This is a genomic window from Amycolatopsis keratiniphila subsp. keratiniphila, from assembly GCF_001620365.2.
GTDB classification, from domain to species: domain Bacteria; phylum Actinomycetota; class Actinomycetes; order Mycobacteriales; family Pseudonocardiaceae; genus Amycolatopsis; species Amycolatopsis keratiniphila.
The window spans coordinates 206,386-319,962 of the sequence record NZ_LQMT02000005.1 but is presented as its reverse complement, the minus strand read 5'-3'; the positions used below and the strand labels follow the sequence as shown (position 1 = coordinate 319,962).

Sequence of the window (113,577 nt, the reverse complement as noted above, 5' to 3'; positions counted from 1 at the left end):
GAGCTCGGCGTCCCGGACCCGGCCGGCGAACAGGTAGGCGTCCACGGCCGCGGGCGCCAGCTCACCCGCCCACGCCCACACACCCTTGCCGCGCAGCAGGGCCATTCCCGCATCCGCTTCCACTCCGGCCAGGACGGCGTCGTCATCCTGCAGCGCGAGCCGGACCAGCCCCGCACTGCACCCCAGGGCCACCGGTGTGATGGCGTTCTGCGGACACCGGACGTCGGTATCGTCGAAGTGAGCACGCGCGGCCACCCGTTCACCTCTGGCCAGGGCGTACAGGCCGAGAACCAGGTTCAGCTCGTCCGAGATCGCGGCGAGTTCACGATATTCGGCCAGCAGCGACCGTGCGCGAACGTCAAGCCCCGCCCACACGCCGGTGAACCAGTCGAGCCGGATCTCGGTGCTTCGGACACCACTGAGAACGTAAAGGCTGCCGGTCTCCTCAGCCGCGGAGATCCCGGCGCGCAGGTATTCCCGTGCGGAGCCGAACAACCCGATGGAGGTCATCGAGTCCGCTAGATTGCTGTTGGCCCGGGCGAGCTGACGCCGCTCCGGCAACGTGTGCCCGATGCTGGGGACGGCAGCGAGACGCTCGTGCATCGACGGGTCACCGATCGCGACCAGCGAACCGATCACGTTGGCCATCAACGACATCCGCGGCGCGGGGTCATCGCATCCAGCGATCGCGGCATCAGCCTTGTGCAGCCATGGAGTGACCTGATCCAGCGGAGTGTCCCCGATGAACGGCTGGGCCAGCATGCTCATCGCCTTGGCGGCCAGATCGGGCCGCCCGGACAGCTCGTCCACGGCCAGCTCCATCTGTACCCGCGCCTCGGTCACCCCGTCCCTCTGCTTGGCCAACAGCATGCCGAGCAGCATCCGCACCTCACCTCGGGCGGACTCGGACAGCCGGTCGTCACCCAGCAGCGTCTTCAGCGCCGAGGCGGGACCTACCGAGTCGAGGCCGAGCGCGGACACCTCCCCCAACTTGACCCCGAGGCGGTCGACATCGGTGCCCGACAACCACGGCTCGGCCAGCAGACGCCGCAACAGCGGGATGGCCGCCGCCGCGTCGGACACCACCAAGGCCTGGTCCGCGGCGGCCTCCCCGTAGCGCAGCCAGTCCGGGTGCCGCCCGGCCAGACGACAGTGTTCGGCGAGCTGCACCAGCGGCGGGCGCTCCAGCGCGGACAGCGTGAGCACCGCGCGTTCATGCAGATCGCGGCGGTCGAACACACTCACCGTGTGATACACCGCCTGCCGGGCGAGCGTGTGCCGGAACGTGAGAGTGCCGTCACCGACATCATGGAGCAGCGAGCCCGTCAGTACCTCGACCGCGGCGGAGCGCAGGTCCTCGCCTCGCAGGCCGGCGACGTCGCCGATGAGCTCGGAAGACGCGGGCACCGCGAGTGCGGCGGCGGCACGCACGAACCGCCTGGCGTTCGGTGACAGCACGCTCAACCGCTCCGCGACCGACTCCAGCAGCAGCACCGGCACCTCGCCCTCGGCGGAAAGCCGCCGCACGGCCGCACTGTTGGCGATCAGCCCGCCGGGGCCGCTGCTCATCGCCCGCAAAGCCTCCTCGACCACGAACGGCAGGCCCGCCGTGCACTCGTGTAGCTCAGCGGCGAACTCGGCACTCACCGTGTCGGTCCCCACCGCGGCACCGGCCAACGCCCGTACCTGGCTGACGGTCAGCGGATCCAGCCGGATCAGCTCGGTCACCGCGTTCGCCGCCGGCCGGTACGCCCTGCCCAGCGGCATGCCACCTGGCACGTCCTCACGCCGGTAGGTCACCACGACGGCCAAATCCGGCGGCGGGTCGGCCATGAGGAATCGCAGCAGCTGCAGCGTCCCGTCGTCGGCCCAATGCAGGTCTTCGATCACCAGCAGCGCAGGTCCCAGCGCGGCGAGAACCTCGCGGATCGCGCGGAACAGCAGGTGCCGGTCGAACAGCGGATCGCCCATGCCGGACAGTGGCTCGGGCAGGACGTCCGCGAGTTCGGGAACGGCCGCGCGCAGTGCCGCCGTCACCGGGCTGAGCGCGGTGCAGCGGCGGAGCGGCTCCCGGCACCGCCGGAGCGCTTCCAGCACCGCGCCGAGGATGAACGGCTCCCGAAACTGCTGGCAGTTCCCCGCCAGCACGGTCACGTCGGACTGGTCGACCGAAGCGACCAGCTCCCGCACCAGCCTGCTCTTTCCGACTCCGGCCTCGCCCTCGATGTGAACCACCGCGGGCCGCCGCCGGGCCGCGAGCCGGAGCACCTCGAGTTCGTCTTTCCGCCCGACCAACGGCGAGACGTCGCGCCATACCCCAGTCGAAGTCATCGCCACCTCCTCACGCAGGGCGGCAGAGCCTAACTCGCCGTAGGGCACCGGCACCAGATTCGAACGGCGGGATAGCTTTCCGGTGCTCGAGCCGTCCAAGACACGGCCCATACCCTGTCCGGCACAATGACACGGCCCCTGGCGATCGCGCGGACGCCAGCCACAGTTCACGCGGGCCGCCGGTCTTGTGCAGGAAACCGCGGGCGCCGCCGTCGAGCGCGGCGACGATCTGCTCGTCGGCGGAGAAGGTGGTGAGCATGAGCACGCCGGTGCCCGGGACGGCGCGGGTGATTTCGGTGACCGCGGCGAGGCCGTCGAGAACCGGCATGACGATGTCGAGCAACGCGACCTCGGGGCGGTGTGCGACCGCCAGTTCGACGGCCTGACGCCCGTTTTCTGCTTGCGCGACGACCTCGATCTCCGGATCGGCGGCGATTCCGGCGCGGGTCAACGGTTCGTCGTCCGAGAGAAGGACACGGATCACCGGGACACCGCCGACCGCGGCACGGTTTCCTTGACGACGAGCCGCCCATCGGCGAAACACAGCCGGTAGAAGAGGCGGGCGTCGGCCTGGACGGTCACCCAGCAGTGGCGGCAGTCGGCGGCGGGTGGACGCGGCGCCGGTGCGGGATCGCCGAGCACACGTTCTCGACGTCCTCCTGGGACTGTCCGATGCGGAGCTGCTGATATACGGCGGGTTCGAGCCGGTTGTCGGTACCGGCGAGGAGATACAGCCCGAGCGCGAGCACCACGCCACCGGCAGCGAGCGGCACGCGCACGAGCCGCCAGACCCGCGGCCATTGCCGCACCGGACGACGGGCCGCAGAACGCGTACCACGACCGTCAGCACGAACCGTTCATCTCTATTCCGGCGGTGACCTCCCCGATCTCCCGGAGCCCGGCGATGCCGAACCCGGCGCCGGGTTCTCGATCGTGACGGTCGTACCGCGCCTGTCGGCGACGACGTCCACGGTGACCGGTGCCCCCGGCGCGTGCTGTGCGGCGATGTCAGGCCCTCCCGCACCACCCGGTACACGGGCGTCGGAATCGGACAGTTCACCGCTGACGGTCAGCGTGACGTCCTGTCCGGCGCCTGTCGCGCGGGCGACGAGCCTGCCGAGTCGGGAACGGGTTCGCCGGGCAGGCCGACGATCTCGCGGAGCCGTTTGGCGGCGGCGGTGACGCCGGCTCGCATCTCACCGGCACGGGCGCGGACGTCCTCGTCGAGCGCGGGCGTCACCTCCAGAGCGGCCGCGCGAAGCACCACCAGCTCGAGCTCGCCAGTAGTTGTCGCCGCGGTAGACGTCGAAGGCGCCGATCACGCTGCGCAGATGCGCCTCAGCGCGGCCGGGGATCTCCGACCGGCAGCGGATCAGCAGCTGGACCGCGAAGACCGGCTCGTCCGTGGCGAACTTGTTCGGCACCGGTGCAACCGCTCGTACCGCAGGCCGGCGAGCGCCGCGCGCCGCCGGCACGAACTCACCGACAATTTCGCCTGCGGCCTCAACGAGCGCCCGACCTGCTGTCCCTTCCGATTTGGCTGTCTCACGAGCGAGGTGGCGGATCCGCGCGGGCGTCAGCGGAATCAGGTCGAGGCATATGTCGACCGTCTCGCCGAGATCCGGCCGGACGTCGCCGAGCGCGTTGGCCAGAGCCTGCAGCGGATCATCGGGGCGGAGCGGTAGTGCCTTGAGCGCAAGGCGGGCCGGACGGGCGAGAACCAGCTCGGCGCGTGCCACATGCACCTGCGCTCCGTCAACGGCAGGAGAAGTCTCCCCACTTCGACGTGGCCAGATTTTTCGCAAGACGTTCATCGCGCTCCCCCGCCCGAACGAAGGTCATTTCGCCCTCGTCCGTCGCCCCGGGAGACATCTCCTCGGTCGTCCGCGTTGCGGCGGGTCTCGACTTCCGGGTAGGTCAGCTTGTTGATCACGCCGGTGATCGACTCCCGGCCCTCCACGCTCATCGTCAGCTTCCCGAACACCTCGTCGGTGCTGAACCGCACCCGGACACCGACCGCGGACTTCGGCACCCAGCCGTGCACCGGGCGCACCCGGCCGAGCTGGTGCGCGAACGCCAGGACGCCCTGGAGCGACGGGTCGAACGTGGCGGTCGGGAGAAGGTCGTAACTGACTCTGGAGCGGAGGTGGTGGGAACGTAAGTGTCGGTGGAGGACGAAGACCGCGATCAGGATCGCGACCACCGCTGTGGTCACCCACCACAGCGCGGGCTCGCTGAGCACGTGGTGAAGATCGAGCGCCTTCGGCGCGCTGGTTCCCTGGGTGGCCTGACGGCCATGGGGGAACAAGTCGGCATTCCGAACAGGACGTGCCCATGTGGTCTGACCAGCATCTCTGTCACCAGCCAACAAAACCGCGAGCGTACGGCCGCCCGCTGGGTCGACCGCAACGCCTCGATGTACAAGCAGCCCAATACTCATGAACAAGGCATGCGCGTACGGCCACGTTTTCATGCAGGCGACGTCGTCTGCCAAGCGATCGCCCTGCCGGTCCGACCACTTCCAGCAGCGGCTGAGGTGCCCGTAACGCCTGGTTCGGCCCTGTCGTCTTGTCCCCCTATCAAGTCAACTTCAGCCGGCACTGGCCAGCCAGTCTTGGTCAGCCGTCAGATGCGGTCGTGTGGGCGGGCTCGATTCGCGCTGTGTGACAATAGGACGTGTCACACGATCCCGCTAGCGGTAAGATCCTTCAGGCTGTGTACGAGGTCGACTGGCGCGGCTATTCGATGCCGCCCTCCGAGCAATGGTATCGATCCGATGCCGTGCCCGCGGCGTTCAGGCTCCTGGTGGCCACCTCCAACCAAGAGGAAGGGCGGGATGCCTACAACAGGATGCTGTTCGCCATTGGAAACAATCACGCCGGATGCCTCTATCCGGCCGCCGTCCCGGCCGTGCCTCTACTTATTCGTGTGGTTCGTGAGCTACGAGGTTGGCCGCGCTGGTCTGCCCTGGAGATCCTGATCGAATGCCTGACGTTCGGCGTAGACCGTGAGGAGTTCGTCGATCCCTCAGGGGCGACGATCCGCATCAAAGACGCGATAGCCGCTGCCGTGCGCAGTGCCCGTGAAGATATCCGACGTCTAGCACGGGAACAGGTCGTCGTCCCGACCGCCACGTCAGCACAGGACTTACTGGAGCAGCTGGACGACGAATCGTTGACAGCAGAGTAGCCGACGTATGTCAGTTCGATTCACTACCTTAGCCTCAATGAACTGCGCAAGGTGAGATAAGCCCAAATGCGCGGCTAGCGCATTAGGCGACTACCACCTGCATATTCATCCACAACAATTTCGTCTATTCGGACTTCGGAACCTGAATAGGGCGCATTGATCATCTTGTTGTCGCCGACGTAGATGCCCACATGATGGATAAGGCCAGGACTATAGAACACTAGGTCGCCTGGACGCAGAGAATGAAGCCCGGCTTCCTTCGGCACACGTGTCCCTGAATCGAACTGTGCCCTGCTGTTGTGCGGCAGGGCGATATCGACCTTCGCGTACGCGTAGAGGACGAGACCGCTGCAGTCGAAGCCGATCTTGTTGTAGTCGCCGTGCCGGTCCGCAACGCCGCCGTCCCGGGTCCCGCGGCTCGGTCCTGCGGCTGTGCCTCCGCCCCAGGCGTACGGCACGCCGACCTGTGACATGGCGGCGTCAATGACGATTTTCGCTGCCCCGGAGGCGTTGGCGGCGGGTTGGAGTTCGACCGCGTCGTAGCGCTCGATGTTGGCGAGGACCTGGGCGACGTAGGTCTGGCTGGCGTTGTACCGGAGGAGCGCTGCCCGGAGCTGCCCTTGGTCCTTCAGGTCTCGGGGGCCGGTTCCACAGAGATAGACAGCCGCGCCGAGAGCGGCGTCGAAGGCGTTGTGCGGGTTGCGGGCGCCGTCGTCGTTGCCGTCTTGTTCGACGTCGGCCCAGGTGGTCGTGAGGACTTGGAATGGGCCGACGGCGCGGGCGAAGGTTCCGTCGGGATTTCGGATAGGAGTGCGGTTGCCTCCAACGCCGCTGCCGTCGAGAGGTGGGCCGAGGATCGGTGGGCTGATGTCCCCGTTGGGCGCGATCGTCCGGCCGGACGCGTGGCGGGATTCGGCTTCCGCGACTCCTGCGAGGATCGACCAGCGCATCCCGACGCAGGCGGATCTGATGCCGCCGATGCGCTGCGCCGCCTGCTGGTAGGCGGTGAGCATGACGTCCGGGATGCCGGGCACGTGTCCTGGCGTCGAGCTTGACCCGTCTCCTCCGGCGATGACGACAATGATCAATACGGCGACGAGCACGCAGGCGATGGCGGGCCCGAATAGGAGAAAGAGAGCGAGGCAGCCCCATCGTTTCGGATGTTCGCGGACCTCGTTGCGAACGTGCTCAGCGACTTGGAGGGCGAGCAGCGGGTTCATGACCGGTGCTCGTTCAGCCGGGTACGCAAGCGTTGCGACCACGTCGGCGTGATCGGCAGCATCCCCGGCGGCAGCGGTGTCGGGTCCGGGCTCTGGTTGCGTGGCCTTCCCGGTCCGGTGCTTTCGGGAGTGGGAGCCGCGAGGTCGGTCCCGGTGAAGGCGGGAGTGGTCGAAGTCGTGGCGGGCTGAGGCGCAACCGGCGACTCGCCAGATGAACGGCGGCTACCGAGAACCGACGCCGCGGTGGTCGCGACATTCACCAGCGGGCTTGCGGCGGCCCCGATGTTTCCAGCGTAGGTCGACGCGTAGGCCTTCACCGCGCCCGCCTTGCGCCCAAGCGCAGCTTTTGCGGCGGTGCCCCGGGCGGTGAGGGCGGTGTGTGCGCGGTTCGCGGCGGCAGGCCAAGACACCGGGGCGCCCAGGGTGAAGGACACGGCCTTGCTGCCGACCTTCCCGCCCAGTTTGCTCGCGGTCACCAGCCGGTTCTTCAGGTCGTTCGCCGGGGCGATGGCTTCGGTGAAGGCGCCGGCACCGGTCTTGATCGTGCGGCTGATCCGGTGCGGTCCCGGCTCGACGAGATGTGAGGGCATGGCTTTCGGTCCGTTACGTGGCCTGCCGAGTCGCTGGACACCAGAGTTGACGCTGGACCGGATCCGCTGAATGTTCCCCATGAGCCTTTTGCGGAACAGGAAGCCGGAGAACACGACGATGTCGATGACGGCGAACTTGACCAGTTGCGGGCCGAGGTCGGCGAGCATGAGGGCCCGCAGGAGAACGGTCATGACGGCGATGAAGAACATACCCATCAGCAGTTTGGCGATGGTCCCGGCGATCGAGCTGATGCGGTAGGCCAACTGGTGCTGCAGCGTCGGGATCAGGGCCGCGATCAGGGCCAGGCTGAGCAGAAGGCCTTCGAAGAGCAAGAAGTACGGGGCAAGGATCTGGATCGCGTTGAGGCAGATGGTGAGGATCGCGAACAGGATCATCGCAATGGCGTACAGCCAGGCACCGAGCATGCGGTCGCCGTCGGCGACCTCGTTGTACTTGCCGTACTCGCTCGGGCAACCGGCCAGCTCGCGGGCCGGCGTGCTGTCTTTGCCGGACCAGGGGCCCTGGTCGAGGATCTGTTTGATCGAGTACTGGCAGCTCCCGGCGCCCTGTTTGCCGGAGACCGGCGTCCCGTAGTTGAGGGTCTCCCAGGGCGCGATGAGCAGGTTGTCGATGAGAGCTTGCCCGATCGGCGCCGCGGGGTTTCCGGTGCCGCCGGGGTGCTTACCCATGATCACGGCGCTGACGTCGGCGCCGAGATCGCGGCTGAGACTGAGCACTCCCCCTTCGCCGACGAGGAAGTCGACCGGATGGGTGATGATCGCGATGGCTAGGACGTTGATCGCGATCGTGGACACGGTCTCGCGCCACGCTCGGGTGGTGAGACCGCGCATGAACAGCAGCCCGAGGTAACAGGTCGCGACGAGCAGGACCAGCTCTCGAAGCTTCAAGCCCCCGATGACGGTGGTCTGCCAGATCTTCTCGAGGTCCTGCGCGGGTGCCTTGATCCAGTCTACGACGCCGGCGGTCATGGACCATTCGGTGAACCAGACCGAGAAGCCGAGCGCGTACTTGCCGACGGCGAAGCCCATGTTCGCCAGCCAGAGCCAGATCGTCGGCATCGGATTGCTGACCAGCCAGGGCAGGTTGGCGAAGAGGTCGTAGTTGCGCAGGTCGCGGCCGTAGCCGTCGTCGATGGTGAACATGCCCTTGAGGTGGGCTGCGTGCCCGGGGTCGTCCTGCAAGGGCAGGATCGGCGCATCCGGATCGGGGCGATCCAAGGTCGGCGGAGTCGGCTGCGGAGCGCGAGGATCGGGGACGACGAGACACAGCGGGTACGGCTGGCATGGCCGCGGTTCGTTCGGTGGCAGCGGCACGACTTGAGCGGTGGCTGGTGCGGCGTTGCCGAGCAGTAGGACAAGCATGATGGTGGCGAACGCGAGAGCTCTCGCGGCACGCGCGTTGAGCGTCATGAACGTCTCCCGAGATCGCACCGGTGGTGTCCAAGACATGGCGCGTACCAGCGGGTTTGATTCAGGGGCGCCGGACGGTGGGCGTCGTGAGGACGGCTTGAGGCAGCGTCCGATAGGGCTGGGTCAGAATCTTGACCTTGCCGACCCGTCCGGCGTGGTCGCGGACCAAGAACTCCCCGGCGCGCGCTCGGCGTTCTTCTTCGCCGCCCGCGGGATTGAGCGGTGAGAGGTCTTTGGTGACGATCTCCTGATACCGGGTGTCAGCGGGATCGACGCCGAGCCACGCGAGCCCGTGTCGAGCGAGACCGCTGTCGCGGTGCCGGCCGAGCATCCGGACAGCGATCAGGCCGCGAAGGACTTCGTCACCGAGGTCGCTTTCGGAGTGCGAGCCGAAGGCAGCGTCGGCGCCGTGCTTGCGCCCATCTCGGACGAACTCCAAGGCGATCTGCTGTCCCTCGGGAGTGCCGGTGACGTTGTAAGCCTCATCGCAGATGAACTGGCCCCACCGCTGGGTTCCGAAGCAGATCTCCTTGGCGATCGCGGCGATTAGCAGATGGAAGGCACGGCCGAAGAGCTTCCTTGGCGGAATGCGGGCGGCCATGCGCTCGTTGCTCATCTCCAGGGTGTTCGGGAGCGGGACTTCGTTGGTGCAGAAGACCACCATGTCGGCACCGAGCACGTCGACGGGCTCAAGGTCTGGATCGAAGATCGGCCGGGTGATCGGATCGCGGTGAAGGCGCCGTAGCCGGTCGGCGAGACCTCGAGACGCCGGATCCGCAGCGCCATGGTCGGTGAGGACGTCGATGAGGGCGTTGCTGGACGCGGTCGGCGAGCCGCTGACCTGGTCGAGGGCCCGGCCGAGCGCGTCACGTTCGGCCGAGTTGGATTCCAGGTCCAGCCAGGACGCGAAGAAGGTCTCGGCGATGCCGGTGCTGGACTTCGTCTTGCCGCGGAAGACCCGCAGGGGATCACAGGAGTGCCGAAGCTCGGCGTTCGCCGCTCGCTCGCTGTCGAGCGTGGGATCGATGATGTCGACCACCTGGCAGTTGCCCGGGAGCGCTTTCGCGACCGGTTCCCATTCGCGGCTCCGGGTGCGGTCGATGACGATCACGCGACCGTCGAGCATCAGCCGCACGACAGCGGCGATGTTCTTCAGTACGACCGATTTCCCGGAGCCGAGTTCGCCGATCACCGCGACACCTCCGGACGAGTCGTGGGTGGGCCCGTACGTCGGGTCGAGCAGGAACGGCGTGATCGCTCCACCGTCCAGGACCATGCCGAACAACGCGCCGCTCGGATCGCCGAACTCGGCGGACGACATCGGGAGCAGCATCGCGCAGTCGCTGGCGAGGAGATTCTGACTGCATTCCCGCACAACGAGCGGCGTCCGATAGCCAGGGAGCAGCGCCTGATAGAGCTGCTTCTGTCCACCGAGCGGCCGCTCCCACTTGTACTCGCCGCCCAAGAACATCTGCCGCAACATTTTGGCCCGGGCGTCGCACTCGCCGGCGGTGTCACCCCACACGCACGCGACGACGCCGACCTCGAGTTCGATCTCGGTGGTGCTCGCGCCGAGGCGGGCGTTCTTGTGCTGGATCTCCTCCTGAGCGGAGTGAACGTCGGCAGGGACGCCCGCGGTGTCTCCGCCGTGTTCGTCGTCCTGGCTCATCAGGTCACGGGTGCGGCGCCGGTTGGCCGCGCGAGCCTCGTCGTTCGTCTTTGCCGCGATGCGCAGGGCGTAGTCGACTCCGAAACCGATGTTCGCCAGCCGCGACAAGATCTCGTGCCCGGGGAAGCTGAAAGCGCGGGGCATCTCCGCGAGTACGAGAAAGGCCTGATAGCTCTCGATGAGCCCGTCGTCGTCCGGCGTGACGCACTTGAGGAACCGCTTGTTCAAGACCTGCAGCGGGTTTCGCAGCCGTTTGCCTTCGTCGCTGCGACCACCTTCGTCGAACACGGTCCCGCGCAACGTCACCAGCCGAGCACGGCTCCGGCCACGCGACAGGGTCACACCCGTGTTGTGCACGGTCGACGCGCGTTCGAGTTGAGGCTCGCGTACGCCCCGGACCGGAGCGCGGCTCAACCACCACAGCAGTTCGGCTTCGGTCGCGGGGCGAAGCGGGATCGCGCCGCCGAGTTCGTGCTCGATGATGCGCGCCAGTTCCTGTGCTTCAGCGACGGCCTGAGGCGAGGCGGGGCGCGGCGGAACGCCGAGTGCCGCGCTCACTGCCGCGCCTGAGGCTCGCAGCAGGGCGCGGCCTCCGCCGCGCCAGCCGTTGCCGGCGAGAGGTTTGGCGATCCAGTAGCTACGGCCGAGCACGTCGAGGTCGTCAAGTTGGTCCCAGGCGTTGTGCACCGTTTCCGCCCAGTGCGGGTTGTCGTCGAGGTCGATACCGCCGAGACAGCGCCGGATGATCGCGTACGGCTGGACCTGTTCACACAACGACGCCAGCATCACCTCGTCCCGCAGGGACTTCATGAACGTGACGGTGCGGGTATAGAGCTCGTGCAGCTGCCTTCCCGTCGAGCGGGCGCTTTCGCGTGGGTATGCCCGCCACACGGCCCAGACCGACCCGTCCGCGCAGAACACCAGGTTGCCGCTGATGTCTTGGATCTGCTTGTCCATCACCGGGCTCCGGCGAGCAGCCGCTGCAGTGACGACTCCGGTACGGCGTTATCCACAGGCTGTTGCTTCTTGTCCACAGCTAAATCCACGCCGTGCAGGTGGAAACGCGGCGTACACGACACCGGCCGCTCCGGCCGATACGACCGGCCTGCCAGCATGCCCGAAGACGGAGCGAGCAGATGCGACAAGAGGCCGAGCAGCCAGCTGGCCGGCGTCCGCGACTCGATCCGCGCGCGGCGGACCGCGATCGCGAACAGTGGCACGCCCCAGCGCGCCGGTCCGAGCCAGTCCAAGAGCGGCAGCTTCCAGACGAGCAGCAGGAGGACGAGGAAGACCACACCTTGGGTGAGCGTGTACGGACCACCGGGCAGGTATCCGCCGTCTCGGCCGGGCATCCGCCCGAACATCCGCGGAAACCGGCGCGATCTCGTGTACGACCGTCCTATCAGGACATCACCGCGTGCGCGTTGGGCGGTCATTTGGTGAACCAGGCGCCGAACATGCCCGAAACACCATCGAGGTTGAGCAGAATGCCGAGGAAGATCGCGGCGATCACGCCGTACTTGATCGAACGGGTGAAGTTGCCCCGCGTCCCGATCAGCAGGCCGATGCCACCCACGACGGCCGCGAGCAGGATCAGGCGGCGAACGGCCTGGTCTCCCCAGGCGAGGTTGGTGTCGATCCAGGTCTTGACGTCGGCTGCGAGCACGATGGTCGACATTTCTCCTCCTATTCTCCGGCCAGAAGTGGAGCGGGTTCTATTCGGCTGACTTCCCAACGGCCCGCCCGCGCGACGAGAGTGAGGGCGTAGTCGATCGTGGTGACCTTCCCCAGGGCGTCATGTCCCCAGGCCCGAGCGGTCACGTGAACCTCGGTCCCATCCAGCGGCCGAGCCGCCTGGCCCGGCTCAAACTGCTCGTGTGTACGCAGCTCCAGCAGCTGGACCTCGGCATACAGCGGTGGAACGATCGCGCCGATATTCGTTTCCGGCGCGATGTAGCGGTTCAGCTCCCCTCGACCGGCCAGGTGGGCGCTCAGAAAGCCGTGCACGGATTGACCAACCGACCCGTTCAGCTCCGCGGTCTCTGGGTAATCGAGTTCGACCGCGGCGCGTGTCCGCGGACACGCGACCGGCGTCGGAAGCGACGTTGCGACATAGCCTTCGGCACTTCCGACGAGACTGGCGTTGGCACAGGCCAGCCTCGCTCGGTGCTTGCCGTCGGGTTGCTGGACCAAGATGTTGGCCGCGACCATCACTGACCATGCGCCCGGTCGCGGCGACACGACCGACAAGGTGCTGGTGTCGACCGGGATCTGCGTACCGACCGCGCGAGTCGACTTCATCCCCGTCGGGTAGAAAGCTTCCAGTCCAGCGGAATCGTCACGGTTGGCCGAGAGCCACGACCGGACGTACATCTCCGCCCAGCCCTGCGGCTCGCTGGCGTCGAGCAGCTGCACAGACTGCGGTGGTTGAGCCGGTGCGCTCGGACGCAGCACCACCAGGCCCACGATCACGGCCAGCGGGCTCGCGACGATCACGCACCAGCCCAGCACCCTGCCGATCCGCCGAGCCGCGGTGTGGGCAACGGACTCCAGTTGAGCATCGGGGATCACCTGCTTCGTCACGGCGCCTCGATTCCCAGCACCTGGTGCAGGCGTTTGCGTAGCTCTCGATCGTCAGAATCGGCGAGCGCTTCGAGGGCGTCGCAGGCCGGAAATCCGACATCATCAAGGAACCGCCGGAGCTCGTCGTACAACTGCCGATCGACCATCGTCGATTCGAGTCGCCGCCCGAGGTCCCTCGCTCGAACGCGAGCGTGGGCGATGAGTAGTTCGCCGGGGGCGAGGTCGGCGCGGGGTCCGGTCACGGAAGCTCCCTGAGGTCGGGCGGGTTGCGGTGCTCAAGACACGCCCAGCCCACCGACCTTTGATTCACCCCAAGCCGGAGCGCTGCCACTGACGACCGGCCTCGGCCAACGCGTCCAGCGCTCGATTCCGCCTCCGCGTCGCCGTCGGCTGGCTCACGCCGAAAAGCGTTCCGAGCTGCCGGTCGGTTGCGACTCCGTCTCGGCCCATCTGCTCTCCGAAGTACCGAGCGGTCAAGATCGCCGCTTCCTGCTCGTCGAGCCAGCTCTGCTCAACTGCCCACGACAGCAGCTCCAGCAACTCCTCCGACGCGTCCTTCTCGGCCGGCGTCTCGGCCAGTGGCTGACGTCCCGCAACGTCGTCCATGGCGACGACCTCGGCGGCGGCTTGCGTGATGTCGACACCGAGTGCGCGGAGCGCGGCCCGCTGAGTGTCGAAGACCAGGTTGGCCGCGACGTGGTGCCGACGGCGAAGTGGGTAGCAGCGAATCTGCTCCCACAAGTGCCCGATGACCGCGGCCTGGACATCGGCGTTCGACTCGTTCGCCGAGACCCCGGCTCCCGTGACACCTCGGCGAGCTCCGAAAGTGCCGATCGCCGCCCGGCTCGCCCGGATGACGCGTCCGACGATGCCGGGCACCGCGGGCAACATGGCGTTCAGCACGACTTCCCCGGCGACGATCCCTTCGCCGCCGGCGAGCGCGGCCCGCTGCAATAGCGCGTACAGCACTTCGTCGTGGCGCGCGTAGTGACGGCTGGAGAGGACTTCCGAAAGCCGCTCGTGAGTACCAGCGTCCGCCAGGGCGGGATCTTGCGCTGACCAGGAATGCAGAGCGGTGTCGAAGCGCGCGCTCGACTTCGGGTGAGCGAGCTGACGTTGAAGCGCGGTGAGCGGGCTGGAGGTGGCGGACATCGTGGTGGCCCTTCGAGCGGCGACAAGATCGCCACGAGGTTCGAAACCACCCCTCGCTCCTTCCCTGGCCCAGATCCTTGCTCCGGCACCGGGACAAGCCAGCCTTCACCCGATCGAGTGTCTGCGGCGCTGGCAGGGAGCACCCGGTCATTCCGGCCTCTGCCCCAAACGTTCGAGAGACTTGCGCAAACGTTCGAGGAGGCCTCGGCCCCCTTTCTCGAAACCCTTCCTGCATGGTCTTCACATGGCGTTCGACGAAGTCTGAAGCTCGCCGCCCGGCTTCTCAGAGGATGGCCTTCGTGGAACAGTGTTCCGAAGAAGTCCTTCGTCGCGCCATTTCCTCAAGATGCGACGCCCGTAGTTGTGGGTGCCCGCGGCCCGGTCTAGTTCAGCACCAGTCGGTGTGCGCCCGTCCTCCTGCGCAGCCAGGTAGTACGTCCACATGCGTTCTTCTGCGGTTACCTCGACGGTGGGCGTCGGACTGGTTGTCGAGCCATCCTGGATTGCGTCGGCGCCCCTGCTGGACTGAACCTCTACTGGTTCACTCATTTGCTCAGTCGCAACGGCCCGATGCCGTTTCAGAGCGCGGTTGAGCAGTTCAACAGCCAGGAGAAGAGCCAGCGGAGGGCAAGCCGCGACAGTGACTCCGAGGATGTTGAGTTCAGGTGCTGAGCCGATGTTGGCGCAGAGCGACAGCGAGATGCCGAAGGCGAAGGCCACCCATGCCGCCCAGCGACCTCCAGCCTGTTCGCGCGTCGGCTTCCAGAGCTCGACGGTGGCGATCATGAGGAGGCCGTCGACTATGAGCGGCCAGATAGCAGCGGTGGTGTGGTCAGCACCGAACCGCACGGCGAAATCCCGCCCATGGCGATAGGAAGCATATGCGGCACCGAGTGCGACCAATGCCGTACAGCCACACTGCACGGCCAGAGCGGGGTCACGCCACAGACCTGACGTCGCCGCTCCATTCGAGTTGGTCATGCCGGTCACCGGGCCTTACGCCGGTGGCGCTCGATCACGGTCGTGGCAGAGATTCGCAGCTCAGTGGGCCTTTGGGACCGTGGGGTACTTGTTGGAACCGCGCCGGGGGCACTCGCAGGATGCACACAAGCCGAGCCGTGAGATCTCGGCGTCCTTTGGCTCGGTGATCCTTTCCCCCGTCTGGGCGATCTCGGGCAGCTGGGAGCATCGCCGACGACTCATCGCCCCTTTGTCCGTCTCGCCCGCTTCATCCAGTTCCGCGCAGAGTGGACCAGGTGACCGCGACACGGAGACGGAACCGAGCCCTCGGCGCGTCGGCTGAAACCGGTCGTGAATGGCAGCAGCGCTGTCAACGCTCCGGAAGGATGTGGCACCACCACGTCGTTGAGCCGAGGAGTTGATCGGTGATCGGAACGAAGCGTCGTCAGAGGCTGCCGAGAACAGATGGACTTGACCATTTCCGAGGTTCGTCTCGCAAGGATGGGCAGGAACTTCCTGCCATGGTCATGAATCGGATCGCCTGGTACCAGGCTGCGGGCCGTCGTAATCGCAAGCGTTATGCCCTCACCGAGATCACCGCCGTGCTCGCAGCGGCCGCGGTTCCGGTGACCACGACCGCACGCTTGGACGGGACAGTGATCGCGGCGCTCGGCGCCATCGTGCTGGTGGCCACCGGCGTCCGCACCACCTTCCAGATCCACGAGAACTGGATCGAGGACAACCGCATGCGCTACGACATCGAGCGGGAGGCCGCACTGTTCCTGGTGGACGCTCCGCCCTACCAAGGGCCCGATGCTGCCAGGGACCTGGTCGTCAGGATCGAACTCTTCGCTCACGGTAGCGGGCATCGCTGGCTCGCCCGACGCACGCGGATTCGCGAGCAAGAGGAAACCGCTGGCGTGCAGCCTCCCGCGCTTGGACAGTAAAGGACAACCGGGCTGAGGAAGATTCGCCACTCTGATGGCCTGGCCGACCAGTGTCGTTCCCGTCCGAGCGGGGTTGCATTCCCGGCCCAAGCTTTACCGAGTGGTCAGCCGCCTCACTGGCCTCGATCTCTCGCCTTGCGCGAGCGAAATGCCGCGCCCAGCAGGGCGCCGATCGCGGCACCGATCAAGGGAACCCCGATCGAAGGAGCCTGGTTGCCCCAGAAGACGACTCCTGTTCCGCACAGCACTATCAGGAAGATGTAGCCCGCGCTGTTCTTTGACATTTTCGTCCAATCTGCGGCCCGGGCAGCTCAGTCTGTTGGCCAGTTGTACTCCACAGGGGACGGGCCGTGGTCACCGATGCGCTGGTCGACCTTGAGGTGACCGATCCACGTGGGCGTGGTTGTGGTGGATCCGCTGCAGGTCAGGGCCCGCCACGTGCAGGCGACACCGTCGCGCAGGATTCCGGTGGGGACTGTCCAGGTGGGAGTGGTCAGGCAGCCGGATTCGACCACGACGCCGGACTTGCCGTCCGCGCCGGTCGCGATGCGGAAGCAATACTTGACCGCGTCGCCATCGGGATCGGTGACCGGCTTCACCGACAACGTCGGGGTCAGCGTGGTCGACACCGAGTTGTCCGCGGGGCCGACAAGCCTTGCCGGTTTCGACCATGGACTGCAGGTTTCGGTAAACCGTCGACAGCCCGATCGTCACCCCACGCGTGCGTAGCTGCGCGTAGAGGGCTTGTGCGGATCGGAAACGGTTCTCGGACTTCAGCAGCGACGCACCAGTGCTTTCTGCCGCGCCGACCGCTCTTTCACCACCGACAACCGCAATCCACCTCGTTCCGGACCACATGCACTCGCCACCATGGCGATACCGGGCAAGACGTCAGATTCGGGTGATCTCGTACAGCTCGTGCTCCGGGTCGGCGGCCATGAGCCGGAGACCGTACTCGGCGACCTCGTCCGCCAACGCCGCCGTCGTGATCACGTGCCAGTGGTCGGACGCGGTCAGCTCGGTGACGAAGCTTCCGTGCTGCTCGACCCGGTAAGTCATAGTCCAGGTGATGACGTCCGGGCCGGCGGGTTCGGCGGCCGCGGTACCGAGGTACTCCCGGTCGCCGACGCGCACGCGGGCCATGGGGGTCGCGGGAATGGTGACAGCCGTCGTGGGTGGCTGCAGGTTGAGGATCGCCCGTCCGCCAGGGGCGAGACGGTCGGCGAGCATTCCCCACAAGGCGCGGCGTTCCCCGGGGTCGAAGTGGCCGAGCACGTTCATCGCGAGGACGACGGAGAGCCGGTCCGGAAGCGGCGCGGCGAGCACGTCGGCGCCGAGGATGGTGACGCGGCGGGCGAGGTCGTCGTCTTCGACGCACCGGGTGAGCAGCGCCGTCCGCAGGGCCGGATTCGGTTCGATGGCGATGATGTCGGCGCCGGGCAGCGCGGCGGCGAGGACGGCTGTGCCGAGCCCGGTCCCGGCGCCGACGTCGACGACCGGCCCGCCACTGGTGTCCACACCGGACAGTACGTCGACGAGCGCCGGGCCCAGGCCGGCCCATGCCTGCCGGAGCAGCACGGCGACGTACTCCGCGGTCTGGTGATAGAAGTCCTCGGTCATGCGGTTCCTTCCGCGAGCGCGGCGGCGGCCGTGGTGATCGCGGCGATCGTGGCCGCGGGATGGTCGAAGACGTGGAAGTGGTCACCGGGCACGAACACCGCCCGGAACTCGGCGCGGGTGTACCCCGCCCAGGCGTGCACATGCGCGGACGTCAATTCGCCGTCGTCGACACCGGTCAGGGCCGTGATGGGACACGCCAACCGTTCCCGTCCCATGACCGGCAGATAGGTCTCGTTGACGGCGTAGTCGGCGCGCAGGATGGGCAGCAGGTAGTCGCCGCCGAGCGCGGCCATCGACGTCGGCCGAGCACCTCGCAGCCGCGCGACCTCGGCGGCCAGTTCGGCGTCCGGCGCGGTGTGGAAGCTGTCGCGCTGATGTTGATACGGCGTCTCCTTGCCCGATACGACCAGATGCCCCGCGGACCCCAGCGCGTAGGCGGCTTCGTAGGCGATGGTCGCGCCGAGGCTGTGTCCGAAAAGGACGGTCGGCCGATCGGCCAAGGCGGTCAGCCCGGGCAGGAGATCCGCGACGACACCGGACATCGTCGTCTGCGCCGGTTCGCCCCAGCGGTCCTCGCGGCCGGGGAGCTGGGCGGCGTGCAGTTCGATCCACGGTGGCAGCAGTTCCGTCCACGGCCGGAATACGCTCGCCGCGGCGCCCGCGTGCGCGAAGCACAGCAGCCGCACCCGGGCACCGGGGTTCGGCGCGGGACATCGCCACGCCCGGTCCGCCGACTTCGCGCGATTCATGCGTCCCCCTTCATTCGACACACAGGGTGTTCGTCCACACGGAGCAATACTGCTCCGTCAGATGAAAACGATAGCCGTTTTCGTGTATGAAGGACAGCGCGTGACGGCTTCCGCCGTTTCGTTCCCTCGACCGTGAAGGAGAACTGGGTGAGCGCGGTCCCGGCAGAGGCAGCAATCCCCCTCGACGACGTGATCGAGGCGGTCGCCGAAACACTCGACATCGCGCCCGCGACGGTCGACGCGGACATCCCGCTGATGGCGCTGGGCTTGGAGTCGTTCACCGCGGTGCGGTTGCGGCGGCTGCTGCTGGACACCACCGGGGTCACTCTCGCGCTGACCGACTTCCTCGACCAGGCCACGGCCCGCTCCGTCGCCACCGCCCTCGGTGACCGGGCACGGCAGGACGATCCTGAGCCGCGCGACGAGACCTTCCCGCTCACGCCCATCCAGACCGCGTACTGGGTGGGACGCGATCCGGCGTTCCCGCTCGGCGGCGTGGCCACCTTCTACTACCGGGAGTTCGAGCGCGACACGCAGCCCGGCGAGGACGAGGCCGCTGTACTGGGCGCCGCCTGGAACACACTGGTGGAGCGCCATTCCGCGCTGCGCATGGTCGTCGACGCGGACGCCACCGGCCGGGTGCTGGCCAAGGTGCCGCCCTACCGGATCCCGGTGACGGACCTGAGGACACTGCCCGGCACCGACGCCGCGCGAGTCGCCGACGAGCTGCGCGCCGAGTGGTCCCACCAGACCCGGCCCACCGGCTGCTGGCCGCTGTTCGACCTCCATGTCGTGCTACTGCCCGGTCAGCGCACCCGGGTGTGTGTCGGGGTGGACGTGCTGGCGCTCGATCTCGCGGGCTGGATGCAGATCATGACGGAATGGGGTGCCCTGGTGGCCGACCCCTGCGCCGCGCTACCCGAACCCGGCACCACGTTCGCCGAGCTGGCGCGCCGCCGGGCCGCGCGCACGCCCGGCCCGGAGACCGAACGCGCCGCCCGCTACTGGGCCGACCGCGCCCTGCCGCCGGGGCCTGCCCTGCCCACAGCCACGGACGTCGCCACGATCGGCGCGCACCGGTTCAGCAGGCGCGCCACCGAGCTGGACGCCGCTCACTGGGCGGCGGTCAAGAAGACGGCCTCGTCGCACGGGGTCAGCCCGACGGCTTTGCTGCTGGCCGCGTACGGACTGACCCTGACCCGTTGGGGTGCCACCGCGGCCTTCTGCCTCAACACCACCCTGTTCGACCGGCCGGATGATCCCGAGCTGGCGCATGTGGTCGGCGACTTCACCTCGACGGTGCTCGTGCAGATGCCTGTCTGGGAACCGGAATCCGGATTCGGCGCCTACGTGCGCGCGGTCAACGAGCAGTTCTGGTCCGATATGGACAATCGCGAGGTGGACGGCATGCAGGCCGCCCGCCGGAGTCCCGCCTCGCTCGGCGCGCCGGCGCATCCCGTGGTGTTCACCAGCGGGCTCGGCCTTTCACCCGGCGGCGACGACCCGGCAGGCTGGCTCGGCACCGAGGTGTTCGGCGTCTCGCAGACGCCTCAGGTCCTGCTCGACCACATCGTCTACGAGGAGGGCGGCCGCCTTCGCGTGTGCTGGGACAGCGTCGACGGCGCCTATCCCGAAGGCCTTGTCGACGGCATGGCCGAGGCACATCTGCGGCTGCTGAGCACGCTGGCCGATCACCCGGACCGCTGGTCGGACCCGACGCTCGGCTGGATCCCCACTTTCGCGCCGCACGCCATCTTGGACGCCGCACCGTTCGGCGAGGCGGGCCCGCTGCTGGACGACCCGCTGCGCGCCGCGGCTCGGGAGGTTCCGGACGCGCCGGCGCTCTTGGGTGCCGAATCAGCGTTCAGCCACGGCGAACTCCTCCGCGCGGCCGAGGCGATCGGGCATGGCCTCACCACGGCGGGCGTCGGCCCGGGAGACCTCGTCGCGGTGTCGGCGCCCAAGGGCCCGGCCCAGATCGTGGCGATGCTCGGGGTGTCCGCGAGCGGCGCGGGCTACGTCCCGGTCGAACCGGCCTGGCCCGCCGAGCGCGTCGCCTCGGTGTGCGCCCAGGCAGGGATCGGCCACGCGCTCGTCACCGACGACGTCGAGCTGAGCTGGCCCGGCACCGTCACCGTCCACCCCGTCGTCCTCGACGCCACGGCCGGCACCGCCGAACGGCCGAACCGTCCCGCGCCGGACGACCTCGCGTACGTGATCTTCACCTCCGGTTCCACGGGAAAGCCGAAGGGCGTCGCCATCGAGCACCGCGCGGCCCGCACCACGATCGACGACCTCGTCGACCGGTTCCCCCTCACCCGCGACGACCGGATGCTCGCCCTGTCGGCGTTCAGCTTCGACCTGTCCGTGCACGACGTGTTCGGCGTCCTCGGCGCCGGCGGAGCACTCGTCCTGCCGAGCGCCGACCACCAGCGCGACCCCGGGCACTGGCTCGAACTCATGGCACAGCACCGCGTGACGCTGTGGAACACCGCCCCCGCGCTGCTGGAAATGCTCGTCGAATACGCCGAGATCGACCCCGGCCTCGCCGACCGCGCGCTGCGGTCGCTGCGGCTGGTCTTCCTTTCCGCCGACTGGATCCCCGTGACGCTGCCCGACCGGTTGCGCGCGCTCGCACCGCACGTCGAGATCGTCAGCCTCGGCGGCGCGACCGAGGCGTCGATCTGGTCGATCTGCCATCCGATCGGCGACGTCGACCCGGCCTGGCGCAGCATTCCCTACGGCCGTGCGCTGCGCGGGCAGAGCTTCGACATCCTCGACCCGGCAGGCCTGCCGGTGCCGGTCGGTGTGCCGGGCGAACTGCACATCGGCGGCGACGGCCTTGCCCAGGGCTACATCGGAGATCCGGAGCAGACCGCGCACCGGTTCGTGCGGCATCCGGTGCTGGACCGCAGGCTGTACCGGACCGGTGATCTCGGGCGGTGGCGGCACGACGGCACGATCGAGTTCCTCGGCCGCGTCGACCGGCAGGTCAAGATCCGCGGGCACCGTATCGAACTCGGCGAGATCGAGTCCGTGCTCGACCGCGCGGACGGCGTCCGCAAATCCGTGGCGATGTCCGTTCCCGGTCCCGACGACCGGCCGCGGCTGGTCGCCTTCCTCGTCCCCGCGGACAACGGGCGAACCCCGGACACCGCGGAACTCGCGGCACACCTGCGGACCAGGGTCCCCGAGTTCATGGTGCCTTCACGGTTCACGGTGCTGGACGGGTTCCCGGTGACAGCGAACGGCAAGATCGATTACGCCGCCCTGCCCAACCCGTACCGGCGCACCGAAACCCCCGCCGCCACGAAACCGTCCACAGTGGATGAAAAGGCACCCGTCACCCCGCAGAACTGGCTCACCGAGGCCTTGACGCGCGCGGCGGACCTCGGGCTCGAGGTGTCGCTGACCGTCTCCTCCGGCACGCTCACCCCGGCCGATGCGCTGGCCTCGGCCGCGGAATGGAGCCGCCGTACCAGGGCGGCGTCCTCGGGCCACGGCATCGACCTCGAGGAACGGCTCAGCGCGGACGGCCTCTTGAACCTCGCCCTTCCCTCGTCCACAAAGGACGCCGGGAGTGCCACGGTGGCACAACCCGAACCCGAGCGACGAGAAGCAGTACCGGCTGCCGCCAGCCCTGAGCTGGAGGAAACCGTGCTGGGGGTGTTCCGGTCCCTGCTCGGCTCCGGCGTCGACGCCACGACCGCGTTCTTCGAGCTCGGTGCCACTTCCCTGACCCTGGTGCTGGCGCACCGGCAGCTCGTCGCGCACGGATTCGACACGCTGACCGTGGTCGACCTGTTCAGCCACCCCTCCGTCCGCGCGCTCGCGGCGTTCCTGGCACCACACCATAGCCCGCCTGCCGCCGAAACACAGGCGCCTCCGGCACCGCGTGGCCGCCGCGCCGCCCGGCAGCAGGCGGAGCGGGTCGCCCGATGATCGCGATCACCGGACTCGCCTGCCGTTTCCCCGGCGCGGTCGACGCCGCCGCGTTCTGGGACCTGCTTCTGGCCGGCCGTAGCGGCCTCACCCGGTTCGGCCCGGACGAACTGCGCGCGGCCGGCGTCCCCGAGGATCTGGCCAGCGCGCCCGGCTACGTCCCGGTGGGCGGGCTCATCGACGGCCAGGACCTGTTCGATCCCGAACCGTTCGGGCTCACCGACGCCGAAGCCGCGCTGATGGACCCGCAGCAACGGCTGTTCCTTCAGATGTCCTGGCAGGCGCTGGAGCAGGCGGGCCATGGCGGCGGCGTCGGCGCGGGCACCGTCGGCGTCTACGCGGGTGCGTCGCAAAGCGCCTATCTGGCCAGCAATCTCGGCAGGCGCTGGGATCCGACCGGTGGTGGAGCCGACCCGGTCGGGAGTCTGCGCACGGCGATGGCCACCCACGGCGACTACCTGCCCCTGCAGGTCGCGTACCGGCTGAACCTGACCGGGCCCGCGATGTCGATCACCAGCACCTGTTCGAGCTCGCTGGTCGCGGTGCACACCGCGGCCCAGGCACTGCTGGCCGAGGAATGCGACACCGCGCTCGCGGGCGGGGTCTCGCTCATCGTTCCGCAGGGACACGGCTATCTCCATGTACCGGACGGGATCTACGCCGCGGACGGCGTCGTCCGGCCCTACAGCGCGCACGGCACCGGAATCGTCTACACCCAGGGCGTCGGCGCGGTCGTGCTGCGGCGGCTGGCCGACGCGCTGGCCGACGGCGACCCCGTGCTCGCGGTCCTGCACGGCTCGGCGGTCAACAACGACGGGGCGGTCAAGGCGGGATTCACCGCGCCGTCACCGCGTGGTCAGGCCCGGGTCATCGCGGAAGCGCAGACGGTCGCGGGCGTCGCGCCACGCCAGGTCGGTTACGTCGAGGGCCACGGCACCGCGACGGCACTCGGCGACCCCATCGAGGTCTCGGCCCTGCGTACCGTGTTCGGGCAGGCCGACCGGCCGTGGTGCGGGCTCGGCTCGGTCAAGGCGAACATCGGTCACGCCAACACCGCCGCCGGGATCGCGTCGCTGATCAAAACCGTGCTCGCGCGGTCCCACGGCGTGCTGCCCCCGGCACCGAATTCGGAACCGGTCAACCCGCGTCTCGGATTGGAGGGGTCCGCCTTCGCGCTCTCCGGCGATGCCCGGCCGTGGCCCGCGGACGCGGAGTTCGCGGGCGTCAGCTCCTTCGGTATCGGCGGGACCAACTGCCACGTCGTGCTCGGCCCCGCACCGGCGCGGCCACCGTCCACACCGGACGAACGGCCGCAGATCCTCGTCGTGTCCGGGCAGACCGACGCCGCCGCCCGCCAGGCGGCCAACGATTTGAGTGAGCACCTCCCCGGCCTCAAGGACTCCGCCGACCTCGCGGACTTGGCGTACACCCTGGACGAGGGCCGGACCCAGCACAGCAGGCGCATCGCCGTCGTCTGCGCGCCCGCCCGGATCGACGCCGCCGCGGCCGCCCTGCGTGAAGCGCGGCCTGTGCCCGCTTCCCGCCCCCGCGTGATCTTCGCCTTCCCAGGAGCGGGCAGCCAGTACCCGGGCATGGGATCGGCTCTGTACGCGAGCGAACCGGTGTTCGCCCGGACCGTCGACACCTGCGCCGAGCTGCTGCTTCCCCTGACCGGACACGACATCCGGCACGTGCTCGACGGTCGTGAGGACCGGGTCCGGGACGCGGCGGTCGGGCTGCCCGCGTTGTTCGCGGTGTCGCTGGCCACCGCGCGGTTGCTGGAGTCGTGGGACGTCCGGCCGGACGTCGTGCTGGGGCACAGCCTCGGCGAGTACACCGCCGCCGTGGTGTCGGGAGGGCTCGCCCTGCCGGACGCCGCCCGGCTGGTGGCGGTGCGCTGCACCGAAGTGTCGCGTGCCGCCGGCGGCGGTGCGATGCTGTCGCTGGACCTCGCCGACGTCTCCGGTCTGCTGGCGGCACATCCGGATGTCGACCTCGCCGCGCTCAACGGACCCGCCGGATCCGTGGTGTCCGGCCCGGCCGACGCCATCACGGCACTGGAAGCCGAAGCGGTCGCCGCGGGAATCCGGGGCCGGCGGCTGCGCGTGGACACGGCACTGCATTCCCGGCTCGTCGACCCCGCGATCCCCGCCGTCCGTGCCGCCGCGGCGAACCTCGCCGCCACAACGCCGGAAATCCCGATGATCAGCACGCTCACCGGTACCACGGTCACCGATGAACTCGGTACGGCCGAACACTGGGCGCGGCAGCTGCGGGATCCCGTCGTGTTCTCCCCGGCCCTGCGGGTCGCGCTCGATCCGGCGCCTGTCGTGCTGGTCCAGGTCGGCCCGGGCAGCAGCCTGGTGACGCTGGCCCGTGCGCACGGCGACCCGGCACTGCTCGATTCGGCCATCACGCTCGACCACGACCGCGTCGACCTCGAAGCCGAATCCGTTCGCGCCGCCGTCGCGCGCTTGTGGGCACACGGCGGGGAAATCGGGCTCAGCGCGCAACGCCGCGGCCAGCGTGCGCGGGTCGCGGCGCCCGGGTACGCCTTCCAGCCCCGACGGCTCTGGATCGACCCACCTGCCGAGCCGGTGACGCCTGCCCGTGCTCCCGGGCTCCTCCGGCTGCCACGGTGGCGTCAGCTTCCCCCGCTCTCCGGTACGACGACGGCAGGCCGTTTCCTGCTGGCCGCCGATTCCCCGTCACCGATCGCCGAAGCACTCGGTATGTCCACAGTGGAGGATCACGAACCGGGGTCCCCCATCGACGGCGTCGTCGTGCTGACCGCACCCGGGCAGGAGGTGAGCGAGGTCGTCCTGGCCCACGCCGAACTCGCGAGGAAGCTCAGCGGGACGACCGTGCCGAAGCTGCTGGCGGTCACGTTCGGCGCGGACCGGGTCGAAAGCCTCGACACGGTGACGCCCGGCGCCGCCGCGGCCCGTGCGCTCAGCCGGGTCCTGGCCCAGGAACATCGCGGGATCCGGTGGCGCACGGTCGATCTTCCTCCGGCCACCGACCCCGGCCTCGCGGCGAAAGCGATACTGGACGAGCTCGCGGATCTCGTCCGGTCGCCGGACGAACGCGGCGGGCAGATCGCCTGGCGATCCGGCGTCCGCTGGCAACGGGACATCGAGGTCTGGCCGCTCACCCCGCCGTCCACGACCGTCCGGGAACCGCGGCGAGCCGTCGTGTCCGGTGGGCTCGGTGACGTCGGGCTCGTCGTCGCGGAACGCCTCGCCCGCCGTGGCGCCGCGGTCGTGATCACCTCGCGGCGCCCGGCCTCCGACGTGCCCGACGCGGCCCGGACCCTCGACGCGCTGAAGGCCGACGGCCTCGACATCCGCACCCGTACGCTCGACGCGTCCGATGTGGACGGTTGGCGCGGCCTGCTCGCCGAACACGAACCCGACGTGATCGTGCACGCCGCCGGAGCGGCCGCCACCACCCGGGCAGTTCCGCTTCGCGACGCCACACCGGACCAGGTCAACGCGCAGCTGCTGGGCAAGGTCGGTGGTGCGCGGGCGCTCCAGGCGGCCATCGACGCACTACCCGAAGCGTCCCGGCCCGGCCTGGTGGTCCTGATGTCCTCGGCCGCCACGCTGGTCGGCGGGATCGGCACCGGCCCGTACGCGGCGGCCAACGCCGCGCTCGACGCGCTCGCGACCGCCAACACCGGCTGGACGAGTGTCGTCTGGGACGGCTGGAGCGTCGGGCCCGGCGGCGCGGACCGGGAAGTGGCCCTGCGCGACGCGCTCGACGCCGCGACCGGCGGCCGGGCCTTCGACCTGGTACTCGACCGGTATCTCGCCGGATCCGTGCCGCCGGTCGTCGCGGTGTCCCGCACCGATCTCACCGAACGGATGGCCACCGCGGCGTACACCGCACCGGGTGAGCAGGGTGACGCCGGTGTTTTCGCCGACCCGCTGCAGGAGCGGATCGCGCGGCTGTGGAGCGACCTCTTCGGCGTCGCGATCACCTCGCCGGACGCGGATTTCTTCGCACTGGGCGGCCATTCCCTGCTGGCGACCGGCATGCTCGCCGCCCTCACCCAGGACCACGGCGTCCGGCTCCGGCTGGCCGATCTGCTCGCCGCCCCGACCGTGGCCGGGCTGGCGGACCTGCTGCGAGCACGCGACGTCACTCCCCCTTCGCCCCGGACTCCGATTCCCGCGACCGCGGCCGAGCCCGGATCCTTTCCGCTGACCCGGGTCCAGCACGCGTACTGGATCGGCCGCGACGGTGGCTACCGCTGGGGTGACGTGCCGTGTCACTTCTTCCTCGAGTACGACTGTGCCGAGCTGGACCTGGCGCGCTACGAGGACGCGTGGAACAAGGTGATCGCCCGGCACCCGATGCTGCGGTCCATCGTGGACTCACAGGGGCAGGCGCGGGTGCTGCGTGACCTGCCGCGGTACCGGATCCGCACCCACGATCTGCGCGCACTGTCCGAAGTGGACAGAAACCGTCGCCTTTCGGCCATCCGCGACCGCGTCGGTCGCAAACCCGGACCGGCCGACCGCTGGCCGTTGTTCACGGTCCAAGCGGCCCTGCTGCCCGGCGGGCGGACCCGTTTGTTCCTCGGCGTGGACGTACTGATCTGCGACGCCGCGAGCTGGTGGATCGTCGATCGCGACCTGCACGCCTGCTACACCGACCCGGCCCGTGTGCTCGAACCGGTCGGGATCCACCCCGCCGACTGCGTCCGGGCGCTCGAAGCTCGACGCGACGGCGCGGACGGTGTCCGTGCCGCCGAGTACTGGCGGGCCCGGCTGACGGCGATCCCCGAGGCACCGCCCATCCCCGTCGACGAGGAAGCCGCCGCGGGCCGTTTCGTCCGGCACGCCGCCACGCTCGACGCCACGAGCTGGGAACGGCTGCGGCGGATTGCCGCCGAGCACCGCGTCACCCCCACCGCCGTTCTGCTCACCGTGTACACCGACGTGCTCGCGGCCTGGTCGGGCCGGGACGCGTTCAGTGTGATGCTCACGCTGTTCGACCGGCCGGACATCCACCCGGACGTCCCGAACGTCGTCGGCGACTTCACCTCCCTTGTCCTGCACGCGACCGAGGAGGCGGACCTCGGCACCTTCGCCGAACGGGCCCGTCGCACCCAGCGGCGGCTGTTCGACGACCTCGACCACCGCGAGTTCTCGGCGCTGGACGTGCTCGCGGAGAAGTCCAGCGCACAGGGCGAGGTCGCCGCCGTGCCCGTCGTGTTCACCAGCGCGCTCGGGCTGACCGAGGTCATCGGCGCCGACCACGACCCGCGTTGGATCGGCCGGAAGGTCGCAGCATTGAGCCAGACCCCGCAGACCCTGCTCGACCACCAGGTCCTCGAAGAGGGCGGTGAGCTGCTGCTGCAGTGGGATGTCCTCGACCCCGTGGTGCCGGCCGGGCAGGTCGCCACCGCGATCGCCGACCACGTCGCCAGGGTCAGGCGGCTCGCCGACGATCCGGCGTCGTGGACCGGCGGATCGCGGGCGCCGGTGGAGGACGCCGACATCGCGTTGCTGCTGCGGGAGGGCGTTCCGGACGGCCGGACCCTGTTCCTGCTACACCCCTCGGGCGGGGACGTGCTGTGCTACACGGAGCTGTCCCGGCTGCTCGACAGGGAGACCACCGTCGTCGCCCTGACCGACCCCGGCCTGTCCGGTGGCGACGCGCCCGACAGCGTGGACGCGCTCGCCGCGCTCTATCTCGGTGTCCTCCGCCGCCACCAGCCCATCGGCCCGTATCTGCTGGGCGGCTGGTCGATGGGCGGCGACCTGGCCCAGCGGATGGCCTGTCTGCTGCACGAGTCCGGGGAGCACACCGAACTGCTGGTGCTCCTGGATTCCAACGAGCCGAGTCACATCACCGATGTCCCCGGCGGCGACGCCGAGATCCGCCGCCGCTACCTCGCATCGCTGGCGGGCTACCTCGACACGGAACTCGCCGCCGCCCAGGAGCCAACCCAGTCCGAAGTGGACACTGTGTTGCGGGAGCACGGATTGCTGCGCGCGGGCACCAGCGCCGCCGCACGCGTCGAGGTGTTCGCGCGGCACCTGCGGGGGCTGGCCGGCTACCGGCCACCGCGGCTCGGCGATCCGGAAACCCGCACCCTGATCGTCAAGGCGGGGCAGCGCTCTCCGGTCAACTCCGGTATCGGCATGGGCGTCGACGACGTCCCCGGTGATCCCGCCGACCTCGGCTGGACACCCCTCCTCACCCGGCCACCCACGACGTCCACAGTGGACGCGCACCACTACGCCCTTCTGCGCGGCGAAACGGTCGCCGCGATCGCGGCGCTGATCAACGACGAACTCTCCCACCCCGAAAGGCCGCTCTCGTGACCCGCGTTCCCCGCCGCATCGCCCTCCTGGTCGCGGCCACCCTGACGGCCACCGCCTGCACCTCGGGCAACGCCACCCCGGCATCGGGGGGTCTCCTGCGCTACGCGGCGGTCGGCTCGGCGGCCACCGCGAGCAACGACCCGCACGGCGGACTCGGCAACGAATCCGACGCGTTGCGGTTCGCCCTGCTCTACGACGTGCTCACCGTCGCGGGGCCTGACGGCACCACGGTGCCCCGCCTGGCCACCGCGTGGGAACCGGACTCCTCGCAGACCCGGTGGAAGATCACCCTGCGCGCGGACGCCACGTTCAGCGACGGCCGGAAGGTGACCGCCGCCGACGCGTTGTACTCGCTGCGCCGGATGCAGGCCAAGGCGGCCGAGAACTACGGCCGGATGGCGATGTTCGATCTGGACGGCTCCCGCGCGATCGACACGTCGACGCTGGAACTGCGCACGCGGACGGCGTTCGCGGCGGTGCCGGAAGCCCTGCAGTCGGCGACCTTCGTGGTGCCCGAGGGCACGACGGATTTCACCAAGCCCGCGCCGGGGTCCGGTCCGTACCGGATGACCGGCGGTGATCCCGCCAACGCCGTCCTCGAACGCAACGACGGCTGGTGGGGAACGAAACCGCCGACGAAACGGATCGAGATCCGCGCGCTGGCCGACCCGCGGGCCCGCGCGGACGCGGTCCGCTCGGGGCAGGCCGACGTCGCGGGCAGCGTCAGCCCGGCCGCGGCCGCGCAGGCCGAACGCGCCGGCACGCAGGTGGTCCGCCGTCCCGCGGTCACCACCTATCCCGTGGTGATGCGGCTCGACCGAGCACCGTTCGACAAGCCCCAGGTCCGCGAAGCCGTCAAGCTCGCCACCGACCGGCAGCAGCTCACCGACACCGTGTTCGGCGCGTACGGCAAGGTCGGCAACGACCTGCTCACCCCGGCCGATCCCAGCAGTCCTCAGCTCCCCCAGCGGGTTCGTGATCTCGATCGGGCCCGCGCGCTGATGGCCGAAGCCGGATACCAGGGCGGTGTGGACGTCACTTTGCACACCACGACCGCCTACCCCGGGATGGACTCCACCGCGACACTGCTCGCCCAGCAGCTCGCACCGATCGGCCTCAAGGTCACCGTGAAGGTCGATCCCCCGGAGAGTTTCTGGACGAAGACCTACGCGCAGGCCGATTTCTACGTCAGCTACCTCGGCGGGATCGGCTTCCTCGACGTCTCCCGCATCGCGCTGCGCGCGGCCTCGCCCACCAACGAGACCGCGTGGAACCGCCCTGACTGGGAACGCGACCTCGACGCCGCGCTCGCCGACCCCGACACAGCGCGACGCATCCAGGTTTTCGGTTCCCTGCAAGGGAAACTCCGGGACGAAGGTGGCTATCTCGTATGGGGAGTCGGGGACGGACTCGACCTGTCCCGTCCCGGGGTCGGCGGCTTGCCGACCGGGCCCGGGTTCGCGCGGCTGTTCATCGACCAGGTGCGGATCACCGCGTGAGCGCTCGTTCGTCGTCGGCCCGCACGGGCAGTCTCGTGCTGGTGCGGGCCGCCGCGACCGCCATCGTGGTCTCGGCCGTGGTGTTCGCCGCGGTCAGTGCCCTGCCTTCGGACGCGGCCGAGACCCGGACCGGGAGCCGCGCGGACGCGGAAACCCTGCGGCAGCTGCGAGAAACCCTCGGCTTGGACGCGCCGCTGTGGCAGCGCTGGGGACAGTGGACCGCGGCGATCCTGCGTGGTGATTGGGGACGTTCACTCGTCACCGACCGGCCGGTCGCCGATCTGCTGCTGCCCCGGCTCGAAGCCACGGCCGTGCTCACGGCGGCGGCGGTGCTGATCGCGCTGCCGCTCATGTTCGCCCTCGGCTGGGCCATCGGCGGCAGCAGGCCCGGCTGGGCACGGCGGTGGGCCGCGCTGAGCACGACCGTCTCGTCGATCCCGCAGGTCGTCGTGGTCGCCGGCCTCGTCCTCGTCCTCAGCGCGCTGCTCGGCTGGCTGCCACCGGTGTCCCTGCTGTTGCCCGGCGGGTCGCCGCTGGACCGGCCGGATCTGCTGGTGCTGCCGTCGCTCGCACTCGCCCTGCCTGCCGCGGCCTGGGGCGGCGGACTGCTCGGTGGCGCCGTCGCGGACGCCTGCGCGGCACCCCACGTCCGTGACGCCGTGGCGCGGGGCGTCACCGGCCTGCGACTGCACGTCCGGCATGTGCTGCCGTTCGTGCTGTCCCCCGCGATCCGCGCGGCCGCGACGCTGACCGCCGGCACCGTCACCGCGGCGGCCGTCGTCGAAACCATGCTCGGCTACCAGGGGCTGGGCGAATTGCTCGTCACCGCGGTCGCGGGCCGGGACACGCCGGTCGTCGCGGCGGTCGGGTTGATCGGTGCGCTGATCGTCGTCGCGGGCACCGCGCTGGCGGATCTCGCGGCCACGGCCGCCGATGTCCGGCGGGAACGGCGATGAAGACCGGCTGGTTCACCGCGGCGGCGCTAGCGGTCGTCACACTCGCCGGAGGCCTGCTGGCACCACGGGATCCGGCGGCCGTCTCGGGTGCGCCGTTCACGCCGCCTGGGCTCGGCCATCTGCTGGGCACCGACGTGCTGGGCCGGGACGTGCTGTCGCGGTCGCTGGCGGGTGGGGCGGGCCTGGTGCTGCTCGCGGCCGCGGCGGGGGCTATCACCTGCGTGCTGGGTGTCGCCGGTGGACTGGTCGCGGGCTGGAACGACGGCCTGCCGGGGAGGCTGATCACCGGACTCGCCGATGTCCTCGTGGCGCTGCCACTGCTGCTGGTCGCGCTCGTGCTCGCGGTGGCCGTACCCGGTCCGGTCGCGGTCGTCGTGGCCACGGTGTGCGGCGGAGCGCCGCTGACGACGCAAATCGTCCGCGACACCACCCGACGGACCCGTGCGGCAGGCTGGGCCGACGCCGCCCGCGGCCGGGGCGAGAACACCGCAGTGCTGCTGGTGCGGGAGATGGCCCCGGCCATGGCCGGGCTGATCGTGGCCGAGGCGGGGCTGCGGTTCGTGCTCGGGCTGCAACTGGCCTGCACGATGACGCTGCTCGGGTTCGGTGCCCAGCCGCCAGAGCCGGACTGGGCGCTGATGCTGCGCGAAAACCTGCCAGGGGCCGCGGACAACCCCGCGGCCGTGGCCACGCCGGCGCTCCTGCTCGCGGCGCTGGCCTGCCTGGTCACGTGGGCACTGCGGGCACGCCGCCGGGAACCGGTGACGGCATGACCCAAGCGGAGCTGACCGTGCGCGGCCTGACCGTCCACAACGGACTGGGTCATCCCGTGCTCGGCGACGTCAGCCTGGACGTCCCCGCGAACACCGTAGTGGCCGTGACCGGCCCTTCCGGCAGTGGGAAGACGACGCTGCTGCGGACGATCCTCGACGTCCTGCCGCCCGGGCTGCACAGGGTGAGCGGCGAAATCACGTGGGCCGGGACACCGGTGTCGCCAGGCCGCTCGTCGGCCGCCTGGCGACGCCGGGCCACCGGGCTTCTCGGCCAGGACCCGGCGGGCACGCTGAATCCTCTGTGGACGGTCGAACGCCTTGTCTCCGAATCGGGCGGGAGCCAGGTCGACGACGCGCTGCGCACCGCTGGGCTGGACCCCGCCGCGGTCCGGACGAAACGGCCGCATCAGCTCTCCGGCGGGCAGGCACAGCGGGTCGCACTCGCCAGGGCGATCGCCGGTCGTCCCCCGCTCCTGCTGCTCGACGAGCCGACCAGCGCGCTGGACGCGGACGCCGTCCGCCGCGTCGCCGACGTGGTCCGCCGACGTCGCGACGAACGTACCGGCGCCACCCTGATCATCTCGCACGACCGCGAGTTCGTGGCCGCGCTGGCCGATCGCGTGATCGACTTCGGCTCGCCGCCGCTCGTCCTGCCTTCATCGCCCGCACGACCGCCGACCACCCAAGCCGTCCTCACGGTGTCCGCGGTGGGCATCGAGCGGCCCGTATCTCTGGTCCGTGACGCGACCTTCACCGTGCACGGTGGCGAACTGGTCGTGCTCGTCGGCGCTTCCGGTAGCGGGAAGACGACGTTGTTACGCGCGCTGGCGGGACTTCACGAGGTCCACACCGGACAGATCACCTTGGACGGCCGTCCGCTGCCGTCGCTCCGGACCCGTGACCGGGACCAGCTGCGCGCGATCCAGTACCTGGCGCAAGATCCGCTCGACGCCCTCAACCCCGCGCACCGGGCGATCACCGCGGTCGCCCGCCCCGCCCGGGTCCTGCGCGGATTCTCCCGTCACCAGGCCCGTTCGGCGGCGGAAGAGCTCCTGCTCGCCGTCGGGCTCGACCCCGCGACCGGACGACGCCGCCCCGGCGCGCTGTCCGGCGGGCAGCGGCAACGTGCCGTCCTCGCCCGCGCGCTCGCCACCCGGCCGCGGATGCTGCTCGCCGACGAACCGACGTCGGCACTCGACGACGAGACCGCCGAGGCCGTACTCGGGCTGCTGGCCCGTCACCGCGCCGACGGGATGGCCGTCCTGGCCGCCACCCACGACCCCCGCGTCGTCCGCTACGCGGACCGAGTCCTTCGGCTGCACGACAGCCTGCTCGCCGAAACCGCGGTGAACCCGCGCGACGAAGGAGGAATCACCCTGTGCCCGAACCATTGACCAGGCCCGACACCACACTCTTCGCCACGGTGGCGGCGAAGCTGCGCACCCATCCGTGGATCGGCCATGCCGAGCCCACGGACTCGGGCGTACGGATCCATCCCGCCGCGCACTTGCTCGCGACGACGCCGGTGCCTGGCGCGCTCGTCACCGAATACCTCGAGCACTGGAGCGAGGTCTACCAGCTGACCTATGACGCCGCTCCCCGCGACGTCCCCGGGGACCTCGACCTCAGCGGCTGGCGGGCGTCCGACACCGGTGAACCGCTGCCCACCGTCCACATGCGACAGTGGGTGGAGCGGACCGTCGACCTCATCGTGGGCCTGCGGCCGGAGTGGATACTGGAGCTGGGTTGCGGCACCGGCATGCTCCTGCACCGGCTCGCTCCCCTCGTCCAGGGCTATGTCGGCACCGACGTCGTCGCCGACTCCGTCCGCCCGCTCCCCTCCGTACCGGGCACCGTGAGGACCGTGCGCGCGGCCGCCCACGAAACGGACGCTCCCGTGGTGTCCTCCGCGATGGCCGCCGCCGGCTTCCCCGCCGCCGGGCCCGACTGCGTGGTACTCAACTCCGTCACCCAGTGCTTCCCCGACACCGGCTATCTGGACGCGGTCGTGCGCGCGGCCGTACGCACGGTGGCCCCGGGCGGGTATGTGGTGATCGGCGACAACCGGCACGCGGGGCTGCACGCCGAGTTCAGCACGTGGGTCGAGCGGCGGCGTGGCACCGGCCCCGATCTGGCCGACCGCGCCGAAGCCAGGGCGGAGCGGGACGAGGAACTGCTGTTCGATCCTGTCGCGCTGGCGCGGATCGCCGCCAAGGCCGGTGCCGACGCCGGGCGCGAGATCCGGATCGCGACGTTCCCCAAGCTCCTCGACGCGGATTCGGAGCTGACCCGCTACCGCTTCGACTGCGTTCTCGCGGTCGATCCGGCCTTTCCGTCGGCCGATCCCCGCCCGTTGCGCTGGCCGGACGTCGCCGACCGGCTGGACACCGTGCTCGACGGCTCCGGCGTCCGGATCCCGGACATCCCCAACGGCGCTCTCCCCGATGCGCCGGGATCCTCGATCACGGCCGCCCGGTTGGCCTCGCTGGTGGCACGGAACGACGCGCGCGTGACGCTGGCCGCCCACGATCCCCGGCTGCTCGAGGTGGTGTCCCCCGCGTCGGCGGCTTGGCGCCCGGCCGCCGAAGTCGCCGCGCTGCCCGGCGGGAACTCCCACGAACCCTTGCGGCGCTTCACCCTGCAGCGGTTGCGTGCCACGGCCCGCGCCTGTTTGCGCGACCTGCCCGGCGCCCGCGGTGTCACCGTCGAGGTCGCCCCCGCTCCGCACCCGGCGAGCACGACGTGATCGCCGCGGAACCGTGCCACCAGGCCGGGCTGGCCGCCATCGACGGCGTCGACCTCGCGGCCCTGCCCGAGGCGATGCGCGGGCTGGACGACGCGGCGACGGACACCATGGCGGCCACGCTTCGCCGGGCCGGCCTGTTCCGCCCCGGCGTCAGCCACCGCCCCGAGCAGGTCCTCCAGCGGCTGCGGGTCGCCGAACGGCACCGCTGGATCGTCCGCGGCTGGCTGCGCGCCCTGATCGGGCACGGGAAGCTGCGCGCGTCGGACGACGGCACCGTGCTGCGTGACCTCGCCCCGGCGCCCGCGCATCCCGCGCCACTGGCCGGGTTGTGCGCGCGGCTGGGTTATCCGGCCGAGGTGAGCGGGTTCTTCGACGCCACCGCGGCGCGGCTGCCCGAGCTGCTACGCGACGAAGTCACCCTGCAGTCCGTGCTGTTCGGGACCGACAGCACGGCGACCGCGGACGGCGTCTACCGCGAGAACGTGATCAACGGCTACCTCAACGCCGCTCTCGTGGAGGTCCTTCGCACGGCATCGCCTGCGACGCCGCGCGTCCTGGAACTCGGCGCGGGTGTCGGGGCCACGGCGATCCCTGTCCTGAGTGGACTGACCGGCGACCTCGACTACCTGTTCACCGACGTGTCCCGCTATTTCCTCGACACCGCGAAGAAGATCCTGGCGCACGACGATCGGGTGCGGTTCGGCGAACTCGACATCAACGACCCCGGTACGCACTCGGTCGAGCCGGAATCCTGCGACGCCGTGATCGCGGCGAACGTCCTGCACAACGCCGTCGACGTCCGTGCCGTTCTCGAAACGGCGCGGTCCTGGCTGCGGCCGGGCGGGTTGCTGCTCGTCGTCGAGTCCTGCGGTGAACTCCTCCAGGCCGCGGTCTCCATGCAGTTCCTGATGTCCCCGGCCGCCGGTCGTCCCGCGGCGGGCTCGGCGGATCTGCGCGTCGGGAGCGACCGGATCTTCCTCACCCGCGACGAATGGCTCGGCGAATTCCGCCACGCGGGCCTGCGGCCGCTGCTGGACCTGCCCCGTCGCGAACACCCGCTCAGCACCCTCGGCCAGTCGCTGCTGGCCGCCACCCCTTCGGAACCTGGAGCACTCTCATGACCACCACCCTTGACCACCGGGAGCCACTGGCCGAGATCTGGGGCGAGCTGCTCGGGCTCGACCCTGCCGAGGTACCGCACGACGCGGGTTTCCTCACTCTCGGCGGCGATTCCGTGCTCGCCGTCCGCATGTCCGCGCAGGTCCGCAAGCAGCTCGGCGTCGTACTCGCGCTGTCCGACATCCGCGTCGAGATCACACTCAGCGAGCTCGCCGAGCTGATCGCCCGCCGCGCCACCGGCGGTGGCCGGGCGCTGCCCGTGGAGGTCGCCAAACGCGCCGACCCGGACGAGCCGTTCCCCCTGCTTCCCTTGCAGCAGGGGTATTTCGTCGGCCAGCAGGACGGTTGGGAACTGTCCTACCCCTCGGCACACCACTACGTCGACATCGGACTGTCCGAAGTGGACCCCGACGACGCGCCGGAAGCACTCCAGGACGCGTTGCGCAGGCTGGTCGTACACCAGCCGACACTGCGAGCCCGTGTGCTGCCCGACGGACGGCAGCGCATCCTTCCCGCCGACGATCCGGCCACCGTGCCCGGCCTCGTCGTCAACGACCTTCGCGGCGTCCCGGCCGACGACGTCGCGCGCTCACTGGCTTCCCTGCGGCACGAGATGAGCACGAACGGCCCCAATCCCGGCGACGGCCCGGGGATCGACATCCGGCTGACACTGCTCGACGACGGCAACGCACGGCTGCACTGCGCGGTGAGCCTGCTCATCATCGACGGCTGGTCGTCCAACGTGTTCTATCGCGACCTGTTCTCGCTGGTCGCCGACTGGAACGCCACCCTCGCACCCCTGGAGGTCGACTACGGCGACTACGTGACGTCGGTTCGGCGGCTGCCCGGCACCGCGGCGTGGGAGGCCGACCGCGACTGGTGGTTCGACCGGCTCTCCGGCTTCGGGCAGCCGCCCGCGCTGCCGCTGCGTCTCGACCCCGCCGAAGCGCGCCCCGATCTCATGGCCACGACGCAGCAGACGCTGGACGCGCCGACCTGGGCCGCCGTGCGAGCACAGTGCGCCGCGCACGGCGTCACCCCTTCCGCGGCCGTGTTCACCGCCTACGCGTGCGTTCTCGCCCGTGCCGCCGGGCATCGCGTCATGCTGCTGAACTCCTTGCAGCTCAACCGGTTGCCCCTGCATCAGGACGTGCACCGCATCATCGGCGCGTTCGCGTCGACCATGCTGATCCCCGTCGAGCTGGACGCTTCGGCTTCCTTCACCGACCTCGCGCTGGCGTGCCAGCGTCAGTTCGGCGACGCCGCCGCGCACAACCTCGTCAGCGGTGTCGAGGTGTCCCGTGAGCTGGGCAGGCACCGCGGAACACACCGGCCGGTGGCGCCCGTGGTCTTCCAAAGCACCCTCGGCATGGACGCGGCGATGGGCCAGCGGCTGCCCGGGGACGCCGGGCCGCTCGGGGTGATCGACATGCACGACCACCATCAGCAGCTCCGCACCCCGCAGGTCGCGCTCGAAGTCCGGCTGTTCGAACTCGACGACACCATGACCGCGGTGTTCTCCTACGTCGAGGAGATCTTCGAACCCGGCCTCATCACCGGCATGTTCGCCGAACTGCTCGACCACGTCCGGACACTCGCCGAGCCGGGCGCCTGGGACTCGCCCGTACCTCTGCCCGGCCGGGAACATCCCGATCCGGCTCCGGACACCCTGGTATTGGGCCGGTATACGCGGTCCGACACGGCGGAGGCCGAGGAATCCGGGCCGCCGCGCGACGACGTGGAACGCCGGATCGCCGCGCTGTGGCAAGAGATCCTCGACGTCGCGGAGGTCGACCGGGCCGGGAACTTCTTCACGATGGGCGGGGACTCGCTGCTCGCCGTGCGTGCACTGGCCCGCGTCGCGCGCGAAACCGGCACCGCGGTGAGCGTCCGTGACTTCCTCGCCTCACCGACCCTCGCGAGTGTGGCCGCCCGGATCCGCGCCGCACGGCCACATTCGACGTGAGCGGGCCGCTAAGCCTGTTCCGTGCCGGCCAATCCGGCGCGGAACAGGCCCTGCTCCAGCCAGACCGCCGCGCGCACGCCGTCGGCGGCGGCCTGGCTGACCAGCGTCAACGCGTCGGGCAGCACGGGCAGCCTCGCCAGGTCTCCCGCCGCGGACACCCCGGGCACCGTGGTGGCCTGGAACTCGTCGACCCGGACACAGCCGTCATCGAGGATTTCGCAACCGAGGTCGGCGGCGAACGGCGCGCCCTGCCGCGTCGGGGCCCGGTGGAACAGCGCCTCGCGCCGCACCACCTCACCGCCGGCCAGATGGACCTCCACCGCGTCCAGCTCACCGGCGACCCGCTCGACGCGGTCCGTCCGCACCGGGATCCCCGCCTTGTCCAACCGGGCCAGCGCTTCGGCGGGCAGCTCGTGCGCGCCGTCGGTCAGGACCACGACGTCCCTGCCGAACCGGTCGGCGACGTACAGCCCGAGCATCACCTGCGGCACGTCACGGCCGAGTACGGCGAGGGTTTTGCCAGTGGTCTCGTAACCGTGGCAGAACGGGCAGTGGAACACGCATTTGCCGAACCGCTCGGCCAGTCCCGGGATATCCCAGGGCTCGTCCACCTGCCCGGTGGCGAGCACGAGCCGCCGCGCCCGCTCGACGCGGCCGTCCGCCAGCTCCACGCGGAAGTCGTCCAGTTCCCCGGAAACCGCCGCCACCCGCGCGGTCTCCAGCCTCACCGTCTCGTAACCGGACAGTTCATCGCGGCCGACCCGCAGCAGCTCCGCCGGGGAGAACCCGTCCCGGCTCAGGAACATGTGCACGCCGTCGGAAGGAGCGTTGCGCGGCTGCCCCGCGTCGAGCACCAGCGTCGAACGCCGTTGCCTGCCCAGTACTTGCGCGGCGCTCAGCCCCGCGGCCCCGCCGCCGATCACGATGACATCGAACACGATCACACTCCCTCGACCCAGGTCCTGATAATGACTATCACTATCAGAAATCACCTGGCCGGTCGACGTCCCCGCTCGGAAAGGTCCTGACAATGACCATCGCGATCCTCGGCGGCTACGGCGCCGTCGGCGCCACCGCGGCCCGGCGGCTCGCCGCCCACGACGGCAACCCGATCCGTGTCGGCGGCAGGAATCTTCGCTCCGCGTCCGCGTTGTGCGAAGAGCTCGGCGAAAACGCTTCCGCTCACGTCGTCGATCTGACCGACAGCCGTTCCCTGGCCACGTTCTGCGCCGGAGCCACTGTCGTCCTCAACTGCGCCGGGCCCTCGTACCGCGTCCTCGACACCGTCGCGCTCGCCGCCCGCGCCGCGGACGCCCACTACGTCGACGTCGCCGGAGATCAGCCTCTGTTCCGACGGCTCGACGCCCTGCCGCCGTCCGATCGGCTCGCCGTCATCTCGGCCGGTGTCATGCCCGGCCTGACCGCGATCCTGCCCCGGGGGCTGCTCGGCGACGACCCCGCGCGCACTGGCATCGACCTGCACGTCGGCGGCCCCGTCCGGATCACACCGGTCTCGGCACAGGACATCCTGCTGGCCACCGGACCCGACTTCGGCGCACCGCTGGCGTCTTGGCGCGACGGCGAAGTCGTCCAGGGATCGGTGAGTCCACAATGGAATGTCAGCCTGCCCCACTTCGGCCCCGCCGTGCACGCCCTGCCGTATCTGACCACCGAATCCGCGGATTTCGCGCGCCACCACGACATCGGCGAACACCGGAGCTACTCGGTGTACGTGTCCGAACGGATCCCGACCACGCTGGCCACCGCCTGGGCCGAATCTCCCGACGACCCCACGGCCTGGGCCGGAGAGCTCGCCAAGGCCGCGACCGAAGACCTCTCCGAGCACGCACCCCGCTACACGATCCTCGTGCGACGCCACGACCTCGACCACCAGACCCCGCCGGCTTGGCGGCTGCTTCAGACCACCGACCCGTACCGCTTGAGCGGTGTCGTCGCCGCGCTCACGGTCCAAGCCGTCCTCGCGAGCAAGTCGACCGGGACCCACCCGGCATGGCGATTCCTCGACCCACAGGAGATCTGGACAACCTTGGCCGACGATCCGCTCTGTCACACCGAAACGCACGGACTGGCTTGTACGGCACCAGAACTCAAGGCCTGACCATCAGGACTTTCCTCCGCTGGACGAGGCGGCCCGCCGCCAGGCCGGCTTACGCAGCAGCCGCAGTGCGTTGAGCCGACGATGGTCGTGCCCCTTTCGCGCCCAGGCCGGGACGCACCATGGCTGTCCACCGAAGGCCGGCCGGGCCAGATCGGTCACTGCACCCGATGTATCGCCACGCCACCTTTGCTTACCCCACAATTCGCACTACCGGGACGGCGGCCTCAGACAGTGCGGACGCAGGCGCACTGCCCTGCCACGAGCGTGCCCTCCGCGGCCTTCGCGGCTTCCGGCGTGGCGACCGCGGCGCGGCCTCCGACCTCGGCCTTCCCGATGCGTGGCCAGACCGCCAGTGCCGTGATGGCTCCGATCGCCGCCAGGCCCGCCAGCACGGTCCACGCGGTCGTGAAGCCCGCGTTCGTGGCGACCCAGCCCGCGATGGGATAGGTGACCAGCCAGGCCAGGTGGGACAGCGAGAACTGGGCGGCGAAGACCTCGGGAATGCCGGCGGGATCGACCGTCCGGCGAAGCACTCGGCCGGTCGGCGTGATGATCAGCGCCATCCCGCCGCCGATCGCCACCCAGATCACCCCGGTCGGAAGTGTCGCGGCGACGCCCGCCGCGGACATCGTCACCGCCGCGCCTGCCGCGAGCACCAGTACCGCGGCACCGGTCAGCATCACGGACCGGTCCGCCACCCGGTCCAGGACACGCGGGAGGACGACGGCGACCAGCAGCGTCCCCATACCGGACGCGGCCAGCATCCAGGCCACGTCGGATTGGGTTCCGTCGAGAACGTCGCGGACGTAGTTCACGGTGTTGACGACCACGATGGAGCCGACGGAGGCGACCACGAGGTTCAGTGCCATGACACCGCGCAGACTCGGAGTGGCCGCGAAAGTGCGGATCCCCGACATGACCCGGTCCCAGGCGTTCGTGTGCGAACTGGGGCGCGCGTTGGGGATGCGCGTGGACAGCACCAGCAGCGCGGACACCGCGAACCCGACGGAGGTGCCGAGGAACAGCAGGTCGAACGACATGAAGGTCAGCGCAACAGCCGCGAGCACGGGGCTCAACAGGCTCTCCATGGTGGAGGCCACCTGTGATGCCGACAGGGCTCGGGTGTAGTCGGCCTCCTTGGTCACGATGTCGGGGATGACCGCCTGAAAGGTCGGGGTGAACGCCGCCGACGCGGTCTGGAGCACGCCGATGAGGACGTAGATCTGCCACACCTCGGTGACGAACGGCAAGGCGATCACCACCAGCGCGCGCACCACGTCGAGGACGGTGAGGAACAAGCGCCTCGGCAGCCGATCGACGTAGGCGGCCGCGAGCGGTGCGACGACGACGTAGACGACCATCTTGATCGTCAGCGCGGTGGCGAGAACCGCACCGGCACGCGGACCCGCGAGCCCGTACGCGAGCAGCCCCAGTGCGACGGTGGCCAAACCGGTGCCGAACAACGCGATGATCTGCGCGCTGAACAGCCGCCGGTAGTCGCGTATCGCGAACAATCCCATGTCCGTCTCCTTTCAGGCAGCTCCCAGATACCCCCGGTGGGTATATACAGCTCACTGTTTATATAGGGACTGGGGGTATGAGTCAAGAGCCGATCGACGCTCAGGCCGCAAATACCCCCTAGGGGTAGTGAGGGCTGAAACACATTGAACTTCGATCGCGTTGGTGACACTGTTCCTGACATCGGGCAAGACACCCCCCTGGGGTATGCGAAAGGGGATCACGATGAACACGGGAACGCACCACGCTCACCACGCACACGGCCACCACGGACACGGCGGCGCGGGCGCCGTCGCGGAGGGGTTGCAGATCGCCAAGGACGGCTACGTCCTCGTTCCGGAGACACTTCGGCTGACGGCCGGGGAGGAGGTCGACTACCGGTTCCGGATTCTCGGGAAGGACGGCGCTCCGCTGACCGCCTTCGCCGAGACCCACGAGAAGAAGATCCATCTGATCGTCGCCCGCCGGGACCTCACCGGGTTCTGGCACCTGCACCCGGCCGAGCTGGGCGACGGTGTTTGGACGGTCCGGCTGAACCTGCCGGAGGCGGGTGAGTACCGGGTGTTCACGGACTTCTGGCCGGAGGGCGCGGACAAGGGACTCACGCTCGGCGCGGACCTGGCCGTGGCGGGCACCTACGAGCCGCGCCCGGTGCCGGAGCAGGCCGCCGTCTTCGAGGTCGACGGCTACGAGGTCGGCATCAAGGGTGACCTGCGGCCCGAGGAAACCAACCAGCTGGTGCTCGCGGTGCACCGCGACGGTGAACCGGTCACGGATCTGCAGCCCTACCTCGGCGCCTACGGGCACCTTGTCACGCTGCGGCTGGGCGACCTCGCATACGTCCACGTCCACCCCGACGGCGCCCCCGGCGTCGGCGAGACACAGCCGGGCCCGGAGATCGCCTTCCAGGCCCACGTTCCCAGCCCGGGAACCTACCGGCTGTTCCTGGACTTCAAACACGAGAACGTGGTCCGCACCGCCCAGTTCACCGTCGTCGCCGAGTAGCCCGCAGGGGTACGGCATGTTTTTTTGCCGCATTTGTCCACGCCGGTCCGTTTCCGCAGATGCCGTGGGCCGGTTTGGTCAGTGGTGATTCGTCGAACCTTCTCCGCTGAGCAGGTCCACGCCGACGACCTCGCCGCGGTGACCGAAGGCGAGCCATGCCTGCCCCCAGCCGTGCGCAGCGCCCCCTGGTCACCGTTCTGGCGGCTGGGGCTGCTGCGCATGTCGCCCGGCCGGCACGACGCCCTCACCGAATCACCGCTGGTGAACACCGCCCGCGCCCGCGACACTCTCGGCTGGCCCCGACGATCACCAGTGTCGAGGGAGCACAAGAACAGCTCACCGAACCCGGTACCGATCCGAGGCGAGGTCGCGACCTGGGCCTCGCCCGGTCCGGTCAGGTGTACCGGCCTGTCGAATGTCGCGCCCGGATCAGCCACGCCTTGTCCCATGACCTTGACACAAGTTGTACCGTGCATGTGACACAAGAGGGAGGTTGTCCGATGGCGTGGGACAACGTGCTGGGCGTCGCGATCGTGATGGGGATTTTCGGGCTGGGGCTCCTCGTCGTCCTGTGGCCCGGCGAGAAGCACGGTCGGCGGTTGCTGACCCGATGGGGGATCGATCGTCCGTCCGATGAGGACGTCGCAGAGGCGGTGCGTTACCTGAAACGCCGCCGTATCGCTTACCCGTGCCTGTTCGTGCTGTTGCCCGTGCTGGGCGATGTGATCGGGCTGGCCGAGGACACTCCCTGGACGATTGTGTGGACGCTGCTGCTCGGCGGGCTCTTCGGCGAGCTGTTCGCGTTCCGGCCGCCGAAAACCACGCGGCGGCGCGCGATGCTGGCGCACCGCAGGGTCCGCGACGTCATCCCCGCGTGGGCGCTCGTGCTGCTCGGGCTCACGACGGGTTCCGGACTGACGTACTACGCCACCGATGGACGGTGGCAGGCCGTCGCCGTCGTCGCCGGATGTGGGCTCGTCGCCGCCGGAATCGTCGCGCTCGCGGTCCGGCGGCCTGCCGCGGGCGACCCTGTCGTCGACCTCGTGTTACGCGCCCGCAGCGCCCGCGTGGCGACAGGACTGGCGATCGCGGTTCCCGGGGCACTGTTCCACGCCGAGATGAGCGCCGCCGCCGTCGGCGTGTTCGTGCTCGGGCTCATCGCCCTGCGCGTGGTCGCGGGGCCGCATCGCAGCGTCGCCGCGGCCGCGAGCTGACGATGACGGCCCTGCGCGTCACCATCGACACCACCAGCGGGCTCGCGCCGTGGCGGCAGATCTACGACCAGATCGAGCGCATGATCGCGGGCGGGACGCTGGCCTCGGGCACCCGGCTGCCACCGATCCGCCAGCTCGCACGGGACCTCGGACTGGCGTCCGGCACGGTCGCGCGGGTCTACCGCGAACTGGAGACCATGGACCTCGTGACGACGGCGCGCGCGAAGGGAACCGTCGTCACCGAACCGGCCGAGCGCACACGGCCCGAGGCGTTGCTGACAGCAGGGGCGACCCGCTTCGCGGCGTTCGCCCACGATCTCGGCGTCGGCGAGGACGCCGCGGTCGACGCCGTCCGTGCGGCCTACGCTCGAGTGGCCGGCAGCTAGCGCCATACGGGGACGGTTGCCTGTTTCGACCTCGACAGCGATTACGGCCACACGGTGCACTTCACTTGAACCGGCGCGGGTTTGCTCGTCGAAAGCGGCAGGGTCACGCCCCATGTGGCGCATGCTTTTCCGTTGACGCTCGAGGGCCTGAAACAAGGCATCGAAGAAAGCCGTGCGGGCCGTACCGCGGGAAAGCTGGTGCTCGAAACCTCCCTCGGACTCGATTCTCCGCTACGGAACCGCATCGTCAAGGCGGCGATGGAAGAACACCTCGCCGGTCCACACGGGCACCCGGCGAACGGCGTCATCACCCTCGTGCTCGACGAACTGAAGTCCGGCCTCGGGACCGCGTGCGGTGCCGGTCGTGATGGGTGCCTCGGGCGAGCCGCTGGATCTGGGGCGCCTGAGACGGTTCGTCACACCCGGCCAGAGACGCGCGTTGAACATCCGCGACGGCGGTTGCGCCTTCCCCGGCTGCCACCGGAAATCCAAGAACTGCCACGCCCACCACATTCATCACTGGGCAGACGGCGGGCCGACCGACCTCCGGAATCTCGTGCTGCTGTGCGGTTTTCATCACCGGCTGATCCACCACGGTGATTGGGAAGTGCGGATGGCGGCCGACGGGTTACCGGAGTTCATCCCACCCCAATACCGAGACCCACTCCGAAAACCCCGGCGCAACACGCTGTATTACGTCTAGGCCCCGAGGAGCCCGCCAGCCATCCCAGGCGACGGGCCCCTCGGCATGCCCGGCGCCAGCCAAGCCACGGTGGCCGTGTGGATTTCGGGACATCTGACACCCCAAAGCCAGCCTCATCCATTCCTGACCGACCCACCGTGACCGGACCGATCACGCACGACCGTGTGGATTTCGGGGCATCTGACGTCCCAAAACCCACACAGTCCACCTCCAACGGACCGATCACGACCGAAAGATCGGCACTCGACGGACTGGTGAAATGAGGGCAGGGACGCGCCTCTGGTCAAGGGCCAGCCATCGGGGCGTAGGCCGGGCCGCGCTCACGGTCGGTGCCGGCCGGACTCGCAGGCCATGAGCGAACTGCTCGGTTCCCCGCAACAGCGTCTTCCCGGCGGGATCGCAAGGTGATCGTCAGGTGGGCGTGCCACGTTCCGGGTCATGGTGGAACCACACGGCCGGAAAGGAGTCCGGACCTGACATGAAAGTGCACAGCGGCGAACGCCCCCACAAACTCGGGAAACCAGGTGTGTACAGCACCAAATCCGCCATCGTCGACGCGGTTACCTTCCTGGCCGGGCTCTGGCTGTTGCTGTCTCCCTTCCTGCTCGATCACACCGCCACCGGCACCGGGTTCAACGGCCACTGGAACGACGGTCTCGTCGGCGGCGCCCTGCTCCTGCTCGGCACCGTGTCCCTCGTCGACCCGGTCCGCGGTGTCGCGCTCGCCCCGGTACGGCTGCCCGCGGGCGGCTGGCTGATCGTCGCGCCCACCGTGCTCGGCTACAACGTGGGGCTCCCCGCGCCGCGGACCACCACCAGTGACGTCACCACCGGGCTGGTGATCCTCGCGCTCTGGGTGTTCAGGAAGCGACAGCCATGAGCCACCGTCCCATCCTCGGCACAGTGGATCTGCGTGACGCTCTTCGACGCCCGGAACCACCCTGACCGTCCCCACACCGACGGGAGCCCCATGAGAACGACGACCATCATCGCTGTGCTGATCACCGCCGCCCTCACCACCGGCGCGTGCGCCTCCAGCGACCGTCCCGCACCAGGACAGGACACGGCCCACCTTCCACCCGCGCCCGAGCCCGCGGTCGACAAACCGTTGCAGACACTGGGATCCAATCTGGAACCCGGTCCAATGTCCGTGCTGAACGTCTACGTCATGCCACCACCCGAGGGCCACTATCAGGCCGGGCAGGACGCCGTCGTCCGGCTCACCCTCGTCAACAACAGCCGCACCGACGACGCACTGACCGCGGTCTCGAGCCCGCTCGCGCGCACCGCCGCCATCCACGTTCGGATGCAGCGTGGAGGCCGATCACCACCATTTCGTCCATCGCGACTCAGCAGGAAAGACCTTCGCGTCGACTTGATGCGTGCAGGGATGCGGGCTCGCCGGCCCGGGCACAGAAGGCGACAGCGACCGGGTCTGCTTCACCACCACGCAGTCCTGACGTTCGCGCTGATGGCCGAGTTCGGCCGCTCGGTCAGAGGTGGGGCCGGTCATCTCGACCGGCCCCACCCCTCTCACCCCACCTGGTCAGAAAGTGATGGTGAATCCGTCGATCGAACCGGTGTCGAACTTGAAGACGTCCTGGACGCTCAGCTTCCAGGTGCCGTTGGCGTTCTCGTTGGAGGCGTCGACCGTGTAGGTCTCGTGCACACCGGCGGGGCTGCCCACCCCTCCTGCCTTCTTCAACCGGTAGGTGGCACCGCTGGGCCCGATGAGACTCACCGCCAGGTCGGCCGAGTAGGTGTGGCTGATGTCCACCTTGACCGGCAGCGACGCGGACGCCTTGCCATCACATCCTTCCTGGGTCACCGAGCTCGTCACCGCGGCACCGGCGTCGGGGATCGCTACCGGGGTGGTGTTCGACTTGGTGCCGCACTTCGGTTCCGGGCCACCGCCACCGATGAACGACACGTTCAGCAGCTTGTTCAGCGAGCCGCTGCCGGGGTTCTTGACCACCCCGTCGGACGCGTTGTTCACCAAGGCGTCGCGCACCTGCTTCGGCGTCGCGGACGGGTTGGCCGCCAGGTAGAGCGCGGCCGCACCGACGACGTGCGGCGTCGCCATGGACGTCCCGCTCATCACCGCCGAACCGCCGCTGCTCGGGCTCAGCGACGTGATGTTGCTGCCCGGCGCGAAGATGTCCGTGCACGAACCGTAGTTCGAGAACGACGACCGGTTGTCGCTGGAATCCGTGGCGTTCACCGTGATGGCTTCGGGAACCCGGGCGGGGCTGGTGTTGCAGGCATCCGTCGACGCGTTGCCGGACGCGACGCCGTAGACGACGCCGGACGCGATCGACTTCTTGAGCGCGTCGTCACCCACGCCGGGCGCGTCCATCGTGAGGCTCATGTTCGCCACGGCCGGTTTCCGCGCGTTCGCGGTCACCCAGTCGACGGCGTCGATGATGCCCGAATCCGGACCGGTGTTGTTGCATCCCAGCACCCGGAGGCCGACGATCTTGACCTTCTTGGCGACACCGTAGGTCTTGCTCGCGATGGTGCCGGCGGTGTGACTGCCGTGCCCGTTGCAGTCCTTCCCGTCACCTCCCATGAAGTCCTTCCCGATGCCGGCCCGGCCTTCGTACTCGGGATTGTCGGGGTTGATGCCCGTGTCGAGGTCGTACGCGGTGACGCCCTCGCCGCTGTTGTTGTAGGTGTACTTCTTGTCCAGCGGCAGGGACTTCTGGTCGACGCGGTCCAAGCCCCACGTGGGGTTGGCCTGGGTCTCGGTGCCGCGGGCGGTGCCGTCCTGGTAGACGGCCTTGACCGACGGATCCGCCGCGAGCCGCTTCGCCTGCCGCTCGGTCATCTTCTTCACCGAGAAGCCGTTCAACGCCGCGGACCACGTCGACCGCACCTCGCCGCCGAAACGTCCGGTCAACGAGGTCGCCGACGCTTGCGCGGTCGCGACGCCGTCCTTCAGCACGACGATGTACTGGTCGGCGTAATGCTGTTTCGCCTGGACCACAACGCCTTCGGCCTCGGCCGCGACGGCGTTTCCGATGCCCAGTGCCAGCAACGGGGTCAGCGCGCCCAGGGTCAGCAGCAGTTTCCGGTGGTTACGCATGGGATGTCACCTCCGTAGGAAGACCGATCACTGGACGGTGAGCGTGTAGGTGGCGGTCGACGTCTTGCCGGCGCCGTCCTTCGCCGTCACAGTGATCGGGTAAGTACCGGGTTGGAACGGCGCGAAGATCTGCATCGTCGAGCTGCCACCGCTGGATATGCTCTGCGGGTTGAAGAACGGCGCGATCGGCAGCCCCGAGCCGGACGCCGACAGCGTGATGGAACCACTGCCGCCGGTCGCGGAGACCGTCGCGTTCACGAACTGACCCACCCGTGCGGTCCCCGATCCGGGGTTGACCGTGACCTTGAGGTCGCCCGGCTCGCTGCCGCCCTTGCCGACGGTCAGCGTCAGCGTGGTGGTCGCGGTGTCGGTCGTCCCCTTGCCGGACACGGTGATCGTGTAGTCCCGCTCCGGCGTTCCCGCCGCGGTCTCGATCGTCAGCTTCGCGGTGTCGCCGGACATGATGGACGAAGGCTGGAAGGTCGCCTTGGCACCGTCAGGCAATCCGGACGCGCTCAGCTCGACGTTCTCGCTGCCGTTCTTGCCTTCTTTGCTCGTGATCGACGTCGAAACGTACTTGCCGGGGTCGGTCTTCACCGCGCCAGGGGACGCCGCGAGGGTGAACTTGTCACCGCTGGGCACATCGCCGATCTGCTGCTTGACCCAGTCCCCCATCTCGTTGTTCAGGCGACTGTAGACGCTGTACCACCGGAAGTCGCTGCGGCTCCACGACGTGATGCCGACGACCACGCCGTTGACGATGAACGGACCACCGCTGTCACCGGGAAGCACGGTCTTGCGGCCGTCGGAGTACCCGGCGCAGATCATCGTCTTCGGGTCGACGCCGTTCTCGACCCCGGTGCACTGGTTCGGGTCGACGATCGGCAGGGTCAGCTTCTGCAGCGTGACGTCGGGCGGGCTGTCGTTCTGGGTCTTCTTGCCGTATCCGAGGCTGAAACCGTCCTTGCCCGGCGTTTCGAGGCCGGTGTCGGCCGAGGTGGCGACCTTCGCGTAACCGCCCGCGGGGACCGGGATGTCCGCGTCGGTGGTGATGATCGCGACGTCGTATCCGTACCAGGGCTGGGTGAACTTCGGGTGGAGTTTGTAGTCGACGACCTTCAGCTGGGTGCCGCCGGTGCTCATCAGGTCGTCCAGTCCATAAAGGACTGTCTTTTCGCCTGCCAGTTCCTTGCAGTGTGCCGCGACCATCACCTTGCGCGGTGCCACGACCGAACCGCTGCAGCTCTGCCCCTTGGGCCGCGAGCCACCTTCGCGCAAGGCCGCGATGGCGAACGGGTAGTCCTTCACCGAGGCGGGTACGCCGCCGATGCCCTGGGCGTGGGCGCCGTCGGGGATCCGGACGTCGCCGGTGGGCGCGACCGCCGACGCGGTCGGCTGGGGAGCGGCACCGGCGGTTCCACTCAGGACGGGGATCGACAGGGCCGCCACGCTCAGCGCCAGCAGGCCTACGATTCTCTTCTTCTTCACGGTGTTTCCTTTCACAGGGGAGAAATCAGAAAGTCAGGGTGAAGTTGTCGATCACGCCGGTGTCGAACCGGTAGACGTCCTGGACACGCAGCTTCCAGTCACCGGTGCGGCTTTCGGCAGACGTGTCGACGGTGTAGGTCTTGGAGAGGTCGATCATGCTCACGCCACCGGCCTGCTTGAGGTTGACGACCTTGCCGCTGGGCGTCACGAGGTCGATCTTCAGATCGGCCGAGTACGGGTGCTTGATCGTCACCGCCACCGAAGTTCCGGAAGTGCCCTTGGCGTCACAGGAGCCGATGGTCACCGTGCTGGTCACGGCGTCGCCGGCGTCGGGGATCGCGACGTCGTCCGCGCTGGTACCGCCCGCGCAGGACGGCGGATTCGGGGTTCCGCCGAGGAAACCGGTGTACAGCAGCTTGTTCGGCGAGCCCTTGGCGTCGGAGATCTTGCCGGGCGTGGCGTTGTCGAGCAGCGCCTTGGTGACCTGTGCCGGAGTGGCGGACGGGTTCGCGGTGAGGTAGAGCGCCGCCGCTCCCGCGACATGCGGGGTGGCCATGGAGGTGCCGCTCATCTGCTGCGTGCCGCCGCCGTTGCGGGTCGACGTGATGTTGCTGCCCGGACCGAACAAGTCGGTGCAGGACCCGTAGTTCGAGGACTGGGAGGAGTTGAAGATCGATCGCTTGTCCTGGATGTCGCTCGCGGCGACCGTGATCGCCTCGGGCGTGCGGGCCGGCGAGACGTTGCAGGCGTCCTGGCCCTCGTTGCCCGCGGCGACCGTGACGGTGATGCCTGCCCGGACCGCTCCTTGCACCGCCTGGTCCACTGTGGAGGTCGCCCCACCGCCGATGCTCATCGTGAGCACCGCGGGTTTCTGCGCGTTCTTGGTGACCCAGTCGATACCGGACACGATCGTCGACCACGGCGCGCTGCCGTTGCAGCCGAGCACGCGGACAGCGACGATCTTCACACCTTTCGCGACCCCGTAGGTCGTGCTGCCGACGGTTCCCGAGACGTGTGTGCCGTGGCCTTGGCAGTCCGAGGCGTCGCTGTCGTTGTCCACGAAGTCGTATCCACTGCTCGCGCGGCCGCCGAACTCCGACTGGCGATAGTCGGTCCCGGTGTCGAGCACGTAGACCGTGGCACCGTCGCCTTTGTTGGCGTAGTCGTACTTCTTGTCGAGCGGCAGGTCCTTCTGGTCGACCCGGTCCAGGCCCCAGGTCGGGTCGTGCTGGGTGTCCGTGGCACGCGCGAGGGAATCCGGCTCGACCGAGGCGACGGCGGGATCCGCCGCGAGCCGCCGGGCCTGCGCCTCGGTCATCCGGCCGGCGAAACCGCGCAGCGCGGAGTCATAGGTGCGCGTGACCTGCCCGCCGTACCCCGCCGCCAGTGAGCGAGCATCGGTGGTGTTCACCGTCGATGCCTTGAGAGTGACGAGATAGGAGCCCGGAATGGCGTCCGGCACCCAGGCCTGGACGGCGGGCCCTACCGGAGAGGCGACCGCGGGCAGCGCCGACACCGAAGCGGTGACGGCGAGCGACAGGCCCGCTATGGCTAACGCCCACCGAGGGCGGAGACTCTCACGCATTGAATACTCCTGAAAGCAGGGGAATCGACACCGGGGAGACAGTGCGAACGTGACCACAACCACGTTGTGACAACAGTGAGTTCTCAACCGGCGAAGAACAATAGGTACTACGCCCGGCCGGATACTCAATTAAAAGCGCACATTTTTATGATCAGTGCCGTAGTGTCATTGAATGAGGGACCTCATGAAATGCCGAAAACCCGACGATGCGATATCGGCATCTTTTTCGTGACGGTCAGGCCCGCTGCTCGCGCAGCAGGTCCTCGGTGAGCACCGCACGCGACGGCAGATCCAGCTTGGCCAGCGCCCGGCCGATGTGGACTTCGACCGTCCTCGCGGAAAGGAAGAGCCGTTCGGCGATCTCACGGTTACTGAGGCTTTGCGCGGCAAGACGCGCGACCTCGAGTTCGCGCGGCGACAAGGACTGCCCGTATCCACGACGCCCCCTCGACGGAGTGGTCGGGTCGTGTCGCGCCAGAAGCCGTCGGCACCGCTGGGCATCCGCGGCGGATTTCAGAGAACGGTAAATGGTTTCGGCGGAGGCCAGCGCTCCCAGCAGTTTCCGGTGGTCACCGAGTTCGGCGTGACACTCACCCGCGAGTTCGCTCGCGACAGCGGCGGCATAAGGCCGTGGCAACGCCTGATAGGCCAGGGACGCCCGGCCGAACGATTCGGCCGCGTCGCCCGGTCGTTTTCGGGCGAGCAGACCTCGGCAGAAGAGGGCGGCGGCGTGGGCGAGCGGCGCGTCGCGCTCGGCGATCCCTTCCTGATACTCGTCCACCAGCCGCGTCGCCGCTTCGTGTTGTTCCAAGGTGACGAGAACCCGTACGGCGGACGGCAGGAGTTCGGCCGCCCAGATCCAGTTGTTCTTCCGGCGAATGGTCTCGAGCCCGCTCTCCGCGAGACGCGCGGCGGTGGGAAGTTCTTTGGCCGCGAGGAGCACGGTCACCCGCCCGGCGAACGCCGAAGCCTGCTGCGGCACGTTGCCGGCCGCGAGCGCGAAGGCGGCGTCGAAGTTCCGCGAGGCCTCCTTGCGACGTCCGTTGCCCAGCCGGTGCCAGCCCAGCGCGAGCAAGGGTTCCGCCGCGAGCGAACTGCTCTCCCCGACCCGCTCCAGCAACTCGCGGACGCCGGTCTCCACCTCGGGCCAGATCCCCATCGCGACATCGAGCCGAAGGTCCGTCCCGGCGGCGAGCGCCTCCAAGTAGGGTTGTTCCTCGTCTTGGATCAGCCTCCGGGCCGTGGCCAGGTAAGTTCTCGCCACGGGGTAGTACCCGTTCCACGCGGCCGCGTCGGCGAGGTTGATGTAGGTCCGGCTGACCTGCCTGCGCACTTCGGCCGACCGCGGCGAGGACGGCAGCGTCCCCACGTCCTGCCAAGCTCCGGGATCGGCGATCTGCATCCGCCCGGAAACCCTGTTCGCGGTCACCGCGGCGATCAGTTCGACGTCACGGGTGCCCTTGCTGGCCCGCACCGCCTCGTCCAGCCAGCGCATGTTCTCCTCGACCGGAACCGCCCCGACGTGAGGAAGCGCCAAGGTGATCAATCCGCGAGCGAGAAGCGGGCGCCGGTCGGCGAGATCCGTGATGGCCAGCTCGATCTCCGAACGGCCGGCGTCGACCTGCCCGGCCTGATTGATGAGGACACGACCGAGGTTGATCCGGATCTCGCCGCGGGCGGCCTTGCTCATCGGCCAGTCGCGCGCCGCCGTGCGCAGTAGCCGAAGAGTGGATTCGCCGATCAGCCCGTAGGCCGTCTCCCTGCTGAGGCGGACGGCGAAGTTCTCCCTGTTCGCACGGGAAAGGGCTGGGTCCCCGAGCGCGGCCTCGAGCAGACGCACGGCGTCCTCCGGCCGGCCCTCGGCGGTTGCCAGGTCCACGGATTCCGCGACCCGCCGGGCCCACTCGTCGAGTTCGCCCGCCTCTCGGTGGTGGTAGGCGATCCTTTCCGGTTGCGGCTCATCCGAGCCGGCGAGGAACCGCGCGGCGTTGGAGTGCAGACGGTACCGCCGAGGGCCCGGGACCGCGGCATGGACCGCGTCGGCGATCAAGGGGCTGCGCACCGCATAACGATCGTTGCCCTGGTCTCGCAGAAATCCCCCGGCCATCGCCTGAAGCAGGTCGTCGACGATTCCGGCCCAGTCCGAGCCGGCCACGGCCGCGAGTGTCTTGCTGCACGCCGGTCGCCCGAGGATCACCGCGGCGGCCACGATCGCCGCGGCACCTTCGTCCAACACGGCGTACCTCGCGGCGAGTTCCGCCGCCCAAGCACTGGGGACGACCTTCTCCGAGAGTTTCACCGCGGCCTGCGCGTCAAGTCCGGAGACCGATTCCAGGACCGCTGTGACCGCGGCGGCCACGCCGTCGGTCCGGCGGTGGATCCGCTCGGCGAGTTCCAGCGAACCGGTCATCGCCGCGACGTCTTCGACCTGAAGCGGCCTCAGGGTGAACCGAGCTGTCACTCCGGCGCGGGGAGGCCACCACGAGTCGTGGGGTTCGCGTTGCCGCAACCGGATCGCGGAGCTCGTCAGGACGACCAGCCGTTCGGACGGCCTGGACGCCAAGTAGCGAAGGAACTCCTGGGTTTCCTCGTCTGCCTCGTCCGCGTCGTCGACGATCAGAAGAGTGCGTTCGGGCAAGGTCAGCAGCTCACGAAGCGCGCGGTGCAGCAAGTGGCGATCGGACTCGAGCGGATCCGGCAGTACGGGTCTCAGCTCCGGAAGCAGTGGGTGAAGAACCCCGGCGAGGGGTGACAGACGGTCGGCCATCCCCGTCCATCCGCCCGCTGCGGTTCCCAGTGCGTCGAGTACCGGCGCCAGCGGCACGGGATCGCGCTCTCGCGCGCAGCGGGCTTCGAGCACCGTCCGGTTCCGGCCTTCGGACCGTGCGACCCGATCGAGGAGGCTCGTCCGCCCGGAGCCAGGCTCACCTTCGACCACGATGAAGGCCGACGGCTTGGCGATCTCCTGCTCCAGCGCTTTCTCCACCGCGGGTGCCCCTTACGTCAGTGTGACCGGCCCAGCTCGACGAGCGAGTCGAACAACGACTCGACCGCGCGGCACACCGCGTGCGGAGGCGTGTCGTGCGGGCCGATGACCTCGGCGAGGCGCTCCCAGGCGAACGTGCCCAGCACCCGGGCCAGCACCGCCCTGACCGCCGCCGGTTCTCCGGGCACAGGGTGCAGCGCGTCCGCTCCCCCGCTGAGATCCGCACCGGGATCCAGCGCGTCGACGCATCGCGACACCACCTCCCGGGTCAGCCGGACCACCACCGCGAGCGCCGGCCCTCGCAGGTAAGGCGCGATGTCGGCGGCCGCGCTCATCCGGACCAGGACGGAGGCCACGATGCTGTCGCGAACCACGGACGCGGACGAGACGACGGCCGGCACATTCTTCCCTTCGACGCCGTACCTGAACCTCTCCAGCATCTCCGTGGACGGTGGCCGTGACCAGCCCGCACGCGATAAGTGAGGGTACGTAGAGAATGCGCCGCGCCGTTCAGGCGGAGGGCCGGCGCGCGGTCGCACCGGCCCTCCGGGAAAGTCGGCGGATCAGCCGTTGGCGGCGCTGGTGTTGACGTCTCCGTTGACACCCTTCGGGAAGAAGCCGCCGGACGTGGTCGCCTTCGGTGTCAGGTAGACGATGTTGAGTACCTGGCCGGGCGACCGGCTGAACGCGATGCCGTTGCCGTCGGTGGGCACGATGTTCGCCCGGCCGTTCCTGTCCACGACTCCCTGGTCGAGGTCGGTCGTGCCGTCGAGGCTGTCGCGTGCGTTGGAAAGTTTGACGCTGGCTTCGCGGAGGTCGCGGCCGAGCAGCCCGAGTCCGAGAATGCCACCGGTGTGCTGATAGAGCGCCGTACGGACGTTGGCCGCGTGGTAGGCCTCGACGGCGAGGATGCCGGCGGCGGCTTCGAGGTAGGTCTTGTTGGTGATCAACGGAGCGGCACCCTTGTAAGCGGTGACGCCGACGTCTTCGAACAGATAGGCCGCGAGAAGGAAGTTCTCCTCGCACGCGAACGCGTCGAAGCTCTGGCCTTTCCTGACCAGGCCGGCGGCCTGGGCGGCGGCGGTGAAGCTGGACTGCAGATCGATGGCCGGGCGGCTGACCGCCGCGGAACCGAGCGCGGCCCGAAGGAACTCCACGTGGGCTTTCTCGTCGGAGGCGATCTCCTGGGCGTACTGCTTGGCCGCTTTGGTCTTGAATTTCACCGCCCGTCCACCCGTGACGCCGCCGCGGGTGCCGGTCCCGGTGGTCGAAGAATCGGCGAGTCCCTTACCCGTGACGGCGTGCAGGTAGAACTCAGCTTCGAGGTATTCGAGGTTGAGCGCGAAGTTCAGGACCGCGGCGTCACTGACCTCGCCCTGTGCGGCGGCCGCGGCCGGCCTGGCAGCCGTGGCGGATGCCGTCGCACCGGACAATCCCCCTATCGCGCCGGTACCGACCACGCCGAGTCCCGCCACCCCCGCCGCGCGCAGGAAACGACGGCGGTCTTGTTCGTTCTCCGCACTGCGGTTGATCATCGATGCGGCATAACGCTTGCCAAACACGAGCGATCTCCTTCCCGCCCGTGTCCTGACACGCACGACATCGGGCGTACCCCGCCGGTCGGGCGAGGTTGTTTTCGCGGACGCAGTGCTTTCGTGCCCGCAACCCGCCCGGCTTGGCCCCTCATCCGATGGAATGACACCGGGCCTGGTCAGGGGCCGGAGAAGACCGATCGCCGCCGCGACCCTGGAGTGGAAACGGCGGCGACCGGCCGGGACGCCGCCGCATCGGCGCCCCCGGCGGCGGAGGCCCGATTTCCGCCGCGCGGTTGAGCCACACGCTCCAGAACCAACGTGTGGGCAGAGGTGTGACCGGGCCACCGGCAAGGAAGCACAGGGCCCGGGCGAATCGTCAGTTCTTGTTGGTGCCCGGGGTCAGCACCTTGTCGATGACGAAGACGGTGGCGTTCTTGGTCGGGATGTTGCCGCACAGCACCTTCGCGCCGTTGACGGTCATGTTCTCGCCGGAGCCCTCGATCTTCACCGGACCGCCCGCGGTGTTGAGCGTCTCCACCGAACCGGCGGTCGCGAGCCCCTTGGCGTCGTAACGCTTGCCGACAACGTGGTACTGCAGGATCGGCGCCAGCTGATCCGGCTTGCCCGCCAGCTCGGTGAACTTGGCGTCACCCNNCGGGCCGAACACGTCGGCGTTCGTGGTCACCCCATCCGGCGAACCCGACGAACCGGAACTCGACATCGGAGCCGAACTGGACGGGGCCATCGAGCTGTTGCTGCCGCCTGAGGAGGCCTTGTCGCTGCTGCTGCACGCCGCCAACGCCAACGCGGCGGCCGCGGTGAAACCGATACCTACGACGCGAAACTTGCTCACGCGGATCCACTCCAGTTCTTGCGGACGACGCCTCGACTCGAGGCGGCTCTCAACCAGGTATTCGGAGTGGCCCACGAACCGGGCGGGAGTCGAAATCTACTCTTTCGGGTGAGCGGCCGGCTCGGCCTCGTCACCGGCGGACTCGTCACGCCCGCGGTGGCGGGTCCCAACGCGGGTCTGCTCGACACCGACCTTCCGGTCACGGTCGTAACGGCGATGCCGGTTCTTGCTGATCGCGGTGGCGAGCACCGTTGGGCCGTCCTCGACGCCGCCGTCGGCATCGCGCTCGGCGCCGCGCCGACCTTGCGGGCACACAAGGCTACGACCTCGGCGACATCAGCCTCGTCAACCTGCGCGAGCGACGGACCGGCCGCGCCGCCCTGGCCGTCGCCCGGACTTTCGGAGCCTCACCGCCGCGCTCGCGGTCGCCCAGGTTCCGTCCGCGCTGGGCTGTGCCGTCCTCGGCCCAGTCTTCCTCGAGGCCGGGCCCGAGTGTGAGGCCGCCCCTTAAGGCTCCCGGCCGACTTGGGCGGACAACGAATCGGCCGAGCTTCCTATAGCACAAGCACTCCCCCGCCAAAGCGAAACGGCCGAAGTTCGGCCTATCGAGCGATATGACCAAGCCGAACGGGCCGAGAGCTCGAAAACAGCAAGCCGGCGACAGCCATCGCCGCCCGACTCCGATCGGGCGAGGCCTATTCCGTCATGCCATTTATCACGATATTTGGAACTAAACGATTCGACGGCGCCCGCAATTTCGTTTTCCTCGTCCATGGCAGCGCGGGAAACAAGGAAATCCTTGACACGAGATGATCCGCGCCTGCTACGCTTCGGCACGTAATGTCAATCGAGCGGCTTCGCGTAATGCCACCGATGGACATGGGGGCTTACTTCGGCGAAGTCGTTTCTGGGGAAGGAAACCGATGAAAATTCGCAACTCACTGCTGACCTTGGCCGTGCTCGTCGGCGGCGCGATGACTGTGTTGCCCGGCGTTGCCGGCGCCACCGTCACCGAGGATTGCACCTACAACACCAGTGCCAGCGGCGTGAACTTCCACGTCAAGTGCTCGCGCCTGCCCGCTGGCATCTCGCAGTACCGAGCGGTCGCGCAGTGTGGCAACGGTTCCACCACGTACGGAATCTGGAAGACAGTGGCGGAGAGCGTGTACATCGGCTCCGTCGCCGACTGCACGAACCGGGGCAATGTCGCAAAGGGTGGGATTCAGCTCCGCTAGCCCGAAATTCGTGGGCGGTGAAGGCGATTTACCCGCCTTCACCGCCCGCGAGCATTCCACTCGGCAAAGCGGAAATGCGCAGGAGTTCGCAGACCTGTCGAGAACATTCCGCTCCACCCGAACACGGACGAAGACACACGGCCAACCTCGGCAAAGAGCGCCCCCTGGCTCCACTCGGATGCTGACGATCCACTTCACCGAAGAGGACCTCTCCCTGCTGACGGTGTCCGAGGTGGCGGAACCCTGTGGGAGATCCTGGCAAGCCTTTACCGGTTGCGCCGTCCGGAGGGCGAACCGTTCTTCGGGCACTGGCGCAAGACGACCCTCGGCACTCTCGATACCGACGGTGTACTACTGATGAGCGCTGTCCCACTCTTACGGGTACTGCCCGGATTTTCTGACACCAGCTCAGCCGGCTACGTCCATCGAAGACGGAGTGGACGCCTTGCGTGCCACACCTCTCCCGGTGCTGCGTGCCGAGATCGCCGAACTCTCGCGCCACGGCACAATCCCCCGCTGGTTGCGGTTGATTCGCGACGGGGGCTCAGACGAGCTCAATGCGCTCGCCGACGCCGTGCTCGGCTACTTCCGGAAGCATCTGGCTCCGGATTGGCCCGTTGTCGCCGACGCGATCGCGGGCGCGGTGTACGGCGCCAGGGACGTCGCCGCCGCTGTCTACGGTCTGGTCATGTTCCTCACCGCGAGCCTCTTCGGCTACCTGGTCACCCGCGCCCGCGAACCGGCGGCCCGGCAGGGAGGCCCGGGTCCCCCGTGAGAGCTACTCGGATCGTCCGCTCGTTGGTGATTCGCCGGCGTCGGCGCGCTTCCAGCGTTTCGGATCGGCCTGACGACCACCACGGACTGACACCCGGTGGGTTCCCACCTCCGCCTCGGCGCCGGCGACGATCACCGACGCGTTCAGCTGATGAAGCCCGCCGCCTTGAGCCAGTCGCGGGCGACCGTGGCCGCCTTCTGGCCGTCGACGCTGACCTTCTTGTTCAGGTCCGTGAGCGTCGCGGTGTCGAGTTTCGCGGCGATCGGGGTGAAGACCTGCTCCAGCTGCGGGTATTGCCGGGCGAGCGGAGTGGCGATCGTGATCGCGGGGTTGTACGTCGGGAAGAAGTGCTTGTCGTCCTCGAGCACGGTGAGCTGCTGTGCGGCCACGCGTCCGTCGGTGGAGGCGACCGAGCCGAAACCGCACGGGTCCCCCTTGCCGATGCTCGGGTAGACGACGGCGTCGTTGAGCAGGTGCACCTGCGCGTCGGGCAGAGTGAACCCGTAGGCCTTCGCCAGGCCGGGAAACCCGTCGTCCCGGCTTTTGAATTCCGGGCCCATACAGGTCGATGCCGCGGCCGGGTCCCGCTTCACCAGGGCCGCGTAGTCGGACAGCGTCTTCACGCCGGTCCGGGCCAGTGTCGCCGGGTTTCCGGCGAGGGCGTAGGTGTCGTTGGCCGGCGAGCGCGCCCACCAGGTGACGCCGTTGGCGGTGTCGGCCTGTTTGACCGCGTCGTACTGCGCCTGTGGGTCGCTGATCGGCTTCGTCTGGTTGAGGTAGCTGATCCAGGCGGTGCCGGTGTACTCCCAGTACAGGTCGACCGCGCCGCCGGTGAGCGCCTGGCGGACGTTGCTCGAACCGGTGATGTTGGTCTTGTCCTCCGGGCTCGCCCCGGCCGCCTGCAGTGCGACGAGAGCGATCTGGCCGAGCAGCAGCTGCTCGTCGAACTCCTTGGAGCTGACCCGGATCTTGGCGCCGTTCAGCGCGTCGATCTTCTTGATGGAGCCCGCACCCACCTGGGCGCCGGTTTCGTCCTTGCCGATCGTGCAGCCGGCCGAGAGCGCCGCTGCCATGACGAGTGCGAGTACAGCGGCGGTCGTGCGCTGGAGCATCCGCATGGATGGGTCCTCCTTGAAGTCGGTCGGGCTAGCTACCTCGCGGGTGCAGGATCTCCTCGGCGACCAGCCCCAGCCAGTCGACGAAGAGCGCCAGCACCGCGACGATGATTCCGAAGGTCAAGCTCAACATCGGGCGATACAGCCCGATCCCGGCGACAAGCCCGCCGCCGAGACCACCGGCGCCGATGAACGTCGCCAGCGTCGCGCTCGCGACGGTGAGCACCAGCGCGGTCCGGATCCCGGCGAGGATCACCGGGACCGCCAGCGGCAGCTCGATCCGCCACAGGACGGCCGTCTTGCTCATGCCCATACCTCGCGCGGCGTCGACGAGGGTCGGGTCGACGCCGTCGAGTCCGACGATCGTGTTGCGCAGCACCGGCAAGGTCGCGTAGACGACGAGCGCCGTCACCGCCGTCGCGGTGCCCGTGCCGATCCAGAGCGCGAGCAGCACGACCAGCCCGATCGACGGGATCGCCTGGCCGAGATTGCCGAGCCCCAGCCCGATCGGCCCGGCCCAGCGGGCACCGGCGCGGGTGAGCAGGATGCCGAGCGGGAGGGCGATCGCGATGGTGCACGCCGTCGAAATCCCGGTGAGCCGCAGATGCGCGCCCAGTTCGGTGAAGATCTCGCCGGCGTTGAGGAAACGCTGTTCGATCGAGTCGAGCGGCTGCGCGCGCACGATCAGGAAGAGTGCCAGCAAGGCGAGGATCAGCAGGACCGGGCGCACCAGCAGCCCGAGCCGGCGCCGACGAGGCCGCGCGGGCACGGTGGTGTCCGGACCCGCGCCGGTATCCGGGATCGCGGGCGGGGGCGCCTCGTCGGTGGGTCCCAACGCAGCGACGAGGCTGGACACGTCGCACACCCCCAACGGCCGCGCGGCGCCCTCCTCGGTGACCACGACCGCGGTGCTGCCGGTCCGCACCATCACGTCCAGCACGTCCCGCAGGGTGGCGTCGGGACGGACGGCAGGCCGTCCGTCCGGCCTTTCGTCCTGTCGGAGGCCCAGGTCACCCACCCGGATCAGCGCGAGCCGCTTCAGGTTCCGCTTCGGCCCGATGAAGCTCGCGACGTAATCGTCCGCCGGCGCGGCGAGGATCGCCTGGGGCGTGTCGTACTGCGCGATCACCGACCGCGGCCGTAGCACAGCGATCCGGTCGCCGATTTTGAGCGCCTCCTCGAAGTCGTGCGTGACGAACACGATCGTCTTGCGCACTTCCCGTTGCAGGCGAAGGAATTCGTCCTGTAACCGGGCTCGCGTGATCGGGTCGGTGGAGCCGAACGGCTCATCCATCAGCATCACCGGCGGGTCCGCCGCCATCGCCCGCGCCACACCGACGCGCTGTTGCTGACCACCCGAAAGCGCACGCGGGTACCGGATGCCGTGCGCGCGGGTCAGGCCGACGATCTCGAGCAGCTCGCGCACACGGCCGGCGATACGTCGCCGGGTCCAGCCGAGCAGCCGCGGCACCACGCCGATGTTGGCGTCCACTCGCAGATGCGGGAAGAGCCCGATCTGCTGGATGACGTAGCCGGTGTTGCGCCGGTGTACGTCGAGATCGAGCGCCGAGACGTCGGTGCCGCCGATCGTGACGGTGCCCGAGGTGGGCTCGACGAGCCGGTTGATCATCCGCATGGTCGTCGTCTTCCCGCACCCCGACGGACCGGTCAGCACGACGATTTCGCCGGCGGGGATGCGCATCGTCAGGTTTTCGACCGCGGGTACCGCTCGTCCGGGGTAGTGCTTGCCGACGCCGCGCAGCTCGATCGTTTCACCGCCCGTTCCGGCTGCCGCCCCCGACGTCACCGAAGCCGCCGTTCCGCGGACACGGGGACGTCGTCGTGTGGTCAGCTTCCCGACCATCACGAAGGCCAGGTCGAACAGCAGCGCCAGCACCATGATCCCGAGCGTTCCGGTGAGCACCTGGTTCAGGGAGTTGACCGAGCCGAACCGGCCGAGCCCGTCGAAGATCTGGTTGCCGAGGCCGGGGCCTTTGACATACGCGCCAATGGCCGCGATACCGATCGTGATCTGCGTGGAAACCCGGATGCCGGAAAGGATCACCGGCCAGGCGAGGGGCAGCCGCACGCGAAACAGCAGCCGCACGCGGCCGAACCCCATCCCCCGCGCCGCGTCCACCACCGCCGGATCGACGCCACGCAGCCCGACGATCGTGTTGCGCGTGATCGGCAGCAGCGCGTAGAGCACCAGCGCGCACAGGACATTCGTCAACCCCAGCCCGAACGGGCCGATCAGGATGCCCAGCAACGCGATCGACGGAACGGTCAGGAACGCCGCCGTCGTCGTGGTCGCCATCGCGCCGAGCCATCGCCGCCGGTAGGTGAGCAGGCCGATCGTCATCCCGATCAGCACGGCCAGCGCCATCGCCGCCAGAGTGAGATCCACGTGCAGGATCGCGTCGTTCACGACGTCGATCCAGTTCTCGCGGAGGTACTCCGACAGGCTCAGGGCACCGCTCCTCGACGTCGCAGGTCGGAAAAAAGCCGACCACGTCAGGTTCGGCCCGGTCCCAACCCAACATGACCGCCGGGCTCCTGTCCACACCCTGGCGTGCGGTATCGCATCTCCCTCTCAACGTGGGCCTGAAAGGTGTACGGGGGCCGACCGGTGAGCCGCTGGACGTTGCCGGTGACACGGTCTTCCGCCCCTTCGGCGATGGCACGGTCCATGCCGGCCAGCATTGCGGCGAACTCCACCGGCACCTCCGCCGTGAGGCGATCGCGCATCCGCTCGAAGGACAGACGGCGGTGGACGACGGGGCGGCCGGTGACCTCTGTGATGATCGTGGCGATGTCGTCGTGGCCGAGTGTCTCGGGTCCGGTCAGGACGAGATCGGTGTTGGGGGCCTGCTCATCGGTCAGCGCGCGTACGGTGACGGCCGCGATGTCGGCCGCGTCGACGAAGCCGACGCGGCCGTTTTCGGCGGCGGTCCAGATGACGCCCTCGTCACGGATGCTGCGGGCGTGCGCGTGCGCGCCGGTGAAGTTCTGCATGAACCACGAGGGCCGCAGTACCGCCCACTGAGCGAAGAGACCGGGCAGGGCCTGGTGCACCTTTCCCACCGCCGGGCCGCCCTCCGGGATGGCCGAGGAGCTCAGCAACACCGCGCGGCGCACACCGGCGGTGCGGGCCTGCCGGAGAAACGGAAGCATGGTCGCCGCGGGGTCGGAGTCGCCCAAAGGCGGTATGAGGTAGAGGCGGTCGGCGCCGTCGAGGGCGGCCGCATGGGTGGTCGGGTCGTACCAATCGAAGGCGACCGGCTCGGCGCCGGAGACCGGTGTGGCCCGGCGGCTGGCGGCTTTGACGCGGTGGTCCGCGGCCGCCAGCCGGGCCGCGATGCGGCTTCCGGTGGTACCGGTGGCACCGATGACCAGAGTGGTTCCGTCGGCGGTCATCGGCTGCTCCCGATGAAGTCGGCGCCGGATTCCTGGACGGCGAGGGGGTTCCAGTAGTCGCGGTAGGACGTTATGCGCCCCTCATGGACGGTCACGACGGCGATGTACGTCATGTCGAAAGGGGCGTCCGTCTCCACCAGGCGGCCGACGCCGCGCATCTCGACCACGATGGTCTCCGGATCGGTCGTCTGATGGATCCGCAGGCCGGGGAAGTCGTGCAGCTCGACGTGATCGGGATAGTGGCGCATGTAGGCGGCGACGGCCTGCTTGCCTTCCAGACGCTTGGGCCAGCCGTCGGGCGCGAACGGGAACTCCATGGTGCCCTCGTCGGACCATAGGTCGACCCACGCGGAAATATCCTTGTCGAGCAGCAGCCGCAGGCTGTGGCGGTAGAGCTCCGTGGGTGAAGCCGGTGCGGGCATGGGTATTCTCCAGTTCACAGAATCCGGACCTCGGGTCCGTTCCAACAATACGGACCCCGAGTCCGCTTTGTAAAGCCGAGGAGGAGCATGCCGGAGCCCAGGTCCCGCAAGGACGCCGCCCGCAACCAGGAGGCCGTGCTCAAGGCCGCCGACTCACTTTTCGCGCGCCACGAGAGCCCCGAGGACGTCACGATGGCCGACGTCGCGGCCGCGGCCGGCGTCGGCAAGGGCACGCTCTTCCGGGCTTTCGGGGACCGCGCCGGCCTGCTCCGTGCGCTGTACGAGGCACGGCTCGAACCGATCAGGGAGGCCGTCGAGGCAGGCCCGCCTCCCCTGGGGCCCGCGACCCCACCGCGGGATCGCGTGCCCGCCCTGCTCGATGCCGTCCTGTGCTTCAAACTCGACAACCGGCGCCTCGCGCTGGCCCTGGAGGAAAGCGGAAGCACCAGCCCGTACCGGGCCGAGCACTACGAGCGGTGGCACAGCCTGCTCCGAGACGTACTGGAGCAGATCCCTGGTCTGGCTGACAGCGACTTCACCGCCCATGCCCTGCTCGCCGCCACACGAGCCGACCTTGTCGAGCACCTGACCGGAGACTCGCGTATTCCGCGGGAAGGAATGCGGGCACAGTTGGCGAACTTCGTCACCAAAGTCCTCGCCGCGCAGCCGGGAAACAAGGACGGCTGACCCGGCACGGTCAAGTGCCTACCCGGCCGGCGGCCTCCACCGGCTCGGCCGCCGGAGCGGCGATCAAACTGACGCCCAGTGGCGTGCACCAATGCAGGACGGCTTTGCCGTCGCGATGGGTGGTGATCAGCCGGGCGTCGCGCAGGGTCCGGGCTTGCACCGAAGCGGCAGGCACGGAGACATGCAGAGCGCGCGCGAGTTCGGTCGTGGTGTGTGGCTTCGTCAGGGCACGCAAGGTATCCGCTCGTGTGCCGCCCAGCAGTGCCGCGAGCGGATCGCCGACCGTGTCGTTGTCGTGCAAGGGAAGCGGAGTGAGAGCCGGGTAGACGACCAACGCAGGCCCCGCAGGCTGCGGCGCCACGAGAACCCGGCCCGCCCACAGCAGTGACGGCAGGAGCACCACGCCTTCACCGCGCAACGTCACTTCCCTGTCAACGCCGGGCGCATCGATTTCCAGGCTCATGCCGCGCCACCGCAACCCGGTGGACAGACCGGTGAGGGTGCGCTCGAGCCCGTGCCGGGCAAGGAAATGCGTGCGCCAGGCGGTTTCGGCGTGGAAGGCAGACCGGAGCCGTGGCCACTCCGCGGCCAAGACGTGCCTGTGCGCTGCCGTGATGGCCTGCTCGAGGATGCGCCAGGCGTGGCGATCCCGTACGGCGAGCTGTCGAATCCAGGCGGTCCGCGGCCGTCCGCTCGCGCAGATCCGCCGCAACTCCGCCTCGACCACCGCTCGGTCGGTAGCGAGAACCTGGGCCAAACCATCGTCCAGCCCGGTACTCGGCGGGTCGAGGAACAGCGGCCCGATACCGGCGGGAGACAGCAATTGCAGTAGCGGCTCGGCACGCACTGGCAGATTACGTATCGTCCGTCTTCGCCAGCCACCGAAAACGTGGCAATTGTCGTGGCGCTGCAGCGTCATCAGCGCGAGGACCAGTTCCATCAGCGGAGCCGGAGTGTCCGCAACAGTGACCTTCAGCAGGTCTTCCGCGGTGAAAACAACCTTCAGCACGTCATCCCCAGACTCGGCTCCACCGCATGTTTCGGTTGTGGTTGAACACATGGCGGCACAGTCGAGACTGCCAGAAACTGGCCATGCGATCCACTGGAAACCGCATTCACGACGGCACATACGTTCACATCGGAAAAGACCATTCGAAAGAGAGAATGATGAGAAAATCGCTACGCCGCGCCTTGCTCACCTTGCCTGCCGTGGTCGTGACGACACTGGCCGACGTCAGCGGGACGGCCACGGCCGCACCCGCGGGCACGCGGAACGAACCGGTTCAGACCCTGAGCTGCAGTCACTCGCATTCGAACAAGGACAGCGGCTCCGGCCGGACGACGACCGTACTGCGCTATCGGTCCGGGCCGCACACCAACTGCTCCGCACTGGGACAAGCAGGCGACAACACGCTGATCTACTACCACTGCTGGACTTCCGGTGAATCGGTCGGCGGCGTGAGTACCTGGACGTGGGGACGTGTCGCGGGCACACAACGCGAAGGCTGGTTCTCCGACAAGTACCTCAGCAACGGCGGCTCCACGAAGAAGTGCTGAGCTGAGACCGTGGCGCCGAGCCCTCCGCCCGGCGCCACGGTCACCACCCGGCATGGGTCTCGGGGTTCAGCCCTTGATCTCCGCCCGAAGTCGTTCGGCGAGCCGTACGGACGCCTCGATCTCTTCCCGCCTGATCGACACGCTTTCGACGTTGATGCCGAACGGGACGCCCAGGCCGCGGCAGTAGGTCATCAGTTCGGTAGCCGCCGCGAGGGCCAGCTGATACGACGCTTCGAGGGTGTCGGCGGCGTGCTTGAGGTCGTTCTCGATCCACCGCGGCACGTCGACGCCCAGCCACCGCAGGAAGTCGAGTGTCTTCAACGATCCGCAGACCGAGAAGGTGAAGACGATCGGCACGGGTGCTCGTCCGCGCGCGACGCATTCGTAGTGGTAGTCGGAGACGAGGTTCTTCGCCGCGTTGACGTCGTAGACCACCTGGGTCACGAAGAACCGGCAACCGGCGTCCTGTTTCGCCAGCAGTCGCAGATGTTCGTCGTCCCGGCGGCTGTGCCGTTCCGGGATCGCGACGCCGCCGAGCGACAGGCCGGGGTTGACGTCACGCCGCAGTGCTTGGGCATCCGCGAGTGATGTCATGGTGTCGATCTTGCTGGACGACGCGCCGACGAGAACCGTCATCACCCGCGCCGGATCCTGGGCCGCCAGCCAGGTCCGCAGCTCCGACGGCGTGTATTTCCCGACCGCCCGGTAGACGATGACGGGGGTCCGCCAGTTCGTGAAGTTGTCCGCGAGATAGTTCGCGGGGTCGTGGGTCGGTACGAACGGGAACGGGCGCCGCGCGGGGTTCCGGGCCGCTTCGTCGTCGATGTCGTAGAGGATCAGGCCGTCGAGATTCAACGGGCGCAAGCGGGCCATGGTGGCGTCGGCGATCTGTTGGACGCGTTCCTGAGCGGTGGCCAGACGCGGTGGGGTCAGAGCGAACAGCAGGAATTCACCCGCGGCGCGGTCGATGCGGCGCACAAGGTCCATGAAGGAACCGTAACCGAAGCGCGCATCGGGCTCAGAGACCGCTCGCCAGCCGCATCACCCAGTGGACGTCGGTGTTCTGGACGGTGCCGCCCAAGCGAGTGGAGCCGGGGCCTTCGGCGGTGACCGGGGTGTCGGCGCCGGTGTGGTCGTGGGTCGTCCAGTCCACAGTGAACCGAAGCTTCGAACCCGGTACGTCGAAAGGACCGTCCTGGTCCGGGTCGGTGTCGGAGGCGTCGTAGTTCTCGATGCTCAGTCCGCCGGTCTCGTGATCGCCGCCGATGATCACCAGCGTGTCGGGGTGCGTGCGGACGAACCGCAGGACCTCGGCGACGGTGGCGTCGAGCGCGCGGCCCGCGTCGATCACGCCGTGCGCGTTGTTCTCGTGCGACATCCCGTCGGTCCCCTCTTCCTCCAGGAACAGGAAGAAGCCGCGCGGGTTCTTCGAGAGGGTGTCCAGCGCCTTGCGTGCCATCTGCTGGAGCGGCACCCGCGGCGCGTACTTCCCGACGCCGTCGGGGCCGTAGTCGACCATGTCCTCGTTCGCGAACAGGCCGAGGATCCGGTTCGCCCGCGTGGCCCGCAGTTCGTCGCCGTCGCGCACGTAGGTGTAGCCGGTCCGCTGCGCGCGTTCGACCAGGTTGCCGTAGGGGCTGCGGCTCTCCTCCCCCGGCTTGTCCGGCCAGAGCCCGGGGTTCCCCTGGGGATACCACCAGTCCTCGCCGCCGCCGAGCAAAACGTCCGGACGGCTGTTCTCGATGTACTGCTTCGCGATGTCGCTCTGCGAGTCCCGGCTGGGCACGTGCGCCGCGAAGGCCGCCGGCGACGCGCCCGTCACCTGCGCGGTGGTGACCAGGCCGGTCGACTTCCCCGCCCGCTTCGCCCGTTCGAGGATCGTCTCCAGCGGACGCCCGTTGCCGTCGACGCCGACCGCGCCGTTGCGCGTCTTGTGCCCGGTCGCGAGCGCGGTGGCCGCCGCGGCGGAGTCGGTGACGATCTCGCCGGGGTCGTCCGAAGCCGTCCGCACGAGACCGGTGGCCGCGAGCCCGTCCATCGCGAGCCTGCCGTTCTTGCCCTTGAGCGCCAGCCGCAGCAGATCCCGCTGGCCGAGGCCGAGACCGTCGCCCTGGATGTAGATGATGTTCCGCGCGCCGGATCCCGCCGTCGTCGTGTCCGCGACGGCTGCCGAGCCACCGCACAGGACCACCAGCACCGTCGCCGCCGCAAGACCACGTCCGCGCACATCGCCTCCCGTTAGTTAGGAACCTTTCCTAACAGAGAACGGGAGCTCGTTCAACCGCGCAGAATGCCCGCGTCGTGCGCGAGGATCGCGGCCTGGACGCGGTTCGCGCAGCCCAGCTTGGCGAGGATCCGGCTGACGTGGATCTTCACCGTGCCGTTCGACAGCCTCAGCTCCCCCGCGATCTCCGCGTTGCCGAGTCCCCGCCCCACGCGCACCAGGACCTCGAGTTCTCTGGCGGTCAACGCCTCGATCTTCCGCCGGGCCCGTGCGGCGTTGTCGGCGTCCGCCGCGTCGGCGTCGCGAAACCGGTCGATGACCTGCTGCGCGATCCGGGGTGACAGCACCGCCTCGCCGGCGGCCGCGGACCGCACCGCCTGGATGAGCTGCGCCGGATCGGTGTCCTTGAGCAGGAAGCCGGCCGCTCCCGCGCGCAGGGCGCGGGCCACGTAGGCCTCGTCCCCGAACGTGGTGAGCATGATGACCCGCACCTCACGGGCGATCTCCTCGACCGCGGCGAGCCCGTCCGTCCCGGGCATCCGGATGTCCATCAGCGCCACGTCCACGGGCATCCGCCGCACGACGTCGATCGCCTCCGCGCCGTCCGAGGCCTCGGCCACGACCTCGATGTCTCCCGCCTGGTTCAGCAGGAGCCGCGCGCCCGCGCGGAGCAGCGGTTCGTCGTCGGCGAGCAGGACCCGGATCACGGCGTCTCCTCCGGTACGGGGACCTCGAACCAGGTCTTGTCCACCAAACCCCGGTCGCCGAAGCAGAACCGGAAGATCGCGGCGGTCGCCGCGTCGGGCGGATCGGCGGCCGCGACGTAGACGCAGTAGCTGTCGCCGGGTATCGGCGGCTCGTATCCCTCCGCGGCGGCGTGCGCCGCGGGTTCGTTCGGGCCGAACCACGCCTCGACCTCCTCCGGCGTCATCCCGATCTTCACGCTGGTCAGCGGATCCTCGTGGTCGGCCGGCGTGAGTGGCGGCACGAAGGCGAGCGTGGTCAGCAGCAACGCGGCGACGGCGGCCAGACCGGTCGTCAGCAGCAGACCGGCCTGGATCCGGCCCGGCCGCTCTTCAGCCGTCTCTTCGGCGAGTGGCGCGTTCGCCCGTTTCGGCAGGCCGGCCGTGACGGCGAAGCCGCCTTCCGGATCCGGCCCGGCCGTGAACGTCCCGCCGAGGAGGCGGACCCGTTCACGCAGGCCGCCCAGCCCACGCCCGGTGCCGGGCAGCCGCTCCGCCGCCACCTGCTCGGCACTGTTGCGCACCACGACCTTCACCAGGTCGGGCCCGTGGTCGACGACGACGGTCACCGAAGCCCCGGCGGCATGCTTGTGCACGTTGGTCAGCGCCTCCCGCACCAGGCGGTGCACGGCCCGGCGGACCGGCGGCCGGACGCCGTCGAGGTCGGAACCGCGCCAGTCGAACGCCACATCGAGGCCGGCGTCGCGCGACGACGCCACCAGGCCCTCGATGTCGGCCTTCGTACCGGCGGCGTCGGTGGCTTCCGCGGGCTCGGCGGGCTCCCCTCCCGGCCGCAGGATGCCGAGCGACTCCCGCAGTTCTTCGAGCGCGACCTTGGCCGTCGACCGGACGTGCCCGGCGGCCTGCCGCAGCTCGGGATCCTTGCCCTCGGCGGCGACCTCCAGCGCGCCGGAGAACATCGTGATGAGGCTGAGCCGGTGCCCGAGCTGGTCGTGCATCTCCTCGGCGAGCCGCGAGCGTTCCTCCAGCCGGGCTCGGTCGCGCAACGCCGCCACCAGCCGCGCCTGCTGCGCCTGCATCGCCCCGGCCAGCGCGGGCAGGACGAGGCACGAGACCGTCGAAACGGCGATCACCACGAGGACGTACTGCCAGCGGAAAGCGGGCTGGGTGAGCAGCACGACGGCGGCGGGCAGCAGCGCGGCGAGGCCGAACACCGGCCACCGCCGCCCCCGGGCCCCCGCCGTATGCGCGACGACCGCGAGCGCGACGCCGGTCGCGGGGAACAGGCCGAACAGCACGGTCGCGGCGAGCAGCGCGGCCACCGTGAACCGGCGGCGCAGCAGCACCGGCACGACGGCGCAGGCGATCACCGCGGCCAGCACCGGCGCCGACGGCGAGAACACCTCCGGCCAGCCCCACGACGGCAGCAGATCGGCGAGGAAGACCGTCACGCCCGCGACGAATCCGCCGAGGAGTACCTCGGCGAGCAGCCGGTGGAGCATCTTCACGCGTCCAGCATCACACGGGACCGGTGGTGCAGCGGGCCGGGGCGGCGGGAATCGTCAAGTCGACCAGATACCGGCTGACCGCATCGTCCACACAGGACGAGCCGCCACCGTAGACGGCGTGCCCGACGTCCTCATTGGACAGCAGCACCGCGGATTTGACGCTTTCCGGCAACCGCCGCGCCCAGCCATACGGTGTCGCGGCGTCCTTCGTGGTCCCGACGAGCAGGATCGGCGGCGCGCCGTCCGCCCGGACCGTCCGGGACGGCGTCGCGCCGGTGGGCAGGAAGGCACAGCCGAGCGCTTCCGTTCCGGACGAGAGCCGGGAAACGCGGCGAAGCTCTCGCGCGGCGTCCTCGTAGGCCGCCAGATCGGTGGGATGGGTCCGGTCGAGGCAGTTGACGACGGTGAGCGCGTCGGTCGTGTCGGTCGAGGGCTCCGGCTCGTCGGCGGGCTCGTCCGGCGAACCGTCAGAGGGAGCGTCGGCCCCGAGGATGATTTCCGACAGCTCCGGCCAGTCCGCCGGAAAAGTGAGTTTCGCGGAGATCTCCGAACGAAGAGCGCTTCCGTCCCCCGCTTTGTCCGCTTTGGCCAGTACCCGGTCGACGGTGGCCAGGATTTCGGTCTCGTCGCGGCCGGGGCACGGTTTACCGGTCCTCGTGGCACATTGTTTCGCATAGGTCAGCAGGGTGTCTTCCACGCTTTTCGCCTGCTCGACGGTGTCGGCCCGCCAGTCGAGATAGGTGTTGTCGACGCCGTCGAGCACCATGGCGCGGATCTTCTTCGGGAACCGGTCGGCGTACAGCTGCCCGATCCGCGTGCCGTAGGAGTAGCCGAGATAGGTCAGTTTCTCCTGGCCGGTGACCACCCGCAGGACGTCGAGGTCGCTGACGACGTCGTCGGTGCCCAGGTGCCGCAGCACGTTCTCCCCGGTGTGCTTCAGGCACGCCTCGGTGTACTGCCGGGTGCTCGGGACCTCGGCACCGATGAGCGGCAGGCCCTCGGGCGCCTTCGACGTCGGCTCCCCCTCGGTGTCGCAGCGGAGCCGCGGTTCGCTGCCGCCGATCCCCCGCGGATCGAAGCCGACCAGGTCGAACCGGGCCCGGACCTGGGCGGGCCACGTGCCCGCGATGTCCTTCACCATGGCGACCCCGGACTGCCCGGGGCCACCCGCGCCGGCGACGAGCGTGCCGATCCGCTCCTCCGGCCGGGTCGCGGCGGCCTTGATCACCGGCAGCGTGAACTTCGGCCCGTCCGGCCGCCGGTAGTCCACGGGCACGGTCAGCTTCGCGCACTGGAGGGCGTCACAGGGGCGCCAGTCCAGGGTCTGCCGGTAGAACGACGTCAGCGCCGCGTCGCGCTCCGGCTCGTCCACTTTGGTCACCGGCGCCGGAGTTCCCTGCGACGTAGTACAACCAGCACATCCGGCGACCAGCGCGATCGACACCATCACGCATTTCCAGCTCACTCGTAACTCCTGCCTTCGGGACACCGGACGATCCAACCCCGCCGCCGACCGCGCGCACGACCCTCGACGGGATGGAAAAGGACGTCGGCGTCGGCCGCGGGGACTAGGCCGAAAGACATACCCGCGGACGATGAGATCCAGACCACACGATCGGGTCGTGACGATCACCGCGCGGCTGGGTCTATGGAGTGTGGAAGTAAGGAACTTCCACCACAGGCAACGGAATCCGAATTGAGGAGATCGCGATGACGAACACCGCCACCACCGCCAAGCCGAACTCGAACTCCACCGCCCCCGCCGAGAACAGCGCGCTCGTCTCCTCGCAGGGCGTGACCACGATCGCCGACACCGTCGTGCAGAAGGTCGCGGGCCTCGCGACCCGGGAGATCACCGGTGTCCACGCGCTGGGCGGCGGCGCCGTGCGGGCGTTCAACGCGCTGCGCGAGCGCATCCCGGGCGCCACCGCGTCCGCCGGGCAGGGCGTCTCCGTCGAGGTCGGCGAGCGTCAGGCCGCGGTCGACCTGCAGATCGTCGTCGAGTACGGCGTCGCGATCGCTGATCTGGCGAAGTCGGTGCGCCGCAACGTGATCGGCGCGGTCGAGCAGATGACCGGGCTCGAGGTCGTCGAGGTCAACATCAACGTGTCCGACGTGCACATCCCGGGCGACGACGACGCCGACGACAACGCCGAGTCCGGCCGCGTCCAGTGACCATCGGCGCCGGTCCGCGCCAGACAGCAAGGAGAACGTTCATGAACGCCACCCAACTCGGCCTGTTGACCGGTCTCGTGCTCGGCGTGGCCGGCGCGTTCGGCGGCTTCGGCGCCTTCCTCGTCGTGCTCGTGCTCGCCGCGCTCGGCCTGCTGGTCGGCAGGTTCCTCGACGGCAAGCTCGACCTTTCGGCCCTGGCGGGCCGCGACAGGGGCTGATCGCCATGACCACCATGACCGCCGCCGCGCCCGGAACGGACGGGCGCGGCGGGCTGACCGTGGCCGACGGCGCCGTCGAACGGATCGCCGCGCGGGCGATCACCGAGGTCGACGGGGTCGGCGGCGCGGCCTCCCGGGTACTCGGGATCGCCGTCGGCGGCGAAGACCTCGACCAGGGCGCCAAGGTGAGCGCGCACGTCACCGGTTCGACGACCACTTTGGACGTCCGGCTCTCGGTGAAGTACCCGCTTTCGGTGCGCGCCACCACCGAGGCCGTGCGAGAGCATCTGATCCGCCGCGTCGGCGGGCTTTCGGGCCTGGCCGTCACACGGGTCGACATCACCGTCACCGCCTTGCATTCCGGGGAGACCGAGACGAGGAGGGTCCGATGAAACGGCGCCCCCGCCGCAGTGTCCCTGCCGTGCTGGTCGCCCTCGTGGTACTCGCCGGATGTGTGCTGGCCGCCGCCGTCGCGGTCCAGACGATCGTCGGGGAGAAACCGTGGATCAGCTACGACGCCGTCGCGTCCGCGCTGCACGATCTCCGGTGGAGTGATCCCCTTCCGGCGATCGCCGGTGGCGTGGTCGCGCTACTCGGCCTGCTGCTCCTCGTGAGCGCGATCGTGCCGGGAAGGCCGACCGTGCTGCCGCTCGGAGGCGGCACGGATTCGGGCGCCTCCCGGCGCAGCTACCGGTCGACCCTGCGTACCGCGGCCTCCACTGTGGACGGTGTCTCGGCGGCGAAGCTGAAGGTGAAGCGGCGCGCGATCGTCTCGGTGGTGACCACCGGGCGGACGAACACCGCGGGGCTCGCCGACGCCGTCCGCGCCGCCATCGAGCACCGTCTCGCCCAGATCGGTCCCGCCACCGTTCCCGCCGTGCGGGTCCGGGTCAAGGCCACCAGGAGCGCGTCATGACCGACCTCAACCGTCCCGCCCGGCTGAACCGCACCCTGCTGGTGCTGACCGGGCTCGTGCTGATCGCCGGTGGCGGGTTCGCCGTCGGCACCCATTTCGGCCGGATCCCACTGCTGGATCCCGCCACCACGCTCGTCCCCGGCACCGCCATGCCACCCGGCTGGGTCTGGTACGCCGTCGCCGGGGGCGCGGTGATCCTCGGGCTGCTGGCCCTGCGCTGGCTGATCGCGCAGCCGGTCCGCAAACCCAAATCCCACACCTGGCGTTTCGAGCAGGACGCCGGCCGGACCGCGCTGGCCGCGAGCACCGCGGTGGAACCCTTCACGGCGGAGGTCGCGACCTATCCCGGCGTCCACGCCGCGCACGCCACGCTCGGCGGCACCCAGGACGCGCCGGTGCTGGCCGTGGTGCTGAGCGCCGAACAGGACGGCGATCTGGCCGCGATCCGCGAAAGGATCACCGAAGAGGGCTTGCCGAGGCTGTGTCAGGCACTGGATCTCGATGAGCTTCCGATGACCATCGAGTTCCGTTTCTCCGCGAAGGCCGGGCCCCGCATCCGGTAAGAGGTTTCCGCCGCGGGCTCGCCGGGAAGACGGGTACCACGACCGAGGAGGAGCATCCGCATGTCCACCGTGACCCGCGCCGCCGATACCGTGCTCGACCGGACCCTGCTCGGCTACGGCAACATCGGCTACCTCCTGCGCCGCAAGTGGTGGCCCGCGGATCCCGCGCCGGACGCGCTCGCGGGCAAGGTCGCCGTGGTGACCGGCGCGAAGGCGGGCCTGGGCAAGGCGACGGCCATCGGCCTGGCGAAACTGGGCGCGACCGTCCGCATCGCGATCCGCGGCGACGGCGACGCCGCCCGTGCCGAGATCGAGCGCGCCGCTCCCGGTGCGCGGATCATCGTCGACCGGTGCGACGTCAGCCTGATCTCGTCGGTGCGCGACTACGTCAAGAATCTCGACGGCCAGGTCGACGTCCTCGTGCACAACGCCGGGGTCATGCCCGCGGAACGCACGGAGACGGCCGAGGGCAACGAACTCATGCTGGCCACGCACGTGCTCGGCCCGCATCTGCTGACCGCGTCGCTCCGGCCGAAGCTCGCCGACGGCGCGAGGGTGATCTGGGTCAGCTCCGGTGGGATGTACGGCCAGCCGCTGCGCGCCGACGACCTTCAGTACCGCCGCGACGAGTACAAACCGGCCGCCGGCTACGCGCGCACCAAACGGATGCAGGTGGTGCTCGCCGAACTGTGGGCGGACCGGCTGGACGGCTCCGGGGTCACCGTGCACAGCGCGCACCCCGGCTGGGCGGACACTCCCGGGGTCGCGACCTCCTTGCCGACGTTCCGGAAACTGACCGGCCCGCTCCTGCGGAATCCGGGGCAGGGCGCGGACACGTTCGTTTGGCTCGCCGCCGCCGAGGAACCGGGCCGGTACAACGGCATGTTCTGGCACGACCGCGTCCAGCGCCCGACGCACTACCTCGGCAAGACCCGGGAAACCGCCGCGCAGCGCCAGGAACTCTGGCAGGCCTGCGAGCGGCTGACCGGCGCTAAGACAGATTCACCATGACGACCGCCGGAACCGTCGGCGCGGGCGAGCCACCGGCGGGTTCCGCGGTGATGCCGACCCGGTCGATCCCGTCCGGCAGATCCGCGAGCACCGGCTGTGTCCGATGTGGACCGTCTGGCGCCAGCAGACCGGCCGAGTGCACCCCGCTCGCCCCGATGAGCCACACCTGATACGCCTTGCCAGCCGCCAACGGCGGGAGTTCACCGGCCAGTACCACGATCTTGCCCTGGCTCCGCGAGGTCACGACCGTGGTCGTCCCGCGTTCGGCGCCCTTGACCGTCGAGGCGTCGGGCGCGGCGAGCACGGCGTCCACGCCGGTCGGCTGCGGTTGCGCGGGGCCGGTGCTCGTGGTCACCAGGCCGAACACCAGCGCTCCGACGGCCGCCGCCGCGGCACCCCAAAGGGCGACCCGGGTCTTCACGACCCCGCCGCGACGCGCGATCGAGGGCGGCCACTGACGCGTGTGGGCGACCCGCGTGAGCGTTGTTTCCCGCAGCCTCGGCGGTGGCGCGGTGGCCAGTGCCCTGCCCAGCCGCGCGGCGGTCTCCTGGAGCTCCCGGACCTCCTGGCCGCACGCGGGACAACCCCGCAGGTGCCGTTCGAACGCCGCGGCCTCTTCCGCCGGGACGGCGTTCAGGGCGTAAGCCCCGGTCAACGTGTGCAACTCGGCGGTCACTGCCCCACCCCCAAACAGTCGCGCAGCCGGATCAGGCCGTCGCGGATGCGGGTCTTCACCGTGCCGGGCGCGGTGTCGAGCACTTCCGCGACCTCCGGGTACGTGTAGCCGTTGTAGTACGCCAGCACCACCGATTCGCGTTGCAGGTCGGTCAGCGCGGAGAGGCACTGGCGCACCCGCTGCTGCTCGAGGTTGCTGATCGTCGACTCGGCGACCTCGTCGAAGGGTCGCCGGAAATCGAGTCTGCCCGCGCGATCGTCCCGGTCGAGCGCGGCCTGATGCGACCGCACCCTGTCCACCGCCCGCCGGTGCGCGATGGTGAGCACCCAGGCCAGCGTGCTCCCCTTGCCCGGTTTGAACCGCGCGGCCGTCCGCCACACCTCCACCAGGACCTCTTGGGTGACCTCCTCGGCGAACGTGCCGTTGCGCACGACCCTGTTCACCACCCCCCACACCGGCCCGGCCACGACGTCGTACAGGTCGGCGAACGCCTGTTCGTCGCCGGCCGCGACCCGTTGCATCAAGCTCGTCTCGGCGGGCTCCGTTCCGGTGCCGCCGCTTCCGCGCGGACTCGTCCGCACACCCTCGGCCATCAAGCTGCCTCCACCTCACCCGACGCCCGGCTACGCGGTTGCCAGGGCGTCCAGGAGGGATTCGGTGCCGAGAGGGGATCGGACTGGTCCGGAATCAGGCCTGTTCTTCGAGTACGTTGTCCATTGTGGACTTCAGCTGACGGAGGAAGCCCTCGAAGCGTTCGATCTCGGCCGGCGGGTACTCCGCCACGAGCGCCGCGAGCCCGGCACTGAACGGACCGAAGAACTCCCGCGCGGGCGCCTGGATGTCGGTGCCGCTGCGCAGGGTCACCACCCGGCGGTCGGTGTTCTCCCTGGTCCGCACCACGTAACCGAGGTTCTCCAGCCGGTTGAGCAGGTTCGTGGTCGCACCGGAGGTCAGGGCGATGCGTTCGCCGAGCCGGGCCGGGGACAAGGGCGATCCGGTGTCTTCGGCGTAGAGGATCTCCACCAGCGCGGCGGCGTCGGTGGCGTGCAGCCCGAGCCAGTCCGCGAACCGGCGGGTGAATTCGGTGTAGCTCGCCCCGAAGCTCCGGAGGCCGTCCAGGAGCGACGCGCTCCGCGCCGCGACATCGTCCGCCATCACCCCTCCTCGGTTGCGTGCTTTGACAACCTACCGGCCGCGAATATACCTTCATGGTGAAGCTACTTTCTCATGAAGGAGTTCCCGTGCTCCCCGATCCGTTCGCCGCTTCAACCCGCGGCATCACCGAATCCGACCCCGTCCGTCCCGCGCTGAGAGCCGCCGGCCCCCTCGTCGAAGTGGCCGCCCCCGAGGGCGGAAGCGCGTGGATCGTCACCGAGGAGGGCCTGGCCCGCGAAGTCCTCTCCGACCCCCGCATCGCCAAGGATCCGGCGCTGGCCCCCGCGGGCTGGACGGCGCTCGAACAGACCGCCGCCGAGCAGCCGTCCCTCACCACGCTCGATGGGCCCGAACACACACGTTTGCGGCGAGCGCACGCGCCGCTGCTGAGCGCCAAACGGATCCAAGCTCAGGCGGACCGGATCCACGGAATCGCGCGCGCCCTGCTGACGGACCTCGGTGGCGAGACCGTCGACCTCATGGACGGGTTCTCCACCCGTTTCCCGCTGACGGTGCTGCTCGACCTGCTCGGAATCCCGCTCCAGCTGCTCGATGCCGCCGTCGACGCCTGCCGCCGCATGTCGGACCCGGAACCGGGTGCGCAGGGCAAGGCCATCGCCGCGATCGCGGATCTCGCCGCCGCGGGGCTGACGCCGAACCGGACGGGGCTCGCGACGGAATTACGCGACAGCCTCCCGCCCGGAACGTCCGAAAAGGACCTGCGGTATCACCTGTTCGCGTTGATCTTCGCCGGGCAGCTGACCACCGACGCCTCGATCGGCTTCCTGCTTTCGCGGCTGCTGAACGGGGACAAGGCGTCCGTGAACGACCTCGTCCACGAAACGCTCAAGGACCATCCGCCCGCGCCGTTCACACTGTGGCGGTTCACCACCGTGGAACTCGACCTCGCCGGCGTCCGGCTCCCCGCCGGGGCTCCCGTGCTCGTCGACATCCAGGGCATCAACACGGACCCGGCGAAGAAACCGGGGCCGGACCTGACTTTCGGCGCGGGGCCGCACTTCTGCGTCGGCGCCCAGCTCGCGCAGCTCGAACTGCGGGCGGTCGCGACGGTGTTGCGCACGGACTTCCCCGGAGCCCGGCTCGCCGTGCCGTATGACGAACTCCGGCAGACGTTCCTCGGTGGCATCCAAGGCACGCGGCTCACGAGCCTGCCGGTGCGGCTGCACGGCTGAACCGGGCCGGGGCGCGGGAAACCGCGGCCCCGGCCCGGAAGGACCGCTACTTCTTGAAGGTGTCGCGAATCTTGTCCGCCGCGTCGCCGACGGCGTCCTTCACGTTCTCGACGGCGCCCTTGAGGCCGGCCTTCGCCTGGTCCGCCTGGCCTTCCGCCCGCAGTTCGTCGTTGCCGGTGGCGTCACCGGCGGCCTCCTTGGCCTTACCGCCGAACTCTTCCGCCTTGTTGCTGATCTTGTCACCCAAAGACATCGTTCCTCCTCCGGATCGTGTGCCTTACCTCCGAAGGACAGGCGAAGATCGGCATTCGTCACGCGCACGGACGGGTGATCGCGCTCACCCGAGCAGAGATGTCACCGCGGCGGCGAACGCTTCAGGGGCTTCCTGCGGGACGTTGTGACCGATCCCCGGCAGAACCCGATGCTCGTACGGCCCGGTGAAGTACTCGCGATCGCCCGCCGCGCTGGGCCCGCCGATGCCGTCGTCCCCGCTTTCCAGGACCACGGTCGGCACCGTGATGGCAGGCTCCTTCGCGATCAGGTCTTCGAGCGCCTGATACCGCGGATCACCCTCCGTCAGACCGAACCGGTACCGGTACGAATGGATGACGACGTCGACGAAGTCCGGGTTGTGGAGACTGGGGGCGCTGGCCGGGAACGCCGCGTCGGCGCCGGTCCACGTCGGCGACCAGGTGCGCCACAACAGGGCGCACAGTTCGTCGCGGTTCTCGGCCAGGCCGCGGCGGCCGCGCTCGGAATGGAAGTAATACTGGTACCAGTACGTGCGTTCCCATTCCGGCGGCGCCGGTTCCCCGGCGTAAGCGAGGTTTTGGACGTTGTAGCCGTCCACGGACACCAGTCCGCGCACGCGCTCCGGCCGGAGCGCGGCCACGACGCACGCCGCGCGGCCACCCCAGTCGTATCCGGCGACGACGGCGTTTTCCAGGGCCAGCGCGTCCATGAAGTCGAGCAGGTCCTGCGCGAGCGCGGCCTGCTGCCCGGAGCGGGGCGTGGCGTCGTCGAGGAACCGCGTCCCCCCGAAGCCGCGGAGATACGGGACGTACACCGAGGCGCCACCCGCCGCGAGGAGCGCGGCGACCTCGTCGTAGGAGCGGACGTCGTACGGGAACCCGTGCAGCAGGACCACCGGCGGCCCGCCCGCCTCGCCGAGGTGTTCGTACTCGATCTCCAGGACCGGCGTGGTGACGCGCTTCGCCGCCATCAGCCGGACCAGCCGCTCAACCTCGTCAGAAGCCGTTCCAGGACTTCGGGGTCGGCACCGACGGGCTCACCGGACACGGGTTCGTCCACCAGCGTGCGCCGGTCGCCTCGCCTCGGCAGCCGGACCTGTCCGGCGGACAGGCCCCCGGGCAGCGGGAGCTCGCACCAGACGGTCACCCCGCCGGTCGCGCTCGGCGCCACCCCGGTCCGCTCGCCCGGCGCGGGCGTCGGCACCGGAAGCCCGTCCAGCTCGTGGTCGACCTCGATGACCAGCACGTCCGACCGCAGGCGCAACCTCAGCGTCAGGAACGGCGGCTCCTTCGGATCGGCCGCGTCGACCAGCGTGCCCACCAGTCTGGCGGCGGCGGTCTTCGCCTGATCGAGCAACGGCCGCAAGGACCAGTCCGACAAGATGAGACGGACGAAGAGCTCGGAGCACAACACGGCGTTCGGTTGTGCCACCAGCCGCAGGTCGTCCATCTGGGAAGTGCGCGCGCTCAAACCAAGGCCTTCCTCGTCGACGTGCGAGCGTGCATCATGCCACTCCATCCGGTGAACCCGTCGATCAACCCTTTGGTCCACTGAAGCGGCACAGGTTTGGCTCTGTCCACGAGGCCAAACGACGCGCACAGTGGTCGGCGTGAGCATCGCCTTCCTGATCACCACGCTGGTCGTGGTCGCCACGCCCGGCACCGGCGTGGTCTACACCCTTTCCGCCGGGCTGGTCAGGGGAAGACGCGCGAGCGTCCTCGCCGCGACCGCCTGCACCCTCGGCATCTTCCCGCATATGATCGCCGCGATCACCGGCCTCGCGGCACTGCTGCACGCGAGCGCGGTGGCGTTCGAGATCCTCAAGTACCTCGGCGTGGCGTACCTGCTCTACATGGCGTGGGCGACGCTGAAGGACCGGGAAGCCATTGTCGTGGAGGGTGATCCCGAACCCGCGTCGGCACTGCGGACCATCACCTCCGGTGTGCTGATCAACGTCCTGAACCCGAAGCTGACGCTGTTCTTCTTCGCGTTCCTGCCCCAGTTCGTCCCGGCGGGCGAGCCCGGTTCGCTCCCCCGGATGCTGCTGCTGAGCGGCGTGTTCATGTTGGCGACGTTCGTGGTGTTCAGCGTGTACGGCATCCTCGCCGCCGGCGTGCGGCACCACGTTCTTTCCCGGCCGCGCGTGCTGGCCTGGCTCCGGCGGGTCTTCGCCGGTTCCTTCGCCGCGCTCGGCGTCAAACTCGCGTTCACCACCCAGTAGACAGGTCCAGCATGCGACTCCAGCACCATCCGGAAATCCGTTCCGCCCACCCCGGCCTCGCCGTCGGCACGCTCCAAGCCACCGGGATCACCCCGGACCTGCCGGTCGATCTCGAGAAGTTCGTCGCGCGGGCGACGCGGCGGCTCGCGGACGGCCCGGAATCGGAGTTCCCCGAAATCCAGGCATGGCGGCGGGCGTTCGCCAGGATGGGCCTGAAGCCGACGCAGTACCGCTGCGCGTCGGAATCGTTGCTGCGCAGGCTGCGAAAGGAAGGCACACTCCCCCGCATCCATCCGGTGATCGACCTCTGCAACGCGGTCTCGGTCGCCTACGCCATCCCGGTCGCTGTGCTCGACGTCGCGAAGATCAGCGGCTCGTTGGCAGTCCGTCACGCACGCGGCGACGAGAAGTACGTGACCTTCGCCGGCACGGTCGAGCAGCCGAACCCCGGCGAGGTGATCTTCGCCGACGAGGACGGCCAGGCCCACGCGCGGCGATGGACGAACCGGCAGAGCGGGCACTCCGCGGTCTCCGCCACGACGTCCGACGTGCTGATCGTGTCCGAAGGGCTGCACGCGACGGCTGCGGAGGACGTCCGGCTCCTGATCGAGGCCATCGCGGGCGAACTCGCGGCGGCAGGCGTCGTCACGAGGCCTTGAGCGCCTTCTCCAGGCTCGCGCGGGTCATCTTCGACCGCCCCTTGATGTCCCGTTCCCGCGCCAGCTTGTCCAATTCGGCCTTCGACAGCGAAGAGAGGTCCTTCTTCGCTGTCGGCTTCTTCTTCGCCCCGGACTTCTTCTTGGCCTTTCCGCTCTCCACGCTCTTCGAAAGCGCCTCGAACAGGTCGACGACCTTCGTCGGCTCCCCGGGCTCGGTGGCCGGCGTGATGGTGTCGCCCTTCTTCTTGGCCTTGATCAGCTCCCGGACCCGGTCGGTGTAGGTGTCGCTGTATTCCTCGGGCCGCCAGTCGTCGCTCATCGCGTCGATCAGGTTGACGGCCATGTCGAGTTCCTTGCCGCGCGCCTTCGCCTTGCCGGGCAGGTCCGGCAGCTGCTCGGCGGGATCCCGCAGGTCGGCCGCGAAATGGAGGGTGTTGAGCACCATCACGCCGTCGCCGGAGCGCACCAGGGCCAGGTACTCGCGCCCGCGCATGACGAACTTGGCGATCCCCGCCTTGCCCGACGAGTCCATCGCCTCGAGCAGCAGCGCGTACGGACGCTCGAACTCGTCCTTCGCGGGCGCGAGCCAGTAGGTCTTGTCGAAGAACATCGGGTCGATGGCGTCCAGCTCGACGAAGCTCTCGATGTCGAGCGACTTCGACCGGCCGGGTGCGATCTCGTCCAGTTCCTCCGGTTCGACGACGACGTACTCGCCGCTGTCGAGCTCGTAACCCTTGACGATGTCTTCGTAGCCGACTTCCTCGCCGGTGCGCTCGTTCACCCGCCGGTACCGGATGCGGTCCTCGGTGCCGCGCTGGAACTGGCGGAAGTGGACCGTATGGTCTTCGACCGCGCTGTACAGGCGGACCGGCACCGTCACCAGACCGAGCGAAAGCGAACCGCTCCAGACCGGGCGCATGGGCACACTCCTCTCCTCCAGCGATCTGGTACCCGTGATCGCGGCGGATCACACCTGGTCAGAGACTGAAGGCGAGGGACTGCAGGAGGACGACCCCGAGGAACACGAGGGTGAAGGCGAGGTCGAACGCCACGCCACCGGCCCGCACCGGCGGGAGCACGCGGCGGACCGGTGCCAGGACGGGCTCGGTCAGCCGATGGGCGAAGTCGCGGACGCGGAACGCCCAGGCGGGCAGCCGCGTGGCGAGGTTGACGGCCCAGTCCAGCACCAGCCGGACGATGAGCACGATCAGGAACAGGGTGAGCAGGACACCCGCGATATCACCAAGAGCACTCATGACGGCACACTCCTCTTCGGTCCAGTGTGCCGTGCGCAGCTGGGAACCACCTGTGACGCGAAAAGGGCTACCAGGGCGGTTGGCCACCCCCAGTACGAAGGCCAACCGCCGCGGAGCCCCTACACACGGTTCGGCGCGCTGCCCCGTCGCTCCGACCCGCCAGCTGTGCCTTCAGCTTTCCAAGGGCCTGCATCGGAATTACATCGGCTCTCCACCGCCGGACATCCGCGCAGATCAGCGGCATCGGGGCGTAGAATCGGGAAGGTTTCAGGGCAGGCCTGTGCACGCCCGTTAGGCCGAATGCAGTACGGCGCGACCCGCGCCGACCTGGCTGGAGGCCGAAGCGGTGGGCTAGGGTGCCGATCAGCCGGCGAACGGACTGGAGGTAGTGCGTGAGCACGCTCACGGCCTCGGACGACATAGTGGCATATGACCGCTGATCGGCTACCCGATTCGGCGGGATCGCCTCGAACCGCCGTCCAGAGTTCCCAGCTCGGCTTCTCCGTTCTCGGCCCGCTCGAAGCCGAGGTCGACGGTGTCCCCGTCCGGCTGGGCGGGCGCCGTGAACAGCGCCTCCTCGCCGCCCTGCTGATCAACGCGGGCAGGCTGGTCCCGGTGTCGTACCTGATCGGCACGATGTGGCCCGAAAATCCGCCGAAGACCGCGGTCCGCCAGGTCAGCAACGCGATCGCGCGGCTGCGGCACGACCTCGGGGTGGCCCGGTCCGCCGTGGTCACCACCGGTTCGGCGTACCGCGTCGTCATCAGCAGCGCCTCGCTCGACTCGGCCCGTTTCGAAGCCGACTACAACCAGGGCGCCGAGCTCCTGGCTGCCGGGCTGATCTCCCAGGCGGCCGTCAAACTGGCCGACGCGCTCTCGCTCTGGCGCGGCCCGGCGTTCGACGGTCTCGAAGGCGACGCCATCGAGCAGACGGCACGGCGCCTCGACGAAGAGCGCCTCGCCGCCTGCGAACTCCTCATCGGCGCCAGGCTCCGGCTCGGCGAGACCGAGGCGGCGGCTCGTGAGGCCTTCGACCTCGCCGCCTGGCATCCCACCCGCGAGACCCTGCAGTGCCTCACCATGCTGGCGCTCTACCGGGCGGGCCGCGGCGCCGACGCGTTGCGGACGTTCGACCGGACCAGGATCGCGCTCGCCGAGGAACTCGGTGTGGACCCGAGCGCCGAGCTGAGCGCGCTCCACCAGCAGATCCTGCGCGCCGACGCCGAACTGATGGAGGACGGCGCCCTCGTCCGGTACGGCGTCGGCGGGCTCCGTGCCGGAATGGACACCGGCGGGCGCCGCGAAGACGCCGACGCGCAGAAGGCGCTCTTCCCCCGTCCCGCGCAGCTTCCCGCCGATCTCCCCGCGTTCGGCGGCCGCGCCACCGAGCTGCGGACCGTCCTCGAAATCGGCCAGGACGACTCGTCGGCGGGGCCGCGGCTGATCGCGATCGACGGTATGCCCGGCGTCGGGAAGACCGCGCTGGCCGTGCACGCCGCGCACCGGCTCGCCCCGCTGTTCCCGGACGGGCAGCTGTTCGTGAACCTCGAAGGGTTCTCCCCGGCCGGGGACCCCGTCGATCCGGGAGCCGCGCTCGAAGCGCTGCTGCGGTCGCTCGGCATCCAGGGTTCGGACATCCCCGCCGGGACCGAGCAGCGCGCGGCGCTGTTCCGCAGCTGTCTCGCCGGCAAACGGGTGCTCCTGGTGCTGGACAACGCCATCGGGGCGGCGCAGGTGAGCCCGCTGCTGCCCGGTGCGGCGAGCTGTTGCGTGCTGATCACCAGCCGCACCCGGCTCGTGGACCTCGACGGCGCCGAACTGCTCTCGCTGGAACCGTTCAGCCGGGCCGACGCGGTCGACCTGCTCGGCCGGATCGTCGGGCCGTCCCGGTTGAAGCGGGAGTCCCCGGACGCGGCCGACCAGGTCGCGAGCCTGTGCGGTGATCTCCCGCTCGCCCTGGCCGTCACGGCGAGCCGGTTGCGCGCGCGGGCGTCGTGGACGCTCGACTTCGTCGCCAGGCAGCTGCGCGACGAGCGGAACCGGTTCGGCGAGCTCACCGCGGGGGAACGCGACGTCGCGGGCGCGTTCCGGGTGTCCTATCTGAACTTGTCCGAAACCGAACGCCGGGTGTTCCGCCGGTTGAGCCACCATCCCGGTGCCGCGTTCGACCTCCACTCCACGGCGGCCCTGGCCGAGGTCGACCTCGCCGAGGCCCGGCGGCTCGCCGAACGCCTCGTCGACGTGAACCTCCTGCGCCAGCCGTCGATGGACCGCTACGAGATGCACGACCTCCTCCGCAGCTACGGTCGCGAGCTCCTGCTCGCCGAGGAGCCCGAGCACCAGCGCGAGGCGATGATGCGGCGGCTGTTCGACTACTACCGCAGCACCGTCGCGGCCGCGATGGAGTTCATCGACCCGGATTCCGAAGAGGAGCCGGGCGGCCTCGAGGTCCCGAAGAGCGAGTTCGGACAGTCCTTCGCGGACTACGACCAGGCCGCGCACTGGATGGACGCGCAATGGCAGAACGTGCTGCCGGTGGCCGTCGCGATGAACAACCATCAGCAGTACTCGGACCTCGTGCCCTTCTGTTCGGCGGTGTGGCGCTACTTCGACAACCGCGGCTACTACCGGCAGGCCAGGGAGCTGGAGACCCTCGCCCTGTCCGCCGCGCGGGTCACCGGGAACGTGGTCCTCGAGTACCAGGCCCTGCACATGTACGCGCTGACCCTGTGGCGGCTCAACGAGTTCACCGAGGCGAACCGGCTGTTCAACGAGGTGTTCGAGCTGGCGGCGACCACCGGCGACGTCCGGATGCAGTGCCGGGCCAGGGGCAACTCGGGGGTCACCCACTGGCTCAAGGGCGAGCCGGACCAGGCGATCGAACACCTCGGCTGGGTCCGCGAGACCGCCCATGCCCACGGCAGCGTGCTCATCGAGGCCCGCGCCCGGCACCGGATCGGGCTGATCCACACCGAGAGCAGGCGCTACCCCGAAGCCGCCGAGGAACTCGACCAGGCACTGCGGCTGGCTCAGGAGAACGAATCACCCGATCTCGAGGCGGAATGCTTTCTCGCCCTCGGTATCAATTCGCGTGGACTCGGTGACGGCGCGCTCGCGGTCAGCCAGTTGAGGACCGCGGTGGAAGTGCTCGAATCGACCGGGAATCGCAGCATGCTGCCCATCGCCCACAAGGAGATGGCGTTCGCGTTCGACATTCTCGGTGAGCGCCTGAATGCGGACCGTCATCGCCGGTTCGCATTGCGCCTCTACACCGATCTCGGCATTTCGGAGTCGCCCGAGGTGCACGAACTCAAACAGCGTCTGAACGATTACTCGGCGTAATTAGCCGTTTCGCTCCGGTACTCTGTTGGCGTAGGTATATTCGCTTGACCGGAGTAACCGTTCACGGAGAGGATCGGCGGCATGCACGATGAGGACGACGACGAGTTCTTGTACGAGCTCGAAGCGGAGTACAAGGCGCAGAGCACCTGGGGCGGGTTCGAGCCGCCGCCGCACGGCGGGCCTCCTTTCCGCTCGCGACGCTGAATGACCTGAAGTATTCGGAAAGTATTTACTGGGGACTGGGGCGCAAGACATTCGATGCTGGTCAGGGTTTCCTCATGCGGAACGCTCTATTGGGCCGATGGTGACGTCGTCTGGGACGATCACCTCGGACACCGCCAGCTCAAACTCGCCGAAGGAACCGAACGCGTCCTGCGATGGTTCAGTTCTTGGCGAGAACCGGAATCGGTCCGCGAAGCGGATGAGAATCCCGAGATCGGGGAAAGGCTCGTCCGTATCGCGCGAGCGATGATCCGGTACGAAGTGCTGGTGGTCAAAGGTTCTCACCGGCAACGACGCGAAGAAGGGATCCTCCGGGATTGGGGCCCTTGGGGAACGTCCGCCCGGGCGTTTCACTTCGGCACGCGCTCGTTACGCGAGACCGAGTTCACGACCAGCGAAACGACGGCGAAAACCTTGCTGGAGAAGGCGAAGGTCAGTCCTCCGCCTTCTCCGGTGAGGACTTCGGGCGAACACCACGCGATCGCGCTGCCCGAACCGTCACCGGATCCACTGAACACGATGGGGCTCGGCGACGCGCTGAGCCGACGCAGAAGCGTCCGCGAGTTCGGTGAAGAACCCTTGCGGCTGCGCGATTTGAGCGCGCTTCTCACCGCGGCCAGGCCGACGAGGCCGGAAACGCATCCCGACATCCCCGCCACCGGGAACGTCTTCAAGACAAGCCCGTCGGGCGGGGCGCGGCATCCGACAGAGGTGTACGTCTACGCGAGGAACGTCGAGGGCCTGGCCCGCGGTGCCTACCACTACGACGGCTTCCGGCACGGCCTCACGCCGCTGGACGGCAAGATCGACGACGACCAGCTGATCGCGCTCGCCGGTGACCAGCAGTGGACCGGGAACGCGGGCGCGCTCCTGATCTACACCAGCGTCATCGAGCGGAACCAGTGGAAGTACCCGGTGAGCCGCACGTATCGCGTGCTGCTGATGGACGTCGGCCACCTCAGCCAAACCGTGTACCTGCTGGCGACCGCACTGGGCCTGAACGTCACGTTCACCGCCGCGCTTCGCGACGAACTGGTCGAAGACCTCCTCGGGTGTGATCCGGCGAACGAGCTGGTGCTCGGTATGTCGGTGGTGGGCAATCGCTTGTGACGGCGGCCGATCCGGTCCGGTGCCGCCCGAGATCGAGAACCTGCCCCGACAACGGATCCGTGATGATCCGCCGCAACACCGTATTCGAACCACGGCGATCTCCCGGGCCAGTGACGCCGGAATATGACCATGCCCTGACTGTCCACAAGGGACGCTGTTCGAGCGAAAGCGCCCGATTTGGCCACTTTGCGCGGGAGTCGTGAGTGATTTGGGTGGTTCTAACCCTCATTGTCACTCACGACCTCGTCCAGAAACGGGCATAACGGTATCAATCGGGCGCCTGATCGACGCGATATGTCCCTTGTGGACACTCGGAACCGGGCCTGCCCGTATCGCCAGTCCAGACTCACATCGCATAGGCCTTCCTTCCCGCCTGAACCCAGCGAAGAACGTCCAGCGGCGCGCCACCTTTGACTTTCCGGTCAATAGGTGTGCAGGCCCACCTTCTCCACAGGGCCGTCCTCGACCTCGATGGTGACCACCCCGGGTCTCACCGTGCCGCACCGACAAACGACGCCCGCCACGATTCCGTTCAGCCCGCCGAGCCGCCCCGTCCCACAGTGTCGTTGAGTGTGTCCACACCCAGAACGTGCAACCGACCACCGACAGTTTCCGAAACCCAAGAAGCTCAAACCACACCCGAAGCCAGAAACTGCGGCACAGCAACGACATCAACCTGTTCCGCCAGCCAAATCTCCCCCTCCTCAACGGAAATGGAACCTACCCGGACAGCAACCTCGACCAACCCGCGAAAAAACGACTCCCCACCGAGAAACCCGATGACCCCCTCCACCGAGACATCACGAAAGCCGCACTCGGTGAGCAGCCGCCGAAGCCCGCGTGCGATCCGAGGCGCGGCGATCACCGAAGCCCGGGCACGCACGATCTCCCGTGTCAGCGCCGGATAGGAGGAATCGATCATCAGGCCCTCCCAGTCGGGCCCGGAAAGCACGATCCGTCCGCCTGGGACCAGAACCCGCCGCGCCTCCGCGAGAGCGAGCTCCGGCTCCGCCAACTCGTGGAACACCTTGTCCGCCCGGTAGCCCGCGAACCCGCCGTCCACCGGCAGCGCGTAAGCGTCACCGAGAAGGAAATCCCGCTCGGGCCACCGTCGACGGGCCTCGTCGATCATCTCCTCCGAAAGGTCGACGCCGACAGCTCGGAAGCCCCGCGCCGACAACTCCGAGACGGCCAGCCCGGCACCGCAACCGACGTCGATCACCGCGGAGCCGGGGTCGAGCCGGAGCAGTTCGTAGGTTCGGGCACGCAGTTCGGCGGCTCCCGGCAGGGCATCGGCGGCGTCGAGCCGCTGCATCATGGACATACGCGGAATCGTGCGACTTAATGTCGACATGAAGTCAAGCATCCTGAGCGTCGGCGAGGTCGCGGAGCGCTTCGGCCTGGCGACGCACGTCCTGCGCCACTGGGAATCCGTGGGCCTTCTCAAACCGGCGCGGACGGGCGATCGGCGGCGGTACGACGACAACGACCTCTACCGGATCGCGATCATCCTGCGCGCGAAGGAGGCGGGACTGAGCCTCGACGGCATCCGCGAGATGTTCCAGAAGCCCAGCGACCGCGAAGCGATCCTCAAGCAGCACAAGCAAGAGCTCGAACGACGGATCGCGGCCGCACAGGCCTCGTTGGCGATCATCGACTGCGCTCTCGGATGCGAGCACGAAGACTTCACCCAGTGCGCGCATTTCCGGGAGGCGGTGGCGCGGGCCGGTTGATCCGGACCCGCGCCACCGCCCGGCTCAGCCGAGCAGCGCGCGCATCTCGGTGATCTCGGCCTGCTGACCGTCGATCACCTTCTGTGCCAAGGCCTTCACCTCGGCGTTGCTGCCTTGCTGCAGCGCGGTCTTCGCCATCTCGAGCGCGCCTTCGTGATGTTCGACCATCATCTCCAGCCACTGCTTGTCGAAGGCGGCGTCCTTGGCCTTGCCGAGTTTCGCGAGATCGTCCTCGGTCATCATTCCGGACGCCGAGCCGTGCCCGGAGTGCTCACCCGACGGCGCCACTCCCCAGCCCTTCAACAGGCCGTTCAGCTGCTGGATCTCCGGATCCTGCGCCTTCTGGATCCGGGCGGCGAGGTCGACGACCTTCGCGTTCCGGGTGCGGCCCTCGACGAGTTTCGCCATCGCGAGCGCCTGTTCGTGGTGCGGGATCATCCCTTGCGCGAACGTGACGTCGGCCTGGTTGTGGCTTGCCTGCTGGGGATCCGGCGCCTTCACCGTGGACATGTCGTGCCCGGTGGAAGCGGTGTCGGAACTGGCGCATCCGGTGAGCACGGCGAAGGAGGCCAGAGCGGCGAGCGCCGCTCCGACCAGTTTGCTGCTGGTCATGATTCTTCCTCGAGTCGGTTTCGGGTAGGGCGGACGAACCCGCCTGTCACACCCGCAACACGCAAAGGAGGGACAACTTCTCCGGCACCGGTCTCCAGCGCGGCGGATCACGGCCCGACGCCGAGCCACCGGCCCGCCTCGACTTCCACGTCGCCACCGTCCGTCCATTCCGGACGAGCAGCCAGGTGACGATCAGCAGGACCCCCGCGGCGAGGACCGCGAGACACAGGTGCAGTCCACTGTGTCCACCGTCGTCGTGCGAAGGCGTGTCCGCGCAACACGGATCCGCCATCGCGACGGCGGAGTGCTCCGCGCCGTGGCCGGATTCGGCGACGACGTGGTGCATGCCGACGAGCCCCAGCGCCACCACGCACAGCAGCAGCCACCGCAGGACGGCCGGGCGCGAGGACTGGGTCACGGCTCCACCGTAGCCGGATTCAGCGCGCCGCCGGACGGTGGGGTTTCGCCGCGGAATGCACTGCCGGGATGTCGCGATCGAGGTGGTCGGCGTGGAACAGCGCCTGCGCGAGCAGGCCTCGGACGTGATCGTTGGCCGCCGAGTAGTAGACGAACGTCCCCTCACGGCGCCCCTTCACCAGGCCCGCGAGCCGCAGTTTCGCGAGGTGCTGGCTGACCGCCGTCGGCGCCGCGCCCGCCAGCTCCGCGAGACAGGCGACCGAGGACTCGCCCTGCAGGAGCGCCCAGAGGACCTTGACCCTCGTCGGATCCGCGAGCAGCCGGAACGTCTCCGCGGCCAGGTGGACCTGCTCCTCGGTGGGCATCTCGAAATCCGGGACCGACTCGTGCATGCCAGGAGGATAGCCGCTATCCTTCTACCTGCGTACCTGCATGACTGCGCAGGTAGCATGACAGTGAGGTGGAAGATGCCAGGGCATGGACACAGTCATGGCCACCAGACGGCGAAGAGCCGTCTCCGGCACCTCCTGACTCCCCACAGCCACGACAGCGCCGACCGCGTCGACAGCGCGTTGGAGACCAGCAAACGCGGCGTCCGGACGCTGATCTGGTCGTTCGCCGCCCTGTTCGTCACCGCCGTCGCCCAGCTCGTGCTCGTGCTGATCACCGGTTCGGTCGCCCTGCTCGGCGACACGATCCACAACTTCGCCGACGCGCTGACCGCCCTCCCGCTCGGCATCGCCTTCCTGCTCGGCCGCCGCGCCGCCACCCGCCGCTACACCTACGGGCTCGGCCGCGCCGAAGACCTCGCCGGCGTGCTCGTCGTCCTGCTCATCGCCGCCTCGGCCTTCCTCGCCGGGTACGAATCCGTCCAGCGGCTGCTCGATCCTCGGCCGGTCCAGCATCTGTGGGTGGTCGCCGCGGCCGGTGTCATCGGCTTCGCGGGCAACGAACTCGTGGCCAGGTACCGGATCACCGTCGGCCGCGAGATCGGGTCGGCCGCGCTGGTCGCGGACGGCCTGCACGCCCGCACCGACGGGTTCACCTCGCTCGCGGTCGTGCTCGGCGCCGCCGGTGTCGCGTTCGGCTTCCCGATGGCCGACCCGATCGTCGGTCTCGCCATCACCGTCGCGATCCTGTTCGTCCTGCGAGACGCGGCCAAGGAGGTCTTCCGCCGCCTGATGGACGCCGTCGACCCAGCCGACGTCGATCGCGCCGAACACGCGGCCGCCGAGGTCCCCGGCGTGCTCGGCACGCGGGACCTGCGGATGCGCTGGATCGGGCACAGCCTGCGCGCGGAGCTGGCGGTGTCGGTCGAGGCCGGGCTGACCGTCACCGAGGCACACCACCTCGCCCATCGCGTCGAGGCACGGCTGCGCGAGGTCCTCCCGCGGCTCGCGGAAGCGGTCGTGCACACCGAACCGGTGAACGCCCACGAGATCGTCACCGGGTGACGCCGTCCGACAACGACATCCGCGCCGTCCGTGCCCGCGCGCAACTGCTGACCGCCCCGGCCGCGGACGTCCTCGCCGTCGCCGGATCCATCGCGGCCGTCCAGGCGCAGTCCACGCCCGCCGCGCGGCTCACGTTCCGGGCCCGTAGCCGGGGCCTGACCGCCCACGACGTCGACGCGACCCGTGACGTGACGCGCACCTGGTTGATGCGCAAGACGCTCCATTTGGTGCCGACGGTGGATCTCCGCTGGCTGAACCGGCTGTTCGGTCCGCGTAACGTCCAGGCGGGGCAGGGACGCCGCAGGCAGCTTGGCCTCACCGACGAGCTCTGCGGACGCGCTCTCGAGAAGCTCCAGGATCTCTTGCGGGGCAAGGCACTCACTCGCCAGGAGATCCTCGACGGCTTGGCCGCCGAGGGCATCGCGCTCGACGCGAAGTCCCAGGCACCGGCCCATCTCCTGGCGTACGCGGCCAATCGAGGGCTGCTGTGCCGAGGCCAGGACGCCGGGACGGAGCCGACGTACGTACTCCTCGACGAATGGGCCACCGAAGGCCACGACCCGGCGGAACCGCATACCGAACTCGCACACCGGTACCTGACCGCGTACGGCATCGCGACCGTCGCAGACTTCGTCGCTTGGTCCGGGCTCCCGCTCGGCCTCTGCCGCAAGGCTTTCGGCGCGCTGGACCTCGTTTCCGTCGGCGGCGGCTTCGCCCTTTCGCGGACCGAGTTGTCCGCTCTCCCGTGTCCACCGCGTCTGCTCGGCGCCTTCGACACGTACCTGCTGGGCTACCGCGACCGCGATCTGCTCCTCGACCCGGCCGAGGCGAAACGCGTCAACGCCGGCGGCGGGATGATCGCGCCGACGGTGCTGGTCGACGGCCGGATCGCCGGAACCTGGCACACCAAGCGGACCGCGAAGCAGACGAAGGTGGTCGTGGAGCCCTTCGCCATGCTTTCGCGGTCCGCCATCACCGGCCTGGAGTCCGAAGTGGACGATTACGGTCGCTTCCTCGGAGAGACGGCCGTCCTCGTCATTTGAGGGACCGGAAGAACTCCCGTACGTCCGCGACCAGGATCTCGGGCTCCTCCATCGCCGCAAAGTGCCCGCCGCGATCGACGTCGGTCCACCGCACGATCGTGTGGGCGTGCTCGGAGTACCGCCGGATCCCGACGTCGTGCGCGAAAACCAGCGCCGCCGTCGGCACGCCGGAGTTCTTCTCGACGGCTCCCCAGGTTTCTGCCTGCGCGTAGCCGACGTACGCGGACGAAGCCGCGGTCCCGGTCAGCCAGGTGAACATGACGTTGGTCAGCAGCCGGTCCTTGCCGATGATCTCCTCCGGCAAGGTGGGACGCGGGTGCGTCCACTCGCGGAACTTGTCCATGATCCAGGCCAGCTGCGCGACCGGGGAATCGACGAGCCCGTAGCCGAGGGTCTGCGGCCGCGTGGACTGGATCGAGATGTAGCCGAACTCCTCTTGCATGAAAGCGCCGATCCGGGTGATGCGATCGCGTTCGATGTCGGTGAGCGAAGCGAGTTCCTCGTCCGACAACGACATCGGGGGCATCGGGGTCAGCCCGCCGTTGACGTGCACGCCGATCACCTTGTCCGGCGCGAACCTCGCCACCTCCGGAGACACCGAAGCGCCGAGGTCGCCACCCTGCACGCCGTAGCGTTCGTAGCCGAGCCGTCGCATCAGCTCGGCCCATGCCCGGCCGATCCGCGGCATGGTCCACCCGGAATCGGAGACAGGGCCGGAGAAACCGAAGCCCGGAAGCGACGGGATCACGAGGTGGAACGCGTCCGCCGGGTCGCCGCCGTACGCTTTCGGGTCCGTGAGCGGCCCGATGACGTCGAGGAACTCCACCACCGAACCCGGCCAGCCGTGCGTGAGGATCAGCGGCGTCGCGCCGGCTTCGGGCGAGCGGACGTGCAGGAAGTGGATCCGCTGCCCGTCGATGACCGTGGCGAACTGCGGATGACGGTTGATCTCGCGTTCGGCGGCACGCCAGTCGTAGCCGTCCCGCCAGTATTCGGCGAGCCCGCGCAGCCAGGCCACCGGCACTCCGGTGTCCCAGCCGTCGCCGGGGAGCGGCGCGGGCCAGCGCGTGCCGTCGAGCTTCGCGTGCAGCTCGTCCAGCTGCTCCTGGGGGATGTCGATGCGGAAGGGGCGGAGCTCGGTGTTTTCCATAAAGCCCACGTTACGAGCCATTGCGGACAGGTTCGGTCCTCGATCAGGAGGCTATTCCGAGTACGGGAAGATTCGCTCGTGACGGACAAGTACTTGGCATACGGCAGGCTGATCCGCGACGGGAAGATCCTGTTCATCCGGCGGCAGCCGTCGTCGTTCCTGGGCGGCCGCTGGGAACTGCCGGGCGGGACCGTCGAGCCCGGCGAGCGACCGGCCGAAACCGTGGTCCGCGAGTTCGCCGAGGAGACCGGGCTGACCGTCCACGTCACCGGCGAACGCGGGACCCACAGCTGGGACGACGTCGCGGGCAGGCCGATGCGGATCCACGCCGCGGTGTACGCCCTCGCCGAGGAGGTTCCGGGCGAAGTCGTGCTCGATCCCGAGGAACACGACGCCTTCGTGTGGTGCGCCGCGGAAGAAGCCGCGGAGCTCGATCTCGCGGAGCACTTCAGGCGGGCACTGGAGGACTGACTTCGAGACCGGGCCGCGGCCTGGTCCGCTCCGCCCAGCGGACGGCGGGCGCGGTGAGCGTCCCCGCCAGCAGGAACAACCCGCCCAGCACCACCCAGCCGACCGTTCCGCCGACCAGGATCAGACCGGTCAGCAGTACCGGGCCGAGCATGCGGGCGATGGCCGTCCCCGCGCCGAAAAGCCCTTGGTACTGCCCCTGTTTGCCGTCGGGCGCGAGGCCGAAGCCGATCTCCCAGGAGCCCGCCGCCTGCGCCATCTCCCCCACCACCTGCAGCGCGGCGCCCGCGAGCAGGACCAGCGCCGCCGCCCACGCGGAGTCGCCCATGGCGGAGAACGAGAAGATCAGGCAGGAGACGAAAAGCAGCAGCCCCGCGTGACGGACGTAGCGGGAAGCGCCGCGCAGGCCGGTCACGCCGCGCGCGACCCGCACCTGGAAGACCACCACGCTCGCCGTGTTGAGCACCAGCATCGCCGAAACCAGCCAGCTCGGTGCCGCGGTCCGGGTCGAGATCCACAGCGGGAGGACCAGGCTGAACAGCGGCATGTAGAGCAGCATGATCATGTTGAGCAGCGCCAGAAGCGCATACGGGCGATCGCGGAGGACGGCCACGGACGGCTCGCCCGCCCGCATCGGCACCGGAGCCACCGGGGGCACCTTGCGGAGCACGAGCGCCGCGGCGACGAAGGCCAGCGCGTCGACCACGAACACCGTCAGGAACGCTTCTCGCGTCCCGATCGCCAGCGCGATCCCGCCGAGCGCCGCGCCGATCGCGATCCCCGCGTTGGACATCGCCTGCAACCGGGCGCGGAACGTCGTGCGTCCGGCGGGGTCGATCAGGCCGGCGAGCAGCGCCTGCCGTGCCGCGCCGAGACCGCATTGGAAACAGGCATACACACAGGCCGCGATCACGAACGCGATGAACGAGTGCACGAAGAGGAACGCTGTGACCGACGCGGCCGTGCCCAGTGCCAGCAGGACCGCCGTGCCCTTCGGCCCGCGGCGGTCGGCCAGTTGTCCCAGCGCGACCCCGGCGACCGAGCCGACCGCCCAGCCCACGGTGAGACCGAGCCCCACCTGCGCGGGCGAAAGCCCGACGATCAGCGTGAAGTACAGGGCCGAGGTGACGTAGTAGGCGCCGTCGCCGACGGAGCTGATCAGCTGGGCCGAGGTCAGTCGCTTCATATGCTCAAACTAAGCATCGGATTGGCCCCATCCCAGCTCCAATATCCGCCAATCGGGTTGGGCCAATATAGGCTCGGCATGTGCCGTTCCACATCAGCCTCGACGGGCACACCGACCTGGCCGCGCGGATCTACCGGCAGCTTCGCGACGGCATCCTGGACGGTCGCCTGCTCGCCGGGGAACGCCTGCCCCCGACCAGGGACCTGGCCCGGGAGCTCGCCGTCTCGCGCAATACCGTCGCCGTCGCCTACGAACGCCTCACCGCCGAAGGCTTCCTCGACAGCCATGTCGGACGTGGGACCTTCGTCAGCCCCGGCTTCGTGGCGCGTTCGAAGCGCGCCGCGCCCGAGGGCACCGGGGTACGGCCCATCGCGCGTTGGAGTTCGCTGCCGGCCCCTCCTGGTGACGACCGGCCCGCGTTCGACTTCCGGGTCGGCGCCCCGGATCCGGCCCTGTTCCCGTTGCGGACCTGGCGGCGGCTGGTCAGCCAGGCGCTCCGGCCGTCACTGCTGCCGCCATCGGGGTACGCCGACCCGGCCGGGCTCGAAGCGCTGCGGGTGGCGATCGCCCGGCATATCGGCGCCGCCCGATCCGTGCGCGCCGGTGCCGAGGACGTCCTGGTCACCCAAGGCGCGCAACAGGCTCTCGACCTGATCGGCCGGGTCCTGATCGAACCCGGCACGCGTGTCGCCGTCGAAGACCCCGGCTATCCCCCGGCCGAACGGCTCTTCACCGCCCATGGCGCCCGGATCGTGAAGGTGCCGGTGGACGCCGAAGGTCTCGACGTCACCGCCCTGACGAAGGGCACCCGATTGATCTATACGACGCCCTCGCACCAGTTCCCGCTCGGCACGCCGATGTCACTCGCCAGGAGGACGGCGTTGCTGGCGTGGGCGGAACGGAACGACGCGGTGCTCATCGAGGACGACTACGACAGCGAGTACCGCTTTTCGGACCGGCCGCTCGAACCGCTCCAAAGCCTGGACCACGACGGCAGGGTGCTCTACGTCGGATCCTTCTCGAAGACCCTGCTTCCCTTGCTGCGGTTGGGTTTCCTCGTCGCGCCCGCCTCGCTGCGGCCGGCTTTGCGGCAGGCGAAGCAGCTCATGGACTGGCACGGCGACCTCGTCACCCAATCGGCGTTGGCGAGCTTCATCGACGAGGGACTGCTCGCCCGCCACGTACGCAAGGCCACCCGGGAGTATTCGGTGCGACGGGACCGGATCCTGGCCTTCGTGCGCGACGAACTCCGAGATGCGCTGGAGATCGTCCCTTCCAGCGCCGGACTTCACCTGTGCGCGCCGGTCGCTCCACATGCGACGGTCACTGTGGACAGCGCGGTCGCCGAAGCGCGCCGGGCCGGGGTGGCCGTCGAAAGCCTTTCCACGTACGGAGGAACGCGCGGCGGCCTGGTGATCGGCTACGGACTGGTCGGTTCCGACCGCATCGACGAAGGGCTCGCCCGGCTCGGCGAGTGCGTTTCGGCCGCCAGGATGTCATGAAAGGGTCGTTCAGGACACTTTCCGTCTTGAACGACCCTTTCCTGACATCCGGCCGCCGCGGGACGCCGAAAACTGTCGTACCCCGGTGGTCTCCTGTTCCCAGGCGACAGCGGGCCCGTCCGGGGCCGCGCGCGGAGCAGAGGAGGAAAGTCCCATGGCCGGAGAAACGGTGCTCACGGTGATCGGCAACCTGACGACCGACCCGGAGCTGAAGTTCACCCCGTCGGGCGCCGCGGTAGCGAACTTCACGGTCGCGTCGACGCCACGCGTCCTGGACCGCGCGAGCGGGGAATGGCGTGACGGGGACCCGCTGTTCCTGCGCTGCGCGCTGTGGAAGCAGGCCGCGGAGAACCTGGCCGAATCGCTCACCAGGGGGACCAGGGTGATCGTGCAGGGCAGGCTGAAACAGCGATCGTTCGAAACGAAGGAGGGCGAGAAACGCACGGTGGTGGAGCTCGACGTCGACGAGATCGGCCCGTCGCTGCGCTATGCCACGGCGAAGGTGAACAAGGCGGGCCGGAGTTCGGCGGGTACGCCGTCGGACGGCGCGTGGGAGCGAACGCCGGTGGCCGCCGGAAATCCGGAGCCGCCCTTCTGACCGGACGGTTCCCTCTCGGGAGGGAGCGATCTCCCTCCCGCGCGTCAGGTGGTCGCGCACCTCCGGCCCGGAGGCTGGAGGTCGTGAACACGACCACGATCGTCACGGAACTCGGGCTGGACCCGGCCCTCGAGCGGCACAGGAGGTTCGCCGCCGAACTCCGCACCGGGCTCGCCCGGGTCGAAGAGAGACTTCAGGAGGTGTTGCGCAGTCCAGGTCAGCCGGAGCTCACCGAAGCCGCCACCCATCTCGTCCGCGCGGGCGGGAAGAGGCTGCGCCCGTTGATGGCGTTGGCCGGAGCCGCGTTCGGCGACGGACGGGACGAGGCGATCTCGGCGGCCGTACTCGTCGAGCTCGTCCACGTGGCGACGCTCTACCACGACGACGTCATGGACGAGGCGCCGATGCGGCACGGGGTCACCAGCGCGAACTCGCTGTGGGGCAACAAGAAAGCCGTCCTGATCGGCGATTACGTGCTCGCCTGCGCGGCGCGGGTCGGTGCCGGGCTCGGTGACTACGCGTTGCGGTCGCAGGCGGAGACGTTCGGCAGGCTCGTGCGCGGCCAGTTCCTGGAGACGACAGGGCCGTTCGAAGACTGCGGTCGTCACGCGCCCTACGAGCACCACATCCAGGTGATGGCCGACAAGTCCGCGTCGCTGATCGCGATGGCGGGCAGGCTCGGCGCACAGGTGTCGGGCGCGGATGAGCGGACCATCGAAACGTTGGGCCAGTACGGCGAACTGATCGGCGTGGCGTTCCAGATCTCCGACGACGTCCTCGACATCTCGGCGTCCAGCACCGATCTCGGCAAGTCCGCGGGCACGGATCTTCGCGAAGGCATCGTCACGTTGCCGATGCTCCACGCGCTCGACGACGAGGGGCCCGGTGCGGCTCGCTTGCGCGAGATCATCGGGCACGGGCCGGTTTCCGATCCGGCGGTCCGGCAGGAGGCGCTGGGGCTCCTGCGCGACTCCGCCGGAGTCGTGCGTGCCGTCGCCGAGGCACACGGGTACGCGTCCAAGGCGAAGGACCTCGCGCTCAGCCTTCCCGACCGGCCGGCCAGGGCGCTGCTCGTCGGCCTTTCGGCGTTCGTGGTCGACCGCGGCGAATAGGCCCACGGTGCCCGCGAGCAGGGTTACAGTGGCGGAATGACCACCGATACCCTGGAAAACGTCGAAGGCCGCGACATCGGCTCCGGAGTCTCGATCATTCGCGAACGAACCGACGTCGACGGTTCCGGGCCGAGGCTGCACCAGCACCCGTATCCGGAAACCTTCGTCATCATCCGCGGACGGGTGAGGTTCACCATCGGCGATTCCGAGCGCGAAGGCGGAGCGGGCGACGTCCTGGTCGTGCCCGCGGAGACGCCGCACAAGTTCGCCGTGATCGGCCCGGAAGTCTACGAAGCCGTCCACATCCACGAAAGCGACCATTTCATCACCGAATGGCTCGAGTAATTCTGTCGGGCGCCAGAAAACCCTTCCCGGGTCTAGAATCCGACGACGTGCTCGTGGACGGCGGGCACCCGAGGCGACGGGAACCGGGAATCGTGACCGACGTGGCGGACCGCAGCGACGACAAAACCCGCCAGGTGGACAGATTCGACCAACGGCGCGCGCAGCTGGCGATGTCGGCGCTGGTCACGTTGTCCGAACTGGGCTACGCGCGCACGAGCCTGCGGGAGATCGCGCAGAACTCCGAGTTCTCCCACGGGGTGCTGCACTACTACTTCCGCAACAAGGCCGAACTGATCACCTATTGCGTCAAGCAGTACAAGGCCGAATGCGTCACCAGGTACGACCGGATGGTCGAGACCGCGGAGACGGCCGAAGAACTGAAGACCGCCTTCGGCGCCGCGACCGCCGCCACGCTGCGTGAAAACGCCCGGCTGCACCGGCTCTGGTACGACCTGCGCAACCAGAGCCTGTTCGAGAAACTGTTCCAGGCCGAGGTGCTGGCCATCGACGAGACACTCGAACTGATGATCTGGCGGGTCGTGTCCCGGTACGGGGAACTGCTCGGCAAACCGGCGGATTTCGCACCATCGACGACGTACGCGCTCTTCGACGGCCTGTTCCAGCAAGGCCTGTTGAAGCACCTCGCCGGCCGGGAGGACGCGGCGAGGTGCCTTCAGGACTCGATCGAGCAGGTGCTGGCGCGGCTGTTCACCACTTGATGGTCGGATACCAGATGACGCCGGTCCGGCCGAGCACCCGCAAGTCCCAGTACAGCAGCGTGAACGTGCCGGCGACCAGCAACGCGGCGCCGGTCACCGCGGCGATCCTGGTGGGCTTCGCGAGCATCCATCGCTGCAACCGCCCGCCCGTGCCGTGGGTGAGCACCAGGAACAACAGCGCCATCACCAGGATGTTGCCGACCGATTGCAAAGCGAACGCGGCGGCGCCGTAGAAGACGTTGTGGCTCTCGGCCGCGCTGCGGAACATCATCCGGAACAGCGGGAACGGCCTGCCGACCAGGAAACCGCCGATGAGCGCGCCCATCAGGACGAGCGGCGCGGGCGGGAACCGGCGGGTGAGCCCGGCGATCGGATTGCGGACGAGGCCGACGGAAGCCAGGCCCAGCACGATGAACACGATCCCGATCACGCCGTAGACGATCATCGACTGGATGTTGCGCGGCGTGAGCCCGCCCGGTGACGAGGCGGTCGAGAACTGCGGCATCCGGGTGCCCACGAGCGCGACGATGACGCCGTACACCACGGAAACCGTCAGCATTCCCGCCGCGATCCAGCCGAGCGGTTTCAAAGTGTCGGTGAACTTCGGCCGTCCGGTGGTTCCTCCGCCGACAAGCGGGGCGACGGCACCGAAGGCGGCGATGTTGCACGCGGTGAAAGTTCCGGCGAGGCCCGAGACGAACGCGAAGAACGTTCCGGCCAGCACTCCGCCGATCGGGGTCGCCTTGGCGTCGTGTCCCAGGAGGGTGTTGGCGACGCTGTCGCCGATCACACTGTCCACAAAGGGAGCCGACCAGATCACCGTCAGCGCGAACCCGGCGAGGACGGACCAGAGGACGATGCGCCCTTTGTGTTCCGGATAGGGTCCCGAGCCGAGGAAATCCGCCTGCGGGGAAACGGGAGCGCGTTCGGTCACGGACATTCGTACCTCCAGCGGCTGTTGGCTTCCCCCGCTGTTCATCGTTGTTCCGCCGCCCGGGCCGCGCCACCTCCAAAGTGCCGATCTCGCCTTGGTCCGTCCGGCTCCGGGTAATTCCGAAAAGGTGAAAGCCGCGGAGTCTCGTGGGATCATCGGCGGACGTGTCCGGCCACTGAACCTGCGGAGGACGATGGACTTCGACGAGGTCGCGGACGAGCTCTACGCCGGCGATCCGGCCGAGTTCGTCGCGGTGCGCAACCAACGGGCGAAAGAGGCCAAGGCGGCGGGTGACGCGGCCTTGGCCGAACGCATCCGCGCCCTGCGGAAGCCGACGCTCGCCGCCACGATCCTCAACCGCCGCGCCGGGTCCCCCGAACTGACGGAGCTGGCCAAGCTGGGCGACGAACTCCGCAAGGCGCATTCGGCGCTGGCCGGTGCAGATCTCCGCAAGCTCGCCCGGCGGCGCCAGGAGCTGGTGAACCGGATCCTGCGAGACGAACGCTCGATGAGCGAGTCCGTCAGCCGCGAAGTCGAAGCCACCCTCGAAGCCGTCGTGGCCGATCCCGAAGTGGCGGCGCTCGCCCTGGCCGGGCGGCTGAGCAGCGGCGCGGACAGCTCGGGTGACCAATGGCTGACCAGTGGGTTCATCCCGCAACCGAAGCGGAAACCCGCGCCGGAACGGGAAAAGCCGGCCACCGTGTCGCATTTGGACGATCGGAGGAAGGCGAAGCGCGCGGCCGCCGAGAAGGCCGAACAGGAGCGGATCGACAAGGCCCGCGAAGAAGCCGAGCGTGAACAGAAGCGGGTGGCGGAGTTCAACCGGCTCCGGCGCGAGGCGGCCGACCTCGCGAAGGCCTGCAAGCAGGCCGAGATCGACCTTTCCCGCGCCGAACGCCGCGCCGAGAAGGCCACGGAGAAGGCGAACGACCTCCGGCGGCGGCTCGCCGACGCCGAACTCGAGGAAGAGACGGCGAACGGCGAGACCGCGTCCGCGCAGACCGTCCTGGACGATCTACGCGCCGAGGCGGCACGAATCGACGACGCCCTCGAACGGTTCTAGGGACCCGTACCCGGTCCAAAGAACGATCACGCGAGATCGCCCTCCAATCACACGTGATCGCCTTCCAATCACACGTGATCGCCCTCCAATCACGCGAGTCACGCCTTCGACCTGGCCAAGGGAGCAGGCTGCCGGTCACGAAGGCGCGTGGCGGTCACCCGGCGTCCGTACGGTGTCTTGCCACCCGGCTTGTACACCGACAGCACGGTCATGGTCACGTACATCGTCGTGGACACGATGATCGGATAGAACCCGTCCACGCGACGCCCCGCCTCCACGAACACACCGTCCATAGTGGACTCGGCCGCGGCCGCCAGCTCCCTGATCCCCGGCAGCAGGGAGAACAACGTCAGCCCGGTGGCGATCAGGGTCAGCACGAGTTTGATCGCGACCCACTTGTACCGGATCAGCCCCCATTTCGTGCCGACGCTGAGCACGATCCCGCTGACCAGCGCGGTCAGGCTGACCGGCAGCAGCAAGTAGCCGCCGATCTGCTCCATCATCAGGATGGCGGCGTGCTGGCGCCGCGCGTCGTCGGTGAACACCGAGGTGAAGGTCAGGACCGCGTTCACCATGGTGATCCCGAGCCAGCCGAGTGACGAAACGACATGGACGACGAGGACGAGTTTCCGCCACCGCGGGGTGAGCGGTCGCCGCACTGTGGAAGTACTCATGCGCTCAGTGTTTCCGCGCGCGGAGCTCCCGTCGTCCGTCGTGGAGCGGCACCTCGGCTACGTATCGCGGAGTACGAGCCCCCGGACATACGCCGCTTGCCCGGCATGCTGGAGATCGTCGGACAGCACGCTGACCAGGCGAACCCCGAGACTGACGGGCGGGTCCCACGCCTCGTCGACGATACGGTCGAGATCGGCCTCACCGAGTCCGGCGACCCAGGCCGCCGTCGCCTCGTGCACCGCGTCGTAGTACCCGGTCAGCAGGTCGGCGGAGCCGACACGGACCGCCTCGACGTCCTCGGGCCGATGCCCGTACCCGATATCCGACGCCGGGAAGGGCAGCCCGAAGCGGCCGACCCAGTCCTGTGCGGTCCAGAGCTGCTCGGTTCCCATCAGGCCGGCGACGTGATCGTCCTGCACCCGGGCCAGATGCCAGACCAGCCACGCGATCGTGTTCGCACCCGGTGCCGGGCTCGCGATCAGCTGATCGGCGTCCAGCCCCTCGACGGCGGCGTGCACCACCTCCCGGACGCGGCCGAACCCGTCGGCCACCACTTCGGCCAGTTTCATCGATTCCCCTTCCGGCGTCTCCAGCCCCACGATGCCACCGCGAGGTGACCCCGGCCTTGCACCCTTGACTTATATAAGCCCAGGCCGTGATAGTTGCCGGATGCACGCGTTCGACGTCCTCGGTGATCCGGTGCGCCGCCGGATCCTGGAACTGCTGGCGGGCGGGGAACAGAGTTCCGGCGACGTGACCACGGTGGTCCGCGCCGAGTTCGGGATCTCGCAGCCCGCGGTCTCCCAGCATCTGCGCGTCCTGCGCGAAAACGGCTTCACCACGGTCCGCGCCGAGGGCGCGCGACGGCTGTACTCGGTCGATCCTGGCCCGCTCCAGGAGATCGACGGCTGGCTGGAGCAGTACCGGCGGTTCTGGGCCGGGCCGCTCGACGCGCTCGCCACCGAGATCGCCCGCGGCCGCCGTGAACGCCGGAAGGCCGCCGAAGACTAGGCGCCCGGGGACTGTCGGACCCCGCCCCTAGAATCGTCCGGGTGGCAGCCCCCGACATCGGTACCTCGGAAGCCCTCGAAACGCTGAACCGCGTCTTCGGCTACGACGACTTCCGCGGCGACCAGCACGCCATCGTCGAACACGTCATCGCAGGCGGTGACGCGCTCGTCCTCATGCCCACCGGCGGCGGGAAGTCGCTGTGCTACCAGATCCCCGCGCTGGTGCGGCCGGGCGTCGGCGTGGTGATCTCGCCGCTGATCGCGTTGATGCAGGACCAGGTCGACGCGCTGCGCAACCTCGGCGTGCGCGCGGGGTTCCTGAACTCGACGCAGGACTACGCCGAGCGGAACAGGGTCGAGGCCGCGTTCCTCGCCGGCGAGCTGGACCTGCTGTACCTGGCGCCCGAGCGGCTTTCGGTCGAGTCGACGGTGCGGCTGCTCGATCGCGGCAAGATCTCGCTGTTCGCGATCGACGAGGCGCACTGCGTCTCCCAGTGGGGTCACGACTTCCGCCCCGACTACCTGATGCTGTCCGCGGTGCACGAGCGCTGGCCGGACGTGCCGAGGATCGCGCTCACCGCCACCGCCACCAAGGCGACGCACGCCGAGATCGCGTCCCGGCTCAACCTGGAGGACGCGCGGCATTTCGTCGCGAGCTTCGACCGGCCGAACATCCAGTACCGCATCGTCGGCAAGAACTCGCCGCAGCGGCAGCTGCTGGAGCTGCTGCGCACCGAGCACAAGGGCGACGCGGGGATCGTCTACTGCCTGTCGCGGAACTCGGTCGAGAAGACCGCGGACTTCCTGGTGGAGAACGGGTTTCCGGCGGTGCCCTATCACGCCGGGCTCGACGCGCGAACCCGCGCGAAGCATCAGTCGCGGTTCCTGCGCGAGGACGGGCTGATCGTCGTCGCGACGATCGCCTTCGGCATGGGCATCGACAAGCCGGACGTCCGGTTCGTCGCACACCTGGACCTGCCGAAGTCCGTCGAGGGCTACTACCAGGAGACCGGTCGCGCGGGCCGCGACGGGCTGCCGTCGACGGCGTGGCTGGCGTACGGCCTCCAGGACGTCGTCCAGCAGCGCAAGATGATCGACACCTCGGAGGGCTCCGACGCGCACAAGCGGCAGCTGAGCGCCCATCTCAACGCGATGCTGGCGCTGTGCGAGACGGTCGAATGCCGCCGTGTGCAGGTGTTGAACTACTTCGGTCAGCGGAGCGAGCCCTGCGGCAACTGCGACACCTGCCTGGCACCGCCGGAGACCTGGGACGGCACGATCCCGGCGCAGAAAATCCTTTCCACCATCGTCCGGCTGCAGAACGAGCGGCGGCAGAAGTTCGGCGCCGGGCAGATCATCGACATCCTGCTCGGCAAGTCGACCCCGAAGGTGACCCAGCATCGGCACGACTCGTTGAAGGTCTTCGGTATCGGCACGGAGCTGAAGGAGCCGGAATGGCGTGCCGTGGTGCGGCAGCTCCTGGCACAGGGGCTCGCTGCGGTCGAGGGCGACTACGGCTCGCTGGTGCTGACCGAGGGCAGCGCGGACGTGTTGAACGGGACGCGGAAGGTCCAGTTGCGGCGTGAGCCGGAGCGGGCGGCGAAGGCCGCGGCCCGCTCCAGCGCGAAGAAGGCCGCGGCCGCCGACATGCCCGCCGAGGCGGCGCCGGTGTTCGAGCTGCTGCGGTCGTGGCGGGCCGCGGCGGCGAAGGAGCAGGGGGTGCCCGCGTACGTGATCTTCCACGACGCGACCCTGCGCCAGATCGCCACCAAACGGCCGGCCACGCTGCAGGAGCTGGGCACGGTCAGCGGCGTCGGCGAGAACAAGCTCGCGAAGTACGGCGAGCAGATCCTCGAGACGCTCGCGGACGCCTAGTGCTCGTAGGGACGGCGCGGCGGCCGCCCGGTCATCCCGTCGACCTTGCGCACCGCGCCGTTGATCTGGCTGTGGTACTTGCCCTTGGTCTTGTGGTCGACGAAGGTCGCGGCCTTGTTCACGACCTTGGAGACCTTTTCGGGGTTCTTCCGCACGTAGGCGCGCACGGCCCCGGCGGTGCCGGCCAGGGCGGTCAACTTCCGCAGTAGAGGCACTGTGGTCCCTTTCCTCGGGGTCGTCTGGTTGTCCTGCTCAACGACCGGTGATGGCTCCTGGGTTCCCCGCGGCGAGCCGAATCACTCATTCCGCCGGAAAACGGGAGGCACGGCGAGGGTCTCGACCATTAAATTCGTGCTCATGCGGGATCTTTCGCTGCTGCCCAAGGCCCATCTGCACGTCCACCTCGAGAGCACCATCCGGCCGGACACGCTCCGTGACATCGGCGAGGCGAACGGCATCGCCGTCCCCGCGGAACAACCCGTGTTCGATGGGTTCCGCGCGTTCGGTGACTACAACGGGCTGATCCGGTCCTGCCTGCGGAGACCGGAGGACTTCGAACGGGTGGCCCGCGAATTCTGCGAGGACCAGGTCGCGGACGGCGTCCGCTACGCCGAAGTCACCTTCACGGCGGCTTCGCACGGCGAACGGCTGGGCGAGCCGGACATGCCGCTGGAGTCCGTCCTCAAAGGACTGTCGGCGGGCGCCGCCGAACACGGCCTCCACTGGCGGATGATCCTGGACCATTCGCGCCGCCGTCCGGTCGAACGCGCCCGGCTCACCCTCGACCTCGCCCGCCGGTACGCCCCGGACGGGGTATTCGCGATCGGGCTCGCCGGCGAGGAGAAGTACCCGCTCGCGCCGTTCGCCGGGATCTGCGACGAGGCCGAGGAGGCGGGCCTGCACCTGATCCACCACGCCGGGGAGGACGCCGGCCCGGCCAGCATCCGCGAGGCGCTGGAAGTCGGGCACAGCGAACGGATCGGCCACGGCATCCGGATCCTGGAGGATCTCGCGCTGGTCGCCGAAGTGCGGGAACGCGGAATCGCGCTGGAGGTCTGCCCGTCGTCGAACGTGACACTCGGGCTCGTGCCGTCGTTCGAGGAGCACCCGCTCCCCCGGCTGGTCGACGCCGGGCTCGTGGTCACCCTCAGCACCGACGTCCCCTCGATCACCGGAACGACGCTGACCGACGAATTCCTGCGCACCCGGGAGGCGTTCGCCTACCACGATCACGCACTCGCCGGGCTCGCCCGCGCTGCCGTCGACGCGTCCTTCGCACCCGCCGACCTCAAGCGCTCCCTTCACGCCGAAATCGACGCCTGGCTCTCCTGACGCAATTAGTCCTCTGGATGCGGTACTTGCGCGTGCAAGTACCGCATCCAGAGGACGAAACGCGAGGGGGTCAGCCGGTCGGGAAGTCGTCCGGGGTACGGATGCGGTCCCGCACCCAGACGCCGGCGGGCTTCAGCATCGAAGTGCCGGTGAAGGAGTTCCCGGCGCAGGTTCCGGTCTTGAACACGGCACCGGAGCGGAAGTCGTCAGAGAAGTTCCAGTTCGTCCAGCCGATCTTCTTGGCGGCCAGCAGATCCAGGTACTTCTGCGAATACGTGAAGTCGTTCCCGCCGTCACCCGTGTAGGTCTGGGTGCCGAATTCCGTGACGAACACCGGGAGCTTGTCGGCCGTCCGCGCCAGCGCGTCGTAGTGCTCGTCCTGGTGCGACGCCGCGTAGAAGTGGAACGTGTACATGATGTTGGTGGCGTTGACCGGGTTGTTCAGGATGTCGGTCTCGTCGCGCTGGTCGGAGACGCCGAAGGTCGACCAGCCGTGCGTGCCGAGGAAGACGACGCTGTCCGGGTCCTGCGCACGGATCACCGGGATGACCTCTTCGGCGTACCGCTTCACGTCCGCCCAGCTGACGCCGTTCGGCTCGTTCGCGACGTCGTAGATGATGTTGACCTTGTCCTTGTGCCGCTGGGCGATCTCGGTGAAGAAGGTCTTCGCGAGGTCGGTGTTCACGTTCGGGTCGCCCGGGTCGAGCTGGTGCCAGTCGACGAGGACGTACATCCCGCGTTTCGTCGCCTCTTCGATGTAGTTGTGCATCATGTCGGTGAACTTGCGCGGGTTGCTCTCATAGCCGTCGTCCTGGATGTACATGGCGACCCGCAGGATGTCTGCCTTCCAGTCGTTGGCCAGTGCGTCCAGCGAGGCGGTCTTCACGCACTGGCTGTACCACTGGATCCCGTGCGTGCTCATCCCCCGCAGCTGGATGGGCTTGCCGTACTGGTTGCACAGTTTGACGCCGCAGACGTGGAGCTTGCCGTTGATCGACACGGGCGTCCCGGCGCCCGGACCGCCGCCGCCTTCGACCGACAGCGAGTCCGCGTTGGGGCCGCCGTTCGACGTGACGGCGGTGGTGCGGATCTTGTTGCTGCCCGCGGCGAGGTTCACCGTGGTGGTGACGGTACTCCAGCTCGTCCACGCGCCGGTGCCGGCGAACCCGAGGTCGTCGACGGCGATGGAGCCGTTGACGGTGATGTCGAGCGGGCGGTTGGCGGTGGTGCCGTTGGCGTAACGGAAGGTCAGCGTGTGCGGCCCCGCTTGCGCCGCGTTGACGGTGTACTCGACGTAGCTACCGGTGACGTTGTCGTAGTTGACGAAGCCGGATCCGGTGAAGCCGGCGTGATTGGATTCGACCGCGCCGCGCGAGATCGTCGCGTTCTCGGATTCGTATCGGACGGGAGCCGCGGAAGCGGCCTGGGCGGAGATCGGGACCGATGCGGCCGCGAGCACCGTGACCAGCGCCGCCCGCCATCTTGGGCGTACCACTTTTTGTCTCCTTCAGAAGCGTCGTTGCGTTCCGTGAAGCGGGGGCGCGGCGAGCCCTTGTTAAGAAACCTTCCTAACGCGGACTAGTCTCACCATCGGGACGAAGCGCTGTCAACAGGGCAAAGGGGGCGATCGCACCCCGCAGTCGGTCCTCTACTTGCGGTAGTTGCACGCGCAAGTACCGCGTTCAGAGGACGAAACGCGGGTCGTGGTCCGCATCACCCGGACGGCGGGCCACACAAGTTCTCCACATTCGTCACGTACCGTGGAACCGGTGACCGCTTCGTCCCCTTCGACCCTGGACCTCATGGACCAGTGGGAACAACCGCCCAGGAAACGTGGCCCGCGTGGCTGCGTGATGCTCGCGCTCCTGGTCGTGGGCGCCTTGGTCGCCGGTGCCGTCTGGGTCGTGATCAGCCTCAACGACCGTGAGCCGGTGCCGGTCAAGCCGGAATTCGTGGTCCCCGCGCTCAAACCCGCCCCGCGTTCGGCCATCCCCGGCGACGCCGGACCGCTGCCCGCGGAGCCCGCGAAGGACGCCTGGATCGCGAAGGTGTCGGAGAACACGGACATCCCCTCACGAGCGCTGCGGGCGTACGTGAACGCGGCCGAGAAGACCGCGAAGACCACTCCGCGTTGCGAGATCACCTGGGCGACCATCGCCGGGATCGGCCGGACCGAGTCCCAGCACGCCCGGCACGACGGTTCCCGCGCCGGTGAGGACGGCATCGTGACGCCGCCGATCATCGGTATCCCGCTCGACGGCTCCCCCGGCGTGCTGGCGGTGGTCGACACTGACAAGGGCGCCCTCGACGGCGACCCGAAATGGGACCGCGCGGTCGGGCCGATGCAGTTCCTGCCCGCCACCTGGAAGCGGTACGGCGTCCGCGCGAGCGGCGACGGCGCCGCGCCAGACCCGCAGAACATCGACGACGCGGCCCAGACGACCGCGCGGTACATGTGCGCGCGGGGCGGCGACCTCGGCGATCCCTCCGGCTGGTGGACCGCAGTGCTGACCTACAACAACTCCACCCAGTACGGGCAGGAAGTGTTCAGCAACGCCGACGCCTATGGGAAAGCGGCTCTGAAGCCCTAAGCGGGCAGAAGCCGGGTCACCAGTCGAGTCAGCTGGTGCACGTTCCGGCATTCGTACATTTCGACGACCTCCGCGTACGCGTGCGCCTCGGAGTCACCGGTGGACCACAGCTCGGTCCGCTCGGGGTTGAGCCAGTACGTATGCCTTGCCGCGGCGGCGATCCCGCGCACCGCGTCGAGGTTCGGGTCGCCGCCGTTGGTCCTGGCGTCACCGAGGATGAGCATGGACGTCCTGGGGCCCACCGCGTCCGGGTAGCGCTCGACGAACTCGCCGAGCGCGTGCCCGTAGTCGCTGTGCCCGTCCCAACGGGTCAATTCCGCGTCGGCGAGGATGCGCGCGCCGAGGTCTTCGGGATCGGCGGCGCCGGTGTCGACGAGGTGGGTGATCTCGTCGCAGGCGTCGATGAACGCGAACACCCGCACCTTGCTGAACTGATCGCGCAGAGCCTGCACCAGCAGCATCGTGAAGTTCGCGAAGCCGGCCACCGACCCCGACATGTCGCACAGCAGAACGATCTCCGGACGCCCCGGCCGGTGCCGCCGGTACGACGGCCGCATCGGGACGCCGCCGGTGGACAGCGAGCGCCGCAGCGTCCGGCGCAGATCGATATGCCCGCGCGCGTGCCGCCGTCGCCGGGCGGCCAAACGCGTGGCGAGCTTGCGTGACAACGGCTGCACGACCCGGCGGAGTTCGGCAAGTTGCGCGCGGCTGGCGAGCAGGAAGTCGACGCGGTCGGCGGCGGGCGGCACGGCGTGCCGCGAAACCCGTTCCCTGCCACGGACTTCCGCCACGCGCCGCCGTGCCTCGGTCCGCACGAGACCGCGGAAACCCTCGACGCGGCGGCGGACGTCGTCGCGGTCCAGCCGGTCGGTGAACTCCTCCTGGCCGCCCGCGCGGATCGCTTCGAGCACGCGGACCACGAGCGTCTGCGGCTGGAGCCGTTCCAACGTCTGATGTGCCGACCAGCCGCCGCTGCCCGCCGTGCCGCCGTACTCCCCCAGCATGTCGACGGCGAGCCCGGCCAGCTGCGTCAGCTCCGGCTGGTCGTTCGCCGCGAGCGCGGTGGCGAGCCGGTCGCGCAGCGCGGCCAGATCGTCGACGGGATCCTGCGACGGCGCGCCGACACCGAGCGGGAAGTAGATGTCGAAGGTCGCGTCGAACACCGCGCGCTGCCCACCGCGCCGGACGAGCGCGGCCGCGAGCCCTTCCCGCATCTGCTCGCGGGAGTCGAGGCCCAGCACTTCGAGTGCCGCGGCCGCGTCGACCGTCTCGCTGGGCCCCGCCGGGATTCCGTGTTCCCGCAACGCTTCCACGAATTCGACGAGCCTGCCCGGCACGCCGCTCACGAGTCGAGGACCTTGCCGAGTTCCAGCCGCGCGTCCGCCTTCACGACGTCGTCCTGGTGTTTGAGGATCACGCCGAGGCTCGCGCGGACGACGTCCTCGCCGAGGCTGTCCGCGCCGAGTGCCAGCAGGGTCCGCGCCCAGTCGATGGTCTCGGCGACCGACGGCGCCTTCCTCAGTTCCATCGCTCGCAGCGCGGTGATCACCTTGACCACGGACGCGGCGAGCGCGTCGTCGACGCCCGGCACCTTGAGCCGCACGATGCGCTGCTCCAGCGCCGCGTCGGGGAAGTCGATGTGCAGGAACAGGCACCGGCGGCGCAGTGCCTCGGAAAGCTCGCGCGTCGCGTTGGAGGTCAGCACTACGAACGGCTTGCGCCCGGCGGTGATCGTGCCGAGTTCCGGGACGGTGATCTGGAAGTCGCCGAGCACCTCCAGCAGCAGGCCCTCGATCTCGACGTCGGCCTTGTCGGTCTCGTCGATGAGCAGGACGGTCGGCTCGTCGCCCTTGATCGCCGTCAGCAGCGGCCTGGCCAGCAGGAACTCTTCACCGAAGATGTCGTTGCGGGCTTCGTCCCACGTCTCGTCCTTGCCCGCGGTGATCCGGAGAAGCTGCTTCGCGTGGTTCCACTCGTACAGCGCGCGAGACTCGTCGACGCCTTCGTAGCACTGCAAGCGCACGAGCCGGGAGCCGCTCGCCTGCGCGACCGCCTTCGCAAGCTCGGTCTTGCCGACCCCCGCGGGGCCCTCGATCAGCAACGGCTTGCCGAGGGCGTCCGCGAGGAACACCGTGGTGGCGACGGCCGCGGAGGCCAGGTAGCCGGTGTCGGCGAGCTTCGCCGTCACGTCTTCGACGGATGTGAAGTACCCGGTCCCAGCCACGCGGCCTCCCAGCTCGATCGCCTACCCGGCCGACTCTACGTCGCGGATCCGCTTCGGCAGCAGGAACCCGACCGCGAAGGTGAGCATCACCATCACCGCGACCACCCAGAACGTGCGCTGGGCGGCGCCGGTCGGGTCGGCGGTCCCCGCGTCGAAGAACACCGTGCCCAGCAGCGCCAGTCCCAGCGCGCCGCCGACCTGCTGGAGCGACGTCAGCGCGCCCGACGCCGATCCTGCCTCCGCCGGTTCCACCCCGGACAGGGCGATCTCGAAGTACGGGCCCATGATCAGCCCGGAGCCGATCCCGACCACCAGCAACGCCGGCGCGATCAGCCACGGCCCCGTCTCCGGGCCGAGGAGCAGCAGGAGGGCGACCACGCCGGCGGTCATGATCAGCGCGCCGGTGTGCAACACCTTGCGGCCGTGCTCGCGCACCGCCTGCACCAGGCCCATCCCGACGATCATCCCCAGCGACATCGGCACCCCGGTCAGCCCGGCCTTGAGCGGCGAGAAACCGAGCCCGAGCTGCAGGTACAGCGTGAAGACCAGACCGAAACCGGAGAACGCCGCGAAGTAGATCGTCCCGGTCGCCATCCCGGCGAGGAAGCTGCGCTTGCGGAACAGGCTCGGCTCGACCAGCGGGTCACCGCCGCGGCGGCTCTTGCGCTTCTCGAACCACGCGAACACCCCGAACACCACGACCGCGGCGGCCATCATCGCGAACGTCCACAGCGGCCAGCCGTACTCACGCCCCTGCACCAGCGGGAAGACGATCAGCAGCGCGCCGGTCGTCGCGAGCAGGGCGCCGGGGATGTCGAGGGTGAGCGAACCGCCGGGACGGGACTCGGGCAGGAACTTCAGCGCGGCGAGTACGGCCAGCGCGCCGATCGGGAGGTTGACCAGGAAGATCATCCGCCAGCCGGTGCCGAAGAGATCGGCGTCGACCAGCCAGCCCGCGAGGATCGGGCCGCCGACCGCGGCAAGACCCATCACCGGCCCGAACATGCCGAACGCGGACTGCAGTTCCTTGCCCGCGAACATCTCCTTCATCATGCCGAGACCCTGCGGCACCATCGCGGCACCGAAGAGGCCCTGCACCACCCGCGCGGTGATGATCATCTCGGGGTTCACCGCGATCGCGCAGAACAGCGAGCCGACGACGAAGCCGATCGCGCCGATCAGGAACATGCGCTTGCGGCCGAAGATGTCGCCGAGCCGCCCGCCGGTGAGCAGACCGGACACCATCGCGAGGGTGTAGGCCACGCCGAGCCACTGGATCATCGCCGTGCCGCCGCCGAGCGACGCCCGCATGACCGGACCGGCGATGCTCGTGACCGTCATGTCGAGCAGTTCCATCACCGAGCCGGTCAGGATCACGAACAGCGCGGGCCAGCGCCAGCGGTAGGACTTCTCCACGTTTTCCGTGGTCACACCGCTCGGGGTGTCCAGTGTCATCGTCATGGGGACAACGCTAAAGTCAATTCCGGCCACTTTCTGACCGGAATGCGAGCGAATCTGGATTCATGGCGAACACGAGTGCGCGGATGCTGCGGTTGCTCTCCCTGCTGCAGACACACCGCTTCTGGTCGGGGATCGAGCTGAGCGACAAGCTCGAAGTGAGCGAACGGACGCTGCGGCGCGACGTCGAACGGCTCCGCGAGCTGGGTTATCCGGTCAACGCGAGCCGTGGCGTCGCGGGCGGCTACCAGCTGCGGTCGGGCACGGTCATGCCGCCGCTGCTGCTGGACGACGAGGAGGCCGTGGCGATCGCGGTCGGCCTCCGGACGGCGGCGAGCGGTTCGGTCGAGGGCATCGAGGAGACCTCGGTCCGGGCGCTGACGAAGGTCGTCCAGGTGATGCCGCCGCGGCTGCGCAGGCGTGTCGACGCGCTCCAGGCGTACACGACGCCGGCGGCCGTCACGGGTCCCCGGGTCAACGCCGCCAGCCTGACGGTGATCGCGCAGGCGTGCCGGGACGACGAACGGTTGAAATTCGACTACGCGGCACGCGGTGGCGAGGAGTCCGCGCGACTGGTCGAGCCGCACCGGCTCGTCTCGCTCGGACGGCGCTGGTACCTGGTGGCGTGGGACCTCGATCGGGTGGACTGGCGCACCTTCCGTGTCGACAGGCTCAGCGAGCCGCGCACCACCGGCGCCCGCTACCGGCCGCGCGAGATCCCCGGCGGCGACGCGGTCAAGTTCGTCGAGGCGCAGATCAAGGCGAGGCCGACCACGCATACGCTGGTCGTCCGGGTGCAGGCGCCGAAGGACCGGGTCGAATCGGCGGTGCGGTACCTCGGCGGCGCGCTCGAAGCGATCGACGAGACGTCCTGCCGCCTGACGATGAACGTCGACACCTTCGACTGGCCGGTCCTGATCCTCGCCGCCATCGGCGCGCCTTTCGAGGTCGAGAGCCCTTCGGCGTTCAAAGACCACCTCGCGTCCGTCGCCGCCCTCTTCACGACGGCTAGCATCGGGCCGTGAGCACCTACGTCGCGGCCGAGGGCCGATACGAGAGCATCCCCTACCGCCGCACCGGGCGCAGCGGCCTGAAGCTGCCCGCGATCTCGCTGGGCCTGTGGCACAACTTCGGGAACGACAAGCCGCTGGGCACGCAGCGGGACATCGCGCGGCGCGCGTTCGACCTGGGCATCACCCATTTCGA

The 113,577-nt window shown here is 69.1% G+C and carries 109 protein-coding genes and 2 pseudogenes (2 of these 111 cut by a window edge); 50 read left to right on the top strand and 61 right to left on the bottom strand.

What is annotated here, in order from left to right:
- The 4 genes from AVR91_RS03500 to AVR91_RS43295 form a co-directional block, all read right to left on the bottom strand.
- Nucleotides 1–2,331, bottom strand: the 5' portion of a protein-coding gene (locus AVR91_RS03500) for a helix-turn-helix transcriptional regulator (RefSeq protein WP_063271302.1). 534 nt of this gene lie to the left of the window's left edge; 2,331 of the gene's 2,865 nt are visible here — the first part of the coding sequence; its start codon is at nucleotides 2,329–2,331; its stop codon lies beyond the left edge, outside the window.
- A 10-nt stretch (nucleotides 2,332–2,341) separates the two neighbouring features.
- On the bottom strand, nucleotides 2,342–2,815 hold the full coding sequence (locus AVR91_RS03495) for a response regulator (protein ID WP_076857240.1): 474 nt from the start codon (nucleotides 2,813–2,815) through the stop codon (nucleotides 2,342–2,344).
- A 94-nt stretch (nucleotides 2,816–2,909) separates the two neighbouring features.
- Nucleotides 2,910–3,140, bottom strand: a complete 231-nt coding sequence (locus AVR91_RS03490; protein ID WP_063271300.1) for a hypothetical protein — start codon at nucleotides 3,138–3,140, stop codon at nucleotides 2,910–2,912.
- 260 nt (nucleotides 3,141–3,400) lie between these two features.
- The gene (locus tag AVR91_RS43295) at nucleotides 3,401–3,598 is read right to left on the bottom strand and encodes a hypothetical protein (protein ID WP_063271299.1); all 198 of its coding nucleotides are present in this window, start codon (nucleotides 3,596–3,598) and stop codon (nucleotides 3,401–3,403) included.
- A 64-nt stretch (nucleotides 3,599–3,662) separates the two neighbouring features.
- Between AVR91_RS43295 and AVR91_RS43290 the strand changes: the two genes are divergently transcribed.
- Nucleotides 3,663–4,016: a hypothetical protein gene (locus AVR91_RS43290; protein ID WP_063271298.1), complete on the top strand. Its 354-nt coding sequence runs from the start codon at nucleotides 3,663–3,665 to the stop codon at nucleotides 4,014–4,016.
- A gap of 125 nt (nucleotides 4,017–4,141) precedes the next feature.
- Here the strand turns inward: AVR91_RS43290 and AVR91_RS03480 are convergent, their stop codons facing one another.
- Complete coding sequence (locus AVR91_RS03480) at nucleotides 4,142–4,573, bottom strand: hypothetical protein (RefSeq protein WP_228709108.1); 432 nt, start codon at nucleotides 4,571–4,573, stop codon at nucleotides 4,142–4,144.
- A 473-nt stretch (nucleotides 4,574–5,046) separates the two neighbouring features.
- Between AVR91_RS03480 and AVR91_RS03475 the strand changes: the two genes are divergently transcribed.
- Nucleotides 5,047–5,520 (top strand): hypothetical protein, encoded by a 474-nt coding sequence (locus tag AVR91_RS03475; protein WP_063271296.1) that lies wholly within the window; start codon nucleotides 5,047–5,049, stop codon nucleotides 5,518–5,520.
- Nucleotides 5,521–5,594: 74 nt separating this feature from the next.
- Here AVR91_RS03475 and AVR91_RS03470 read toward each other — a convergent pair whose 3' ends face one another.
- From AVR91_RS03470 to AVR91_RS03435, 9 genes are all read right to left on the bottom strand, one after another.
- Entirely contained in the window at nucleotides 5,595–6,740 is a 1,146-nt protein-coding gene (locus AVR91_RS03470) for a C40 family peptidase (protein WP_063271295.1), read from the bottom strand.
- The gene (locus AVR91_RS03465; RefSeq protein WP_063271294.1) at nucleotides 6,737–8,761 is read right to left on the bottom strand and encodes a hypothetical protein; all 2,025 of its coding nucleotides are present in this window, start codon (nucleotides 8,759–8,761) and stop codon (nucleotides 6,737–6,739) included. Before AVR91_RS03465 ends, AVR91_RS03470 begins: the two co-directional genes overlap by 4 nt.
- 61 nt (nucleotides 8,762–8,822) lie before the next feature.
- A complete protein-coding gene (locus AVR91_RS03460; RefSeq protein ID WP_063271293.1) occupies nucleotides 8,823–11,387 on the bottom strand; it encodes an ATP-binding protein in 2,565 nt (854 codons plus the stop codon).
- Nucleotides 11,387–11,782: a hypothetical protein gene (locus AVR91_RS03455; protein ID WP_228709107.1), complete on the bottom strand. Its 396-nt coding sequence runs from the start codon at nucleotides 11,780–11,782 to the stop codon at nucleotides 11,387–11,389. The genes AVR91_RS03460 and AVR91_RS03455 overlap by 1 nt, the downstream gene beginning before the upstream one ends.
- A gap of 80 nt (nucleotides 11,783–11,862) precedes the next feature.
- Nucleotides 11,863–12,108 (bottom strand): hypothetical protein, encoded by a 246-nt coding sequence (locus AVR91_RS03450; protein WP_044852697.1) that lies wholly within the window; start codon nucleotides 12,106–12,108, stop codon nucleotides 11,863–11,865.
- Between the two features lie 8 nt (nucleotides 12,109–12,116).
- Nucleotides 12,117–13,013, bottom strand: coding sequence for a conjugal transfer protein (locus AVR91_RS03445; RefSeq protein WP_228709106.1), 897 nt, complete (start codon nucleotides 13,011–13,013; stop codon nucleotides 12,117–12,119).
- Entirely contained in the window at nucleotides 13,010–13,255 is a 246-nt protein-coding gene (locus tag AVR91_RS42620; RefSeq protein ID WP_063271291.1) for a hypothetical protein, read from the bottom strand. The genes AVR91_RS03445 and AVR91_RS42620 overlap by 4 nt, the downstream gene beginning before the upstream one ends.
- A 64-nt stretch (nucleotides 13,256–13,319) precedes the next feature.
- Nucleotides 13,320–14,165: a helix-turn-helix domain-containing protein gene (locus AVR91_RS03440; protein WP_063271290.1), complete on the bottom strand. Its 846-nt coding sequence runs from the start codon at nucleotides 14,163–14,165 to the stop codon at nucleotides 13,320–13,322.
- Nucleotides 14,166–14,405: 240 nt separating this feature from the next.
- The gene (locus tag AVR91_RS03435; RefSeq protein ID WP_076857248.1) at nucleotides 14,406–15,146 is read right to left on the bottom strand and encodes a DUF2637 domain-containing protein; all 741 of its coding nucleotides are present in this window, start codon (nucleotides 15,144–15,146) and stop codon (nucleotides 14,406–14,408) included.
- A gap of 404 nt (nucleotides 15,147–15,550) precedes the next feature.
- On the opposite strand from AVR91_RS03435, the gene AVR91_RS03430 reads away from it, so the two are divergent.
- A complete protein-coding gene (locus tag AVR91_RS03430; RefSeq protein ID WP_143253857.1) occupies nucleotides 15,551–16,072 on the top strand; it encodes a DUF4231 domain-containing protein in 522 nt (173 codons plus the stop codon).
- Nucleotides 16,073–16,185: 113 nt separating this feature from the next.
- Here AVR91_RS03430 and AVR91_RS43090 read toward each other — a convergent pair whose 3' ends face one another.
- The 5 genes and pseudogenes from AVR91_RS43090 to AVR91_RS03410 all read right to left on the bottom strand — a co-directional run bounded on the left by AVR91_RS43090 (nucleotide 16,186) and on the right by AVR91_RS03410 (nucleotide 18,441).
- Nucleotides 16,186–16,356 (bottom strand): hypothetical protein, encoded by a 171-nt coding sequence (locus AVR91_RS43090; RefSeq protein WP_157376236.1) that lies wholly within the window; start codon nucleotides 16,354–16,356, stop codon nucleotides 16,186–16,188.
- A gap of 27 nt (nucleotides 16,357–16,383) precedes the next feature.
- A complete protein-coding gene (locus tag AVR91_RS42615) occupies nucleotides 16,384–16,701 on the bottom strand; it encodes a hypothetical protein (protein ID WP_063271288.1) in 318 nt (105 codons plus the stop codon).
- 85 nt (nucleotides 16,702–16,786) lie between these two features.
- A pseudogene (locus AVR91_RS42610) lies at nucleotides 16,787–16,930 on the bottom strand (hypothetical protein); the annotation flags it as partial.
- A 33-nt stretch (nucleotides 16,931–16,963) separates the two neighbouring features.
- Entirely contained in the window at nucleotides 16,964–17,692 is a 729-nt protein-coding gene (locus tag AVR91_RS03415; RefSeq protein ID WP_063271287.1) for a class I SAM-dependent methyltransferase, read from the bottom strand.
- Nucleotides 17,689–18,441, bottom strand: a complete 753-nt coding sequence (locus AVR91_RS03410; protein WP_063271286.1) for a thioesterase II family protein — start codon at nucleotides 18,439–18,441, stop codon at nucleotides 17,689–17,691. The genes AVR91_RS03415 and AVR91_RS03410 overlap by 4 nt, the downstream gene beginning before the upstream one ends.
- Before the next feature lie 147 nt (nucleotides 18,442–18,588).
- Between AVR91_RS03410 and AVR91_RS03405 the strand changes: the two genes are divergently transcribed.
- From AVR91_RS03405 to AVR91_RS03365, 9 genes are read left to right on the top strand one after another with little or no spacing between them, the layout of a single operon-like run.
- Entirely contained in the window at nucleotides 18,589–22,383 is a 3,795-nt protein-coding gene (locus AVR91_RS03405; RefSeq protein ID WP_211282622.1) for a non-ribosomal peptide synthetase, read from the top strand.
- Nucleotides 22,380–28,721, top strand: coding sequence for a type I polyketide synthase (locus AVR91_RS03400; RefSeq protein WP_063271285.1), 6,342 nt, complete (start codon nucleotides 22,380–22,382; stop codon nucleotides 28,719–28,721). Before AVR91_RS03405 ends, AVR91_RS03400 begins: the two co-directional genes overlap by 4 nt.
- On the top strand, nucleotides 28,718–30,220 hold the full coding sequence (locus AVR91_RS03395) for an ABC transporter substrate-binding protein (protein WP_063271284.1): 1,503 nt from the start codon (nucleotides 28,718–28,720) through the stop codon (nucleotides 30,218–30,220). Before AVR91_RS03400 ends, AVR91_RS03395 begins: the two co-directional genes overlap by 4 nt.
- A complete protein-coding gene (locus tag AVR91_RS03390; RefSeq protein ID WP_197684748.1) occupies nucleotides 30,217–31,176 on the top strand; it encodes an ABC transporter permease subunit in 960 nt (319 codons plus the stop codon). Before AVR91_RS03395 ends, AVR91_RS03390 begins: the two co-directional genes overlap by 4 nt.
- Entirely contained in the window at nucleotides 31,173–31,949 is a 777-nt protein-coding gene (locus AVR91_RS03385; protein WP_063271283.1) for an ABC transporter permease subunit, read from the top strand. The genes AVR91_RS03390 and AVR91_RS03385 overlap by 4 nt, the downstream gene beginning before the upstream one ends.
- The gene (locus AVR91_RS03380; protein WP_063823084.1) at nucleotides 31,946–33,343 is read left to right on the top strand and encodes an ABC transporter ATP-binding protein; all 1,398 of its coding nucleotides are present in this window, start codon (nucleotides 31,946–31,948) and stop codon (nucleotides 33,341–33,343) included. The genes AVR91_RS03385 and AVR91_RS03380 overlap by 4 nt, the downstream gene beginning before the upstream one ends.
- Complete coding sequence (locus AVR91_RS03375; RefSeq protein ID WP_143253856.1) at nucleotides 33,328–34,695, top strand: methyltransferase; 1,368 nt, start codon at nucleotides 33,328–33,330, stop codon at nucleotides 34,693–34,695. The genes AVR91_RS03380 and AVR91_RS03375 overlap by 16 nt, the downstream gene beginning before the upstream one ends.
- The gene (locus tag AVR91_RS03370) at nucleotides 34,692–35,816 is read left to right on the top strand and encodes a class I SAM-dependent methyltransferase (RefSeq protein ID WP_063271281.1); all 1,125 of its coding nucleotides are present in this window, start codon (nucleotides 34,692–34,694) and stop codon (nucleotides 35,814–35,816) included. The genes AVR91_RS03375 and AVR91_RS03370 overlap by 4 nt, the downstream gene beginning before the upstream one ends.
- Nucleotides 35,813–37,780 carry a condensation domain-containing protein gene (locus tag AVR91_RS03365; protein ID WP_063271280.1) on the top strand — a complete coding sequence of 656 codons (1,968 nt, stop codon included), beginning with the start codon at nucleotides 35,813–35,815 and terminating at the stop codon, nucleotides 37,778–37,780. The genes AVR91_RS03370 and AVR91_RS03365 overlap by 4 nt, the downstream gene beginning before the upstream one ends.
- A gap of 8 nt (nucleotides 37,781–37,788) precedes the next feature.
- On the opposite strand, the gene AVR91_RS03360 is transcribed toward AVR91_RS03365, so the two are convergent.
- Complete coding sequence (locus tag AVR91_RS03360) at nucleotides 37,789–38,718, bottom strand: NAD(P)/FAD-dependent oxidoreductase (protein WP_063271308.1); 930 nt, start codon at nucleotides 38,716–38,718, stop codon at nucleotides 37,789–37,791.
- Between the two features lie 92 nt (nucleotides 38,719–38,810).
- On the opposite strand from AVR91_RS03360, the gene AVR91_RS03355 reads away from it, so the two are divergent.
- Nucleotides 38,811–39,899, top strand: a complete 1,089-nt coding sequence (locus tag AVR91_RS03355) for a saccharopine dehydrogenase NADP-binding domain-containing protein (RefSeq protein WP_063271279.1) — start codon at nucleotides 38,811–38,813, stop codon at nucleotides 39,897–39,899.
- A gap of 224 nt (nucleotides 39,900–40,123) precedes the next feature.
- On the opposite strand, the gene AVR91_RS03350 is transcribed toward AVR91_RS03355, so the two are convergent.
- Nucleotides 40,124–41,419 (bottom strand): MFS transporter, encoded by a 1,296-nt coding sequence (locus AVR91_RS03350; protein WP_063271278.1) that lies wholly within the window; start codon nucleotides 41,417–41,419, stop codon nucleotides 40,124–40,126.
- Between the two features lie 223 nt (nucleotides 41,420–41,642).
- Between AVR91_RS03350 and AVR91_RS03345 the strand changes: the two genes are divergently transcribed.
- The 5 genes and pseudogenes from AVR91_RS03345 (at nucleotide 41,643) to AVR91_RS03325 (ending at nucleotide 45,605) form a co-directional block, all read left to right on the top strand.
- Nucleotides 41,643–42,422 (top strand): hypothetical protein, encoded by a 780-nt coding sequence (locus tag AVR91_RS03345; RefSeq protein WP_063271277.1) that lies wholly within the window; start codon nucleotides 41,643–41,645, stop codon nucleotides 42,420–42,422.
- 500 nt (nucleotides 42,423–42,922) lie between these two features.
- Nucleotides 42,923–43,636 (top strand): hypothetical protein, encoded by a 714-nt coding sequence (locus AVR91_RS03340; protein WP_063271276.1) that lies wholly within the window; start codon nucleotides 42,923–42,925, stop codon nucleotides 43,634–43,636.
- 2 nt (nucleotides 43,637–43,638) lie between these two features.
- Nucleotides 43,639–44,022 carry a GntR family transcriptional regulator gene (locus AVR91_RS03335; protein ID WP_143253855.1) on the top strand — a complete coding sequence of 128 codons (384 nt, stop codon included), beginning with the start codon at nucleotides 43,639–43,641 and terminating at the stop codon, nucleotides 44,020–44,022.
- A 315-nt stretch (nucleotides 44,023–44,337) separates the two neighbouring features.
- Nucleotides 44,338–44,725, top strand: a pseudogene (locus AVR91_RS03330) (HNH endonuclease signature motif containing protein); the annotation flags it as partial.
- 478 nt (nucleotides 44,726–45,203) lie between these two features.
- Nucleotides 45,204–45,605 (top strand): SPW repeat domain-containing protein, encoded by a 402-nt coding sequence (locus tag AVR91_RS03325; protein WP_063271274.1) that lies wholly within the window; start codon nucleotides 45,204–45,206, stop codon nucleotides 45,603–45,605.
- Between the two features lie 666 nt (nucleotides 45,606–46,271).
- Here the strand turns inward: AVR91_RS03325 and AVR91_RS03320 are convergent.
- From AVR91_RS03320 to AVR91_RS03285, 8 genes are all read right to left on the bottom strand, one after another.
- A complete protein-coding gene (locus AVR91_RS03320) occupies nucleotides 46,272–47,810 on the bottom strand; it encodes a S8 family peptidase (protein ID WP_063271273.1) in 1,539 nt (512 codons plus the stop codon).
- 27 nt (nucleotides 47,811–47,837) lie between these two features.
- Nucleotides 47,838–49,298: a trypsin-like serine protease gene (locus AVR91_RS03315; RefSeq protein WP_063271272.1), complete on the bottom strand. Its 1,461-nt coding sequence runs from the start codon at nucleotides 49,296–49,298 to the stop codon at nucleotides 47,838–47,840.
- A 25-nt stretch (nucleotides 49,299–49,323) separates the two neighbouring features.
- A complete protein-coding gene (locus tag AVR91_RS03310) occupies nucleotides 49,324–50,883 on the bottom strand; it encodes a S8 family peptidase (protein WP_083737334.1) in 1,560 nt (519 codons plus the stop codon).
- Between the two features lie 235 nt (nucleotides 50,884–51,118).
- Nucleotides 51,119–53,869 (bottom strand): LuxR C-terminal-related transcriptional regulator, encoded by a 2,751-nt coding sequence (locus AVR91_RS03305; protein WP_063271271.1) that lies wholly within the window; start codon nucleotides 53,867–53,869, stop codon nucleotides 51,119–51,121.
- Between the two features lie 17 nt (nucleotides 53,870–53,886).
- Nucleotides 53,887–54,309 (bottom strand): hypothetical protein, encoded by a 423-nt coding sequence (locus tag AVR91_RS03300; protein ID WP_063271270.1) that lies wholly within the window; start codon nucleotides 54,307–54,309, stop codon nucleotides 53,887–53,889.
- 123 nt (nucleotides 54,310–54,432) lie between these two features.
- Nucleotides 54,433–55,431 (bottom strand): ferritin-like domain-containing protein, encoded by a 999-nt coding sequence (locus tag AVR91_RS03295; protein ID WP_063271269.1) that lies wholly within the window; start codon nucleotides 55,429–55,431, stop codon nucleotides 54,433–54,435.
- Nucleotides 55,432–55,780: 349 nt separating this feature from the next.
- Nucleotides 55,781–56,257: a fasciclin domain-containing protein gene (locus AVR91_RS03290; RefSeq protein ID WP_076857247.1), complete on the bottom strand. Its 477-nt coding sequence runs from the start codon at nucleotides 56,255–56,257 to the stop codon at nucleotides 55,781–55,783.
- Nucleotides 56,258–56,353: 96 nt separating this feature from the next.
- Nucleotides 56,354–56,572 (bottom strand): hypothetical protein, encoded by a 219-nt coding sequence (locus tag AVR91_RS03285; protein ID WP_063276628.1) that lies wholly within the window; start codon nucleotides 56,570–56,572, stop codon nucleotides 56,354–56,356.
- Between the two features lie 608 nt (nucleotides 56,573–57,180).
- Here AVR91_RS03285 and AVR91_RS03280 point away from each other — a divergent pair.
- A complete protein-coding gene (locus tag AVR91_RS03280) occupies nucleotides 57,181–57,492 on the top strand; it encodes a hypothetical protein (RefSeq protein ID WP_063276627.1) in 312 nt (103 codons plus the stop codon).
- A 445-nt stretch (nucleotides 57,493–57,937) separates the two neighbouring features.
- Nucleotides 57,938–58,267: a hypothetical protein gene (locus AVR91_RS03275; protein WP_143253854.1), complete on the top strand. Its 330-nt coding sequence runs from the start codon at nucleotides 57,938–57,940 to the stop codon at nucleotides 58,265–58,267.
- A 143-nt stretch (nucleotides 58,268–58,410) separates the two neighbouring features.
- Here the strand turns inward: AVR91_RS03275 and AVR91_RS03270 are convergent, their stop codons facing one another.
- From AVR91_RS03270 to AVR91_RS03255, 4 genes are all read right to left on the bottom strand, one after another.
- Entirely contained in the window at nucleotides 58,411–59,385 is a 975-nt protein-coding gene (locus AVR91_RS03270) for a glycine betaine ABC transporter substrate-binding protein (RefSeq protein WP_063276625.1), read from the bottom strand.
- Nucleotides 59,386–59,413: 28 nt separating this feature from the next.
- Entirely contained in the window at nucleotides 59,414–61,810 is a 2,397-nt protein-coding gene (locus AVR91_RS44390) for an ABC transporter permease subunit (RefSeq protein WP_063276624.1), read from the bottom strand.
- Nucleotides 61,811–61,896: 86 nt separating this feature from the next.
- Entirely contained in the window at nucleotides 61,897–62,799 is a 903-nt protein-coding gene (locus tag AVR91_RS03260; RefSeq protein WP_083737332.1) for an NmrA family NAD(P)-binding protein, read from the bottom strand.
- Nucleotides 62,796–63,221 carry a nuclear transport factor 2 family protein gene (locus AVR91_RS03255; RefSeq protein WP_063276623.1) on the bottom strand — a complete coding sequence of 142 codons (426 nt, stop codon included), beginning with the start codon at nucleotides 63,219–63,221 and terminating at the stop codon, nucleotides 62,796–62,798. The genes AVR91_RS03260 and AVR91_RS03255 overlap by 4 nt, the downstream gene beginning before the upstream one ends.
- A gap of 87 nt (nucleotides 63,222–63,308) precedes the next feature.
- Between AVR91_RS03255 and AVR91_RS03250 the strand changes: the two genes are divergently transcribed.
- The gene (locus AVR91_RS03250) at nucleotides 63,309–63,908 is read left to right on the top strand and encodes a TetR/AcrR family transcriptional regulator (protein WP_063276622.1); all 600 of its coding nucleotides are present in this window, start codon (nucleotides 63,309–63,311) and stop codon (nucleotides 63,906–63,908) included.
- Between the two features lie 10 nt (nucleotides 63,909–63,918).
- Here the strand turns inward: AVR91_RS03250 and AVR91_RS03245 are convergent, their stop codons facing one another.
- Nucleotides 63,919–64,917, bottom strand: a complete 999-nt coding sequence (locus AVR91_RS03245; protein ID WP_063276621.1) for an ArsR/SmtB family transcription factor — start codon at nucleotides 64,915–64,917, stop codon at nucleotides 63,919–63,921.
- A 158-nt stretch (nucleotides 64,918–65,075) separates the two neighbouring features.
- Here AVR91_RS03245 and AVR91_RS03240 point away from each other — a divergent pair, with 158 nt between their 5' ends.
- Complete coding sequence (locus tag AVR91_RS03240; RefSeq protein WP_143253853.1) at nucleotides 65,076–65,465, top strand: hypothetical protein; 390 nt, start codon at nucleotides 65,076–65,078, stop codon at nucleotides 65,463–65,465.
- A 66-nt stretch (nucleotides 65,466–65,531) separates the two neighbouring features.
- Here AVR91_RS03240 and AVR91_RS03235 read toward each other — a convergent pair whose 3' ends face one another.
- The 5 genes from AVR91_RS03235 to AVR91_RS03215 are packed head-to-tail and all read right to left on the bottom strand — an operon-like array spanning nucleotide 65,532 to nucleotide 71,282.
- Nucleotides 65,532–66,452 carry a methylenetetrahydrofolate reductase gene (locus tag AVR91_RS03235; RefSeq protein WP_063276619.1) on the bottom strand — a complete coding sequence of 307 codons (921 nt, stop codon included), beginning with the start codon at nucleotides 66,450–66,452 and terminating at the stop codon, nucleotides 65,532–65,534.
- A gap of 31 nt (nucleotides 66,453–66,483) precedes the next feature.
- Entirely contained in the window at nucleotides 66,484–67,692 is a 1,209-nt protein-coding gene (locus AVR91_RS03230; RefSeq protein ID WP_063276618.1) for an alkaline phosphatase, read from the bottom strand.
- Nucleotides 67,693–67,742: 50 nt separating this feature from the next.
- Nucleotides 67,743–68,396, bottom strand: coding sequence for a response regulator (locus AVR91_RS03225; RefSeq protein WP_063276617.1), 654 nt, complete (start codon nucleotides 68,394–68,396; stop codon nucleotides 67,743–67,745).
- Nucleotides 68,393–69,895, bottom strand: a complete 1,503-nt coding sequence (locus tag AVR91_RS03220) for a sensor histidine kinase (RefSeq protein WP_076857246.1) — start codon at nucleotides 69,893–69,895, stop codon at nucleotides 68,393–68,395. The genes AVR91_RS03225 and AVR91_RS03220 overlap by 4 nt, the downstream gene beginning before the upstream one ends.
- Nucleotides 69,896–69,911: 16 nt before the next feature.
- On the bottom strand, nucleotides 69,912–71,282 hold the full coding sequence (locus AVR91_RS03215) for an alpha/beta hydrolase (protein ID WP_063276615.1): 1,371 nt from the start codon (nucleotides 71,280–71,282) through the stop codon (nucleotides 69,912–69,914).
- Nucleotides 71,283–71,611: 329 nt separating this feature from the next.
- On the opposite strand from AVR91_RS03215, the gene AVR91_RS03210 reads away from it, so the two are divergent.
- The 6 genes from AVR91_RS03210 to AVR91_RS03190 are packed head-to-tail and all read left to right on the top strand — an operon-like array spanning nucleotide 71,612 to nucleotide 74,784.
- Nucleotides 71,612–72,076 (top strand): Asp23/Gls24 family envelope stress response protein, encoded by a 465-nt coding sequence (locus AVR91_RS03210; protein ID WP_063276614.1) that lies wholly within the window; start codon nucleotides 71,612–71,614, stop codon nucleotides 72,074–72,076.
- Nucleotides 72,077–72,117: 41 nt separating this feature from the next.
- The gene (locus AVR91_RS43285; protein WP_016335849.1) at nucleotides 72,118–72,294 is read left to right on the top strand and encodes a hypothetical protein; all 177 of its coding nucleotides are present in this window, start codon (nucleotides 72,118–72,120) and stop codon (nucleotides 72,292–72,294) included.
- A gap of 5 nt (nucleotides 72,295–72,299) precedes the next feature.
- Nucleotides 72,300–72,686 (top strand): Asp23/Gls24 family envelope stress response protein, encoded by a 387-nt coding sequence (locus AVR91_RS03205; protein WP_063276613.1) that lies wholly within the window; start codon nucleotides 72,300–72,302, stop codon nucleotides 72,684–72,686.
- Entirely contained in the window at nucleotides 72,683–73,210 is a 528-nt protein-coding gene (locus tag AVR91_RS03200; RefSeq protein ID WP_063276612.1) for a DUF6286 domain-containing protein, read from the top strand. The genes AVR91_RS03205 and AVR91_RS03200 overlap by 4 nt, the downstream gene beginning before the upstream one ends.
- Nucleotides 73,207–73,773, top strand: coding sequence for an Asp23/Gls24 family envelope stress response protein (locus AVR91_RS03195; RefSeq protein ID WP_063276611.1), 567 nt, complete (start codon nucleotides 73,207–73,209; stop codon nucleotides 73,771–73,773). Before AVR91_RS03200 ends, AVR91_RS03195 begins: the two co-directional genes overlap by 4 nt.
- A gap of 60 nt (nucleotides 73,774–73,833) precedes the next feature.
- Nucleotides 73,834–74,784: an SDR family NAD(P)-dependent oxidoreductase gene (locus tag AVR91_RS03190; protein WP_063276610.1), complete on the top strand. Its 951-nt coding sequence runs from the start codon at nucleotides 73,834–73,836 to the stop codon at nucleotides 74,782–74,784.
- Here AVR91_RS03190 and AVR91_RS03185 read toward each other — a convergent pair.
- The 3 genes from AVR91_RS03185 to AVR91_RS03175 form a co-directional block, all read right to left on the bottom strand.
- The gene (locus AVR91_RS03185; RefSeq protein WP_063276609.1) at nucleotides 74,765–75,460 is read right to left on the bottom strand and encodes an anti-sigma factor; all 696 of its coding nucleotides are present in this window, start codon (nucleotides 75,458–75,460) and stop codon (nucleotides 74,765–74,767) included. The two genes, AVR91_RS03190 and AVR91_RS03185, sit on opposite strands and share 20 nt — an antisense overlap.
- Nucleotides 75,457–76,053 carry an ECF RNA polymerase sigma factor SigK gene (sigK, locus tag AVR91_RS03180; RefSeq protein ID WP_063276608.1) on the bottom strand — a complete coding sequence of 199 codons (597 nt, stop codon included), beginning with the start codon at nucleotides 76,051–76,053 and terminating at the stop codon, nucleotides 75,457–75,459. Before sigK ends, AVR91_RS03185 begins: the two co-directional genes overlap by 4 nt.
- A 94-nt stretch (nucleotides 76,054–76,147) precedes the next feature.
- Nucleotides 76,148–76,615 carry a MarR family winged helix-turn-helix transcriptional regulator gene (locus tag AVR91_RS03175; protein ID WP_063276607.1) on the bottom strand — a complete coding sequence of 156 codons (468 nt, stop codon included), beginning with the start codon at nucleotides 76,613–76,615 and terminating at the stop codon, nucleotides 76,148–76,150.
- Nucleotides 76,616–76,701: 86 nt separating this feature from the next.
- On the opposite strand from AVR91_RS03175, the gene AVR91_RS03170 reads away from it, so the two are divergent.
- Complete coding sequence (locus AVR91_RS03170) at nucleotides 76,702–77,808, top strand: cytochrome P450 family protein (protein WP_063276606.1); 1,107 nt, start codon at nucleotides 76,702–76,704, stop codon at nucleotides 77,806–77,808.
- Nucleotides 77,809–77,854: 46 nt separating this feature from the next.
- On the opposite strand, the gene AVR91_RS03165 is transcribed toward AVR91_RS03170, so the two are convergent.
- The 3 genes from AVR91_RS03165 to AVR91_RS03155 all read right to left on the bottom strand — a co-directional run bounded on the left by AVR91_RS03165 (nucleotide 77,855) and on the right by AVR91_RS03155 (nucleotide 79,530).
- The gene (locus AVR91_RS03165; protein ID WP_016335858.1) at nucleotides 77,855–78,061 is read right to left on the bottom strand and encodes a CsbD family protein; all 207 of its coding nucleotides are present in this window, start codon (nucleotides 78,059–78,061) and stop codon (nucleotides 77,855–77,857) included.
- An 84-nt stretch (nucleotides 78,062–78,145) separates the two neighbouring features.
- Entirely contained in the window at nucleotides 78,146–79,030 is an 885-nt protein-coding gene (locus AVR91_RS03160) for an alpha/beta fold hydrolase (RefSeq protein WP_063276605.1), read from the bottom strand.
- Complete coding sequence (locus AVR91_RS03155; RefSeq protein WP_016335860.1) at nucleotides 79,030–79,530, bottom strand: hypothetical protein; 501 nt, start codon at nucleotides 79,528–79,530, stop codon at nucleotides 79,030–79,032. The genes AVR91_RS03160 and AVR91_RS03155 overlap by 1 nt, the downstream gene beginning before the upstream one ends.
- 139 nt (nucleotides 79,531–79,669) lie before the next feature.
- Between AVR91_RS03155 and AVR91_RS03150 the strand changes: the two genes are divergently transcribed.
- Both AVR91_RS03150 and AVR91_RS03145 read left to right on the top strand, forming a co-directional pair.
- A complete protein-coding gene (locus AVR91_RS03150; RefSeq protein ID WP_063276633.1) occupies nucleotides 79,670–80,281 on the top strand; it encodes a LysE family translocator in 612 nt (203 codons plus the stop codon).
- An 11-nt stretch (nucleotides 80,282–80,292) separates the two neighbouring features.
- On the top strand, nucleotides 80,293–80,940 hold the full coding sequence (locus tag AVR91_RS03145; RefSeq protein WP_063276604.1) for a B3/B4 domain-containing protein: 648 nt from the start codon (nucleotides 80,293–80,295) through the stop codon (nucleotides 80,938–80,940).
- Here the strand turns inward: AVR91_RS03145 and ku are convergent.
- Both ku and AVR91_RS03135 read right to left on the bottom strand, forming a co-directional pair.
- Nucleotides 80,927–81,859, bottom strand: coding sequence for a non-homologous end joining protein Ku (gene ku / locus AVR91_RS03140; RefSeq protein WP_063276603.1), 933 nt, complete (start codon nucleotides 81,857–81,859; stop codon nucleotides 80,927–80,929). The two genes, AVR91_RS03145 and ku, sit on opposite strands and share 14 nt — an antisense overlap.
- Before the next feature lie 58 nt (nucleotides 81,860–81,917).
- Nucleotides 81,918–82,196, bottom strand: a complete 279-nt coding sequence (locus AVR91_RS03135) for a YggT family protein (protein WP_063276602.1) — start codon at nucleotides 82,194–82,196, stop codon at nucleotides 81,918–81,920.
- 429 nt (nucleotides 82,197–82,625) lie between these two features.
- Between AVR91_RS03135 and AVR91_RS03130 the strand changes: the two genes are divergently transcribed.
- From AVR91_RS03130 to AVR91_RS03125, 3 genes are all read left to right on the top strand, one after another.
- On the top strand, nucleotides 82,626–85,538 hold the full coding sequence (locus AVR91_RS03130; protein ID WP_063276601.1) for an AfsR/SARP family transcriptional regulator: 2,913 nt from the start codon (nucleotides 82,626–82,628) through the stop codon (nucleotides 85,536–85,538).
- 81 nt (nucleotides 85,539–85,619) lie between these two features.
- Entirely contained in the window at nucleotides 85,620–85,742 is a 123-nt protein-coding gene (locus AVR91_RS44215) for a hypothetical protein (protein WP_255432121.1), read from the top strand.
- Between the two features lie 54 nt (nucleotides 85,743–85,796).
- Entirely contained in the window at nucleotides 85,797–86,870 is a 1,074-nt protein-coding gene (locus AVR91_RS03125; protein WP_063276600.1) for a SagB/ThcOx family dehydrogenase, read from the top strand.
- A gap of 628 nt (nucleotides 86,871–87,498) precedes the next feature.
- On the opposite strand, the gene AVR91_RS03120 is transcribed toward AVR91_RS03125, so the two are convergent.
- A complete protein-coding gene (locus AVR91_RS03120; RefSeq protein ID WP_063276599.1) occupies nucleotides 87,499–88,194 on the bottom strand; it encodes a methyltransferase domain-containing protein in 696 nt (231 codons plus the stop codon).
- 28 nt (nucleotides 88,195–88,222) lie between these two features.
- Between AVR91_RS03120 and AVR91_RS03115 the strand changes: the two genes are divergently transcribed.
- Nucleotides 88,223–88,603 carry a helix-turn-helix domain-containing protein gene (locus AVR91_RS03115; protein WP_063276598.1) on the top strand — a complete coding sequence of 127 codons (381 nt, stop codon included), beginning with the start codon at nucleotides 88,223–88,225 and terminating at the stop codon, nucleotides 88,601–88,603.
- Nucleotides 88,604–88,627: 24 nt separating this feature from the next.
- On the opposite strand, the gene AVR91_RS03110 is transcribed toward AVR91_RS03115, so the two are convergent.
- The 3 genes from AVR91_RS03110 to AVR91_RS03100 are packed head-to-tail and all read right to left on the bottom strand — an operon-like array spanning nucleotide 88,628 to nucleotide 90,024.
- Complete coding sequence (locus AVR91_RS03110; protein WP_063276597.1) at nucleotides 88,628–89,215, bottom strand: DUF305 domain-containing protein; 588 nt, start codon at nucleotides 89,213–89,215, stop codon at nucleotides 88,628–88,630.
- 46 nt (nucleotides 89,216–89,261) lie between these two features.
- Nucleotides 89,262–89,633, bottom strand: coding sequence for a DUF6153 family protein (locus AVR91_RS03105; protein ID WP_063276596.1), 372 nt, complete (start codon nucleotides 89,631–89,633; stop codon nucleotides 89,262–89,264).
- Nucleotides 89,634–89,652: 19 nt separating this feature from the next.
- The gene (locus AVR91_RS03100; RefSeq protein WP_063276595.1) at nucleotides 89,653–90,024 is read right to left on the bottom strand and encodes an ArsR/SmtB family transcription factor; all 372 of its coding nucleotides are present in this window, start codon (nucleotides 90,022–90,024) and stop codon (nucleotides 89,653–89,655) included.
- A gap of 75 nt (nucleotides 90,025–90,099) precedes the next feature.
- Here AVR91_RS03100 and AVR91_RS03095 point away from each other — a divergent pair, with 75 nt between their 5' ends.
- The gene (locus AVR91_RS03095; protein ID WP_063276594.1) at nucleotides 90,100–91,086 is read left to right on the top strand and encodes a cation diffusion facilitator family transporter; all 987 of its coding nucleotides are present in this window, start codon (nucleotides 90,100–90,102) and stop codon (nucleotides 91,084–91,086) included.
- On the top strand, nucleotides 91,083–92,129 hold the full coding sequence (locus AVR91_RS03090) for a winged helix DNA-binding domain-containing protein (RefSeq protein WP_063276593.1): 1,047 nt from the start codon (nucleotides 91,083–91,085) through the stop codon (nucleotides 92,127–92,129). Before AVR91_RS03095 ends, AVR91_RS03090 begins: the two co-directional genes overlap by 4 nt.
- Here AVR91_RS03090 and AVR91_RS03085 read toward each other — a convergent pair.
- Nucleotides 92,122–93,279 carry an epoxide hydrolase family protein gene (locus tag AVR91_RS03085; RefSeq protein ID WP_063276592.1) on the bottom strand — a complete coding sequence of 386 codons (1,158 nt, stop codon included), beginning with the start codon at nucleotides 93,277–93,279 and terminating at the stop codon, nucleotides 92,122–92,124. The two genes, AVR91_RS03090 and AVR91_RS03085, sit on opposite strands and share 8 nt — an antisense overlap.
- Nucleotides 93,280–93,357: 78 nt before the next feature.
- Between AVR91_RS03085 and AVR91_RS03080 the strand changes: the two genes are divergently transcribed.
- Nucleotides 93,358–93,750 (top strand): NUDIX hydrolase, encoded by a 393-nt coding sequence (locus tag AVR91_RS03080; RefSeq protein ID WP_072026152.1) that lies wholly within the window; start codon nucleotides 93,358–93,360, stop codon nucleotides 93,748–93,750.
- Here AVR91_RS03080 and AVR91_RS03075 read toward each other — a convergent pair.
- Complete coding sequence (locus AVR91_RS03075; RefSeq protein ID WP_063276591.1) at nucleotides 93,728–94,933, bottom strand: MFS transporter; 1,206 nt, start codon at nucleotides 94,931–94,933, stop codon at nucleotides 93,728–93,730. The two genes, AVR91_RS03080 and AVR91_RS03075, sit on opposite strands and share 23 nt — an antisense overlap.
- Before the next feature lie 80 nt (nucleotides 94,934–95,013).
- Here AVR91_RS03075 and pdxR point away from each other — a divergent pair, with 80 nt between their 5' ends.
- The 5 genes from pdxR (at nucleotide 95,014) to AVR91_RS03050 (ending at nucleotide 99,209) form a co-directional block, all read left to right on the top strand.
- Nucleotides 95,014–96,435, top strand: a complete 1,422-nt coding sequence (pdxR, locus tag AVR91_RS03070) for a MocR-like pyridoxine biosynthesis transcription factor PdxR (RefSeq protein WP_063276590.1) — start codon at nucleotides 95,014–95,016, stop codon at nucleotides 96,433–96,435.
- 154 nt (nucleotides 96,436–96,589) lie between these two features.
- Nucleotides 96,590–97,033, top strand: coding sequence for a single-stranded DNA-binding protein (locus tag AVR91_RS03065; RefSeq protein ID WP_016335879.1), 444 nt, complete (start codon nucleotides 96,590–96,592; stop codon nucleotides 97,031–97,033).
- An 83-nt stretch (nucleotides 97,034–97,116) separates the two neighbouring features.
- A complete protein-coding gene (locus AVR91_RS03060) occupies nucleotides 97,117–98,145 on the top strand; it encodes a polyprenyl synthetase family protein (RefSeq protein WP_063276589.1) in 1,029 nt (342 codons plus the stop codon).
- A 36-nt stretch (nucleotides 98,146–98,181) separates the two neighbouring features.
- Nucleotides 98,182–98,490, top strand: coding sequence for a cupin domain-containing protein (locus AVR91_RS03055; protein ID WP_016335881.1), 309 nt, complete (start codon nucleotides 98,182–98,184; stop codon nucleotides 98,488–98,490).
- 92 nt (nucleotides 98,491–98,582) lie between these two features.
- Nucleotides 98,583–99,209, top strand: coding sequence for a TetR/AcrR family transcriptional regulator (locus AVR91_RS03050; protein WP_063276588.1), 627 nt, complete (start codon nucleotides 98,583–98,585; stop codon nucleotides 99,207–99,209).
- Here the strand turns inward: AVR91_RS03050 and AVR91_RS03045 are convergent.
- Nucleotides 99,199–100,149: a hypothetical protein gene (locus AVR91_RS03045; protein ID WP_063276587.1), complete on the bottom strand. Its 951-nt coding sequence runs from the start codon at nucleotides 100,147–100,149 to the stop codon at nucleotides 99,199–99,201. The two genes, AVR91_RS03050 and AVR91_RS03045, sit on opposite strands and share 11 nt — an antisense overlap.
- 187 nt (nucleotides 100,150–100,336) lie before the next feature.
- Here AVR91_RS03045 and AVR91_RS03040 point away from each other — a divergent pair, with 187 nt between their 5' ends.
- The gene (locus AVR91_RS03040) at nucleotides 100,337–101,206 is read left to right on the top strand and encodes a hypothetical protein (RefSeq protein ID WP_063276586.1); all 870 of its coding nucleotides are present in this window, start codon (nucleotides 100,337–100,339) and stop codon (nucleotides 101,204–101,206) included.
- Nucleotides 101,207–101,304: 98 nt separating this feature from the next.
- Here the strand turns inward: AVR91_RS03040 and AVR91_RS03035 are convergent, their stop codons facing one another.
- Both AVR91_RS03035 and AVR91_RS03030 read right to left on the bottom strand, forming a co-directional pair.
- Nucleotides 101,305–101,880 (bottom strand): hypothetical protein, encoded by a 576-nt coding sequence (locus AVR91_RS03035; RefSeq protein WP_063823209.1) that lies wholly within the window; start codon nucleotides 101,878–101,880, stop codon nucleotides 101,305–101,307.
- A 57-nt stretch (nucleotides 101,881–101,937) separates the two neighbouring features.
- Entirely contained in the window at nucleotides 101,938–102,450 is a 513-nt protein-coding gene (locus AVR91_RS03030) for a mycothiol transferase (RefSeq protein ID WP_063276584.1), read from the bottom strand.
- A gap of 100 nt (nucleotides 102,451–102,550) precedes the next feature.
- Here AVR91_RS03030 and AVR91_RS03025 point away from each other — a divergent pair, with 100 nt between their 5' ends.
- Both AVR91_RS03025 and recQ read left to right on the top strand, forming a co-directional pair.
- Complete coding sequence (locus tag AVR91_RS03025; protein ID WP_063276583.1) at nucleotides 102,551–102,892, top strand: ArsR/SmtB family transcription factor; 342 nt, start codon at nucleotides 102,551–102,553, stop codon at nucleotides 102,890–102,892.
- Between the two features lie 41 nt (nucleotides 102,893–102,933).
- On the top strand, nucleotides 102,934–104,766 hold the full coding sequence (recQ, locus tag AVR91_RS03020) for a DNA helicase RecQ (RefSeq protein ID WP_063276582.1): 1,833 nt from the start codon (nucleotides 102,934–102,936) through the stop codon (nucleotides 104,764–104,766).
- Here the strand turns inward: recQ and AVR91_RS03015 are convergent.
- A complete protein-coding gene (locus tag AVR91_RS03015) occupies nucleotides 104,763–104,981 on the bottom strand; it encodes an antitoxin (RefSeq protein ID WP_063276581.1) in 219 nt (72 codons plus the stop codon). The two genes, recQ and AVR91_RS03015, sit on opposite strands and share 4 nt — an antisense overlap.
- 142 nt (nucleotides 104,982–105,123) lie before the next feature.
- On the opposite strand from AVR91_RS03015, the gene add reads away from it, so the two are divergent.
- Entirely contained in the window at nucleotides 105,124–106,098 is a 975-nt protein-coding gene (gene add, locus AVR91_RS03010; protein WP_063276631.1) for an adenosine deaminase, read from the top strand.
- A 70-nt stretch (nucleotides 106,099–106,168) separates the two neighbouring features.
- Here the strand turns inward: add and AVR91_RS03005 are convergent, their stop codons facing one another.
- Nucleotides 106,169–107,593 (bottom strand): cellulase family glycosylhydrolase, encoded by a 1,425-nt coding sequence (locus AVR91_RS03005; RefSeq protein WP_063276580.1) that lies wholly within the window; start codon nucleotides 107,591–107,593, stop codon nucleotides 106,169–106,171.
- A 274-nt stretch (nucleotides 107,594–107,867) separates the two neighbouring features.
- On the opposite strand from AVR91_RS03005, the gene AVR91_RS03000 reads away from it, so the two are divergent.
- Nucleotides 107,868–108,689 (top strand): lytic murein transglycosylase, encoded by an 822-nt coding sequence (locus tag AVR91_RS03000; RefSeq protein ID WP_228708197.1) that lies wholly within the window; start codon nucleotides 107,868–107,870, stop codon nucleotides 108,687–108,689.
- Here the strand turns inward: AVR91_RS03000 and AVR91_RS02995 are convergent.
- Genes AVR91_RS02995 through AVR91_RS02985 form a run of 3 tightly spaced genes read right to left on the bottom strand, consistent with a single transcriptional unit; the run spans nucleotide 108,686 to nucleotide 112,374 of the window.
- A complete protein-coding gene (locus tag AVR91_RS02995) occupies nucleotides 108,686–110,035 on the bottom strand; it encodes a vWA domain-containing protein (RefSeq protein ID WP_063276579.1) in 1,350 nt (449 codons plus the stop codon). The genes AVR91_RS03000 and AVR91_RS02995 overlap by 4 nt on opposite strands.
- Entirely contained in the window at nucleotides 110,032–110,913 is an 882-nt protein-coding gene (locus AVR91_RS02990; protein ID WP_005155088.1) for an AAA family ATPase, read from the bottom strand. The genes AVR91_RS02995 and AVR91_RS02990 overlap by 4 nt, the downstream gene beginning before the upstream one ends.
- A 21-nt stretch (nucleotides 110,914–110,934) precedes the next feature.
- Entirely contained in the window at nucleotides 110,935–112,374 is a 1,440-nt protein-coding gene (locus tag AVR91_RS02985) for an MFS transporter (RefSeq protein ID WP_063276578.1), read from the bottom strand.
- A 62-nt stretch (nucleotides 112,375–112,436) separates the two neighbouring features.
- Between AVR91_RS02985 and AVR91_RS02980 the strand changes: the two genes are divergently transcribed.
- Together AVR91_RS02980 and mgrA are read left to right on the top strand one after the other, a co-directional pair.
- The gene (locus tag AVR91_RS02980; RefSeq protein WP_228709105.1) at nucleotides 112,437–113,396 is read left to right on the top strand and encodes a helix-turn-helix transcriptional regulator; all 960 of its coding nucleotides are present in this window, start codon (nucleotides 112,437–112,439) and stop codon (nucleotides 113,394–113,396) included.
- Nucleotides 113,393–113,577: the 5' portion of an L-glyceraldehyde 3-phosphate reductase gene (gene mgrA, locus AVR91_RS02975; RefSeq protein WP_063276577.1), read on the top strand. 850 nt of this gene lie beyond the right edge of the window; only the first 185 of its 1,035 coding nucleotides appear in the window; its start codon is at nucleotides 113,393–113,395; the stop codon falls past the right edge of the window. Before AVR91_RS02980 ends, mgrA begins: the two co-directional genes overlap by 4 nt.

Bases quoted from the DNA above. Each gene is read 5' to 3' on its own strand.
- AVR91_RS43290 (WP_063271298.1), top strand. From the start codon at position 3,663: ATGCGCCTCAGCGCGGCCGGGGATCTCCGACCGGCAGCGGATCAGCAG.
- AVR91_RS03470 (WP_063271295.1), bottom strand. From the start codon at position 6,740: ATGAACCCGCTGCTCGCCCTCCAAGTCGCTGAGCACGTTCGCAACGAG.
- AVR91_RS03465 (WP_063271294.1), bottom strand. From the start codon at position 8,761: ATGACGCTCAACGCGCGTGCCGCGAGAGCTCTCGCGTTCGCCACCATC.
- AVR91_RS03460 (WP_063271293.1), bottom strand. From the start codon at position 11,387: ATGGACAAGCAGATCCAAGACATCAGCGGCAACCTGGTGTTCTGCGCG.
- AVR91_RS03455 (WP_228709107.1), bottom strand. From the start codon at position 11,782: ATGCCCGGCCGAGACGGCGGATACCTGCCCGGTGGTCCGTACACGCTC.
- AVR91_RS03450 (WP_044852697.1), bottom strand. From the start codon at position 12,108: ATGTCGACCATCGTGCTCGCAGCCGACGTCAAGACCTGGATCGACACC.
- AVR91_RS03440 (WP_063271290.1), bottom strand. From the start codon at position 14,165: ATGTCCGCCACCTCCAGCCCGCTCACCGCGCTTCAACGTCAGCTCGCT.
- AVR91_RS03435 (WP_076857248.1), bottom strand. From the start codon at position 15,146: ATGACCAACTCGAATGGAGCGGCGACGTCAGGTCTGTGGCGTGACCCC.
- AVR91_RS43090 (WP_157376236.1), bottom strand. From the start codon at position 16,356: ATGTCAAAGAACAGCGCGGGCTACATCTTCCTGATAGTGCTGTGCGGA.
- AVR91_RS03415 (WP_063271287.1), bottom strand. From the start codon at position 17,692: ATGACCGAGGACTTCTATCACCAGACCGCGGAGTACGTCGCCGTGCTG.
- AVR91_RS03410 (WP_063271286.1), bottom strand. From the start codon at position 18,441: ATGAATCGCGCGAAGTCGGCGGACCGGGCGTGGCGATGTCCCGCGCCG.
- AVR91_RS03400 (WP_063271285.1), top strand. From the start codon at position 22,380: ATGATCGCGATCACCGGACTCGCCTGCCGTTTCCCCGGCGCGGTCGAC.
- AVR91_RS03385 (WP_063271283.1), top strand. From the start codon at position 31,173: ATGAAGACCGGCTGGTTCACCGCGGCGGCGCTAGCGGTCGTCACACTC.
- AVR91_RS03380 (WP_063823084.1), top strand. From the start codon at position 31,946: ATGACCCAAGCGGAGCTGACCGTGCGCGGCCTGACCGTCCACAACGGA.
- AVR91_RS03365 (WP_063271280.1), top strand. From the start codon at position 35,813: ATGACCACCACCCTTGACCACCGGGAGCCACTGGCCGAGATCTGGGGC.
- AVR91_RS03355 (WP_063271279.1), top strand. From the start codon at position 38,811: ATGACCATCGCGATCCTCGGCGGCTACGGCGCCGTCGGCGCCACCGCG.
- AVR91_RS03350 (WP_063271278.1), bottom strand. From the start codon at position 41,419: ATGGGATTGTTCGCGATACGCGACTACCGGCGGCTGTTCAGCGCGCAG.
- AVR91_RS03345 (WP_063271277.1), top strand. From the start codon at position 41,643: ATGAACACGGGAACGCACCACGCTCACCACGCACACGGCCACCACGGA.
- AVR91_RS03340 (WP_063271276.1), top strand. From the start codon at position 42,923: ATGGCGTGGGACAACGTGCTGGGCGTCGCGATCGTGATGGGGATTTTC.
- AVR91_RS03335 (WP_143253855.1), top strand. From the start codon at position 43,639: ATGACGGCCCTGCGCGTCACCATCGACACCACCAGCGGGCTCGCGCCG.
- AVR91_RS03325 (WP_063271274.1), top strand. From the start codon at position 45,204: ATGAAAGTGCACAGCGGCGAACGCCCCCACAAACTCGGGAAACCAGGT.
- AVR91_RS03320 (WP_063271273.1), bottom strand. From the start codon at position 47,810: ATGCGTAACCACCGGAAACTGCTGCTGACCCTGGGCGCGCTGACCCCG.
- AVR91_RS03310 (WP_083737334.1), bottom strand. From the start codon at position 50,883: ATGCGTGAGAGTCTCCGCCCTCGGTGGGCGTTAGCCATAGCGGGCCTG.
- AVR91_RS03300 (WP_063271270.1), bottom strand. From the start codon at position 54,309: ATGCTGGAGAGGTTCAGGTACGGCGTCGAAGGGAAGAATGTGCCGGCC.
- AVR91_RS03280 (WP_063276627.1), top strand. From the start codon at position 57,181: ATGAAAATTCGCAACTCACTGCTGACCTTGGCCGTGCTCGTCGGCGGC.
- AVR91_RS03270 (WP_063276625.1), bottom strand. From the start codon at position 59,385: ATGCGGATGCTCCAGCGCACGACCGCCGCTGTACTCGCACTCGTCATG.
- AVR91_RS03260 (WP_083737332.1), bottom strand. From the start codon at position 62,799: ATGACCGCCGACGGAACCACTCTGGTCATCGGTGCCACCGGTACCACC.
- AVR91_RS03255 (WP_063276623.1), bottom strand. From the start codon at position 63,221: ATGCCCGCACCGGCTTCACCCACGGAGCTCTACCGCCACAGCCTGCGG.
- AVR91_RS03250 (WP_063276622.1), top strand. From the start codon at position 63,309: ATGCCGGAGCCCAGGTCCCGCAAGGACGCCGCCCGCAACCAGGAGGCC.
- AVR91_RS03240 (WP_143253853.1), top strand. From the start codon at position 65,076: ATGAGAAAATCGCTACGCCGCGCCTTGCTCACCTTGCCTGCCGTGGTC.
- AVR91_RS03235 (WP_063276619.1), bottom strand. From the start codon at position 66,452: ATGGACCTTGTGCGCCGCATCGACCGCGCCGCGGGTGAATTCCTGCTG.
- AVR91_RS03220 (WP_076857246.1), bottom strand. From the start codon at position 69,895: ATGCTCCACCGGCTGCTCGCCGAGGTACTCCTCGGCGGATTCGTCGCG.
- AVR91_RS03210 (WP_063276614.1), top strand. From the start codon at position 71,612: ATGACGAACACCGCCACCACCGCCAAGCCGAACTCGAACTCCACCGCC.
- AVR91_RS43285 (WP_016335849.1), top strand. From the start codon at position 72,118: ATGAACGCCACCCAACTCGGCCTGTTGACCGGTCTCGTGCTCGGCGTG.
- AVR91_RS03205 (WP_063276613.1), top strand. From the start codon at position 72,300: ATGACCACCATGACCGCCGCCGCGCCCGGAACGGACGGGCGCGGCGGG.
- AVR91_RS03200 (WP_063276612.1), top strand. From the start codon at position 72,683: ATGAAACGGCGCCCCCGCCGCAGTGTCCCTGCCGTGCTGGTCGCCCTC.
- AVR91_RS03195 (WP_063276611.1), top strand. From the start codon at position 73,207: ATGACCGACCTCAACCGTCCCGCCCGGCTGAACCGCACCCTGCTGGTG.
- AVR91_RS03190 (WP_063276610.1), top strand. From the start codon at position 73,834: ATGTCCACCGTGACCCGCGCCGCCGATACCGTGCTCGACCGGACCCTG.
- sigK (WP_063276608.1), bottom strand. From the start codon at position 76,053: ATGGCCGAGGGTGTGCGGACGAGTCCGCGCGGAAGCGGCGGCACCGGA.
- AVR91_RS03175 (WP_063276607.1), bottom strand. From the start codon at position 76,615: ATGGCGGACGATGTCGCGGCGCGGAGCGCGTCGCTCCTGGACGGCCTC.
- AVR91_RS03165 (WP_016335858.1), bottom strand. From the start codon at position 78,061: ATGTCTTTGGGTGACAAGATCAGCAACAAGGCGGAAGAGTTCGGCGGT.
- AVR91_RS03160 (WP_063276605.1), bottom strand. From the start codon at position 79,030: ATGGCGGCGAAGCGCGTCACCACGCCGGTCCTGGAGATCGAGTACGAA.
- AVR91_RS03145 (WP_063276604.1), top strand. From the start codon at position 80,293: ATGCGACTCCAGCACCATCCGGAAATCCGTTCCGCCCACCCCGGCCTC.
- ku (WP_063276603.1), bottom strand. From the start codon at position 81,859: ATGCGCCCGGTCTGGAGCGGTTCGCTTTCGCTCGGTCTGGTGACGGTG.
- AVR91_RS03135 (WP_063276602.1), bottom strand. From the start codon at position 82,196: ATGAGTGCTCTTGGTGATATCGCGGGTGTCCTGCTCACCCTGTTCCTG.
- AVR91_RS03130 (WP_063276601.1), top strand. From the start codon at position 82,626: ATGACCGCTGATCGGCTACCCGATTCGGCGGGATCGCCTCGAACCGCC.
- AVR91_RS44215 (WP_255432121.1), top strand. From the start codon at position 85,620: ATGCACGATGAGGACGACGACGAGTTCTTGTACGAGCTCGAAGCGGAG.
- AVR91_RS03125 (WP_063276600.1), top strand. From the start codon at position 85,797: ATGCTGGTCAGGGTTTCCTCATGCGGAACGCTCTATTGGGCCGATGGT.
- AVR91_RS03120 (WP_063276599.1), bottom strand. From the start codon at position 88,194: ATGTCCATGATGCAGCGGCTCGACGCCGCCGATGCCCTGCCGGGAGCC.
- AVR91_RS03115 (WP_063276598.1), top strand. From the start codon at position 88,223: ATGAAGTCAAGCATCCTGAGCGTCGGCGAGGTCGCGGAGCGCTTCGGC.
- AVR91_RS03110 (WP_063276597.1), bottom strand. From the start codon at position 89,215: ATGACCAGCAGCAAACTGGTCGGAGCGGCGCTCGCCGCTCTGGCCTCC.
- AVR91_RS03100 (WP_063276595.1), bottom strand. From the start codon at position 90,024: ATGCACGAGTCGGTCCCGGATTTCGAGATGCCCACCGAGGAGCAGGTC.
- AVR91_RS03095 (WP_063276594.1), top strand. From the start codon at position 90,100: ATGCCAGGGCATGGACACAGTCATGGCCACCAGACGGCGAAGAGCCGT.
- AVR91_RS03085 (WP_063276592.1), bottom strand. From the start codon at position 93,279: ATGGAAAACACCGAGCTCCGCCCCTTCCGCATCGACATCCCCCAGGAG.
- AVR91_RS03075 (WP_063276591.1), bottom strand. From the start codon at position 94,933: ATGAAGCGACTGACCTCGGCCCAGCTGATCAGCTCCGTCGGCGACGGC.
- AVR91_RS03065 (WP_016335879.1), top strand. From the start codon at position 96,590: ATGGCCGGAGAAACGGTGCTCACGGTGATCGGCAACCTGACGACCGAC.
- AVR91_RS03055 (WP_016335881.1), top strand. From the start codon at position 98,182: ATGACCACCGATACCCTGGAAAACGTCGAAGGCCGCGACATCGGCTCC.
- AVR91_RS03045 (WP_063276587.1), bottom strand. From the start codon at position 100,149: ATGTCCGTGACCGAACGCGCTCCCGTTTCCCCGCAGGCGGATTTCCTC.
- AVR91_RS03040 (WP_063276586.1), top strand. From the start codon at position 100,337: ATGGACTTCGACGAGGTCGCGGACGAGCTCTACGCCGGCGATCCGGCC.
- AVR91_RS03035 (WP_063823209.1), bottom strand. From the start codon at position 101,880: ATGAGTACTTCCACAGTGCGGCGACCGCTCACCCCGCGGTGGCGGAAA.
- AVR91_RS03030 (WP_063276584.1), bottom strand. From the start codon at position 102,450: ATGAAACTGGCCGAAGTGGTGGCCGACGGGTTCGGCCGCGTCCGGGAG.
- AVR91_RS03025 (WP_063276583.1), top strand. From the start codon at position 102,551: ATGCACGCGTTCGACGTCCTCGGTGATCCGGTGCGCCGCCGGATCCTG.
- add (WP_063276631.1), top strand. From the start codon at position 105,124: ATGCGGGATCTTTCGCTGCTGCCCAAGGCCCATCTGCACGTCCACCTC.
- AVR91_RS02985 (WP_063276578.1), bottom strand. From the start codon at position 112,374: ATGACGATGACACTGGACACCCCGAGCGGTGTGACCACGGAAAACGTG.
- AVR91_RS02980 (WP_228709105.1), top strand. From the start codon at position 112,437: ATGGCGAACACGAGTGCGCGGATGCTGCGGTTGCTCTCCCTGCTGCAG.